The organism is uncultured Merdimonas sp. (genome assembly GCF_963929015.1).
GTDB lineage: Bacteria > Bacillota > Clostridia > Lachnospirales > Lachnospiraceae > Merdimonas.
Genome location: NZ_CAWVHE010000018.1, coordinates 56793 through 169862, shown reverse-complemented (window position 1 = coordinate 169862; position 113070 = coordinate 56793). Strand labels below are relative to the sequence as shown.

The following is a 113070-nucleotide window of genomic DNA, read 5'->3' as shown; positions in this document are numbered from 1 at the left end:
TCCCCTCCAAACCGTAATTGCACCCCTTAACGGGTTTCTATCAAAATTAGAGTCATTTGCCATGGAATAAAGGCTGTTGATCAGCGCGTCCGAACCAGGCAAACTCTGCAACCCCTGTGCTACCATATTGTCACGCATTGGCTCTCGTCGTAGGTTCGCGATAAACTGGAAGGGGTCCATGGGAATATTAAATGTAATGCCAATGCCTATCCCATATTCTCCACGGTTCACATCCTGATAATAGGTCATGGTCTCTTTGCTCGATGTTGTAACTTCAAATCCAACCGCTTTCAAATCCTCGGCAACAGCAGCGGTTACGTCCTCCAGCATGGCAAGATCGCTGCTGCAGGAGATGGATGTACTCAATTTAACCCCATCTTTTTCACGGACGCCATGGCTGCCAAACCGTTCCGCACCAGGCCGGGTGCCGATGTAGTCGGCATAGGTTTTCTGGTTCAGGATCTCATGGGCATTGTCCTCAATGGCACGGGTGATAAATTCAGAGGCAGCTCCCACGGTCTTTTCTCTCTGATAGTCCTCATACTCCAGCATCGTGACGCTATCCGGGAAATCCCGCAGGATCTTTTCAATGAGCTTTTGCTGTTTCACTGTTGCTGGAGCCAACTTGAAAGACTCATCGATTTTTTCCACACCTTCACGGGTGGCAATGTAGGTGGCGTACCCACCAATAGGCTTTTCCTGATCCGGTTTCAGGTACTTGAACTTGGTGACCAAACGGGCCATGGGTAACCTCCTTCCGTTTTAGAGTAAAAAAGCAGGAGACCTCGAAAAAGATTTCCTGCTGAATGCGAATCATATTCTGTTCTATATCATTTAATGGCAGATCAGAGGATTGCTGTAATCACTCCCACTGCAAGACAGGCGGGGAGGCCAAGAAGCATACCAATACATGACTGCTTGACATGAAAACGGTAGTCCTTATATTCTTCCATATCCTCTGTGCCTGGTATCCTGACTTTTTTCGAATGGCAGAACCAGATGCAGTCAAGCACCAGAGCGTCATACCAATCAATGATCAGCCAGATCAGGTAGGAATCCCGAAACCCTTTCCAGAATGTATCCGCTCCATTAAACTGTTTCAGGACAACAGCGAAGATGAACACAAAAGCAAGCAGGGCAATCCCCTTTCGGAGGATATCTGCCCTGGTGAAGCGTTGTTCTCTTTTTTCGATCAATCCTAATTCCATACATTTCTCCCTTATGGCCGGAGGATAGTCTCCTACCGAGGCAAAGGGATTTTTCAGTGTCAGCGGAACAATCAGGATTGTGAATAATAAGATACCAATCAGACTTTCTATCATGACCGCCATATTCGCTACACCTCCGATATCCATTTTATCGTTTTATGGAAAGCGTCTTCACGGCTATGCCTGCAATCTTCCGGATATTGCCTCTCAATTTTAAACATTTTCAGCTTAGGCGGATTTAAGGGAACAAGAATATGGCTTGCTTTTTCATATTCCAGGACATCCATCCGGAATGCAAATCGGTGTTTTTCCAGGCGGTTTACCATATATGCCACTGCCTCTTTGCTGGGCCACATGAGATCTTCCTTTGCGTAAATAAATAAAATGTTTCCCTGAATCTTCTCCACATGAATGGCTGTATCCTCATCAAAATGTTTCAGCGGTTCTTCGTAGATGTAGGATAACTCGAACTGCTGATGGAGGATGAGGTTCCGGATTGCCGGCCCATATTTCAGATGCGCTGTCATACACGGAAAATCTTTTCCCCTGTATGTGAATTCGGAGGCAGATGAAAAAGTTTTCGATGCCATGCTTTTATTCCCGTACATGCCTCCCCATATACAGTGGATCGGGGAGAGGGCAACAACGCCGCAGATATCCGGCATAAGAGAAGCGCAAAGCAATACCAGTTCAGCGCCTTTTGAAATGCCATACATGATAATCTTTTCATATCCTTTGTTTTTCAGCCACAGGATCGCTTTTTCAAATGGATCGACAGGCACCCGAACCAGTTCTTTCGGCAGCCCGTCTACGTTCCAGTAACAAATACCTAACGCGGCGATGCCGCACCTGGCAAACATAGCACCCACATTCATCGGGATATTTTCATTCCCTTCGCTGCCGCCTACTACGATGACGACCTTTTTGGGATCATGATCCTTAACAGGGACATGATAAAGTCCATAGAAGCCCTCCTGTGCAACCGTCACATATTCCACTTTCCCAACTCTCCCTGTTTTTGCAGCTTGGATTGCTGTCCGTATTTTCTTTCTTTATCCCATTTAGAGTCCTTTTTGCAAACATAGAAATCACACTTTTCTGCGCCCTCTGCAAGTGTACCTGTCCTGTATAACACGCCGCCCATGAGATCAGCAGAAATAAAATCCATGGCACACATATAGGGTATCAGTTCTTCCAAATGCTCCTGTTTTCCAAGCGCACACAGGCCGCACCTGTGATAGTTGATGGTGTATTCGTCTGCATCCCTTCCGGGAATCGTCTCCGTCATCCAGTTGAATTCGCTGTCGGATATGGCATTTGCAATTCTGTCCTTCTTGACTTTCTTTTTTTGATATTCCATATCAAATGGATTTTTACTCCCGAAAGCTTTTTTAATGAGCGACGCCTGCATCGTGGCTGTCACCATTTCCCCGAACTGCTCATGGCTCATCGCCCCATCCATTGCCTTATAAACTGCCATCCAGACAATTCCGCCGGAAAGACAGATTCGCAGAGGATTTTTCGTAAAACCGCCTATGTCGGGTGTCCTCGCCAACATATCTTTAAAGTTTTTACGCGATTTCTTCTTCACCCTGAATGTATCCGTATTTTTGCAATTGGCTGCGATATATTTGAAAATAGCAGGTGTCATCGCTGACCACATCAGTTTTTCACAGATGGTGTTTTTCATATTCATGCTCCTTCAAAACGTACTCATAAACGAGGGACTGATTGCCGGAGCCATCCTGAAAGGGCTTCTCTGCCACTTTCTTAAATCCACGTTTTTCATAAAACTCCCACGATGCAAGAGTGTTCGTAAAAAGCCGCACACGATCTGCTCCATCAGCTTTTGCCCGATTCAAAAATTGTGTGACCAATGCGGTTCCCAACCCCTTTCTGTAATTCCTTCTGGACGAAAGGGCAACGAGTTCCAGATCGCATTTCCCAACGGTTTCCTTATCCCTTTCCTGTAGCTGACGGAAAAAGGCATCAAACTGCTTCTGGAATGGTGCTGACATTTTATATCTTTTCAGATAGAACTTGAGGAACATTTTACACCAACGGCCATAGTGCTTTTTTGTCTCATACTGAGCTGCCAGAGCCTTGCTGAAACGCTTATCATATTTTCCGCAGATAAATCCTACGACCTGATGATCCTCTGTTTCCGCCACATAGGTAAAATTACATTTTTCAATCAGAACCTGTGCATAATCACGCAAAAATATTTTATCGTTCTGATCCACAGAGCATGAAAAGAATCCTTCGTAAAAGCAATCCCCGCAGGCCGCAGCATCTTCTTCCTTATATGGACGAACAGTAAACATAGCTCTATCCTCCTATGCGCAAATAGGTTAGTTATTGCTAACTAATATTATATCAGAAGATATATGGGACTGCAATTTCTTTTTTACCTGTTAATCATTTGATAGTGACAAGACGGATCATGAGAATCCTCCTTCCGTTTTAGAGTAAAGAAAAAGCAGGAGACCTCGTAAGAGATTTCCTGCCGGGATACTATATTTCCTTATATATATTATATATATAATAGGCTGATACTAGTTTTGCGCCTTCAATCGTTTAATCAGTTGTCGAGCAAATAGTAAAGCAATTTCATCACAAGAATATGCTTTAGAATCTATAGCTTGAATATCTGCAACCGAGGGATACTTGTTCCGTAAATCTTCGTTAGTAATATTGTGAACAATCGGCAATATCAATTTCTGTCCATTTCTATTTTGCCTATTCAAGAATTCATTTAGTTCCTTTTCTGTCCATTCACGATCAAAGAAATTTTCTGAAATTACAATAATAGCAAATTCAGCTTTTTTCGTTCCATCTAAAATACGGTCTTTCCATTTATCTCCCCATTCAAGAGATTTTTTATCATAAAATATTTTCACGCCAAGTTTTTCAAGAGAATCATTCAACTCATCTACGAGATCAGCTTTGTCCTTGTTGGCATGAGAAAGAAAAACATCATATTCTGGAAGCATATTGGCTTGGTATACTGGAACCGTTGTTTTTTCGATACCATTCATTTTATCAATAAATTCCTGATCCTTACTAATACTTTTAAGACACGATACAAGTTGCCTATATGCGCCTAAGTTACGATGAAATAAAATAGTTTTAATTCTTGAACCAAGAGCATGTTCTTTCAAATATTTGTTATAAAAAATATCAAAATCATTCATCCAATCCTCACTTGGCTGATTATACTTATGTAAATCAAAATCTCCCGCTGCTGCATTAGCCGGAGGTTGAATGCTTTCTGTTCTTTTTAATAAATCATGTAGTTCCTTTTCAAATTGCGACATGCCTAATCTTCTTTCTTGCTCTTTCTTTTCCTCATACAAATAACCATCTTTAAGGATTTGTATTTGATAAGGATAGTTATCTCCCCATTGAACATGTATCAAACCAGATTCTCTTAATTCCTTAAAACAGCCTCTGAGAATCGTATCATCTCGATTACTTAAATTTTCAAATCTATTTTTCCAATAATCCGATACTTTCTCATTATCTACTATCTCTTTCAACACACTTTCTGCCTCATCGGAAATAACAATTCTATTCTCCATATGCATCTCCTTCTACATATTTTTCTCATTCTCTTTTCCAAACAACTTGAAAATTATTATATCATACTGTACGTTAAATTGTAATCTACTTTATCCATTTCACTCGTCTTCCTCCCATCCATTCTGCCAACTCACCGCATCATCGAAAGAGAACGCACCATTCAGCCTTTTGACTTCTTTGACACATTCTCCACGCAAGCGTTCCAGTGACACTGGATCGATGTTGTTATTCGCTGCAACCACGTTCATCATCACCGCCAGCTCCACAGCCTGCAAATGTCAACCACTTTTTTACATTGTTAGGTAAGATGTTTTTTACACCGTATGGTAAGGAGTTTTTTACATACCTTAGTAAGCAGATTTTTACATCGTAAGGTAAGCACTTTTTTACTTTACCCGGTAAGCAGTTTTTTACATCCCTGTTTCTCCCTGTGGGTAAAGGTCAGGGTGCTTCAGCCGGTAGGATTCCCCACGGAAAGAGTAACACTTGGCATGGTGCAGGATCCGGTCCAGCATTGCAGTGGTAAGTACCGGATCCCCCATCATCTCAGCCCAGTCAACGATCTCTTTGTTGGTGGTAAAGATGATGGAACTGGTTTCATAGGTATCACTGATAAATGTGAAAAACCTGTTTGCCTGTCCGCGGCTGATCGGTGTGTAGCCGATCTCATCAATTATGACAAGCTGCGCTTTCTTGATATTTTTGAGCCGGAATCCGGCTGCACGCTCTGTCTCTGCGGTATCAAGGATCTTGATCAGGCTGGTCATCTTCTCAAAACATACAGTATAGCCGCTGTTGACAGCCTGTAGGCCAAGGCCACAGGCAACCATGGTCTTACCGAGGCCCGGAGGCCCCGCAAAGACAAGGTTTCCGCAGTTGTCCAGCCAAGATAATTCTTTTAAAACGGAGAGTTGTGCGTGGGTGATACCTGACTCCAGCTCTTCCGGATCAAACTCTTCCAATGGTCGGATATTTGGTGGAAAATGCGCTGCGGAATAGTTGCGCTTCCGACGCCGTTCATTCCGACCTTTGACTTCGGTCTCAAGAACAGCCAGAAGGAATTCCCTGCAGGAGGAGACCTGCAGATCTGCAGTTTCCAGAAGATCCGGAAGCATACGCGCCGCGTGCTTCAAGGCGAACGTTTCAAGCAGGGCCGTGAGCCGCTGTACGGGGATATGGCCGGTATCCATACTTTTTAAGATTTCACGGTTCATCGAGCAGCAGCCTCCTTCCTTTCTGTGCGTTCCTGAAAGGCTTTTGCATAAACGGAAAGATCCGTATAGCTGACACTGCCGGATGGAACCTGGGCACGGCAGTCGTCTGTGGCCAGTTCCCGGCCGGCTTTTGCAAGGCTGTAAACAACTTTAAACTGTGAGAACTGATACCGGTATTTCTGGCAGCATTCTTTCATCACCTGCGCTACCAGGGATTTATCCGGATTCTCAGAATCAAGGAACTGTTCAATTGCCCGAAGCTGTTTGGAGATATGCCGTGGATTTTCCTTTTTCACACCATTGATGAAGTGCTGGAAGTCATAGCAGTTCCATTTCCCACGGAGACGTTCCATGATCTCGATCCAGTCTCCGGAGTCCTGTTTCCGGTGTTCCGGGAGCTGATTGACACTTCCTTTCCTCTCGCTGAGATTATGGGAACAGATATAGTTCAGCTGATCGTCATAAATGTGGATTTTCCCACTGACAACTTTGAATCGTACCGTTTTGAAAGCATAATCACGTGGAACCGAATACCTGCAAGATTTATACAGGACGTAAGGCATTGCCGCGATTTCATAAGTGCGGAACGTATTCGGAGATGTTTCATACACGGATGGAAGAAGAGGCTGCATGGCTGACCGTTCAACGCTGTCGTAGACTGCTTTTGGGACCCGTAAGGTGGAACGGTGGATCCGCTGGTTTTTGCGTTCCAGCCATCCGGGAAGGGAACGCCATACATCATCAATACAGGTGACCTTCCGCGCACTGAAGAAGTTTTTCTTCACGAACCCAACAGAGTTTTCGATAGGTCCCTTGCTTTCCGGGTCCGCCTTATTACACACCCAGAGCCGGATATCCTGTTCTGTACAGAAATCTTCAAAGGTCCTGGTCTTGATGACTTCACCATAGGTTTCACTGGAGACAAACACGGCGTCCTGATCGATGACCAGTTCTTTAGGGCGCCCTCCAAGCCTGCAGAAACTATGATAGATCGCCTTACAGGCTTCTTCCGAGTTATACTTGTGATCCTGTGCATAAACGCATAAAAAACGACTGTAACGCAGCAAAAGGCAGATGAAATGGATGTGCGTTGTTTTTGAGAGAGTCTCCTCACCGAAGTCGATGAGCATCTGTTCCCCGGGCGGTGTATCAAAAACATAATCATAGATACGGCGGTGCTCCGGTTCCCTGTTGACCTGTCCGGAATCCTCAAGATAATGGATGTAGTTCCGGAGAGTCTGCTGGTTACCGGGAAGTTTTTCATAGTCTCCGTTTTCGATGAATTTTTCTTCCAGGACATCGTAAACAGATGACATACAGAAACTTTTCCCACTGTTCGCCTCAAGGATCCTGATAATCGTGCTGCGGAAAGGTTCTGCGTCAAAGGTTTTTGGTTTTGCGAGCTTAGCGCCGGGATCATCCGGGAGCACATCCATGTCATAATACTTGCTGATCGTGGGACGGCTGGGAGGCTTGCGCCCCTGCGCTTCATAGTATCTGATAATATCAGCTTTTGTGTAACCTTGCAGTTTTAGATCCTGTATTTCCTGCATTTTTGTTTTTGTCAGCATAAAGGTCTCCTCTCTTGTGTACTGCTTACAGTATACAAAATCGGATGAACCGCTGACTCCTCCTGTGATAAAACTCGCCGCAGGGGATGTAAAAAAGTGATTACCGGACGATGGAAAAAACTCCTTACCCTGTCATGTAAAAAAGTCGTTACCGCGTGATGTAAAAAACTCCTTACCGTACCATGTAAAAAACTCCTTACCCTGTGGCTGTAAAATCACCTTACCACGCACACCACAGCCATCTTGAAGATCATCCGGTTCTGCCGGTGATCACTCTCCGCTACAATGCTTTTCAACGTGGAGGTGACGATATTAGGGAGATAGGTTTTGTTGTCCTCTGCGGAAAGATATCCGGCATAAAACAACACGGCCTTTTCGATGAATTCGCTCTTGCTGTCACAGTTGTCTTTTTTATAGAGAGTATCCGCCAGCTCCAGGGTGGACGGTCTGATCCAGAGCTGGAAGCGGCGTTTGATTTCTTTCTTTTCTGCCTCTGTATCCTGCATGTCTGAAATCCTCCTTCTTATTCATAGGAACCTGCCAAAGCACCGCGTCATTCGTTGAAACTTCTGGGCCTTGGGGGAGTTGAAGCACCTGTCCAGGAACCTATTGTTCCAAATCCGGCACCGTAATGCCATTTCTTTCAGAAGCGGCGGAAAGCCTTGAAGCGACCGGCTCTGCCGGACGCAGTGAGCTGGGGCGGGGCCGCCATGCGGCACCGTCCCTTTCTCCTGCTTGATTTTCGACCCTGTATCCGCACGGGGAACCGTCGCTTTTCCATGGGCGGAGCCTGCCTTCGCACGGGCCGCAAACGCCTCGCAAACCGGCGGGGAGGGATACTTCCTCGACCTCGCCCACAAAATCGCAACACGGGGCCGACAGGCGGCTCATAGGGGTGTTCCTTTTCGCATCACATCTCCTGAACTGGCGGCGTTGTTTCTTCTGCCTGTTCGGAAGACTGCCAGTCAATCTCCCGATCCCGCAATGCTTCTTCAAAAATCAGCTCTCTTGCTGCTATCGGAATCGTAGATTTGCGCTCGGCACGGTAGACCGCAGTAGAAACATCTTTCAGACGATAAGTCCGCCACTCCGAATCTCCCTGCTCTTTTACGCTGATCGTTCCATCGTCAAAATCAAATTCCAGGAGAGCGGTGATCCGGTCATCATGCTCCATAGCGGCGCATAAGACAGAGAAGGTCAGGTCATCGATGGGCTGATGTACTCCAAAGGAAAGCGCCAGACTGTCCAAGGTCAGCCTGCCCTCATTCTCCCGCATAAAATTCCGATAGAGATAAGCAGCACTGTAGAAGTTGTTCCGCAGGTCGGAAGTGAAATGAAAATCATCCCCGTCCTCATGGAAATGAATCACAGCAAACCGTCTGGCAGCTTCAGCCTCACGTTGTGCTTTCGCTTCTTTCTGACGGATCAGTGCTTCGATTTCCTCACGCTTTTCTTCCGGGACGAGAGACGCATGACCAATAGTATCCGACTGACCCCACATTGTACAGCGAACTATTACTGACGTAGCCGCCGCGCAGAAGGTAGTGATTAAGTAAGATGGTCACAATTATATAAATGGTGCAAAACTTGTCGTCCGTATCACCCACAATGAAAATTAGCGTAAATATGTCATAATATGATATACTTTAGAAAGTGGCGTTAGTGATATCCATAGCGGCGAGGAATTATAGGACACCCCTGTAAATAACGGGGGTGTCCCATTTTTTTGTGCTTGTTTTGGATTGTTTTGTGCCTTGCTTAGAGATCGGCTTGCACCATATCAGAAAGCGAGAGAAAAAGGCCATTTAGGATAATTGGTCTGCCGCACCACTTCTGACACGGATATTTTCTTTGCACCAATCTTTTAAGAGGGCGGTACGGATAATTACAACTATATCAATTTATGAATCATTGCCTCTGTCTTTCTCTTGCTTTGTTTGTTCACAAAATCGCAACAGTTAACCGTTATCTGCATATATGAACATCGTGTGGTAACATCCTAATAAAGTAGGGAAGTTCCCTCAACTTAAAGAAATTATCAAAACGATCTACCCTGCATTCTTTCTTCTGTATCTTCTCATGTACGACAAGACAGTGTCACGATTGTTTGATTTTCCTTATAATTTACACAGATTTTACCGAAAGTGGATAGTCACTTAATGTCGCCTATTATATTATTAAAATGGAAAGTTATATTGAATTGTATTCTGGCAGCAGAAACAATGAACACGTTTTCTATGTTTTTCACTTCAAGAGGAGAAACCAGCCTATGAAGGTAATCATTCATGATCTTGGTGATGCGGTAACCTATACACCGGAAAAAACGAGTGAGGATTCGGTTGTCCTGTATGCAAACAACCAGTATGTTTCCTGCCAGGGCTGTTTCAAGTGCTGGTTGAAGAACGCCGGTTTTTGCATCATGAAGGACTCTCTACAGCACATTGGAGCGCTCGTTGGTCAAAGTGATCCGCTGATTATCGTCAGCCGGTGCTGTTACGGAGGATACAGCAGCCCAATCAAAGCCGTCTTGGATCGTGCAATCGGCGGTTCTCTCCCGTTTTTTACCTGGCGGGGCGGGCAAACTCATCACATCAGCCGCTACCCGCGCCGGAAACTGATGTGCGTTTGCTTTTACGGGGAATACACGAAATTTGAACAGGAGATAGCCAAAGAGGTTGTCGAGCGCAACCGGCTGAATCTGGATTATGAGAAGGCGGAGGTGGTCTTCTTTGAGACTATTGAGCAGTTAAAGGAGGCCGGCTTATGAACCTTCTGATTTTGAATGCAAGTCCCAAGAAAAAAGGCGGTGCCTCTCGTTTCTTCTCGAGGTTATTCCGGTTGTTTCTTCCGGGCACCCGAAAGAAGGTGGTGTCCCTCAGCAGTCGGCAGGATTTTCAGAAAGTTCTGGGACTGTTCCCCGACATGGATGCGGTGTGCCTTTTCGTACCTCTCTATGTAGATGGCCTTCCGTCCCATGTGGTGGAATTCCTCAACCAGGCGGAAAGCTATTGTAAAAGCCATTCCTGCCGGTTCCGGTTGTATGCGCTTTCCAACAACGGCTTTGTCGAGGGCAAACAAAACCGCCCCGCTCTGCATATGCTGCAGGCGTGGTGTGAAAGGGCAGGAATCAGTTGGGGCGGCGGAAGCGGGGTCGGCGGCGGCGTAATGCTTCAGGTGCTGGGGATCGTCTACCCGATCCTGGTGGGAGTCATCTTGCTGCAAATGGCGTTAGCCTTTTTCACTACCAGCACCGTTCCAAGTGAATTGTGGTGTTCTCTAGCCATCCAGATATGCACATGGCTTTTTCTCAACAGCGGCATGTTGTTCTGTATGGCACGTCTTTCGGCGGCAGTTCGCGGAAGAAAACCGTTGGCCAACCAATTCACGCGAGTGATGATACCCTCTTTTCTGTTCATCTCTATCGCAAATATATTTATGATTTTATCCTCTCTCTTTCAAGGTCGCTTCCTTTTCGCGCTTTTGAAACGGGACAAATGGTATAATGATTAGGAGAGTACTTATGGAACACATCATTGTCTACGGTAGTCAGTATGGAAGCACCCGCCGGTATGCGGAAAAACTGTCCGAGCAAACCGGCATTCCTGCGGTCAGTTACAAAGACGCATCAACTCTTTCGGACAAAGATATAATCGTTTATCTAGGGGGGCTGTATGCCGGTGGTGTTCTGGGCTTGGCGAAAACCCTGCGGGGCCTTTCACTTCAGGATGGACAAAAACTAATCCTTGTTACCGTAGGGCTGGCCGACCCCAGCGAGCCGGAAAACCAGCACAATATCCGTACTTCTCTGCTCAGGCAATACAGAGGGAGACAATATGAACAGAACTGTTAAAAACATCTTGAAAATCCTTCTAATCGGCCTTGCCACCACCATCGTCCGCATCATTGGTCAACTTTCCATTCCGGCCGGTGAGCAGACAGTCCTGGCACCCAGCGTTTTTGCACAAAATGGCACCATGCCGCTGGCTTTTACTGTCTATGGGATTTTCGCTTATTCCCTGATTGCCTCGCTGTTTCTGCTTATCCGGAACCGGTTGAGTGGAAATCGGGTTTTGCAGGGGCTAAAATATGGTCTTTCCTGTTGTGCGGTGTGGATCGTTTATCTTTTAGAGCCTTTGCCACATGTAGCAGGTTTTGATCGGATTACTTACCCAATAGCTGATAGTATTGCTTTAATTGTTATGGGGTTGCTGCTGGGATGGCTGTTTGGTAACCCTGCACGACGAGCAGATAAAGAGAAGTCGCCTTTCCCCATTCTTCCGGTGCTGGCTGTCACAGGGGGCTTCTTTGTCGGGCGGATGATACAATATCTCGTCTTTGGCATTTACTCTTCCTTTGATGAAAAACCGTTGGAAACGGTACTGTGGTGTCTTTTAACAGGTACCGCAATCTCTTGTGTGACGGCATGGCTGAATCTTTATATCCACAGCAAAAATCGGATCAAGCGGGCGCTTATTCTTGGCGGCATGCTGTTTGGGGTGGATTTATTCCTCTTTAACTTCTTCATGCCGCTGGTTTTTGACGCCAATATCCCCGATCTGATCCTCCGCACCTTCATCGATATCCTGGCGGTAACGGTCGGATGTCTGGCATTTCCAAATCAACGAAATGTAGATCCGGCAGACTGAAGGTATGGTGCCAGCCAAAAAGGGCCTTTCGCCAAGACACTGTGGCTTCCCCGCACCTTCCCGCTGGAACAGGAACAGGCTCTGCTACGATTTTTGCATGATAAAGAAGAATGCCCGAAAAATGCTTTGAGACTGTAAGTTGCCAAGCGCTTTCCTTCCTGTTACAATTCAAAGTATAAGTACAAAAGTATTCCACACGGTTTGGAACATTTCAGGAACTTTCTTGTGGATAGGAGGTGAACTCAATGTATAAAACGATGGTAGTCAAATATTCTCCCAAGGCTAAAGAAATGGCTGTCAAAATAGAAGATGCAGCCAATAAAATGGAACAGGAAGGTTTTGAGCTCGTTTCTTGCTCCATCATGCCATCTTCCAGGGGCATTCTGATTTTCAAAAGAATGGCGGCAGACGAGTCAACCGAATAAGGCCTTAACAAAATGGCCATTCCCATAATCATTGTCCCCTGAATTAATAGAGCAACGTTTCCATACTGATTTTACTTGTTCGCTTTATCAACTATAGCCTATTCATCACGGTATCACTTTTTCAGCCGTCTTTTTAACTTCCAATAACGATAGGCAAAAGACGCAACTGCCCATACGTAAACTGAGAGCAGGATCAAAAACAGCACCAGTAGTATAGGAGCATCTGCATCTGAGCTATGGAATTGATCAAAGATGTTTGGCAAAATCAACAACATCAAAATAATGAGGATTGGCACATATCGGCCTGCAAATACCCGCCGCATCATGTCGAGCCTGGACTCATCGTCACAGAAAATTTCCTCTTCTCCCTGCATTTCGGCAACTGGTTTACGGAAATAGGTGTATCCGGCAAACTCCTGAAGGTACTCCCAGCCGCAATCCTTAAACATCTGCACATACTCGTCCCTATGTTTAAGCCCTTCTTCGTTATAATCGAGCTGGTAAATCACATCCTCAGGGGGACATTTTTCAAAGCGGTAAAGTCCCGGCAGGCTTACTTTCGTAAATTTCCATCCTTCCTGATGCCGCTTCCGAAGATACTGTTCTTCTTTTTCCCATTCCGCTATCGTGAAAATACGCAGCTCGGTTCTTTTCTCTTTCATGTCAGCGCACCTCCATCATGTTTCGATACAATCTTTCGATTCGCTTCATTTCTAATGCCAGCACATTTTTACCTAATTCTGTGATGCAATATATCTTTCGTTTTTCTTCTTCCCGGACAAAGTGGATCAGGCCATCCTTCTCCATCTTGGATAGGCTGCCGTACATCGTTCCGGGACTGATTCGAATTTCACCATCTGTCAGTTTCTCTACTTTTTGGATGATATTATAGCCATGGGATTCTTCCCGGAGGCAAAGCAGGATATAAAAACTCGTTTCTGTCATCGGTATGTACACTTTACGAATATGTGCGTTCACTTCGTTCACGACCCTTTCTATGCATACCTTGCACTGCGCTATATCGCACTGCTACATATCAATTTTATTATAGCAGTGCGATATATGTTTGTCAACTTAATATTCAGGTAAGAATAGTGCCGTGGGTTGTCCCTGCGGCATTGCTGCTTGTAGAGTGTTAGTGGCTTTAGAGCGCAACCTTCACAATCCTGCCATCCGTTAAGGTGAAGATCAGGTGGCCGCCCCTGCAGACCTTGATGGACTCTACCAGCTTGTTCCACCGCTCGTCGGTGTAGACAGGGTTTGGATTGCCGCACTTTGGTCACTCAGCAAGCTGATGGCGAGATTTGAGCTATCAAGTACGATCCTCCCCTTCGCATGCTATAATTGATCTATGACACAAGAAGAAAAACAAGATAGAGCTCTTCGCAGTATAGCCCGCAGCATGGAAGCTGAGGGTGCTAATTACGAATGCGTACTCCATCGCATGCGAGCTCATCTAAAAGAGCTCAAAAAGTTAGCGAAGACGACGCAGTCTAATTAGCCGTCTCACCCAAAATGCAATTTGGCGCAAACATTTCATAACGCGCTACGTCTTAAAAAAACAGCGTCCGCGATATCCATAAACGACGTCATAACACATCATGATATCAGAGATGATCAGGTCGAACACCTCCGTGCTCATCAGGTCATATGCCTCAACAGGGTTTCTGCTGCCTGCTGCCTGATAGTTATTCCGGGCAAGATATGTACAGATGATCTGATTCATCTTTTCGTCGTCTTCCACAACAAGTATATGTATCATAATTACCTCCGTTTTCGGTCAGTTTCTCAACTTTTGACATTATTATAATACATATACTTTTCCTGCAATCCGGTCTTTTCAAATTTCATCCCTGTCTTGCTGCTCTCCTGCAAATGTAGTAAGATAGACACAGGAAAAGAAGGGAGGCGTTTTATATGGAATGGACCCCGCTTCCGATCGGAGTGGAAAATTACGAAGAGATCATTGAAAAGGACTATTACTATGTCGATAAGACGCTGCTCATAAAAGACCTGATCGATCTGTGCGGAAAAGTCAATCTCTTTACCCGGCCGAGACGTTTTGGCAAGACACTGAATCTGAGCATGCTGCGCTGCTTTTTTGAAAAATCTGATGAAGACCGGTCGCGCCTGTTTGCCGGAAAGAAAATCATGGCTGCCGGCACAAAATATACAGAAGAACAGGGACAGTATCCTGTGATCTCACTATCACTGAAATCCATGAAACAGGCAGGCTATGAATCTGCGTTCCACTGTTTGAAAGAAGAGATTGCGAGAGAGTTTAAAAAGCATTCTCGGATTATACAAAGTCTGAATTCCGAGGATGACCGCACAAAATATCAGCTTTTGATGAATCGTGGTGCGGACGATGAAGAATATCTCTCCGCCTTAAAATTTCTTTCCGAATGTCTGTATACATTTTACGGGCGCAGGACGGTCATCTTGATCGACGAATACGATGTTCCGTTGGAAAATGCGTATTTCAGCGGTTTTTATGACCGTATGGTATCGCTGATCCGCTCCCTCTTTGAATCGGCTCTGAAGACGAACGACACGCTGGAGTTTGCCGTAGTAACTGGATGTCTTCGCATCAGCAAGGAGTCCATTTTTACCGGTCTGAACAACCTGAATGTCATCTCGATCATGGATACCAGCTATGCGGAACATTTCGGATTTACACAGAATGAAGTGGATCAGATGCTGAAACATTACGGGCTGGAACAGAACCAGGCGGCAGTCAGGAGATGGTATGACGGATATCAGTTCGGTGAGACGGAAGTGTACAATCCCTGGAGCGTCATCAGTTATGTAAATTCCTGTTACAGAGATAAAAATGCACTGCTCCGCCCTTACTGGTCCAACACAAGTTCCAACAGCATCGTCCGCACGCTTGTAGAGCGGGCGGATCTCTCGGTAAAGCAGGAGATCGAAGCTCTCATTGAAGGAAAGACCATCACCAAACCGATCCATGAAGACATCACTTATGACGACATGGACTCCACACAGGACAATCTGTGGAACTTCCTCTTCTTCGCCGGCTATCTGAAGAAGATCAGCGAACAGCAGGACGGCGAGGATATTCTGGTGGAAATGGCAATCCCGAACAGCGAAGTGCGCTATATTTATAAAAACACAGTCCTGCGCTGGTTCGAGGAAAAAACAAAGAATAAAAATTTTTCTCTGCTCTATGAAAGCATCCTGAACGGCGACCGGGAAAAGATGGCTGAAATTCTCTCTGAAAACCTCATGGAGACGATCAGTTTCTATGATTATCAGGAGAGTTACTACCACGGCTTTCTCGCAGGAATGCTCAAAAACATCGGGAATTATATCGTCCTGTCGAACCGGGAATCCGGAAACGGACGCCCGGACATCCTGCTGAAGTACCCGAGCGTCAGGGGAAAGGCTGTTATTCTTGAGATCAAGGTAGCGCATACTTATCAGGAACTGGAAAGCAAGTGTGATGAGGCGCTCCGGCAGATCGAAGATCAGAAATACGAGGAAGCGCTCCGGCAGGAAGGATATTCGGATATCCTGAAATATGGTGTTGCATTTTACAGGAAAGAATGCATGGTAAAATAAAAGAAAAACCGCCAGCCCCGGGATTCTGCCCGGTTCCGGCGGTTTCTTTACGTTTCTTAATTTCAGACTATACCAGCTCGATCAGAACTTCCATTGCAGCGTCACCTTTACGCTGGCCGATCTTCACGATTCTTGTATATCCGCCCTTGCGGTTCTCATACTTCGGTGCGATCTCGTCAAACAGCTTTGCAACCAGATCTACCTGTTTGGTATTTTTCTTCTTTCCGGCCGGAGTAGTCGGAACTTCCTTTACCGGATAGAGAACCTTCAGCATCTGACGGCGGGCGTGCAGTCTGCTGGGCATATCTTTTTTGATCTTCTTGTCAACTTCGTCGTATACGGTTACTTTCTTGCCGTCTACCACTTCTTTGACTCTCTTGCCATCTTTATCTTTGCGTGCAACCTTTGCCTTTACGGTTACCTCTTCAAAGTTATCTTTTTCTTTTACTGCCATGGCGATCAGGCCTTCTGCGATCTTACGGATCTCTTTTGCCTTAGCCTCTGTGGTAACAATTCTTCCATTGTTGATCAGAGCAGTTACCTGGTTTCTAAGCAGCGCTTTTCTCTGGCTTGATGTTCTGCCAAGTTTTCTGTATTTTGCCATTTTTCATATCCTCCATATTCTACATTTGGTTACGCATTCTTCGGGCTTACTAGCCAAATGCTCCGCCGAGCGCTTCGGGCTTACCGGCGGAAATATTTGTCTTTACGGGTCGCTTCAGAGCGGGAGACTATTCTTCTCCGCGGCTCAAGCTCAAGCCCAGCTCATCTAATTTTGCAAGGACTTCTTCCAGGGATTTTCTTCCCAGGTTCCGTACCTTCATCATGTCTTCCGGCGTCCGGTTTGTCAGCTCTTCTACCGTATTGATGCCGGCTCTCTTCAGACAGTTGTAGGAGCGAACGGATAATTCCAGCTCGTCGATGCTCATCTCCAGCACCTTCTCCTTCTCATCGTCCTCTTTCTCGATCATAACTTCTGCAGCCTGTGCCACTTCTGAGAGATCGATAAAGAGTTTCAGATGCTCGCTCAACACTTTCGCAGCCAGGCTGACCGCCTCATCCGGCATCAGCGTACCATTGGTGTATACATCCAGTGTCAGCTTGTCAAAATCTGTAATCTGGCCTACACGGGTATTTTCCACTGTCAGATTCACACGCTCAACGGGCGTATAGATGGAATCAATGGGAATCACCGCGATCGGCAGATCTTCATTTTTGTTTTTATCAGCACTTACATAGCCCCTGCCTTTTGTGATGGTAAGCTCCATGTAGAGTTTGCTGTCTGCTCCTCCGTTCAGTGTAGCGATCACGGTCTCCGGATTCATGATCTCAATATCCTGGTCTGCCTGGATATCTGCTCCGGTAACAACGCCTTCGCCCTCGAACTCAATGTATGCAGTCTTTGGCTCATCTGTCTCAGATGTATTCTTGATCGCCAGAGATTTCAGGTTCATGATAATCTCTGTAACATCTTCTTTCACACCCGGAATGGAACTGAACTCATGAAGCACGCCGTCGATCTTTACCTGGCTGATCGCAGCTCCCGGCAGAGAGGAAAGCATGATTCTTCTCAAGGAATTACCCAATGTTGTTCCATAACCTCTTTCCAGAGGCTCTACAACAAATCTTCCATATTTCTTATCTTCAGATATTTCAGTTATCTCAATATTAGGTTTATTAAAATCAAACACGATTGCTCCACCTCCTGTGGTGTTACGGATTATTATTTAGAATACAACTCGACGATCAGCATCTCGTCAACCGGCACATCGATCTCATCACGTCTGGGAAGCTCTTTTACCGTTCCCTTCAGAGACTCCAGATCGGACTCCAGCCACTCCGGCACAAGACGTCCTGCTGTAACTTCTGTGATTCCTTTGTATCTGGGTGAGCTTTTGTGTTTTTCTTTGATCTCGATCACATCTCCTGCCTTTACCTGGTAGGAAGGAATGTTGATCTGCTTGCCGTTTACCAGCACATGCTTGTGGTCAACGATCTGTCTTGCCTCTCTTCTGGTTCTGGCAAGGCCGAGACGGAATACCACGTTGTCCAGTCTGGACTCCAGGATACGCATCAGGTTCTCACCTGTCATACCGCTCATGCGCTGTGCTTTCTCAAAATAGTTTCTGAACGGCTTCTCCAGAACGCCGTAGATAAATTTTGCTTTCTGTTTCTCGCGAAGCTGAAGGCCGTACTCGCTCATCTTTCTGCTGGCTCTCTTCAGCTGTCTGTTGGACTTTTTATCAATTCCAAGATATACCGGATCCATTCCAAGGGATCTGCATCTTTTCAGAACCGGAACTCTATTTACTGCCATGCTATATTTTCCTCCTGATCTTTTTACACAGATTATTTATAAGGTGGTTTTACGAAATCGTCACCAGTCAATCCGTCACTAGACTCTTCTGCGCTTCGGCGGACGGCATCCGTTGTGCGGTACCGGCGTTACGTCTCTGATGCTGGTTACATCGATTCCACATGCCTGCAGGGCACGGATCGCTGCTTCTCTTCCGGATCCCGGTCCTTTTACCATAACATCAACGGATTTCAGACCATGCACTAATGCTGCCTTTGCTGCAGTCTCTGCTGCCATCTGTGCTGCATAAGGGGTAGATTTCCTTGAACCTCTAAATCCCAGACCACCTGCACTTGCCCATGAAAGAGCATTACCCTGTGCATCTGTTAATGTAACGATGGTGTTATTAAAAGATGACTGGATATGTGCCTGTCCGTGTTCAACGTTTTTCTTGACACGCTTCTTTGTCACTTTTTTTGTAACTCTCTTTGCCATAATAAAACTAACCTACTCTTTCCTTTTTCTTATTTATTATTTCTTCTTGTTTGCTACTGTTCTCTTCGGACCTTTTCTGGTTCTTGCGTTGGTCTTTGTCTTCTGACCGCGCACCGGAAGTCCTTTTCTGTGACGGATACCTCTGTAGCATCCGATCTCCTGTAATCTCTTGATGTTAAGAGCGATCTCTCTTCTAAGATCACCTTCTACTACCTGTGTCTCATCGATCACTGCGCTGATCTTCTTAACGTCTTCGTCTGTCAGATCTCTGCAGCGGATGTCCGGATTTACGCCTGCCTCTGAAAGAATACGGGTAGCGCTTGCTCTTCCGATTCCATAGATATAGGTAAGTCCGATCTCAACACGTTTGTCTCTTGGTAAATCTACACCTGCAATACGAGCCATGTGAATTTCCTCCAATTTCTTAGTTTGTTTTCTGATACTGTCTTTAATAGGGATGGCTGGCGCCATCCAGGTGTGTCGGTATTCACACCCTTTCCGGCCACCGGCATACACCGGTAATGACGGGCCGGCATTAGAAGCAATATACGAGGAATCTCACCGGCTACAGGTGTTCCTTGTATATTTAAATAGTCTACACACCGCCTGGCGTGTCAGTACTATCAGCCGCCTAAGTTAATAAACAATTGTCAGGTATTATCCCTGTCTCTGTTTATGCTTCGGGTTTTCGCAGATGATGCGAATGCTTCCTTTTCTTTTAATTACTTTACATTTTTCGCAAATTGGTTTTACTGATGATCTAACCTTCATGGGGGATCCTCCTTTCATCCATTGCTGTTGTTAAAGTCTCTGCACGCTCCCCCCGATTTAAAATCAGCCGCCGGGGCATGGGCATAGAAATGCCCGGAAACGCGCCTATACATTATAGCACCGGCGTTTTCCGAAAGTCAATAGTTTTTTATTTATCTCTCCAGATAATTCTTCCTTTGGAAAGATCATAGGGGGAAAGCTCCAGTGTTACCTTGTCTCCCGGCAGGATCTTGATAAAATTCATCCTAAGCTTGCCGCTGATGTGAGCCAGCACCTGGTGGCCGTTCTCCAGCTCCACCTGGAACATGGCGTTCGGCAGTTTTTCTATTACGGTTCCTTCAATTTCAATGACGTCAGCTTTTGACATTCCTTTACTCCTCCTGTTTTCCTTCTTTCTGATTCCAAGTTTTCAGTATCTGTCTGATCTTACTGTCATCGGCGCCTTCCAGATCATGTCTTTCCAGAATGATCTGAACATGCTTTTTCTTTTTCTTTTTGGGCCGGTCCAGTGGTCTTAACCTTCCGTCTGATAAAAACACATATGCTTCTTCGGCGCCGGTGATCACATAGACCCTGCCCGTATCGTGCCCTGCCTTTGAACGGGCAAGCATTCCTGTCTCAAATTTGTCCATATCTGTACTCCTGATTATTACGGATGCTCATTCTGCCCGCTTAGCAGCACCGGATCCCCGTCTGTGATCAGCACCGTATTTTCATAGTGGGCTGACAGGGAATGATCCCTGGTCACTACCGTCCAGTCGTCATCCATCCAGTCCACCTCGTATCTGCCGGCATTGATCATCGGTTCGATGGCCAGGGTCATCCCCGCCTTCAGAAGCACTCCTTTGCGGTTCATGACATAATTGGGAATCTCCGGCGCTTCATGGAGCGCCGTCCCGATCCCGTGCCCGCACAGATCCCGCACCGCAGAGTAGCCGAAGCTTTCCGCATACCTGCCGATGGCAGCCGAAATGTCAAATAGATGATTGCCTTCTCTGGCATACTTTATACCCTCAAAAAAGCTTTCTCTTGTTACCCGGATCAGCTTTTTCGCTTCTTCGCTGATCTCCCCGACGCCGTGGGTACGGGCAGCGTCGGAGTGATATCCTTTATAGATCACGCCTGCATCCAGGCTTACGATGTCTCCTTCCCGGATAAACCGGTGCGGACCCGGGATCCCGTGGACCACCTCATCGTTGACTGATACGCAGATGGAAGCCGGATAACCGTTATATCCAAGGAAGGACGGCGTACAGCCGTAGCTTCTTATGATTTCCTCTCCCAGCGCGTCGATCTGACCGGTCGTCATCCCCGGATGCAGCGCTTTTCCAAGTTCCTGATGTACGATCTCAAGGATCCGCCCGGCTTCCCTCATAAGTTCAATCTCTCTGGGCGATTTTATGGTAATTGGCATGATCTACGCTCCCAGTATCTCGGTGACAGACCGGAATACCTCTTCAATATCCACGGTTCCGTCTACTGTTTTTAAGATTCCCGCCTCTGTGTAGTAGTCAATCAGCGGCTGGGTTTGTTCATGGTAAACATTCAGTCTCTTTGTCACAGTCTCCGGCTTATCATCGTCCCGAAGGATCAGCTCGCCGCCGCAGCTGTCACAGATCCCTTCCTGTTTCGGAGGCGCATATTCCAGATGATAGGTAGCCCCACATCCGACACAGGCGCGGCGTCCGCCCATCCGGCGCACGATATTTTCATCCGGAACATCTACGTCAATGGCGTAATCCAGTTTCTGTCCCTGGGCTGCCAGCGCTTTGGTCAGCGCCTCTGCCTGAGGAATGGTACGCGGAAAACCGTCCAGAACGTATCCGTTTGCACAATCTTCCTGGTTCACGCGGTCTACCACCAGATCCACAACCAGTTCGTCCGGAACCAGCAGTCCCTGATCCATGTAGGTCTTTGCTTTCTTGCCAAGCTCCGTGCCGTTCTTAATGTTTGCACGGAAAATATCTCCGGTGGAGATGTGTGGAATGGAATACTTTGCGGCGATCTTCTTCGCCTGGGTTCCTTTTCCCGCTCCGGGAGCGCCTAACATAACAACCTTCATATTATACCTCCTTTTCTTGTGACAAGTCACACCCTGGACGCCCCTGCATACGCACTCGTCGCGCTTACGCGCTTCAGTCCCGTGCTGACGCACTAAGACTGCTTATGCAGGGGCGGTTACAGGCTACGCCCTGTACCAGGATCAGAAAGTTCTCTTCTTACATGCAAGCATGACGAAGATCTCTTTCTGACCCTGTCCAAGGTGTGACTTATAACTCTAAATAGCACTTTAACCCGCGAAAATGATTCCGCGAGTTGAAAATGCTAACTATTTAAAAATCCTTTGTAATTGCGTACAAGCATCTGTGATTCGATCTGCTTCATCGTCTCCAGTACGACGCTGACGATAATGATCAGCGAAGTTCCGCCGAAGGAAACCTGCGCGCCCAGCCATCCGTTAAAGAGGATCGGCACCAGCTGTACAAGCACCAGGCCGCATGCGCCTACAAAGATAATATAGTTCAGGATCTTTGTCAGGTACTCTATGGTGGGTCTTCCCGGTCGGATGCCGGGGATAAATCCGCCGCTCTTCTTCAGGTTGTTGGCGATCTCCATCGGGTTAAATGTAATCGACGTATAGAAATATGCAAAGAATACAGTCAGTACGATGTATACGATCAGTCCCCAGCTGTACTGAAGCTGATCCGGATCACACCAGTTGCTCTGGTTTAATCCTCTTAAAATCTGGCTTCCGATCCCGTCTCCGTTGCCTTTCCCCATAAAGGAAGCAATCACGACCGGAGTCTGCATCAAAGAAGATGAAAAGATGATCGGAATAACGCCTGCGGTGTTGACCTTCAGAGGAAGGTTAGAGGACTGTCCTCCTACGCTTCTTCTTCCCACGATCTTCTGGGAATACTGTACCGCGATCCTGCGAACGCCTCCCTGGAGTACAACAATGAATACCACCAGTGCGAAGATAATCGCAAGAATGATCGCTGCAGCCAGGCTGGCGGAAGCGATCGGTTTGTCTTTGACAAACTGCTCATACAGTCTGGTCATATCGCTTGGGATGCTGGAAATGATATTGATCACAAGCACGATGGAGATACCATTTCCTACGCCCTTTTCCGTGATCCTTTCACCAATCCACATCAGGAAAGCGCTTCCTGCGGTCAGTGTCAGGATAACAATGACGATATTGACAAAGTTGTATTCTACCAGAAGTCCCTGGCGGCCAAAGCCGATTGCCATGGCAGATGACTGGATCAGCGAAAGGAGCACCGTAACATAACGGGTGATCGCAACGATCTTCTTTCTTCCGTCCTCACCTTCTTTACGCATCTCCTCCAGCTTGGGAATGGCGATGGTCAGAAGCTGCATAATGATGGAAGATGTGATGTACGGCGTAATGCTCAGTGCAAATACAGACATCTGTTCAAAAGATCCACCGGTGAAAGCGTTAAACAAGTTAAACGCTTCCCCGGTATTCTGTGCAAAAAAGTTCTGGATAAACTCTGCGTTTACCCCTGGTGTCGGCAGCTGTGATCCAAGGCGGATCACTACCAGCATCATAAAAGTATATAAGATTTTTTTACGAATATCCTGGATCTGAAATGCCCTACGGAATGTATCTAACATTAGATCACCTCTGCTTTTCCACCTAACGCTTCGATTTTTTCTACAGCGCCTGCGCTGAATGCATTTGCCTGAACGGTAAGTTTCTTGGTCAGTTCTCCGTTTCCAAGGATCTTAACCCCGTCTCTTGGGTTCTTTACGATTCCCTGTTCTACCAGAGTCTCTACAGAAACTACTGCGTCATTGTCGAATACTTCCAGTGCGCTGACATTAATCCCAACGATAGTTTTGGTGTTTCTATTAGTAAATCCTCTCTTGGGGATTCTTCTGTACAATGGCATCTGACCGCCTTCAAATCCCGGTCTTGTGCCGCCGGAACGGGCCTTCTGACCTTTGTGTCCCTTGCCGGCCGTCTTGCCGTTACCAGAACCATGTCCGCGTCCTCTTCTGAAATTATCGCTATGCTTTGCACCGTCTGCAGGTCTTAAGTTTGATAAATCCATGATGACACCTCCTTCTTACAAAATGTGTTTCTTATACTTCTTCTACTTTTACCAGGTGCTGTACCTGTTTGTTCATACCTCTTGTCGCTGCATTATCCGGAAGCTCTACCGTTCTGCCTGTCTTCTTCAGTCCCAGTGCCTCCACGGTTCTTTTGTGCTTCGGTACGGCGCCGATGGTAGATTTTACTAAAGTAACTTTTAAGTTTGCCATTTTGCGGTCCCCTCCTTACCCTAAAAATCTCTTCGATTGATTTTCCGCGAAGTCTGGAAACCTCCTCCGGAGTTTTGATCTGACGTAATCCATCGATGGTAGCAAGAACAACGTTCTGCTTATTGTTGGATCCGAGAGATTTGGTACGGATGTTCTTGATTCCCGCCATCTCGATCACGGCACGGGCCGGACCTCCGGCGATCACACCGGTACCTTCCGGAGCTGTTTTGAGCAGTACAGAAGCTCCTCCGAACTTTCCGATAAAATCGTGTACGATACTTTCATTTTCATTCAGCGCTACTGTGATCAGGTGCTTTGCAGCATCTTCTTTTCCTTTGCGGATCGCTTCCGGAATTTCAGTAGCTTTTCCTAAACCTGCACCAACATGGCCATTTCCATCGCCGACAACTACTAAAGCTGTGAATCTCATATTACGGCCACCCTTAACAACTTTGGTTACACGTTTAATTGACACTACTTTTTCATTTAATTCTAACTGACTAGCATCAATACGTTCCTGTTTCATGTGTGCTCCTCCTCCTAGAAATTCAACCCAGCTTCTCTAGCTGCGTCTGCTAATGCCTGAACTTTTCCCTGGTATATAAAGCCGCCTCTGTCAAAGACAACATCTTTAATGCCTTTTTCCAGCGCCTTCTCGGCGATTACTTTTCCCAGGTATGCCGCTGCATCAACGTCGTTGGTTTTTTCCAGATTTGCTTTCACGTCTTTCTGAAGAGTGGAAGCAGATACGAGAGTATTCCCAACTGTATCGTCAATGATCTGTGCGTACATATGATTGTTGCTTCTAAACACAGCCAGACGCGGGCACTCGGCCGTACCGCTCAAACGGTTGCGGAGCTTTCTGTGCTTATTAACACGAACTACACTTCTTGATTTTTTGCTAACCATTTTCACACTCTCCTTACTTATTTTTTACCAGTCTTACCAACTTTACGTCTGATCACTTCATCAGCATACTTGATTCCCTTGCCCTTATACGGCTCCGGTCTTCTCTTGTCTCTGATTTCAGCTGCGTATTGGCCAACTTTTTCTTTGTCGATACCCTTAACGGTGATCTTGTTCTGTCCTTCAACAACAGTCTCAACGCCTTCAGGATCGATCATTTCAACTGGATGAGAGTATCCAAGACTCAGTGTCAGTTTGTTTCCTGACTTTGCTGCTCTGTATCCCACACCGTTTACTTCCAGGACTTTCTGATATCCTTCTGTAACACCAACAACCATGTTGTTGATCAGTGTTCTTGTAAGACCGTGCAGTGATTTCATTTTCTTGAGATCATTCGGTCTTGTAACTACAATTTCTTCGCCTTCCTGTTTGATTTCCATCTCGGTCGGAAGTTCTCTTTCAAGGGTTCCCTTGGGTCCCTTAACAGTCACCTTATTATTTTCTGCAATCTCTACAGTTACTCCTGCGGGGATCGCAACGGGCAGTCTACCAATTCGTGACATTGCCTGTTCCTCCTTAACTTAGATTTTCGGAGCAGATGCTTGCCTGCTCTGTTTTCAGTTGCTTTGTGATTGTTACCAAACGTAGCAGAGAACCTCTCCGCCTACGCCCTGTTTTCTTGCTTCTTTATCAGTGATCACGCCCTTGTTGGTGGAGATGATCGCTGTTCCAAGTCCTCCGAATACCTTCGGCATATTCTCGCAGCTTGCGTATACGCGAAGTCCCGGTTTGGAAATTCTCTTCAGGCCTGTGATAACCTTTTCATTCTTATCTGCGCCGTATTTCAGGGTGATATGAATGGTCTTAAATACGCCGTCTTCAATGAGGTCGTATTTTTCAATATATCCCTCGTCAAGCAGGATGTTCGCGATGGCGAGTTTCATCTTGGATGACGGTACATCTACTGTATCATGTTTTGCAGTATTTGCATTACGGATTCTTGTAAGCATATCTGCGATTGGATCACTCATAGTCATGATTCTTTCCTCCTTACCAGCTTGCTTTCTTCACGCCCGGGATCTGTCCTTTGTATGCCAGTTCACGGAAGCAAACACGGCAGATTCCATATTTTCTCAAATATGCGTGTGGACGTCCACAGATTCTGCAGCGGTTGTATTCTCTGGTAGAGAATTTCTGTTTGCGCTGCTGTTTTACTTTCATCGCTGTCTTAGCCATAATTTACCTCCTTATTTTGTAAACGGCATGTTGAACTGTGTCAGCAGCTCGCGAGCCTCTTCGTCTGTTTTAGCGGTGGTGACAAAGATTACATCCATACCTCTTACCTTGTCAACCTTATCGTATTCGATCTCCGGGAAGATCAGCTGCTCCTTGATGCCAAGAGCATAGTTTCCTCTTCCGTCGAATGCGTTGGGGTTCACACCTCTGAAGTCACGCACACGAGGCAGAGCCAGGTTGATCAGACGATCCATGAACTCATACATTCTCTCGCCTCTTAACGTAACTTTACATCCGATAGCCATACCTTCTCTGACTTTGAAGTTTGCCACGGACTTCTTAGCTCTGCAGATCACTGCTTTCTGACCGGTGATTTTCTCCAGATCAGCGATTGCGGAATCCAGAACCTTTGCATTGTCTTTTGCCTCGCCAACGCCCATGTTGATCACGATCTTATCGAGCTTTGGCACTTCCATGATATTTTTATAGCCGAACTTTTTCGTCAGTGCGTCGACGATCTCGTTCTGATACTGTTCTTTCAGTCTACTCAATGTGTACACCCTCCTTCCTGTGATTAATCGATCACTTCGCCTGTAGATTTAGCGTAGCGTACTTTCTTATCTCCGTCCATCTTGATTCCGACTCTGGTTGCCTTTCCTTTGTGAACATACATCACGTTGGAAATGTCGATAGAACCTTCCTGATGGATAATACCGCCGTTCTGATTGGCAGCGCTTGGTTTGGTGTGCTTGGTCAGCATGTTGATGCCTTCTACCACTACTCTGCCGTTCTTCTGGTCAACAGAAAGCACTTTGCCTTCTTTGTCTTTATCTTTGCCGGCGATTACTTTTACGGTGTCGCCTTTTTTGATCTTTAACATAGACATCTTGCTCGCACCTCCTTACAGTACTTCCGGAGCCAGGGAGACGATTCTCATGAACTGTTTGTCACGGAGCTCTCTTGCTACCGGCCCGAAAATACGGGTTCCTCTTGGTGTCTTATCATCCTTGATGATAACTGCTGCATTCTCGTCAAAACGGATGTAGGAGCCGTCTTTACGACGTGTGCTGTTTACAGTACGGACAACAACTGCCTTTACTACATCACCTTTTTTTACAACGCCGCCTGGTGTTGCATCTTTAACGGAAGCAACGATGATATCACCGATACTTGCATATCTTCTTGTTGAACCGCCAAGTACACGGATACACAGTAACTCTTTCGCACCTGTGTTATCTGCTACTTTCAGTCTGCTTTCTTGCTGTATCATGCAGGTTTCCCTCCTTATACTATTTCACTTTTTCCATAACTTCGACAAGTCTCCATCTCTTATCCTTGGACAGCGGTCTTGTCTCCATAACTTTTACTGTGTCGCCGATGTTGCACTCGTTGTTCTCGTCATGCGCTTTCAGCTTATAAGTTTTCTTAACGATCTTCTTATACAGTGGATGTTTTACATGATCTTCTACTGCAACAACGATGGTCTTATCCATTTTATTGCTGATAACTTTACCAACACGTGTTTTTCTAAGATTTCTTTCCACAGTCTATACTCCTTTCATTGTATAGGATGCTCTGCTATTTTGCGCTCTTTTCAGTGATGATAGTCTGAATTCTGGCAATATTTCTTCTCACTTCTTTGATTCTGCTGGTGTTGTCTAACTGATTGGTCGCATTCTGGAATCTCAGGTTGAAAAGTTCCTTTTTAGCAGCTACTAATTCTTCGTTCAGCTCTGCAGCTGATTTTGTCTTTAAATCTTCTACAAATGCATTAATTTTCACTGTTATCACCGCCTTCTAAGTCTGCGCGAGAAACTATTTTACATTTACATGGCAGCTTGTGGGTTGCCAGACGAAGAGCTTCTCTTGCAACTTCTTCTGATACGCCCGCGATCTCGAACATTACGCGGCCAGGCTTTACAACTGCTACCCAGTATTCCAGAGTTCCCTTACCGGAACCCATACGTGTCTCGGCTGGTTTCGTAGTTACAGGTTTATCCGGGAATATTTTGATCCAGACTTTACCGCCACGCTTGATATAACGAGTCATGGCAACACGGGCAGCCTCGATCTGGTTGGAACGGATCCAGCAGGGCTCCATTGCAACAATACCATATTCACCATTTGTAATCTTGTTCCCGCGAAGAGCTTTGCCCTTCATCGTACCGCGGAACTGTTTACGACGTTTTACTCTTTTTGGCATTAACATGTTTATTTCTCTCCTTCCTTATCTGCTTTCTCCGGAAGAACTTCGCCCTTGTAGACCCATACCTTAACGCCTACTTTTCCGTAAGTGGTGTCAGCCTCGGCGAATCCGTAATCAATGTCTGCTCTCAGTGTCTGAAGAGGAATGGTGCCTTCGCTGTAGAACTCGGTACGCGCCATATCAGCTCCGCCAAGACGTCCGGATACGGATGTCTTCACACCGAGGGCTCCTGCCTTCATGGTTCTGGACATGCAGGATTTCATTGCACGTCTGAAAGAAATACGGTTTTCAAGCTGCTGTGCGATATTTTCTGCTACCAGCTGTGCATCCTTGTCCGGTCTCTTGATTTCTCTGATGTCTACGATCAGCTTCTTGTCTGTGAACTGTTTAAGCTCACCTTTTACTTTCTCGATCTCAGAACCGCCTTTACCGATCACAACACCCGGCTTCGCTGTATAGATAGCGATCTTTACGCGGTCAGATGCTCTCTCGATCTCGATCTTGGAAATACCAGCGCTGTATAATCTCTTCTTAAGATACGTTCTGATTTCATGGTCTTCTACTAAGTAGTCTGCAAACTCTTTTTCTGCATACCATCTAGAGTCCCAGTCTTTGATAACACCGACTCTCAAGCCATGAGGATTAACTTTCTGTCCCATGTTTGCCCTCCTTATCTTTCATCAAGCACAAGTGTAATGTGGCTCATTCTCTTTTCGATCCTGTAAGCTCTTCCCTGTGCTCTCGGTCTGATTCTCTTCATTGTTGGTCCTTTGTTTGCATAAGCCTCTGCAATGTAAAGGTTCTCAGCGCTCATGCCGTTGTTGTTCTCGGCATTTGCAATTGCAGACTCTAATAATTTCTTTATTAAACTAGAAGCATATCTTGGATTGTATGTCAAAATACCAAGTGCTGTTGTTACATCCTTACCTCTGATGGCATCCAGTACGAAGCATGCCTTCTGAACAGAAACCCTTGCGTAAGATAACTTAGCTGAAGGTCTTGTGTCCTTATTAGCATTTCTTTCTCTCTTAATCTGGGATCTATGTCCTTTTGCCATGGATGAACCCTCCTTTCAAACTCTAATATTATCTAACTTTTGATTTCTTTTCGTCTTTTCCGTGACCTCTGTAGGTTCTGGTGGCAACAAACTCACCAAGCTTGTGTCCTACCATATCTTCTGTCACATATACCGGTACATGTTTTCTTCCGTCATGTACGGCGATTGTATGTCCAACCATGCTCGGGAAGATTGTAGAACGGCGGGACCATGTCTTGATAACAGACTTTTCTCCCTTTTCGTTCATGGCGTCAATCTTTTTGAGCAGGCTTGCATCTGCGAATGGTCCTTTTTTAATTGAACGTGCCATAGGTTCTAACCTCCTTAAATACTATTTGATCGCTTTCCCATCTCTTCTTCTTACAATCATCTTGTTAGAAGCTTTATTTTTCTTTCTTGTCTTAAGACCAAGTGCTGGCTTGCCCCAAGGTGTGCACGGACCCGGACGTCCGATTCCAGTCTTGCCTTCACCACCACCGTGCGGATGGTCATTCGGGTTCATAACAGAACCACGAACAGTCGGTCTGATACCCATGTGACGTTTCCGTCCTGCTTTACCAATGTTGATCAGGTTGTGGTCACCGTTTCCTACAACACCGATGGAAGCACGGCACTCGCTGAGTACCATTCTCATCTCTCCGGAAGGAAGACGAAGCGTCGCATATCTTCCCTCTTTTGCCATCAGCTGCGCGCTGTTTCCTGCGGAACGTACCATCTGGCCGCCCTTGCCGGGATGCAGCTCAATGTTGTGGATCTGTGTACCTACCGGGATCTCGGAGAGAGGCAGGCAGTTTCCTACTCTTACTTCTGCTTCCGGTCCGTTCATAACCTTCATGCCGTCTGTCAGTCCTTCCGGAGCAAGGATGTATGCCTTTTCTCCGTCTTCGTAACAGATCAGCGCGATATTTGCTGTTCTGTTCGGATCATACTCGATACCAAGAACAGTTGCGTGAATACCATCTTTTCTTCTCTTGAAGTCGATGATCCTGTATTTCTTCTTAGCTCCGCCTCCGCGGTGTCTTACTGTGATCTTTCCCTGATTGTTGCGTCCTGCCTGTCTGCTCTTGGAAGCCAGCAGAGACTTTTCCGGAGTTGTCTTTGTGATCTCTGAAAAATCAGATCCGGTCATCTGCCTTCTGGAAGGCGTATATGGGCGGTATGTCTTAATTCCCATTGTTGTTCTCCTTTCAAATGCTAATTGTTTTTGTCACGGAATTGCACCGTATATCTTGCGCTGCCGCTCGCTCTCGTCAGGTCTACAGACCCTCGAAGATCTCGATGTCAGCGCTGTCCGCCGTCAGCTTAACGACTGCTTTCTTTGTCTTTGCAGTCTTACCGAACTTGAATGTTCCGCGGACTCTCTTTTTCTTTCCTTCGCAGTTCATGGTGTTTACGCTCTCTACCTTTGTGCCGTTAAACATCTTTTCTACTGCTTCTTTTACCTGAGACTTTGTTGCTTCCGGATGTACCAGGAATGTATATTTCTTTTCCCCCATCAGGTTCATGCTCTTCTCGGTTACTACCGGTTTCAGGATTACATCATAATACTTGATATCTGCCATTATGCGTACACCTCCTCGATACTAGCAACAGCCGCTTTTGTTGCGATTACTGTGTTGTACTTCAAGATGTCGTACACGTTGATCGTGTTTGTCTTTGCAGTCTTTACATCCGCGATGTTTCTTGCAGAAACCTCTGCGTTTGTATTTCCATCTTCCAATACAACCAATGCCTTGGAAACGTCAAGATTCTTCAGCATGTTTGCCATGTTCTTTGTTTTGAAATCTTCAAAATTGATCTCGTCGATCACGATGAACTTCTTCTCTTCTACTCTGGAAGTCAGGGCAGACTTAAGAGCCGCTCTCTTTTCCTTCTTGTTCATCTTAAAGCTGTAATCTCTCGGTACCGGAGCAAATACCACTCCGCCGCCTGTCCACTGGGGAGCTCTTGTGGATCCCTGTCTTGCATGACCGGTTCCTTTCTGTCTCCAGGGTTTTCTTCCGCCGCCGGAAACTTCAGAACGTGTCTTTGCCTTCTGTGTTCCCTGACGATTATTTGCAAGCTGGTTTACGACAGCCATGTGTACCAGGTGGTCATTAACTTCCACACCAAATACCGCATCGTTTAATTCCATCGTACCAACTTCTTTACCTTCGATATTGTAAACAGATACGTTAGCCATTCTAAGCGTCCTCCTTTCTTCGCCAAAACCTAGTTAGCTTTTACCGCTTCTCTGATTGTTACTAAGCACTTCTTCGGTCCCGGTACGGATCCCTTTACCAGAAGCAGATTGTTCTCTGCGTCTACGCGCACAACCTCAAGGTTCTGGATGGTGATCTTCTTGTGTCCCATCTGACCGGGCATCTTCTTTCCTTTGAATACCTTGCTCGGATCAGATGCAGCGCCGTTGGAACCTGCATGACGATGGAATTTGGAACCATGAGTCATAGGTCCTCTGTGCTGGCCGTGTCTCTTGATCGCGCCCTGGAATCCTTTTCCTTTGGAGATCGCAGATGCATCGATCTTGTCGCCTGCCTCAAAGATATCTGCTTTGATTTCCTGCGCCAGTTCATACTCGCCTGCATTTTCAAACTTAAACTCTTTTACATATCTCTTTCCGGATACGCCGGCTTTTGCAAAATGTCCCTGCTCTGCCTTTGTAAGTCCGTGACGATGAACGATCTCTTTTTTACCGCTCTTGTCTTTGTTTACGATCTTGTCTTTCTTGTCAACGAATCCCACCTGAACCGCATCGTAACCGTCGTTCTCTACAGTCTTGATCTGTGTTACCACACAGGGTCCTGCCTGAAGCACAGTTACAGGCGTCAGTGTTCCATCTTCATTAAAGATCTGAGTCATACCGACTTTTGTAGCTAAGATAGCTTTCTTCATTATGATTACCTCCTGTGATTTACAGCGGAACGCACTTTTGCGTTCATCCTAAATGTTAGGAACTACTGCGTTTCTTACTTGTTTTTCATTTTGATATCAATGTACACGCCGGCCGGCATTTCCAGTCTGGAAAGAGCATCTACCGTCTTCTGGGTCGGTGTGATGATATCGATCAGTCTTTTATGAGTTCTCTGCTCGAACTGCTCTCTGGAATCTTTGTATTTGTGAACAGCTCTAAGAATGGTAACTACTTCCTTCTTTGTCGGAAGCGGCACCGGTCCGCTCACCTTTGATCCGTTCTTTTTCACAGTTTCGATGATTTTCTTTGCGGATGCATCTACCAGCTGGTGATCATACGCTTTCAGTGTGATTCTCATTACTTGACTTGCCATAAAAAAAGTCGCCTCCTTTTCGTACTTCTTACCTCAGTACGACAAGCGGTGACTGTACACTCTCCCGTGTGTGTCGTGAGCTACTCACGGGTTGTTGCCACATTTCAGTGGCTGTTATAGTTTCGTACAGTGACTTGTCGCCAGTTTCCTAACTTGACATTCGCTCCACGGAAAACCTGCCACTTGCGGGCAGCAACCTCACGCTTCACAGCTATCAATGTCACAGCTTTTATAGTATATCGGAATATCCCGCCATTTTCAAGCCCTTTGTCGGAAATATTGTATTTTTTTAGATACAATCCGTTTTTCAAAGATTTCTTTCTTTTTTCTTGTTTTTCGTCCGGGTTTCCGTTACCATTTTAAATATCAGAGACATCCCCCGGCGCACAGCCGGATCCAGGATCTCTTACTGCAGATTTCCAATTCAACAGATACAACAAAAAAGACACAAACAAAAGAGAGGAGACCAACTATGGATGTAAAAAAATGGAAAGTTATGCTGGCCGTCAACGATCACGGAAGCTTCACCAGAGCCGGCGAGGAACTGGGCCTCACCCAGTCCGGCGTCACACAAATGATGAAGGCCCTGGAAAAAGAAGTCGGATTTTCTCTCTTTGTAAAGCGGGGTCGGGGCATGAAGCTGACTCCGGAAGCACAGGCTTTGCTTCCGTCGGTGCGCGCCCTGTTAAATGCCGACGAAGTGATCCGCCAGGAAATCGCTTCCCTGCAGGGCGCACAGGTCGGGACCATCCGCATCGGCACCTATCTTAGCTGCTCCATCCACTGGATCCCCAGCATCATTAAAAAATTCCGCATTGACCACCCGGATATCCACTTTCAGGTCATTGAAGGAGACGAAGGAGAACTGGCGGACTGGATCCAGGAGCGCCGGGTGGACATCGGCTTTATCAGCCGTCAGGAGGGACACCACTATCAGTTTCTCCCGGTCATGGAAGACGAGATCTACGCTGTTCTTCCGGCCGACCATCCCCTGGCGGATGAAACGGACATCCCCCTGGAAAGCTTTGAAGGCTCTCCTTTTGTAACCACCGCTTATGTACCGGGCAGCGATATCCACCGTATCCTGAAAGAGCACCGGCTAAACCCAGACATCCGCTATGTCTCTATCAATGAGTTTTCTGTTCTTTCCATGGTTGAGCACGGTCTTGGTTCCACGCTTCTCCCGGGACTGCTTCTCCGAAAACTCTCCGGGAACTTTGTCTGCCGCCGCACATCCCCCAGACTTTCCAGACAGCTGGGCCTTGCCTATGCATCTGCCAGAGAGCTGTCTCCGGCCGCCCGCACCTTCCTGGAATACGCCAAAGATTTCCTTTTGGATGATTAATCTCTTTGCTTTTTTATAATCTAGCCTAATGTTTGCATTAGGTTTTCTAATATTTTATTGACACTTCTTCTATCCGGAGCTATACTAAAGAAGAGGAATTAATTTTTATAATCCAAAAAGTACTCTCACGGCAGTGGGGGTATTTTTTTACAGAAAGGACGGGGATATTATGAGTAAGAATCAGAGCAATCAGTCTAACAACGAAACCAGGCAGTGGGGCTCTCGCTTCGGCTATCTCATGGTCGCCGCCGGCGCCGCCATCGGACTTGGCAATATCTGGCGCTTCCCCTACCTGGCCTATGAAGGCGGCGGCGGAGTATTTCTGGTAATCTACATTCTTGTAGTCATCCTGATGGGACACCCCATGGTAGAGATGGAAACAGCGATCGGGCGCTTCACCGGCAAGGATACGGTATCCTGTTTTCAGAAGATCCACAAGAAATGGGGATTCGCCGGATGGCTGGCCAACATCTGCACCCTTTTTCTGTGTATGTATTATGTAGTTGTGGGAGGCTGGGTGGCCAAGTATGCCTTCCAGTATATCATCAGCGGCGATTTCGGCTCCGACAAGCAGGCCTACTACGACGCTTTTACTTCTTCAGCTGTGGAACCCATCGTCTGGACCATGATCCTGCTGGCCCTCGTATCTTTTCTTCTGTATTTCGGGATTACCAATACCGTAGAAAAGATTTCCAAAGTCATGTTGCCGTTATTATTCGTTCTCTTGATCGTCTGCGGAATCTGGGCCCTGTTCGTAAACGACAACGCCATGGAAGGCGTCAAATACTATCTGCTGCCGGATTTCAGCAAATTTACGTTTACCACTTTTGCCCAGGCAGCCACACAGGTGCTCTTCTCCATCGGCATCGGCTGGGGGCTTTATGAGACGCTGGGCGCAAATATCCCCAAAAAGAACAACCTGAAAAGCGATGCCATCATGGTATCTGTCTTTGACACCGCAGCAGCGATCCTTGCAGGATTCGTCGTGGTTCCTTCCGCCTTCTCCGGAGGCGTGGACATTGAATCCGCCGGTCCCAGTCTGGTCTTTAATGTTATGACCGATATCTTTGACCGGCTGGCAGGAGGCCGCTTTATCGGCGCCTGTTTCTTCCTGGCTATCCTTTTTGCCGTGATCTCTTCCCTGTTCAGCTTCTTCGAGATTGCTATCCGGACCTTTGAAGACAACCGGCACATGAGCCGAAGAAATGCCACCATCCTGACCGCCGTGATCATCGGCGCAGGGAACATCTTCGTATCCCTTGGATTTGGCAGGCTAAGCTGGCTGAAACTTCCCTGGATCGACGCCAACGGATTTGCTTCTTACGGGCTTTATGACTGGCTCGACATGTTTACCGCCTATCTCCTGATGCCCATTGGCTGTATCCTGGTTTGTGTGTTTATTGCAAAAGTATGGGGATTTAAGAATTACGAAAAAGAAGTAACCAACGACGGAACGTTTGGCCATGTTACCCTGTTTGACAAGATCCGGACCGTCGTACTGGTTCCCTTCTTCATGATCGTGATCCTGCTTACGGTATTTGGATTCATCAAATAGCAGACGCCGGCTTTCTGTGATCCGCACTACCTTCCGGCAATACCCGCAAGCTCCATCGCCTGATACACAAGCCCCTCCTCCAGGGCAATCTCCATCACCGGAGACGTCTGCAAAAGCAGCCGGGCCACATACACCGCCAGAACAACCCCTCCGGCTGCCAGCACCAGCGCTGTTTCAAGGCTCCCCTTCCAGCGGCGTCCCTTTTCCATCCACTTTCTTCTTATTATATTGCGGTGGATCCCGTAAAGAAACAAAATAAGGATCAGCGGAAAAACCGGCTGATACCCGAAAGCCGCTCTCACATCCATCGACAAAAGAGCGATACAGGCCCGGGTGGTCCCGCAGCCCGGGCACGGGACCCCGAAGAGAAGCCGCACAGGACACTGCCAGACAACAGCCAGTAAAAGGAGCGCCGCGCCAATCACCAGATGCACCCACACCAGATACACCGGTCTTCTCTTCTCCTTCTCTTTTCGTTTCCACATATGTTTTCCGTTCTTTTTCATGTCCGCCTCCGCCGGATGTAATCCCTCCGGTTTTTCTGTCGCTGTTGATATCCCTGTTCCTATTCTATCAGTTCTGTTCCCCAAAGACCAGTCTTACAAACGTTTTTCACACTTCTTATAATCTGTTTTTTATTACTTTTTCACAAAAAATTTCAAAAAATCCCCCTTTAAGTGTGGAATGCGTTGACTCGTTAAATTTTTAATGATATAATGAGCGTGATAATCGAATCTGTCACCTGCTATAATCGGGGGTAGCGTATACGGCAGATTCACAGTTATAATTTATAATCTGGAGGGATGTTTTATGGCAATGTACATCATGAAGGGATTATGCGTGATCGGTATTCTCCTGAACGTGATCTTAATGATCCGCAAGAACAAAGAGCTGCGCGCTAATCCGGAAAAAGACCCTGGAACCGGCATGACTGGCGAAGAACTCTGGAAACAGGGAATGAAACCAAAGAATCTTGTTGCTACTATTATTACAGGATTCGTAGCAAACTTCCTGGACACTCTTGGAATCGGTTCTTTCGCTCCGTCTTCTGCTTCCTTTAAGCTGACGAAGTCTGTAGACGATATCCTGGTTCCCGGTACTCTGAACGTAGGCGACACCGTTCCTGTATGTGTAGAGGCATTCCTGTTCTTCGGTTTCGTAGATATGGATATCCTGACACTGGTTCTGATGATCGCAGCTTCCGTAATCGGATCTTTCGTAATGGCTGACATCGTAACCAAATTCGACCGTAAGAAAGTTCGTTACGCACTGTTCGTAGGTCTGTTCATCCTGGCAACCGTAATCCTGATGAAGGTATTTGCCATTGGACCATTTGGCACCATCGGTACAGAGCTCGGACTGCGCGGCGTGAAACTTGTGATCGCTGTTGTCGGCAACTTTGTATTTGGCGCTCTGATGAGTATCGGCGTAGGTCTTTACGCTCCTTGTATGGCTATGGTTCTTGCACTTGGAATGGATGCCGGATGTGCATTCCCGGCTATGATGGGATCCTGTGCATACCTGATGGCTTTTGGTAATGGCCCGAAATTCATCGCTCAGGGAAGATACGACATGGTTGCATGCTGGACACAGGCAATCTTCGGAGCTATCGGTGTTTACTGTGCATACGCTTTCGTATCCAGCTTACCGCTGGATACCCTTACAAAGGTTATCGCAGTCATCGTTTACATCACCGCTTTCCTGTATCTGCACGACGCGATCAAGAAAGGTTCCGCTGCTTAATTGCCAGCGAACGGCAATACACATAATTAAATACGAAAATATATTAGGGAGGCCGCATCGTAATGCGGTCTCCCTTTTCCTTTCCATGTTCCGTCTGTCCTTACTTCCTCTTTCCTTTTTTATCCCGCTCTCTGGCCTCCATCTGCAGGTAAGTAATGCGGTTCCTGGTCTGGGCAAGAAAATCTTTCCAGCGGTTCATAAGTCCCAGCGGCTTCCAGCGATAATCCGCCCCGCTCTTCTCAAGAAGAAACTCTTTAAAATCCGACGCGTTCCCTTCCTCAAAGGAAGCTTTAGGCAGGATCAGAAGATCGTCCTCATTCATTCCCACAAAAAAAGTCTTTTCATCTTCCCAGATCCGATATACTCCTTTATAATACCCCATATTTTCCTCCCGGCCGTCGCGTACCGCCCGGATGCCTGCATTCCCGAAATAATAGGTAATCTCTTCATTTTCCTTTACCTCCGGGTTGCTTTTCATCATAGACAAGGTCAGGTACTGCCGGAACAGTCCGGTCAGGATCAGAAGTCCGCCCACGCCATAACTTACGATCACGCCCGGCATAGCCAGGTCTTTCACCAATGTGGGGATCAGCGCAAGCAGCACTCCGGTGACAACCAGATTGAACGTGACTCTCGGATGACTGATCCGGTTCTGGAATTTAATAAACTTCATCATCATGGCAGAATCCCGCCGGATATTTACGGTATAATAATTTCTGCGCGGGTCCCCCGCAGCCTGTATCTCTTGATTTTCCATTTCTCTAAACTTATCCTCCATCTTCCCTAAACAAGCATATTGTAATTATACCACAATTCTATCTCTTTTCCTACTTAAAAATCTTTTCTCCTTCTCTTGCTTTCCTATGCTAAATCGCTACCATAACGCTTCGTTAAAGTGCACACTTTTTTGTATATTTATTAAACATTTATGTCCACTTTATACAAAGTTTTATTTTCCACCCCTATTCGCCTTGACAGCCCCAAAAACGGATGCTATATTTATACCATCTTAAACAGCACAGCCGTTTAAGAGCTGATTTTGGTTGTATTTGCAGTTACGCTCTGCGCCGATCATTCCCCCAAAATGGTCCTGCGCGAAGTGAACTCCAATTGATATATACATCTCTTTGTTAAGAGAAGCATTCCCCAGCTTTGTATATAATGCAAACTGCAATGCAACGAGGAAAACCTCTCAATGACATACCAAAAAGAAAGGGCACGACATTTCGGATGTCGTGCCTTTTCTTTGCTTCATACTGCTTACTGATTTCTCTTCTGATCCATCTGGCGCATCTTCAGCTTCAGGAGCGCTTTTGCCTTCAGACAGTCCAGCTCTACCATATTATTTTCTCCCACAACATTGGTTTCTGTCCCGTCTTCGCTCTTATTGATATCAATGATACCGTCCAGATAATCGTTGACTACCACAAACTGCGCCACCGTACCGCTGAAATTCAGGCCAGTCACCGGAATCCCGCGGATGCCCAGCTGCTCACAGGTGTTGGTATAATCTACGTCGCTGTTTCCCCAACCGTCGGAGGAAAGGATCACACCGTCCGCACGCATAGCTTCTGCCCATACGGCGGTTCTGGTTCCCACCAGAAGCTTATCCTTATTATCATCCGGTGTTCCTACAATAATAATGCCCATCAGGTCCAGGTCCGTATCAGCAGCCACTACTTCCAGCAGCGGATCCCGGAAATGATGCAATGTCGTTTCTTTTGTCGATGGTCCAATACCCATATCTTACACCTCCTACTGCATAGAGCGGATAATACCGTCTCTGTACTCATTCGGAGTGATCAGGATCGGCATATTGCCCATATCTATGATTGAACGTCCTCCTTCTACGCCAGACGGCTCATTTGAGAACAGATGGGTGTCATACATCGCACCTTGTCCGGCCACCTGTCTTACGATCAGAACACGTTTCTTTCCAGGTCTTACAATATCATGATACTCATGACGCTCCGTACACTTTTCGCCTTTGAATTTTTTAAGCTTATCCCGGTAGGTCTGAATAAATTCATCGCAGACGCGATGTGCAGCCGTAGGACCCGGCCGTTCCTGCCCCATGCCTGCCGCCAGCGTCACGTCAAAGGAAATGATGTAATCATTGTCCCCCGGCGTCCCCGCCCGGTTCAGATATAACTGATCCTTCAGGTTTCCTTCAGAGGAGCCAAATTCATGGCACTGCTTTCCGTTTACGTCCACGCCTGTCAGCATGACGTACACGCCTGTGATCGTATGTGTGATGCCCTCGCCCAGTTTCCCCAGCACCTTTGTGGAGATCGGGATGATATCCATGATGGTATTGGTCCACCGGTCATGGTCGCCTGGTTTGATGATCTGAATATCGATCTTTTCAATATGTTCTTCTTTGGCAACAAGCTCATCCAGCATTTCTTTGCTGACTGTCATATGTCCGTCCACGGTAATATCATTATGCTCGCCAAATTCCACATCTGTCATATGGAAAGCCTTGATCACGAGACGTCTCAAATCGATTTCTTTTTCTGCCAAATCGTTCACCTCCTGCTTTTATAAAAGAAGGGCAGATGAAGATCATCTGCCCTTTCCATACGTTTCCTTAGATCTTAGCTACATACTCATACGGCAGCGGTACGATGGTTCCAGGTGTCTGGATCTTGATCAGCTGCTCAAGAGTTGCTTTTACGATCTGTGTCTGCTGTTCAACATTGTGCGGTCCACCAGCGTTAGCTCCCATAGGAACCAGCGGAGCAACTGCACGAGGAGTACCGGTCTGACGAACAACCGGAGGAAGAGCTGCAATGATAATAGTAGGAATTCCAGCTTCTTCAATCGCTCTCTGCACCAATACTGCAGAGCGGTGGCAGGTTCCTCAGCCAGCGGTGAGGATGACTGCGTCTACGTCCTCTTCTTTGAACATCTGTGCGATAGCCGGTCCAGTCTCGTGTTTGAATTTCTCCTGGTTTCCGCCGCCGCCCATGAATCCGGCGTGTACCGGAGCGCAGGCTCTGATGAAGCCTTCTGCTGCCAGCTCATGGATTCTGTCGATGGGGAACATGCAATTGATGTCTTTGTTAACATCACTGTTGTCATATCCACCATGGGATACCATCAGATCACTGGATGGTGTGGTGTTCTCGATTTTTCTCCATGTCCAGTCACCAGCAAGATTAAATCTTTCCTGGGATTTCTTATGAACACCTGCTGCTGTCGCAAGAGCGATAGACATATCTTTCAGCTCTTTTGTTACAGGAGTCCATACTGCCGGTGGAGTAATAGGTACGAAGATTTCTGATTGTAAACCTTTAACAACCGTTAAACTCATTTTTAGACCTCCTTATTATCCAAACGAGTGCGCATTTCTTCTTGTTTGCGCCGTTCTTTTTCGATATTGCTGACATATTTATCATTTATTTCCGGTCCAAGCTGCTCCGGAAAGCTCATGTTCCATCCGATCTCCTGGCCTACTTTCGGCTCTGTGTCACAGATGAACATCCGCTTCGGCGCTTTGAAGAACCCTAGGCGTCCTTTCAGGTCGACGCTGATACTGCAGTCGTCAACATCTACTACAACGCCTTCCATATAAATGATCTTGTCACCATAATGCAATCGTTCGTTATTCATGTAACTGCCTTCTTAAATTAGTCGTATTTTTCCTTACGCTTCTGGCTCATCGGCAGAGACTGCTCGTTCTCAACAAGCTCAACCTTCTTGCCGTAAGCAGCTTCGATCAGCTCTACGTTGGTAGATTTTACGTTCGGATTCCACTTCTTCTCAGCAGCCTTTACTTCTTCTCCAGCCATAGCTGTCTTCAGCATAGCCAGTGCACGGATCGCATCCTCTTCGCAAAGAGTGTTGCAGCCAAGAACCTCGTTCTCGATACCGGACTCGGACTTGTTGTTGTCAACCATGTAGGTCATGTACTTGTTACCAACAACCAGCGCGCCCTGTACTGCACAGTAGGACATACCTACTACCGGAACGCCTCTCATACCGATCTGCTCGATATGGCTTGCGAAGTCGATGTGGTTGTTTCCGAAACCTTCTGTTGTAACGAAAGCTCCGTCTACGTCCATCATCTCTACAGTGTGTCCGACACGTTTGGATACATAGAATTTCTCAGCGTTGATCTGCGGGCTTCCTACGAATACAACGCCGCAAAGGTCAACTTCCGGATCATGCAGAGCTTCCAGAACCAGAGGCTCTCTCCAGTAATGTCTGGACATTTCCTTGGAAGCAGGTCCGATACAGGTCAGAGCATGGATACATCCATCCAGAACCTCCAGCGGAGATACGCATACCGGAACATTTCCTAAGTCTACGTTTGCTCTTGCGCCAAGGATTCCTACAGGCTCTACAGGAAGGATGAAGTTATCATGCATAGCTCCCTGTCCCATGATCTCCTTAACGATAACAACTTTCTTCTTGCCAGGACGACGAACCTGTTTCAGTTCCTCTGTATCAACTACCAGGCTCTCATCCAGTTCTTTCATCACTTCACGGATCTCCTGAGTGATCACATCAAAAGCGGTGTGGGCAGCCATAGGTCCACGACGCTCCATGTTGGTCTTCTCCTGGATCACGATGTTACCTTTGATAAAGATCTCGCCTTTATCCGGGCAGCTCGGACGGTTCCACATAATGTTCTCATCCAGGTATCCTTCGGAAGAACCGAACTCACCGATCTGAACTCCGCCTTCATCTGTACCGGTCAGCATCATTACAACGCCGTCCAGAACTCTTGTTACGCCTGTACCAAGGTCAGCGTCGCCTTCCTTTGTAGCGATCGGCTGAACGTCCATGATTGTCTCGGAATAGGTGTGATATTTGTCAGGAGTGATGATCTCCAGATGGAAATCTTTTACCAGTTCCTGATTGTCGATAACTTCCTGCTCAATGCCTTCACGGATGTAAAGAGTAGTTCCCTCGATCTTGGTCTCCGGTCCTCTCTTAACTTCTGTGATGTTGAAGTGCTTTCTTGTCAGGCTTCTTACGACTTTCTCCTCGCCAGCCTCTGCTGCCGGTGCTGCTGCGCCTGCTGCAACTTCAGCGCCAGCCGGTACCGGAACTGCTGCTGCGCCGCCTGCTCCAAGTGCTCCAACCGGGATCTCAAGGTCGATGTCCTTTCCTTCTCCGATGTGGATCTTAAGAACTCCGCCTGCTGCCGGTGCTGCCGGTGCAACCGGTGCCGGTGCTGCCGGAGCCTCCGGAGCTGCTTCCTCTTCTTCCTCTGCCGGTGCGCTCGGTGCTTTTACTCCGTCCAGTACATCTGCTGTTAACGGGCAAAGAGAATCACAAGTTTTTGTAAGCTTTGCTCCCAAAACTTCTTCGATGGTAAGGCATCCATCGAGGCTTAATAATCCTGAATCTACCAAATCATCAAAGATCGCCGGATCTTCCAGATTCGCAGGTTCAATTGTGATGCCAGCTTCGGCTCTGCAGCAAAGAACCGCAGGATCATGTGCATGAGCTTTCGCTGTTTCAGCTGTGATTGACATATTGTTTTCCCTCCTTGTTAGGTTTGCTTAAGTCCACCCTTCCGGGCTTTGTTTGTATATAACAGCCGCAGGACCGCCGGGGAGTCCTCTCTTTCTCCCTGGACAAAAGAATCGGGGGCCTTTCATCCTGACTGTCCGCGACAGCAATACCGATATTAGAAATCGATGTCCTGACTAACCTCTTTGGAAATCTTCAGTGTTCTGTAAAGAGGATGTCCCACTGCTCTCATAACGTGGTCTGTCTGATGGAATACCTTCAGTCCCATCTTCGGACCGGATGCCATAACTGTGTTGGAGCAGTCTGAGCAGTTTCCGATAATGATGTATTCACATTTATCTTTCTTAAACTGCAGGTTGTTCTTTACCTGTCCCGGACAGTTTCCAGGACGCAGGCACTTGAGCGGTGCGCCCGGCTTGCTCTCGATCGCCTGTTTACATCTGCATACAGATACGACCTTGCCGTTCATCTTCTCTGCGATCTCGCGCATTCGGTCTTCGCTTCCGCCGCAGGCACAGACTAAGAGGCCTACGTTTGCGCCGTGAAGATCCGGGAACTCTACGCTTACCAGGATACCGCCTGTAGTCTTGGTGATCGGCTCTTCTACTGTAGTAGACTTGCCTGTAAAGGCTCCGCCCATTACGATCTCGCCGTATTTTCCATCAATGCCGCCGGCCTTTTCGATCAGTTCGCCGACGCTTACGCCTACCGGCACGTCCATGAATACATGTGCTGCATTTCCGCCGTTTAATTTTCCGCGTACTGTCAGGTTCTTGGTAATGCAGGGCTTCTTCTCATCGATCGCCTCTGCCACCTTGGCTGCGGTCTCCAGATTCACAACTACAGATCTTGCCGCAGAAGGAAGCTGTGTCGGCAGAAGGTTGACACCCAGACATTCTCTTACTACCGCACGCTCCTCGCCCATCGGGTAGATGTCTGCCAGGAAGTGCATGGAGATGTCTGCCTCGTCTTTCAGCGCTGCCTCCAGATGCTTGATCGCGTCGTGATGTTTCTTCTTAATAGCGAAGATCGCTTTGTCTGCATGAGTCATCTCCATACAGTATTTCACGCCGCGGATCACTTTATCCGTCTGCTCAACCAGCTGCTTGATGTTGTGCTCCAGTCCCGGCTCGCACTCAGCTGCATTTACCAGGATATAGCTGTGCTCCAGTTTGAAATCAGCCGGCAGTTCCGGGTTGATCTCCGGATCCAGCTCTGCAAGCGGTGTCTCCGCAAGGTTGATGTTAAGCTTTACACCGGTGGGGAATCCTGCTCCGCCCATGCCGACGATACCTGCCGCCTTCACCATGTCCAGCTTGGTGGCATCTTCCGGAACATCGATCGGAACAAATTCATCCGGCTGCTCTGCAGCAGGCTCAATGATGATCCTGTCCTCTTTGATCTCTGTGACCTTACCATAGACACTGGAGAAAATATTTGCTCCAAGTCCGGTAGGGGTCGCAATGAGTGTACCTTTTTTTACGTCCGCCCCAACCTCAACACAGGGAGCACATGGTGCACCGACGTGCTGACGCAATAAAATTTGTACATTTCCCATGACGCATATCTCCTTTTTCTTTTTTATAAGTAAAAGTGAAACTTCACAGTCTCCTTACTTATTCCCCAACATCTTGTTTTATAAAAATATTCTATAGGAACATCTTGCTATTTTTTTAACAGCAAAACGGTCTTTTCTGGCGAGGGCATGTGGGAATCGAACCCACCCGGGACGCTCTTAACGCCCCACACTAGTTTTGAAGACTAGGAGGCACACCAGTCACCCATCTACCCCCATCTATGCCCAAATAACATAACACAAATTGCCGCAGATTTCAACACTTTTGTTCATTTTTATCATAGCAAAAAAAGATTGACTTTTCAAGCTCTTTCAGCCATAATAAGACTAAAGAACTGGACTTGATACTAGAACGCAGTCTATTTGTTAAAAAACTATCGTTCTTGAACATGATTTTCTACTTTCAGAAAAAGACACAAGAAAAACCAGGGGAGGTTTTTTATGTGTTTTTATAACACCTTATAGTTTTTTTCTATAAGTAACTTCATGAAAAATATTTAAGGAGGGACAATTATTATGAAGTTAGAAGCAAAGGTTAATTTTAACCGCTTTGAGGCAGCTCTTCAGGTTGTGGACGCTCACACCGAAGGCGAATTCTGCCGCATGGTCATCGGCGGTTTCCCGGAGCCGGAAGGAAACACCATGATCGAGAAGAAGAAATGGATGGAGAAAAACTACGACAATGTTCGTACCGCTCTGATGTTTGAGCCAAGAGGACATCACGATATGTTCGGCGCTTTCCTCTGCGAGCCTGTAAATAAGGAAGCAGACTTCGGCGTAATGTTCATGGATACAGGCGGATACCTGAACATGTGCGGACACTGCACCATCGGTGCTGTTACCGTTGCCGTTGAGGCTGGTCTGGTTGAGTCTCACGAAGGAGAGAACGAAGTGGTTCTTGACGCTCCTGCAGGACTGATCCGCACCAAGGCCATCGTAAAAGACGGAAAGGTTGAGAGCGTAACTCTTACAAACGTACCTGCTTTCGTATACAAAGAAAATCAGAGCGTAACCATCGATGGAAAAGAGATCAAATTCACCATTTCCTTCGGCGGAAGCTTCTTTGCACTGGTAGACACCACACAGCTTGACATCGGTGAGATCAATGCAAAGAGTGTTCCGGCTTACCAGAAACTTGGTATGCAGATCCTGGACGCTATCAGCAAAGAGATCCCGGTAAAACATCCGCTGCTTGACATCGACAGCGTTGACCTGGTTGAGTTCTACGGACCGACCCCGAATCCGGACAAGGCAGATCTTAGAAACGTGGTTATCTTCGGCGACGCTATGGCTGACCGTTCTCCGTGCGGAACCGGTACCAGCGCAAAACTTGCCACCCTGCATCACTGGGGCGAGATCAAAGTTGGCGAAGAGTTCCGTTATGAGAGCTTTATGGGAAGCATCTTCAAAGGCGTGATCAAAGAGACTACAAAGGTTGCCGACTATGACGCAGTCATCCCGATGATCACAGGAAGCGCTTACCTGACAGGTGTTGCTACCTACCTGATCGACCCGACCGATCCGTTGAAATATGGTTTCCAGGTGGGTTAATTCCCGGATTGGCAGATCGTTTTTAGAAACAGCTTAGACAAGGAGCGGGTCAGGATCCTCTGATCCGCTCCTGTTTTCTTTTCTTCTTGCAAAGAGGTGATCTTAAAGATGCCCAGAAAAAGGATTTCCACAAAGAGCCGGATTGTAAAAGCGGCATGGAATCTTTTCTATAAAAACGGATATGAACAGACCACAGTGGAAGATATCATCAATGCTTCCAAAACTTCAAAGGGGACATTTTATCATTATTTTAAAGGGAAAGAGGCTCTTTTGAATTCCCTGTCCTATCTGTTTGACGAAAAATATGAAGAACTTGCGGCTGTGATTGACCCTGACATGTCTGCCCGCGATAAGCTTCTCTATCTGAACCATGAATTATTTTATATGATCGAGACCAGTGTGGACATTGATCTTCTGGCCTTCTTATATTCTTCACAGCTGATCACCAAAGACAAAAAGTCTTTGGCTGACAGCAAACGCTTTTATTTTAAATGGATCACCGAGATCCTGGAGGAAGGCTTAAGAAACGGAGAATTCAAAAACACCAGCACCGCAAAAGAGCTGATGGCCATTTACGCGATGTTTGAGCGGGCTCTTCTCTACGACTGGGCGCTGTACCGGGGAAAATATTCCCTGTGCGGATACAGCGACCGGCTGTTGCCTCACGTTCTCGACACTTTTGCAGACGGCATCTAAAAAGCGCTGTACAGCCCCGGAGCAGATCCGCGGAAATACAGCGCTTTTCCTGTTCTTACTTTTACCATCCCAGAAGACTTTTCAGCGTCTTTGTCTTTTCTCTTCCCACCGGGATCACTGTTTTTTCATAACCTTCCATTTTCAGCCCAAAGCTGTTGTTCCCCCAGGGAAATACCTCCCGTACTTTTTCCAGGTTGATGAGATAACTCTTGTGACACCGGAAAAACGGCATATCCGGAAGTCTTTTCTCGAAATCGCCGATCCCCTTGCCATCGTAATATTCATGTTCCCTTGTATGGATCAGACATCCCCTGCGGCAGGTTTCAATAAATACCAGGTCTTCTATATTTTCAAACACGGTTTTCCCATCACTGTTGATAGCGATTTTCTTTGGATGAGACTTTTCTCCTCTGTCTTCTCCTCTGCCGGCAGCGCCGGACGGCATACAGCGGGAAAGCACTTTTCGGATCCTCTCTTTTTCGTAGGGTTTAAGCACATAGTCGTCTACCCCCAGTTCATATGCTGTCACAGCATATTCCGAATAAGCCGTCACGAAGATAATCCCCGCCTCAGGCTGCATGGCCCGGATGGCATGGACCAGATCTGTTCCGCTGATATCTCCCAGATTGATGTCCAGGAAAAACAGGTCATATTTTCCCTCGCCTGCAAGCCCCAGCGCTGCGGCGCCGGAATCGCCTTCTGCAAAGTCCACGTCTCCCAGCAGCTCCCGCAGCTGCCAGATCAATTCGCCTCTGGCCGGCCTCTCATCATCAATTACCGCTATTCTCACGTTCTTACTCCTCTTCCTTTTCCTTTAAAAACCTTAACGTAACACAACTTCCTTCCGGGGAACTTACAATAGCAAGCCCAAAGGATTCCCCGTAAGCCTTCTTCATCCTCTGGTTTACATTCCGAAGACCGATACTTCCCCCAAAAGGCTCATTTTTCTTAAGTTTGTCCAGCACCTCCTGAGGAAATCCTTTCCCCTGATCCCGGATGGATACCTGGTACTCTTCCGGAGTCTCCTGCACGCAGATATGAACCTTGCGCCTTCCGTCCGGACCGATCCCGTAGCGGACCGCGTTTTCTACCAGCGGCTGCAGGATCAGGGTCGGGATCCGGATATCCATCTGCTTTGGCAGATCATAGGAAACCTCCAGTTTATCTTCAAAACGGGCTTTTTCAATCTCCAGATAATTGCGGACATGCTCCAGCTCTCCCTCCATAGGCACCATATATTTCCCTTCGTTCAGATTATAACGAAAATAATTTGCCAGGGTGATCAGAAGCTCCCGGGCTCTGTCTGCATTTTCTCTGCACACATAGGAGATGGTGTTGAGCGCGTTGAATAGAAAATGCGGGTTTACCTGAAACTGCAGGGCCCTGAACTCTGCCTGCTGGCGGAGAAGTCTTTGCCGCTCCAACTCTGACATCGCGATCTGGGCGGATGCGATCTGCACCAGGTTCTGCAGCAGTTCGACGTCGCTCTGCCGGAAAACCCACTGTCTTTTCGTCCAGACGATCAGACATCCAATGGCTTCCTTTTCTATCATAAACGGGGCTGCGATCATGGAATATTCCCGCATCCATTCATACCATGCGCTGGTTTTCGGCACCTTATAGGCGATCTCCAGTTCGCCTTTCTTCATGGCGGCAAGTCCGATCTCCGGAATCCCGTCCAGATCCGGAAGATCCGGCAGGCCGCTTTCTGTCGTCTTCCCCTGCAGCTCCTTATGGCTCCCGGGAAGTTCTCCCGGCAAAGCGGATTCCTTCTGGCCGCCGTCCTCCTTCTTCTGCTCTTTCCAGGCCAGGATGCGTTCCCGGTCCGTAAGGATCACACCTGTCCAGCCGCTGGCTTCCAGAAGCACCGACACCAGTTCCTTCATATTTTCCTCATCCTCAAGACCGTTCCCAAGAAGCGGGATGCAGCGCCGGCCAAGTTCCGAGGCCATCTGCAGCTGACGGCTGCTCTCAATATCCTGCCGGATAAAAATATGGTTGAAACTGGAAATAAAGAGGAGTATGCCCGACGCGTTCATCACTGTCATCAGAACTCCGGTCTTTTGCACCGTATCAAGAGCCAGAGAAAACGGGCTGACCATCCTTAGAATAATCACAAGATCACAGATTTCTGCAAAACAGGTCAGGAAAAACAGGTCTCTGTATTTCCATTTTCCCCGTTGAAAATATGGGTAAAATCCCCCGCCCAGAAGGCCAAACAGTACCGTCGAAAAAGCCGACGCCATCGCAAAAGCGGCCGATCCTGCAAAAAAATAGATATAAACCGCCCCGATCACAGAAGCATACATCCCTACCAGCGGACCGCCAAGAATCCCGGCGGCAATCGCCGCGATCACACGGGTATTCATATTGTAACCGTCCATATCAATCCCTGTATATACAGACAGCACGATCACCGCGCCAAACACCACCGACAGAAACACCTGGCCCGCGCCGCTTCGCCGCTCCTGGGAAATAGCATTCTGGATCAGCTGCACCTTCGACAGAAGCGTCGCCACCAGCACCAGCAACGCAATATTCAAAACCACCTCAAAAAGCAAACTCTCCATGTGGATCCTCATACTTTCCACCCTCCCGGATACACATACCTGGAACTATCATACCACAAATCCCCGGGATGTGGATAATTCCCGTGGATAAAATGTGGAAAACATCAATTGGGGACGGGGGATTTCTGAAAATCCCCCGTCCCCAATTGATGTATGATTTGTTAGGTAATAGATGGCTTATTCGTAAGCGACGGTTTTTTTGTCGTTGTAGACATCCAGATCCAGTTCGCCAAGTTTTTTGGCTACCAGCATGCCTACCATGACGTCTACGTCTACGTTCATCAGTGTACGGAACATTCCTGCGAACCAGTCGATTCCGATCAGGACTGCGATGCTGTCCATCGGAAGCCCCAGTGAGGATGCCAGGAAGGTGTACACGATCACGGAGCCGCCCGGTACGGAAATGGTTCCCATGCACATCAGGCAGGATAAGAGGATTGCCATACCCATCTGGTATACCGTCATTTCGATTCCTGTGGACTGTGCCATGAAGAAGATGGCGGTTACATAGCACATGGCCGCGCCGCAGCTGTTCATGGACATGGTAATAGGTCCTGTAAAGTCTGCCACTTTGCGGCTGACGCCGAATTTGGTGACTGCGTCTTCCATTTTTGTTTGAAGGCAGATCGCGCCGGATGTGGTGGTGACTGCCATCAGGGACATTTTGCCGAATTTTTTCGGCATCTTAAATGGATTGACGCCGCAAAGTACCGCTGTGATCGGGCCGTAGATCAAAAACTGGATCACGTCGCCGATCAGGAGCACTCCCAGGAATTTGGCCATCGGGATGATCACTGCAAATCCTGTGGATCCTGCTACGTCTGCCAGCAGGCAGAAGATACCGATCGGGGCAATGTACATAACTGTTTTGATGATATTGGTAATGACTTTATTTAAGCCGATCACCCAGTCCGCCATATTGCGGTTTCCACTCTGGCGGGTATAGGCTCCCATGGCCACGCCGAAGAAGATTGCAAATACGATACACGGCACCATGGATCCGTCAGCCATAGATTCCACTACGTTTGTAGGAACAAAGTTCAGAAGGGTATCCTGAAGGGACGCGGCCTCTACTGCCGTCTCTGTTACTTCCTCTGCTCCGGAGAGGTCAATGCCAAGTCCCGGTTTTACCAGCATGGATAAGACTACGCCCAGCACTGCGGCAATCGCTGTAAAAAACACGATCCATTTGATCGTATGCACGCCCATTTTCCCAACGTCTTTTCCGTCGCCGCCGCCTACTGCAGCCGCTACAGAAGACATAACCAGAAGCACCACGGACATCTGGATCAGTCTTAAGAAAATGTCTCCGATAAACTTAAGATTCTCTGCCCAGGGGCCTATCAGTGCGCCGAATACGATACCTCCGACTGTCGCGATCAGAATCTGCGTGGTCAGAGATATTGAAAATCTCTTTTTCTTTTCCATCTCTCATTCCTTCTTTCTTTTTCTTCTCTTTTCTTTTTTCTTCTCTTTTTGCCCTGCTGCCTTTTCAGGCAATCCGTTCTTATAAGCTATTGCTTATTCTATCTATTTTCAGAAAAGAATCAATAGCTTTTGTTTAAACGGCAGTTTCCTCCGCAGGAAATGTCGATTCTGACGCACAAAAGGACTGCGCCGCAAACAGCGCAGTCCTTTTATTTTCCTGTGTTTCATTTACACCATACACTCGTGCATGGCTTCTTCTTCAATCCCGGCCTCTTTCATCGCCGCCGCGATTTCTTCCCGCTCTTCCAGCCGCGCGCACCAGGACAGTCCGCAGCCGGCCGAGATGGCTCTTGGCACAGGTATGATCCGTCCGGGGACATTTTGTTCCTTGCAGACCTTTTCCATAGCCATGGCATCCGCGGTCGTATGAAATGTTATGACCAGTTTCAGTTCTTTTTTTCTCATTTACTCAATCACCACTTCGATGTGTCCATCCTTCTCGGCAGATGTGGTCTTTTTGCCGTGATCTTTGGCATATTTCTCCACATTTGTCTTCTGATGGGGTTCTGTAACCAGAACCTTCACCGGTCCGTCCGCACTTTTAAGCGCCTCCGCAGTCAGCATCAGCGGTTCCGGACAGGACAGTCCTCTTGCATCTACTTCTTTCATTGATCTGTTACCTTCTTTCCTAGAATACTACGGTTCCTGTCATTTTTCAATAAAAATCCTCTGCCGCCCTGTTTATTTCGACTCACGTTTATTGGTAAACGCAATAATAAACAAAACTACAATACAGATCACGCAGGCCACTTTGCCATTTAACGGTACAGCGCCTGCAACGACTTCCTGCGTCTCGGCGTCCAGAGCGGTTCCGCTGGCAGCCAGTCCCAGATTGTGGCACAGCGCTGCTGCCACGAACATTCCCACAACCGTCATGGCCGCGTCAGAAGAGCCCTGACCCGCCAGGATCAGCTGGCGAAGCGGGCATCCGCCTGCAAGCACTGCCGCAAAACCGACTGTGTACATGCCCAGGATATTCCACAGATGATCGGAATGAGCGATGATACCTGGTGTGTCAAAGCCAAGGACAAAACGTCCTGTCGCAAGATTGAACACCAGCATGACAACGAACAGTCCTGCGATCACACAGAACAGGTCAAAATTTTTCATCAGGATGATATCGCGGATGCTTCCTGCAAAGCACATTCTGGACTTCTGGGCAAATGCTCCGAATACCAGTCCGCCGATCAGAGCCAGGATCACCGGCGCGTGCATGCTGCCGGGGCCGGTTTCGCTACTCTTAAGAAGCGTGGTAAATACAGCCAGGATCAGGATTCCCACTGCGATCACAGAGATCACAACACCGCTTTCTTTGTTGGACACATAGGAACGTCCCAGGCTGAATCCTTTCTTTAATGCAAATACGCCGGTCGCGATCCCCAGGATAAATCCGATCAGAGCCACCCATGCGTTCAGGTCGCCGGCTGACATACGGATCACCATACGGAGCGGGCATCCCAGGAATACCAGGGCGCCGATCATAATGATCATGCCGAGGATGAAACGGATCATCGGAGAGGAACCCGCAGTAGAACGATATTCTTTTGTTGCCACAGAGATCAGGAATGATCCCAGGATCAGACCGATGATCTCCGGTCTTGCATACTGTACCGCCTCTGCCTGGTGCATGCCCAGCGCTCCTGCTGTATCACGGATAAAGCAGGCAATACAAAATGCCATGTTTGCCGGGTTTCCAAAGTATGCAAGAAGCGCCGCTACGATACCACATACCACGCCGGCCAGTGCCAGTTTCTTTTTTGAATCTGATAAATTCATGTTTTTCCTCCTTGTAACTCTCATTCCAAAAGAGGATCTTTCCCTGATATTTCCAGAGAGAAAACAACTACTCCTCTTTGGCTAATTCGCGGATCGCCCTTATGGCAGTATCCACTTCTTCCTCCGTATTGTAGTGAGAGAAGCTGAATCTTACCGCCCCCTGTTCTACCGTGCCCAGCGCCTCATGCATCAGGGGGGCGCAGTGGCCGCCGGATCTGGTAGATATTCCATATTCAGTAAGAAGCGCGTCGCTCACTTCGGAAGAATCATAATCACCGATATTCAGAGTCACGATCGCACAACGATTTCTGGAATGGAAATCGCCGTAGATCTTTACACCCGGAATTTCTTTTACCCCTTCGTAAAAACGCCACATCAAATCCTGTTCACGGGCGCGAATAACATCCACGCCCGTTTTTTCCAGGTATTCCACGGCTGCATGAAGGCCTGCGATGCCGTGTCCATTGAGCGTACCCGCCTCCAGAGCGGTGGGCATCTCGACAGGATGCGTTTTACTGTAGGTCTGCACTCCGCTTCCGCCAGACTTTAAGGGCCGTATGGCAAGTCCTTTGCGGACATACATACCGCCGGTGCCCTGGGGCCCCAGCATTCCTTTATGACCGGTAAAGCAAAGCACGTCTATCTTCATTTTCTGCACGTCGATTGAAAATACGCCTGCTGTCTGAGACGCGTCTACCACAAATACGATCCCTTTTTTTGCTGCCATTTCTCCGATGGGTCGGGGATCCACATAATTTCCCGTAAGATTGGAGCCGTTGGTGCAGATGATCATCTTTGTATCCTCCGCAATCGCATCCTCCATATCTTTCAGATCAAAACAGCCGTTTCTGTCACTTTTTATAATCGTCAGACGAACACCCTGTTTCTCCATCTCATACAGCGGCCGAAGGACAGAATTATGCTCCAGCATGGTTGTGATCACATGATCGCCAGGAGTAAGGATCCCTTTAATGGCGATATTCAGACTCTCGGTAGAGTTCGGCGTAAACACGATCTGCCTGGGGTCTTCTGCACCAAAAAGACGGCACAGTTTCTCCCTGGTATCGTAAATGATACGGGACGCACTAAGAGAAGCCTCATTGACGCCTCTTCCCGCATTCCCCATAGAACTCATTGCTGTTACTACTGCATCGATCACTTCCTGCGGCTTGTGCATGGTCGTCGCCGCATTGTCCATATAAATCATTACAGATTCCATCCTTTCTCCGGCGGGAGGACGATCGTTCCTCCCCCGCATATTAGTATATTCTGATTTCTCTCATTCGTCTAACTGAAAACTATGATAAGAGAGGCCTGTTATAGAAAATATCTATATCAGGCCTCTCTTTTATTTTTCTACCTGGTAAACTTCTTTTACAATCTTTATAAAACGCTCCGCCGACCGGGAGAGCTGATAGTTTTTGTTGTACACAAGATTGATGTCCCTTCCCTTATCTGCTCCGGGAATAGGGAACGCAAGGATGCGTCCTTCTGCCACCTCGTCCCGGGACGCAAGACCCGACAGAACTGAGATCCCCAGTCCCTGGGACACTGATTTTTTGATGGTTTCCTGATTCTCAATGCTGGCGATCACATCCAGTTTTGTCACATCAATCCCGGCGCGGGCAAACTGCTTTTCTGCTTCCTTGCGGGTTCCGGATCCTTCTTCCCTCATGATAAATGATTCCTGAAGGATCCAGGAGATATCTTTTGGCGACTCTTCCCGGATCTTCCGGTACTTTTCCGTATTCGGCGTGATCACCACCAGCTGATCCTTGTAAAACGGCACATACCGGCAGTGCTTCTTCTCCAGCGCTGTTCCGGTCAGGCCTACGTCCACCATGTGATCGATCACCCGCAGCACCACCTTGGCGCTATCCATTTCCAGGATCTTCAGCTGCTCATCGGGATATTTTTCGTTATACCGCTTCAGGATCTCCGGAAGAAGATACTGTGCCGGCACTGTAGAAGCTGCAATTGTAATACAATGCTTCCCGGTTTCTTCCTCGCTGCCGAACCTCTCCTCAATCTTCTGCGCCAGATCCATCATCGGCTTGGCATATTTGTATAATTCTTTTCCATCTTCCGACAGACTGACTTCCTTGGTATTGCGGATAAACAGCCTGACATTCAGTTCCTTTTCCAGGGACGCGATGTGGGCGCTGATGGTGGGCTGCGTCAGATACAGCTCTTTGGCCGCCCGGGAAAAGCTCCCTCCTTCTGCCACCTGGACAAATGCTTCTAATTGTTTCAAATTCATTAGTACGCTACCCTTTCACTTTCTGCTCCCATTTTTTTCGTGATCTTTAAGGCGTCCATATATTCCAGGATCGGCTTGGCGCTCTTTCTGCTGGTCTGGAACATATCCCGGACCTGCGCGATGGTGATCAGCGGATCCTCCGCCAGATGTGCCCTGATCTTCTCTTTCGCCTCTTCCATATATTCAGTCAATGTAAACATTTCTTCCGTCACTTTTACGATTCTTCCTTCAGTGAGAAGGATATTCAGGATATCATCCGCCGTCTCCTTCGGAGTCCCTTTCAGATCAATCTCCGAATAACGGACAAAGTCGAATCCAGCCTTCTGAAAGGTATCCAGGAAATATCCGGATACTTTCTGGTAATCGCTGTCTTTTCTCACTTCATACTCCGGCGTGCACAGGAATTCTTCTACCCGCCTGATATCGCCCTGGCTGACGAAATATTCTACAATCCGGTCAAATACATTGGGCCGGATCTTCTGAAAATAAGTGGTCTGAACCTCTGCCTTTTTCATTCCGTAACGATAAGGATAGGTTGCTTCATACTTTTTCAGCGCCTCTGTCAGAACTGCCCTGGCTTCCCGGATGGAATCCGCATGCCACGCATAAGTGTCTTTCCGCATCTCAAATACCGTCACCAGCCCCTGCTCTTCCAGCTCTTTTATATCTTTTTGGACCTCATCCGCCGAAAGCGCCGTCAGCTTGGCAAGTTCCGCTACCGTGATCAGTGTATCTCCATGTTTCTTTACATGCAGTTCGATCACGTCCGCAGAGGAGCCGGATTCCTTTTGCCGCAGTTCTTCGATCACGCTTTCCTGAAACCGTTTTTTCACTCCCGGGTTTGGCTCCAGGATCACGCCGCCGCCAATGGTTTCCATGGGAGAATAAAACCGCACGACGAATTTATCGCCTCTTCGCACAGCGATCTCTTCCTCCAGCCGAAGCTGCACATACCCGCTTTCCCCCGGCCCGATCTCCTCCTTGTCAAGAAGGACGGCACGGCACAGGATCTCGCTGGTACCGGTAAAAAAATGAAGTCTGGTATGATTGGTCAGCACCCGCATGGAAGAATCCAGCACGTTCAGCTTCACATCCAGAAGATCTGTATTTTTCATGCTGTCAGGCGGAGCCAGCACACACCCTCTCTTAATCTCTTTTTTCTTTACATTGGACAGATTAATGGCCACCCGCTGTCCGGCATAACATTCCTTTTTGTCCTGTCCGTGAACCTGGATGCTGCGGATCTTACATTCCTTGCCGATAGGATACATTTCCAGCGTATCTTCCTTGCGGATGGTGCCGGATACCAGTGTGCCGGTAATGATGGTCCCAAATCCCGACATGGTAAATGCACGGTCTATGGGCAGTCTCGGGATCGTATGGATGTCTTTTTCGATCACCTCATCGCTTGACATATGTCCGATCACCTCGATGAGATGGTCAAGCCCCTCTCCTGTGGCAGCCGATACCCTGACCACAGGCGCTTTCTCAAGAAATGTCCCGGAGAGTTCCTCCCGGATCTCTTCCTCTACCAGCTCGATCCATTCTTCATCCACCAGGTCACATTTATTGAGAACAATGATACTCTTCTCAATCCCCAGAAGGCCCAGGATATCCATATGCTCTCTGGTCTGGGGCATGATCCCTTCGTCTGCCGCGATCACCAGCAGTACCAGATCCATCCCCACGACTCCGGCCACCATATTATTGATAAATTTTTCATGGCCAGGCACGTCGATGATGCCTGCCCGGTCTCCTCCGGGAAGATCAAAATACGTAAATCCAAGATCGATCGTGATCCCTCTTCTCTGCTCCTCTTCCCAGCGGTCTGTATTTCTTCCGGTCAGCGCCTTGATCAGAGTTGTTTTCCCGTGATCAATATGCCCCGCCGTTCCTATGATGATATTTTTCATGCTACATGCTCCTAAACTGATCTGCTATCACTTTAAACTGTCGGGTATCTATAGTCCGGACATCCAATAGAATGGTGTCATTCGCTGTCCTTGGAATGATCGGCACCGGAAGATGACGCATCTTTTCCTCCAGCTCCGGCACGCTCACCTCTTCCGGCGAGATGGCCGCCGCATAGCTTGGGATTCGCTCCAGAGGCAGCGAACCGCCGCCAATCTGGGATTCGCAGGGCATCACCTGGAACCGCGCCGCAAATCCGGTCCTCCGGAGCATCCGCACCAGGCTCTTTGCTTTCTTCTCCATCTCTTCCTTCGGTTCCGTGATCATCCGCAGGACCGGGATATTTTTCACCGCCTTCTCCTCTGACAGATATTCCTGCAGCACCAGTTCCAGCGCCGTGGCAGTAAACTTATCGATCCTGAGCGCCCTGGTCAGCTGATTCTTCTTCATCCTGTCAATGTATTTCTTCTTGCCGATGATGATGCCGGCCTGCGGTCCTCCCAGCAGCTTGTCCCCGCTGAAGCAGACCACGTCCGCTCCTTTTGCAATGGACTCCTGTACCATAGGCTCATGAGTCAGTCCGTATTTTGCCAGGTCGATCAGCACGCCACTTCCCAGGTCTTCAATGATAGGCAGTTCATGCTCGCCTGCCAGGCCGATCAGCTCGTCGATCTCTACAGATTCTGTAAAACCTACAATCCGGTAATTGCTGGTGTGGACTTTCAGAAGCGCTTTCGTCTCTTCTGTAATGGCGTTCTTATAGTCGTCATAATGGGTCTTGTTGGTGGTTCCCACTTCCACCAGCGTGGCGCCGCTTTGCTCCATCACATCAGGAATACGGAATTTTCCTCCGATCTCCACCAGTTCTCCTCTGGACACCACGACCTCGCCGCCTTTTGCCAGGGAACTTAAGATCAGCATCACGGAAGACGCGTTATTATTCACGGCCATAGCCGCCTCTGCTCCGGTCAGTTTGCACAGAAGTTCTTCAAAATGCGAATACCGTTCCCCTCTTCTTCCGGCTTCCAGATTATACTCCAGATTGGAATAGCCGCATGCCACTTCTGCGATCCGTTTCATATGCTCCGGACTGATAGGCGCCCGGCCCAGATTGGTATGAAGGATGGTCCCTGTTCCGTTGATCACCGGCCGCATGTTGGGGGTATGAATTTCCTCCACAGTCTGTCCAATGGCGTCTGTGAGCCCGCCGATGGCCGCCTCGATCTCCTTCTCATCCTCGCATTTCCCAATAAAAGCCCGCAGGCGGTCCGTCTCCTTCCGGATCGACTCCATGACCGTTTCCTTGCTGTAGCGGCAGATCAACTGCCGGATCCGTTCCTCCTCCAGGAGAATGTCTACTTTGGGTATTTTCCGGTAAAACACATTTTTGTTCATTCTTTGTTTCCTCTCTTATATCAAGCGAATCCATTTATCACTTTTTTCTTTTACTTCTCCGATCACCGCGGTCTTGGTCTCCATGCCGGCCGCTGCAAAATCCGCCATCATCTGCGGCAGTTCTTTCGCAGACACGCTGATCAGAAGGCCGCCGGAGGTCTGGGGATCATACAGTAGATCCAGGTAATGTTCCTCTATCCCCTCAGTCTCCACCTTGCCAATGGAATATCCCCGGTTCTTATAGGCGCCTGCCGGCACCAGCCCCATTTTGGCATAATCGATCGCGTCCGCAAGATACGGAACATCTTTTACCTTCAGTTCCAGCGTCACTTCACTGGCCTCAGCCATCTCTACTCCGTGACCGAGAAGGCCGAATCCGGTGACATCCGTACATGCAGATACATCATACTTTTCCACCACCTGCTTGGCCTTTTTATTCAGGGATGCCATAACCGTCTGTGCTTCCCGGATCGCGGAAGGCGACGCCATCTCGGCTTTCACGGCCGTATTGATGATCCCGCTTCCGATCTGCTTGGTCAGTACCAGCACATCCCCGGGCCTGCATCCGTAATTCTTGAATATTTTATCCGGATGTACAAACCCTGATACACACAGTCCATACTTCGGTTCATCATCCTGTACCGAATGTCCGCCTACGAGAACCGCTCCCGCTTCTTTTACCTTGTCTGCTCCTCCTGCCAGGATATCGCCTAAGATGGCCGGATCCAGGCAGTTGGGAAATCCCACGATATTCAGAGCGACTACCGGTTCTCCTCCCATCGCCCACACATCGCTTAAGGAATTGGCAGCGGCAATCTGTCCAAACATATAGGGATCATCTACGATGGGAGTGAAAAAATCCACAGTCTGGATCATCGCTATCTCGTCAGTTACTTTATAAATAGCCGCATCATCGGACGTCTCGATGCCGACGATGAGATTATCATCATGAAACTTCGGCAGCTTACCCAGAACCTGGGCAAGGGTCTCAGGACCTATCTTGGCCGCTCAGCCGGAAGTTTTGCTTAAGCTTGTTAATTTTACATCTGTCTTCATAACAGCATGCCCTCCTTTTCTTTTCCCTGCAGACGCGCCGGGCCGCATAAAAAAGCACAGGGAACTCCCCTTCCCTATTGCGGCGTTCCCTGTGGATTCTTTCAAACACAATTCTTTTGCAACTCTCTTATGCTAAGGTTTGATGATCTTGGATGCTCCTGCCAGAGTCTCTACAATGCTGTACATATTGGTTACAGATCCGACTGCCAGTTTCTCTTTCAGTCCGTAGTAATCAAGACAGGTACCGCAGGTCATGATCTCTACTCCCAAAGCCTCCAGAGACTTCAGATCTTCCAGAGAATCAGAGCCTTCGGTAGTCAGGGTTGCCCCGCCATTGTAGAACAGCATGGTTTTCGGCAGCTCATCCAGCTGTGTCACAGCAAAGATAAAGCTTTTGATCAGGACTTTGCCAAGCTCATCATTTCCACTTCCCATACGATCGGAAGCAATGGCTACGACCAGATTGCCTCTTGCGTCCGGTACGCAGGATACTTCCTGTGTCTCTTCTGCCGCCGGCGCCCCGTCCATCTGAATCGTGATCTTATATTCTGCATCGCCCAGCTTTTCGGAAGACACCTGTCCTCCCGAGGAAGCTGCCATCTTGGTCACATTCTGGACGGCAATCTCATTGTCCACCAATACTTCAATCGTCTCAGGTCCTGTAAGCGCCTGCATTGCCTTTTTGGTCTTAATAACCGGGATCGGGCAATTATCTCCCATAGCGTTGACTGTAATCATAATTTCTCGCCTTTCCTTCCCGCCATTACCTTCAACACTTATAGAAACATTCTATCATTATGCTTCTGAAAGGTAAATGGCTTTTCCCTGATTTATGAAAAAATATATTTTCAGGCAATGTTTACTTTGCGGGGGCTTTCGTACTCCCGCATCTGAAGGACCTTATACTGTCCCTCCGACCAGCAGGCCGGTTTGAGCCCGCCTCTTTGAAATACTTTGATAAATTCATCAAGGGTCTGTACTTCCTCTGGAAACCAGGTGGCGCACACGCCCACTTTTTCCGGCACATGGCAGTCGCTTGCGCCGATGGTGCGAAGCCCCAGTCTTGCGGCATATCTGGCAGCCTTCCGGCAGGCCGCAGGCGACGTGCTGCCATTTAAAACCTCCAGGCCGTCCAGGCCAGTCACCTCGCACAAATGCTCCTCCAGCCCCCTCCTGTTGTTGCGGAACGGATGCGCCGCAAAGCAGACGCCTCCCTGGGCTTTCACCAGATGGATAAACTCCTGGGCAGGGATCCGCTCCCTGGGATACTCTTCAATCCCAAAGGCTACAATATCTCCCTGCAGGGAATAATATTCAATCCCGGTAAAGATCGGAAAGCCTGTCTTCCTGGAATACTCCTCTGCAAAATCCTTCAGGCCCATACTGTCATGATCTGTAATGCAGATTCCGTCAAGCTCCTTTTCTCTGGCGATCTCTACCATTCGGGGCAAGGCAAGGAAACTGTCTTTGGAATATGTCATCTCATGCATATGCAGGTCGATCAGCATCTCTAACACCTTTCACTTTCTTAAAAAGACTCACTGCTGCCACTATTCTTATTATAAGAAGGTAAAAGGCCGGATTCAAATTGAGTTTTTTTATAAATGCGCTTATTTATTGATTGTATCTATATATTTTCTTTTCTCTCTCCCCATGCTATAATAGTCGCATGTAATGCCTTTCCGCCCATGTGCATGTGGCATAATGATTACCAATATATGAGAGGATTTTAAATATGTGGATTGCTGATCAATGGAAAGATTATGAAGTCATAGACTGCAGCAAAGGAGAAAAGCTGGAACGCTGGGGCGATTATATTCTGGTGCGCCCGGACCCCCAGGTGATCTGGGACACGCCCAGACAGGACAACCGCTGGAGAAAGAAAAACGGCCACTATCACCGCAGCAAAAAAGGCGGCGGTGAATGGGAGTTTTTTGACCTGCCGGGAGAATGGCAGATCCACTATAAGGACCTGACCTTTAACCTGAAGCCTTTTAGTTTTAAGCATACCGGCCTTTTCCCGGAACAGGCCGCCAACTGGGACTGGTTCTCGGAAAAGATCCGTCTGGCCGGACGGCCCGTCAAGGTGCTCAATCTCTTTGCCTACACCGGCGGCGCCACTTTGGCCGCAGCGGCCGCAGGGGCCAGCGTTACCCACGTTGACGCTTCCAAAGGTATGGTCAACTGGGCAAAAGAAAACGCTGTCTCATCCGGTCTTTCCGACAGGCCGATCCGCTGGCTGGTGGACGACTGTGTGAAATTCGTAGAGCGAGAGATCCGCAGGGGCAATCATTACGATGCCATCATCATGGATCCGCCTTCCTATGGCCGGGGACCCAAAGGCGAGATCTGGAAGATCGAAGACGCCATCCATCCCCTGATCCGGCTGTGTACCCGGATCCTGTCGGACAAGCCCTTATTTTTTCTGGTAAATTCTTACACCACAGGCCTTGCTCCCGCCGTTCTCACTTACATGATCGGCACGGAGCTAAAGCCTTTCCACGGCCATGTGGAGTCGCAGGAGATCGGACTTCCCGTCACCAGCTCCGGCCTGGTGCTGCCCTGCGGAGCATCCGGAAGATGGGAAGCCTGAGTGTAAGAAACACACCTATCAGGAGCAGCTTTTAAAAGAATTACATCTTTAACGCAAAAGGGAACGTACGAAATCATCTGTACGTTCCCTTTTACTTAAAACTCAATTCCTTTCCCCAGTGCATCCTTCAGATATGTGGCCACATCTTCCAGTTTATGCACTGCCTCCATCTTTTCTTCCCAATCTTCGCCTTCCATGTCCACGTTGATCAGGCACTGCTGGATGTGTTTTACTTCTTTGATCAGATCTTCTGTCATAAGATAACCCCCTGTCCTGTGTACTTGTATTTAGTATACCATATTCTCTGCTTTTACGGCACTGCATTTTTATGATACAATAAATCTTAAGATTCTAAAGACCCATCGACTCAGGAGGTATTTGTTTTATGAAATTAATGATTGCATCGGATATCCATGGTTCTGCATATTACTGCAAAAAAATGATCGAAGCCTATCAGCGTGAGCAGGCCGACCGGCTTCTGCTGCTGGGAGACATTCTCTACCACGGCCCAAGAAATGATCTGCCGGAAGGTTATGATCCCAAAGCGGTAATTGCTATGCTAAATCCCTTGAAGCAGGAGCTGCTCTGTGTCAGGGGCAACTGCGATACAGAGGTGGATCAGATGGTACTGGAATTTCCCATTCTGGCAGATTATTGCCTGCTGGAAATCAACGGGCAGACTATTTTCGCCACCCACGGCCATCATTTCAATCCCCAGAATCCTCCTATGCTAAAAGAAGGGGACATCCTTTTAAATGGGCATACCCACATCCCGGCCAATCAGAATATGGGAGCCTATACTTATATGAACCCAGGCTCTGTATCGATCCCCAAAGAAGGATCTGCCCACGGATATATGATCTTTGACGGTAATTTTGTCTGGAAAGATCTGGACGGAACGATTCTGGACCTGTAAGAAACTACCGGACCGCCCCTTCCCGGATAAACCGATCCAGGGTCTCAAAAACCTCCCGCATCTCCTCTGCTGTCTTTGGATCCGTATAGGGGATCCGCTTCTCCAGCCTGGAAAGATAATTCTCTTCTACGATCATGGCAAATGAGGCCGGAAAATTGATGTCAAAAAAGTAAGCCAGATACGAAAGCCAGTAATCCATCTTCGTTTTTCGGAGCGGAGAGAAAATGGATTCTTTCTTACGAAACTCATTCATAACTTCTGTACTTATCTGGCTTCTCCCCACCTCTTCAGCTGTGGCTCCCATAAAGGTTTCTACGGGATCGCAAAGTTTCACCCGGCAGTTATCCAGCTTGTCTGCATCCCGGATGATCTTTGTATGGAGAAGTTCCTGTTCATCCGAGATTCCTTCCAGCCGGAAATCACTGTGTTTTGCGATTGCCGTCCGGATGACCGGATCCCAGGTATCTTCTTCTACAAATTCCCGGATCAGGCCTTCCCCGAACAGGATCTCCACCCCGAATCCGGCATGATCCATGGTGCCCGGTTCAAAGCTGTCAAAGCGTTTTACCTGCTCAAATCTTCCGATATCATGGAGCAGACCGATGATCTGCGCCAGTGTCTGATCCTCCCCGGAAAGGTCCATCCTTTCCGCTATTTTTTTACTATATTCCATCACCCCGTAGGTATGAGTGATCTTCAGACGGATCTTATCGTCCTCCCTGTCATAGTCGTCCAGATATTCCTCAAATCTGCGGACTGCATGTGTAAGATCCATTTTTTATTCCTCCTTCTTTCTCCCCCGAAGCAAGGGCTCTTTTTGGATCGCCTGTACCGGACAGGCCCGGATACAGTCGCCGCACCGGATACATTCCGGGCTGTTTGGCTGTTTCCAGGTCCGAATGTCCATCTTGCAGGCTTCCTGGCATTTCCCGCACCGGATACAGGTATCTTCTACCCGGTACCGGTAACAGGCTACGGAATGAAAGAAACTGTACACCGCCCCCAGCGGACAAAGATATTTACAGAACGGACGGTATACTCCGATTGCCAGCAAAAATAACAGTAGCAGAACCGCAACCTTCCAGCCAAACAATACTCCTGCGGCATCCTGCAGCGCCGGAGAAGACGCCACCAGCGGCAGTCCCGCCATCAAAGTCCCGCCGGGGCAGAGATACTGGCAAAACCAGGGCGACCTCTGGCCAAATTCCCCTGTCACAACCATTGGCAATAGAATTACCAGGATCACCAGGACCAGATACTTTACTCTTACCAGCCACTGGTGTCCGGGCAGGTTCTTCCGCTTCCGGGAAAACGGGATCTTATAAAGCAGATCCTGCACCAGTCCGAACGGACACAGCCATCCGCAGATAAAGCGGCCAAACAAAGAACCGAACAACAACAGAAATCCTACTGCATAAAAGGAAAACCTGGAACCTCCGGTCAGAACTGCCTGCAAAGCTCCGATAGGGCAGGAGCCAAGCGCTCCCGGGCAGGAGTAGCAATTCAGCCCCGGCACACAGATAGTCTTTGTGGGACCTGTATAGATTTTCCCTGTAAGAAAACCAAAGATATACCCGTTGGTCAGCGCAGTAAAAGCAATCTGCACCCAAAGTCTTATTCGTTTACCCAATTCCAATACACTCCAGACATATATAAATTGCTTTGATCCACACGGTCTGCGCCTCCCCGCGCCAGATCCCAATGCCTAAAAAGCAAATCCCCGCAGCCAGCAACAGCGCCCACAGCCATCTGCGGTATCCTGTCCCAGCTATGTCTGCCTTTCTGCCTTTCCTCACCGTACCTCGCCTCTCAATTCTTCAATGATTCCCATCCAGTCTTCCTTAGACCGACTTCCGGCATAAGCCTCCCCGACCTGATTACCGTTCTCATCCACAAATACTGTGGTCGGCACCACACTAACCCTGCTTAAAATATTTCTCTGCAGATCAGGAGAAGCAATCAGATGCACATAATCTGCCTGTGTGGAATCAATAATCTCTTTCGCATCCGCATCCTGCGGCTCCATAACGTCGCTGATTAACCCGATCATCTGAAATTCACCTGTGTCATAGGAACGGCTGATCTCACCCAGTTCCGGCATCTCCTGGATACAGGGTCCGCAAAAAGTTCCCCAGATATTTACCATCGTAAGCTTCGACTGACCAAAAATGTCCTGTGTCACGCTCTCTCCATCTATTGTTTCTGCCTCAAATTCTCCAAACAGTGCTTCACCAGAAGGATCCGCCGGCTCCTGTGTACTTTCAGAAATCTCCGTGTCCTTTGGTTCCTCCTCTTTTCCGCAGGAACAAAGTGCTGCCACAAGCACAGCCGTCAGCAATATCACGCTCAACCGTTTTTTCTTCATGGATCTCCTCCTTGCCAACCTTTTTCATACATGATCGTCATCCATAGATCTCGTCCAGTATAGCATAGAATCCTGCTCCCTTCCACTAAAAGCTCTTATTAACAGCAGGTTTCTATTGCCCGGCCTCTCTAACATATGCTAAGATAAAGAAAAGCATATGGAGTTTTCTATTTTTCTTTTTTATCTTTACCAGATGTAAAGATAAACATTTCTTAATTATTCATACGACAGATTTTGCTTCAAAAAATCTGCTTTTCAGAAAATTCGTGCTTTATATCCCATTTTTAAGCAGGAGTTTTCTCTGAAAAGCGAATCTCCTGACTCAATCGTATAAGGAGGTTTGACGTATGGAGAAACAAGCTAAGCTCCAGTGGCACCCTGCCTTCTTCGCAGGAATCCAGATCGAACTGGCCGCTGAAGCCAGGTATCTGGTCTTTGAGAACGAGCATCAGCTTGGAACAAAACCAAAAGAAATTGATGTGCTAATCATCAAAAAGGAAAATGCTCCGCCCATCCGGAAAAATATCGGCAGGATTTTCCGGACTTATAATCTGGTGGAGTATAAAAGCCCAGCCGACACCCTGGATGTCGAAGCATTTTATAAGCTGTACGGATACGCCTGCTTTTATAAAGCAGACGCCCCTGCCACCGACCGGGTTCCTATGGAAGAAGTCACCTTAACCTTCATCAGCCACCATTACCCGGAGAAACTGATGCGCTATCTGGAAGAAAAGCGAAACTACCAGATCAAAAGGGCAGACGAAGGCATCTACTACATAACCGGGGATTATATTCCCATCCAGATTCTGGTCACCCGGCAGCTTTCCAAAACCGAAAATCTCTGGTTAAGCCATCTGACAAACCAGCTGGACGGAGAACCGGATGCCGAACTTCTGGTGGAGGCGTATCAAAAACATACAAAAGATAAATTATATCAGTCCGTCATGGATATTATTGTAAGAGCAAACCACGAAATGTTCGAGGAGGCGAAGGAAATGTGCGATGCATTAAGAGAATTATTTGCGGATGAATTTAAAGAAAACCGCCAGGAAGGGCTTCAAGAAGGAAGAAGCGAGATCAACCGCCTGATCCTGAAGCTATCAGAAATGGGAAGAACAGATGATATCCTGAAGGCCGCGCAGGATCCTGTTTATCAGGAGCAGCTTTTAAAAGAACTACACTTATAAAAAAGCAACAGCCCGTTCTATACAGAACAGGCTGTTCTTTTCTTTTTATCCCCACAGTTTTTCCGGATAAACCCCGTCTTCGATCAGCTTCGCAAAAGCAGCTTCCACGGCAGGCTTGTCCTCTTTATAAGTAATTCCAAACCACTTATCCTGGGTTTCCAGCACCTTTACTTTTGCCTCCCCCTTCCGGATCAGCTGGTCTACGATCGTAGGCAGAAGGTATTCTTTTTTCAGGGGATCACCGGAAGCATCTGCCAGGAATTCCCGGAATCCCTCTTCCAGATACTCGATAAATGCAGGTTCGCCGGCCCACATATTCATGGATACCCGCTCCTGTTCGGTCACCCACTTCTGTACCTCCGGATCATCGCAGACCAGACGTCCGTCTGCATCTCTTCCAATCCCTGTAGTCTCTACTACATGCGTCAGCATATCATGCTCATCTGCTTTGCAGATCCCGCGGGTAACCGTCCCGTTTTCACTCAGAGTATTTTTCAGTACAAATCCTGCCATTCCCATGCAATACTTTGCACCGCAGTCTTTTTCACGGATCAGAAAATCATGCAGCTTACGGAACGCTTCTTTTCCATAGTAATCATCCGCGTTGATAATGACAAAGGGTTCCTTTACCACATCTTTGCAGCAGAGAATTGCCTGTCCGGTTCCCCAGGGCTTTACACGGCCTTCCGGAACCTGAAATCCTTCCGGGAGATCGGAAAGTTCCTGGAACACATATTCTACTTCGATCTGTTCCCGGATCCGGTCTCCGATCGCTTCCTTAAAATCCTTTTCAATATCCTTGCGGATAATGAAAACAACTTTGTCAAATCCCGCCTCTTTGGCGTCATAGATGGAATAATCCATAATGATCTCGCCGTGCTTCCCCATTTTTGCAAGCTGCTTGATCCCGCCGCCATAACGGGAGCCGATCCCGGCCGCCATGATAATCAGTGTTGTCTTCATACTCTTTTCCTCTCACGATACATTCAGGTAATATTGAGGTTCGATGCCTCTGCCGCATTATAATCCCAAGACATCAGCGATCGCACCCATCTCCTCCAGCGCCACATCGATCAGATCATCCAGGCTTAATCCTGTAAATTCAATGGCTTCCATGTAATCCCGGTTTGCTCCTGCTGCAAAACGATGTTCGTTAAACCGCTTCATTACGGATTTGTGCTTTACGCTTGCAATCTTCTTATCCGGGTAGATCTGCGCCACTGCTTTTACAAAACCACTCATCGGGTCCGCCGCCAGAACCGCATACTGCAGTTTTGTCTTTGCCTTCACACCGCTCTTGGGATTGTGAGCGCAGATGGCGTCGAACAACACCTTGTCGTCAATGCCCTCCTTTTTCAGGATTTCCACAGATGTGGGGCCGTGGGTGCTCATGTCATTTCTCCAGTCGCACTGTTCCTCATCCAGATCGTGTAAAAGTCCTACGATCCCCCAGTATTCCACCTCATCGGGCGCAAGCCTTTTTGCCAGCCCTCTCATAATTGCTTCTACCGCATAGGAATGCGTGATATAATTCTCACCCTGCATATATTTCATCAGGATTTCATGTGCCTGTTCACGATTCATGTTATGGCTGCCTCCTTTGTTCCTTTTGACTGCAATCATTGTAACATAAAAGGAGCAGAAATTCTACTGATAGAATCTCTGCTCCCTCGCTTTTTCTGTGATACAGATATGATCCGGAGTATTACTCTTCCGGAACCACGATCAGATCTTTGGTAAAGTGATTCAGAACTTCACAACCGTCTTCGGTAATGATAACCAGGTCCTCAATACGAACGCCGATATTTTCATCCGGCAGATAGATACCAGGCTCAACAGAGAAGCACTGTCCAACCTGGATGATATCCTCATTTACAGAAGATACATCGCCGAACTCATGGTCTTCCAGACCGATGGAATGTCCGGTTCTGTGCGTGAAATACTGTCCGTATCCCTTCTCTTCGATGTAATTTCTTGCAGCCAGGTCTACATCACACATACGGTTGCCCGGTTTTGCAGCCTCAATACCGCGTCTGTTGGCTTCGCATACGATGTCATAAATCTCTCTTGCGCGGTCGGAAACCTCGCCGATGAATACGGTTCTGGTCATATCAGATGCATAGTTGTCCTTGAATGCTCCGATATCCAGGATAACACAGTCGCCGCGCTTTCCCTTGGAATCATCTGTTACATGGTGCGGATCTGCTGCGCCGTGTCCATATGCTGTGATCGGATCAAAGGATACATCCTCACATCCCAGTTCTTTGTAAATCTCCCGCATCTTGGCGTTCAGTTCTTTCTCTGTCAGTCCCTTTACTACCCAGGGAATGATACGCTCCATAGCGATATCATTGATTCTGGAGGACTCTCTCATCAGTTCCTGCTCTTTTTCGTCTTTGACCATACGGATATAGTCAACGATCGGAGAACCGTTTACGAACTTGCTTCCGCCGCCCAGTTCCTGCAGACGGATCAGGAATTTGGAGGGCCATGTCTTATCAATACCCATGACTTTATCCTTATCCACATATCTGCTTAAGATCTCTACGCCGTCTTCAATATCATCATAGTAAATAATGTCAACGCCCAGATCTGTCTCCTGCGGAAACAGCTTGTTAATGATCATCTTGTGATTTCCATTCACATTCAGATACAGCGCAAGAAGCCTTTCTCCCGGGAAAATCCACTTGCCTGTCAGATAAAAGATCGCAACCGGATCGGACACGATCATCTGAGGAACACCTTTTTCTTCCATTGATTTCAGTACTCTAGAAACTTTGTTCTGGTCCATTTTTTCCCCAACCTTTCTTTAAATAGACATTGTAAACCGAAATAGTTTCCTTCCGGTTTTTTCCAACCTCAATTATAAGCTTATCCCTGTAAAAAGTCAATTTATATCCTTTGTCTCCTTTGAGTCCATCTGCCTTTTACAGACGCAGCCTGTACAACCGTCAGCGCCGCAGCTCGCGCAGGGTCCTTTCTCCTTTCTTTGTTTCCACAGATAACGAAGCGCCAGGAGAAAAGTGCCAAGAACCACAGCTCCCGCCACTGCGGTGGACAGATTCATCTGGATATCTAAAAGTAACATAACCGCTTCCCCCTTCAAAAGAAAATCCCGCAAAGGATCTGCGCTCTGTCTGCACACTTCCTTCGCGGGATACTCTATTTACTCTTCTGCAGTAACCAGATCTTCCGTAATTTCTTCCGGCAGTTCTTCTATATCTGCATCTTCTTCACAGGTTTCCACAGTCTCTGTAGCTTCTGTTTCGTTCTCTGCCTGTGTTTCCTCCGGAAGAGTCTCCTCTGTACCCTCTTCCGTCAGTTCTTCTTCCGCTTCCATCCCGGTATCCAGAGCAATGTCACGGTACTTGTGCATTCCGGTACCAGCCGGGATGTGTTTACCGATGATAACATTTTCCTTCAGACCTACCAGCGGATCGATCTTTCCTTTGATCGCAGCCTCGGTCAGAACCTTGGTCGTCTCCTGGAAGGACGCGGCAGACAGGAAGGAATTGGTTGCAAGAGATGCCTTGGTGATACCAAGCATGATCTGCTCTCCGGTTGCCGGAGTCTTTCCTTCTTTTACCATCTCTTCGTTCACGTCCTCAAATACCAGGCGGTCTACGTTGGTTCCCGGCAGGAATTCAGTGTCTCCCGCCTCCTCTACGCGGACTTTCTTCAGCATCTGACGCACGATCACCTCGATATGCTTGTCGTTGATATCAACACCCTGGAGACGGTATACACGCTGTACTTCCTGGATCATATAATCCTGTACGGCACGAAGTCCTTTGATCTTCAGGATATCATGCGGATTTACGCTACCTTCGGTCAGCTCATCACCGGCCTCCAGTTCTGCGCCGTCCTGGATCTTGATCCTGGATCCATAGGGGATCAGGTATGCCTTGGACTCTCCGGTCTCGTGATTGGTCACGATGATCTCGCGTCTCTTCTTTGTATCATTGATCGTCGCGGTTCCCGCAAACTCTGTGATGATCGCAAGTCCCTTCGGCTTTCTTGCCTCAAACAACTCTTCGACACGGGGAAGACCCTGTGTAATATCGTCTCCGGCCACACCACCGGTATGGAAGGTACGCATGGTAAGCTGTGTACCAGGCTCTCCGATGGACTGTGCCGCGATGATGCCGACTGCTTCTCCTACCTGTACCGGCTCGCCGGTAGCCATGTTGGCGCCGTAACACTTCGCACATACGCCTCTGTGGGAACGGCAGGTAAGGATGGTACGGATCTTGATCTTCTTAAGCGGCTCGCCATTTTCATCCACACCTTTTTTGGTGATCAGCTCGGCGCGCTTCGGAGTCACCATATGATTGGCTTTTACCAGGACATTTCCGTCTTTGTCTTTAATATCCTCACACAGATAACGTCCTGTAATACGCTCCTGCAGGCTCTCGATCTCTTCATTTCCGTCCATGAATGCTCTCACATACATGCCCGGGATCTCCTGTCCTTCCCCCACACAGTCTACATCATGGATGATCAGCTCCTGAGACACGTCGACCAGACGTCTGGTCAGGTATCCGGAGTCAGCCGTACGAAGAGCCGTATCAGACAGACCCTTACGGGCTCCGTGAGCGGACATGAAATACTCCAGTACGTCCAGACCTTCACGGAAGTTGGACTTGATGGGAAGCTCAATGGTACGTCCGGTCGTATCAGCCATCAGACCACGCATACCGGCAAGCTGTTTGATCTGCTTGTCAGAACCACGGGCTCCGGAGTCCGCCATCATATAAATATTGTTGTATTTATCCAGACCGGAAAGCAGGGCTTCTGTCAGTTCATCGTCAGTAGCCTTCCAGGTCTCTACTACTTCTTTGTAACGCTCTTCCTCTGTGATGAGACCACGCTTAAAGTTCTTGGTGATCTTATCCACGGTATCCTGCGCCTTCTGGATCATCTCAGGCTTCTGCGGCGGAACGGTCATATCGGAAATCGATACGGTCATGGCCGCGCGGGTGGAGAACTTGTAACCAATGGATTTTACCGCATCCAGTACTTCCGCGGTAGCGGTAGATCCGTGAGTATTGATAACTTTTTCCAGGATCTGCTTTAACTGTTTCTTTCCTACATGGAAATCAATCTCCAGCTTCAGCTCGTTTCCTTCCTGCTCTCTGTCTACAAACCCAAGATCCTGTGGAATGATCTCATTAAACAGCAGCCTTCCCAGGGTAGACTCAATGATACCGCTCTTGACTGTACCGTCCGGCATCTCCTTGCTTACCCGTACTTTGATCTTAGAGTGCAGGGTGATCGCCTGGTTCTCATATGCCAGCAGCGCCTCATTCACACTCTTGAAGGCTTTGCCTTCTCCTTTTGCTCCTGGTCTTTCCTGGGTCAGGTAATAAATACCAAGTACCATATCCTGAGACGGAACAGCAACCGGCCCTCCGTCGGAAGGTTTCAGAAGGTTGTTCGGCGACAGCAGGAGGAACCGGCATTCTGCCTGCGCCTCTACGGACAGCGGAAGATGAACCGCCATCTGGTCGCCGTCAAAGTCCGCGTTGTATGCGGTACATACCAGCGGATGCAGCTTAATGGCCTTGCCTTCTACCAGGATCGGCTCAAATGCCTGGATACCCAGTCTGTGCAGTGTAGGCGCACGGTTCAGCATTACCGGATGCTCCTTGATCACGTCTTCCAGAACATCCCATACCTGGGGCTCCAGACGCTCAACCATTTTTTTCGCATTCTTGATATTATGAGCCGTTCCGTTCTGCACCAGCTCTTTCATAACGAAAGGCTTAAACAGCTCGATCGCCATTTCTTTGGGCAGACCGCACTGATAGATCTTCAGCTCCGGTCCTACCACGATAACAGAACGTCCGGAATAATCCACACGCTTTCCAAGAAGATTCTGACGGAAACGTCCGGATTTTCCTTTCAGCATGTCTGACAGGGATTTGAGCGCGCGGTTTCCGGGGCCTGTCACCGGACGGCCTCTGCGGCCGTTGTCGATCAGGGCGTCTACCGCCTCCTGCAGCATTCTCTTTTCATTTCTTACGATAATGTCCGGCGCGCCCAGCTCCAGCAGGCGTTTCAGACGGTTGTTTCTGTTAATGATCCGGCGGTACAGATCATTGAGGTCACTGGTGGCAAAACGTCCGCCGTCCAGCTGTACCATCGGACGAAGATCCGGCGGGATGACCGGAATATTGGTAAGGATCATCCACTCCGGCTTATTTCCGGATTCACGGAAGGCTTCTACTACTTCCAGGCGCTTCACGATACGGGCGCGCTTCTGTCCGGTAGATCCTTTTAATCCTTCCTGCAGTTCTTCATACTCTTTCTCAAGATCGATCGCCTGTAAGAGCTCCTGGATCGCCTCCGCGCCCATGCCGACGCGGAACTGATTTCCCCAGTTTTCTCTTGCTTCCTGGTACTCCTGCTCGGACAGCACCTGCTTGTACTGAAGATCCGTCTCTCCTTTGTCCAGTACAATATAAGAAGCAAAGTACAGCACCTTCTCCAGAGTCCGAGGGGACAGATCCAGGATCAGTCCCATACGGCTTGGGATTCCCTTAAAATACCAGATATGGGAAACCGGTGCCGCAAGGGCGATATGCCCCATGCGCTCCCGGCGCACGCTGGATTTGGTAACTTCTACGCCGCATCGGTCGCAGACCACGCCTTTGTAACGGATCTTTTTATATTTTCCACAGTGACACTCCCAGTCCTTGCTGGGCCCGAAGATCCTTTCGCAGAACAGGCCGTCCTTTTCCGGCTTCAGCGTTCTGTAGTTGATGGTCTCAGGTTTTGTAACCTCACCTCTGGACCACTCAAGAATCTTTTCAGGCGATGCCAAGCCGATCTTAATTGCATCAAACGTCATTGGCTGATAAGATTGTTCTTTCATATTTTCTGGCATCCTGGCACTCCTCCCTATTCATCATCTGACAGATCGTCAAATCCAAAATCATCCGTTTCGTCAAAATCCAGCTGATAATCGTCTTCTTGTGGCTCTTCTTCTACATCTACCAGTTCTTCTCCCTGGAATTCCTGTTCGGTATAGCCCTGTGCCCCAAAATTGTCATCCTGACGATACTTCCTGTCACCTTCGATCAGAGAACGGAAATCGGTTTCACCCATATCTACCGTCTCCATGATCTCAACTTCTGTGTTGTCATCCCGAAGGACACGCACATCCAGTCCCAGAGACTGCAGTTCCTTTAAGAGTACCTTGAAGGACTCCGGAATACCGGGTTCCGGAATGTTCTCGCCCTTGATGATCGCCTCATAGGTCTTCACACGGCCGATCACATCATCGGACTTCACAGTCAGGATCTCCTGCAGCGTATAAGACGCGCCATATGCCTCCAGCGCCCATACTTCCATCTCTCCGAAACGCTGTCCGCCGAACTGGGCTTTTCCACCCAGAGGCTGCTGGGTAACCAGAGAGTATGGTCCGGTAGAACGTGCGTGGATCTTGTCGTCTACCAGGTGGTGCAGCTTCAGATAGTGCATGTGTCCGATGGTAACCGGACTGTCAAAGAACTCGCCGGTCCGTCCGTCACGCAGGCGTACTTTTCCGTCTCTGGAGATCGGAACGCCCTTCCACAGTTTTCTGTGTTCACGGTTGTCAGACAGATACTGGAGCACTTCCGGAAGCAGCTCTTCTTTATGCTTAGCCTCAAACTCTTCCCAGCTTAAGTTGACATAATCATTTGCCAGGTCGAGCGTATCCATAATATCGTTCTCATCTGCACCGTCAAATACCGGTGTGGCAATGTTGAAGCCAAGAGCCTTGGCAGCCAGAGACAGATGGATCTCCAGCACCTGTCCGATATTCATACGGGACGGTACGCCCAGCGGATTTAACACGATGTCCAGGGGACGTCCGTTTGGCAGGAAGGGCATATCCTCCACAGGAAGGACTCGGGAAACGACACCCTTATTTCCGTGACGTCCGGCCATCTTGTCGCCCACAGAGATCTTTCTCTTCTGTGCGATATAAATGCGGACAGCCTGATTTACCCCCGGTGACAGTTCATCCCCGTTTGCTCTGGTAAATACCTTGGCGTCTACTACGATACCGTATTCTCCATGCGGTACTTTCAGAGAAGTATCTCTGACTTCACGCGCCTTTTCACCGAAGATAGCGCGGAGCAGACGCTCTTCTGCGGTCAGTTCGGTCTCTCCCTTCGGGGTTACCTTACCTACCAGGATATCTCCTGCGCGCACTTCCGCACCAATGCGGATGATACCTCTCTCATCCAGGTTCTTCAGCGCGTCGTCGCCTACGCCCGGGATATCGCGGGTGATCTCTTCCGGCCCAAGCTTGGTATCGCGGGCCTCTGCCTCATATTCTTCAATGTGTACGGATGTGTAAACATCATCCTGTACCAGTCTTTCACTTAACAGTACCGCGTCCTCGTAGTTATAACCTTCCCAGGTCATAAATCCGATCAGCGGATTCTTTCCAAGAGCCATCTCGCCGTTGGAAGTAGACGGGCCGTCTGCGATCACGTCGCCGGCCTCCACACGATCGCCCTTAAATACGATCGGTCTCTGGTTATAGCAGTTGCTCTGGTTGCTCCTCATAAACTTGGTCAGTTTATATTTCTTTAAGCTGCCGTCGTCCTGACGGATGGTAATCTCATTTGATGCAGAGCGTTCTACCACGCCTCCTTCTTCCGCCACTACGCAGACACCGGAGTCAACTGCGGCCTTTTCTTCCATACCTGTTCCCACGACCGGAGCTTCTGTCATCAGAAGCGGAACAGCCTGGCGCTGCATGTTGGATCCCATCAGCGCACGGTTGGCGTCGTCGTTCTGCAGGAACGGGATCAGAGCTGTCGCAACAGAAAATACCATTTTCGGAGATACGTCCATGTAATCGAACATGCTTCTTTCGTACTCCTGGGTCTCCTCACGGTAACGACCGGATACATTTTTATGCACAAAATGTCCTTCCGCATCCAGAGGTGTATTCGCCTGTGCTACATGATAGTTATCTTCTTCATCTGCTGTCATGTAAACCACTTCCTCGGTTACGCGCGGATTGGCCGGATCAGACTTGTCGACCTTGCGGTACGGCGCCTCTACAAATCCGTACTGGTTGATCCTTGCATAGCATGCCAGAGAGTTGATCAGACCAATGTTCGGTCCTTCAGGCGTCTCGATGGGGCACATTCTTCCATAATGAGAATAATGTACGTCTCGCACCTCGAATCCGGCGCGGTCTCTGGAAAGACCTCCCGGTCCCAGGGCGGAGAGACGTCTCTTGTGCGTCAGCTCTCCAAGCGGGTTGTTCTGATCCATAAACTGGGACAGCTGGGAAGATCCGAAGAACTCCTTCACAGCCGCTGTCACCGGTTTGATGTTGATCAGGGACTGGGGAGAAATTCCCTCCAGATCCTGTGTGGTCATACGCTCACGCACCACCCGTTCCAGTCTGGACAGACCGATCCGGTACTGATTCTGCAGAAGTTCTCCTACCGAACGGATCCGGCGGTTGCCCAGGTGGTCGATGTCGTCGTCATTTCCCAGGCCATACTCCAGATGGATGTTATAGTTAATGGAAGCAAGAATATCTTCCTTTGTAATATGCTTCGGAATCAGATCATGGATATCTCTTCTGATGGCGCTCTTAAGCTCCTCAACATCCCCTGCCGTCTCCTCCAGGATGCCGGCCAGAACCGGATAATATACCAGTTCTGTCACGCCCACTTCCTTGGGATCCACATCCACGATGGAGGTAATGTCCACCATCATATTGGAGAGAACCTTGATATTTCTCTCCTCATCCGGACGTGCGATCCACACATAAGGAACCGCAGCGTTCTGGATCTGATCCGCCAGTTCTCTGGTGGCCTTTGTCCCGGCTTCGGCGATCACTTCGCCTGTCAGCGGACTTACCACATCTTCTGCCAGCACCTGGCCGTTGATGCGGTTTCTCAGCATCAGTTTTTTATTAAATTTATATCTTCCGACTTTCGCAAGGTCATAACGTCTGGGATCGAAGAACATACTTGTGATCAGGCTCTCCGCGCTGTCCACTGCCAGCGGCTCTCCGGGCCGGATCTTTTTATACAGTTCCAGAAGACCTTCCTGATAATTGGTGGCCGCATCCTTTTCAAAACTTGCAAGGATCTTGGGCTCTTCTCCAAACAGCTCGAGGATCTCCGGATTGGTGCCAATCCCAAGCGCACGGATCAGTACAGTGATCGGTACCTTTCTCGTTCTGTCTACCCGTACATAAAAAACGTCATTGGAATCCGTCTCGTACTCCAGCCATGCGCCGCGATTCGGGATCACGGTACAGGAATATAATTTTTTCCCCAGTTTATCGTGAGAGATCGCATAGTAAATTCCGGGAGAACGAACCAGCTGGCTTACGATAACACGTTCTGCTCCGTTGATCACGAAGGTTCCCGTACTGGTCATCAGCGGAAGATCGCCCATAAAAATTTCATGTTCGTTGATCTCATCGGTTTCTTTATTATGAAGTCTTACTCTTACCTTCAGGGGCGCGGCATAGGTCGCATCCCTTTCTTTGCACTCTTCGATTGAGTACTTCACATCATCCTCGCACAAGGTAAAGTCAACAAACTCCAGACTTAAGTGACCGCTGTAATCAGCAATCGGAGAAATATCATCAAATACTTCTTTCAATCCTTCGTCCAGAAACCACTGATAGGAATCTTTCTGAACTTCGATCAGATTCGGCATCTGAAGCACTTCTTTTTGTCTGGAATAGCTCATGCGTGAACTCTTTCCGCTTTTGATGGGACGAATTCTGTTTTTCTCCATATTGACGTTTCACTCCTCTATATTTTTTGTCGGGCTGAGAGCCGCCCATAACAGTTGCAAAAGCCGTGGTTTTCTCATGATTCAGCCCTTGTATACAGGGTTTTTTGGCATAAGTTTCCACAATAGCGCATTTTTTACTATAGCACAGGTTGTCAAGGGTTGTCAACGATTTTTCCAGGAAAACTTTCCTACGCCGGTGCGAACTGACTGTTGTACAGATTCGCATAGAAGCCGCCCTTTGCCAGCAGTTCTTCATGGGTTCCCTGCTCGATGATATGCCCTTTGTCCATCACCAGGATCACATCCGCCGTCTGAATGGTGGACAGCCGGTGGGCCACAACGAAGCTGGTACGTCCCTTCATCAGCTGCTCAAACGCCCGCTGGATCCGAAGCTCTGTCATGGTATCAATCGATGAAGTCGCCTCATCCAGGATCAGCATCGACGGCAGGCACAACATGATACGGGCGATACACAGAAGCTGCTTCTGTCCCTGAGACAGGTTTTCCCCGCCTTCCGTAATAATCGTGTCATAGCCTTCCGGCAGCCGCATGATAAAGCTGTGAGCATAGGCCTCTTTTGCAGCCGCGATGATCTCTTCCTCTGTTGCGTCCGGTTTCCCGTATGCAATATTTTCCCGGATCGTGGCAGATTTCAGCCAGGTTTCCTGCAGCACCATGCCGTAGCTGCTCCGCAGGGATTCCCGGGTCAGCTTTCGGATATCGCAGCCGTCCACCTGAATGGAACCGGCATTCACATCATAGAACCGCATCAGCAGATTGATCAGCGTCGTTTTTCCGCAGCCTGTAGGGCCGACGATGGCGATCCTTTGTCCCGGCGATACATGCAGGTTCAGATTCCGGATCAGCGGAACCTCCGGCGTATAAGAAAATTCCACATCCTTCAGTCTGATCTCTCCCCGGGGATCCGTAAGCTCCATAGCGTCCGCAGGCTCCGGCGTCTCCGGCGCCTCCTCCAGAAAGGCAAATACCCGCGCCGCCGAAGCGATGGAATTCTGGAACTCCGTCAGCACACTGGTAATATCATTAAAAGGCTTCGTATACTGATTGGTATAACTTAAGAAACTGGAAAGTTGTCCCACTGTCAGCATACTGCCGATCACACCAAAGCACCCGGCGATGGTCACTCCTGCGTAAATACAGGAATACATAAACCGGGTGGCCGGATTGGTGATAGAGGAAAAGAACGTCGCTTTCAGGGAATAACCCGAAAGGCGCTCGTTGATCTCTTCAAATTCTCTGATGGCCTCTTCCTGATGACCAAACGCCTGGACCACCTTAATGCCGCCCAGCATTTCATTGGTAAATCCGGTCAGTTCTCCTCTGGTCTCCGACTGTTTTTTAAACATGGTAAATGATTTTTTCGAGATAAAATTTGCCACCAGAAAGGACATAGGGCTTAACACCACCACTACCAGCGTGATCCAGGGATTGATGCTCAGCATAAATCCAATGGTTCCAAGAATGGTAATGGCGCTGGTAAAAAACTGGGTAAATCCAAGAAGCAGGCCGTCCGAAAACTGATCAATATCCGTTACGATCCGGCTCATCAGATCGCCGTAAGGATGGCGATCCACATAAGAAAGCGGAAGCTCCTGCAGATGCTCAAAGGCACGGGTCCGAAGAGACCGCACCACCCGGTAGGTAATCAGATTGTTTACATGATTCATGATCCACTGCGCCACAGCCGTAACGAAAACAGAAACAGCGATACTTGTGATCAGGGCAAATAAGGTATGGAAATTCACCAGATCTTTTCCGGCAATAGCGTCCACCGCCCGCCCGGTCAGGATCGGCACATACAAGGTAAGCGCCACGGTCACCGCCGCAAGCAGAAGGGACAGGATCACCAGATGCCAGTAAGGACGGATATAACGGAAAATCTTCCGCAATGTCTGCTGGTTTTGAGATTTCAATGTTTGTGTCTGATCAGGCATTTGCCACTTCCTCCTTTCCTTCTGATACTGCTTTTTCTGCCGGCAGGTCTCCGGCAGACTGGGACGCGCAGATCTCCCGGTAGACCGGGCAGGACTTAAGCAGCTCCGGATGTGTTCCGCATCCGGCCAGTCTTCCGTCTTCCATCACCAGAATCTTGTCCGCGTTCTGAACCGCCGATACCCGCTGGGAGATCAGAAAGACCGTGCTCTCTCCCGTGTCTCTTTTCAGCGCGCCCCGAAGCTTTGCGTCCGTGGCAAAGTCAAGGGCTGACGCACTGTCGTCCAGGATCAGGATCTTTGGCCTTCCCACCAGCGCTCTTGCAATGGTCAGACGCTGGCGTTGTCCGCCGGACAGGTTGGAGCCTCCCTGCTGGATGGAAAGATCCAGTCCCTTTTCTTTGGCATCTACAAACTCTCTGGCCTGGGCCGTATCAAGAGCCCGGTAAATTTCTTCATCCGAAGCATCTCGTTTCCCCCACTGCATATTTTGCCGGAGGGTTCCAGAAAAGAGAGCCGCTTTCTGGGGCACAATGCCGATGCGCCGCCGGATGGAAGCAGGACTTAACGTCCTTATCTCCTGTCCGAACAGCCGAATGGAGCCCTTCCCGATATCGTAGAATCTGGGAATGAGGTTCGCCAGCGTGGATTTGCCTGAGCCGGTCCCGCCGATGATGCCAATCGTCTCACCTGACATGGCAGAAAACGTCAGGTCGTGGAGCACTTCACTTTTCCCACCAGCATAGGCAAAACTTACATGATCAAATTCCACTGCCGGGACCGCAACCGCTTTCCCTTCCGCAGGATCCGGCGCCTTCAGTTCCTTTCCTTCTGTGGAAATGGACGGTTTTACATCAAAAATAGCATTCACCCGGGAGAGGCTTGCCATGGCCCGGGACAAAAGAATGATCAGATTGGCAAGCTTTACCAGTTCCGTCAGGATCTGGGACATATAGTTGATCAGCGCGATCAGCTGCCCCTGTGACAGATCTCCTGCATTGACCTGACGCCCTCCGTAATACAGGATGGCAATGATTCCCAGATTGATGATCACATAAGTAAGCGGATTCAGGAGCGCTGAGATTTTTCCCACAAACACCTGCCGCTGATAGAAATCCTTCGTTTCTTTGCAAAATCTCTCTTTCTCCGACTCCTGTCTGGAAAAGGCCCGGATCACGCGGATCCCAAGAAGATTTTCCCGCGTGCTTAAGAGGATCCTGTCCAGCTGCTTCTGCACCTTTTTATACAGAGGCATACTAAAAAGAAGGATGGCGAATACCACCACAAGGAGCGCCGGGATCGCAACCGCAAAAGGCACGGCCGCTTTCACGTCCACCGCAAATGCCATCACCATAGCGCCGATAACCACAAAAGGGGATCGCAGGAAAAGGCGCAGGAACATGTTAATCCCGTTCTGCACCTGATTGATGTCCCCTGTCATCCGGTTGATCAAAGTCGACGTTCCGATGGTGTCGATCTCCTGATAAGAAAGCCGGTTGATATGGGCAAACAGATCCCGCCGTATCATCTTTCCGGTGGAAATGGCAGATTTTGCCGCAAAATACTGGGCGGTCAGGGAAAAGGAAATCCCCGCCACGCCAAGAAGCACCAGCAGCCCTCCCATCTTCCACAGATAAGACGGGTTGTTTCCCGCCACGCCCACATCGATCATCCGGGCGACCACCAGCGGCACAAACAGTTCAAAGGTGGCTTCCAGCATTTTAAAGAGCGGGGCCAGCACCGTGATGACCGGATGATATTTTAAATATCCCAACAATCGTTTCATAAACAAACATTCCTCCAGATGAAAAAATATCGTTTTATTTTAACACATCCGTTTCTGGAAAGCTATATTCGATCATAAAGAAAGGCTCCGCAGGATTTCCTGCGGAGCCTTTTAGCACAATCTTGTACAAGACTGCAATTATTTCATGTTGACTTCAGCGCCTTCAGCCTCAAGTTTAGCCTTGATCTCCTCAGCCTCTGCCTTGGATACGCCTTCTTTTACAGTCTTCGGAGCCTCGTCTACCAGAGCCTTAGCTTCCTTCAGTCCAAGACCGGTGATCTCACGAACAACCTTGATAACCTTAACCTTGGATGCGCCTGCGGATACAAGTTCTACATCGAACTCATCCTTCTCTTCTGCTGCTGCAGCTCCGTCTCCTGCTGCTGCTGCAACTACAACGCCTGCTGCTGCAGATACGCCAAACTCTTCTTCGCAAGCTTTTACGAGCTCATTTAACTCTAATACAGATAACTCTTTGATAGCATCAATAAATTCTGCTGTTGTCATTTTTGCCATTTTATTTTCCTCCATTTTTATTATTTTCATTGAATGTCCCCTGTCTTATGCCCGGGGAACGGCACTATGAAGCTTTCTTCAGGCTACTCTGCAGCCGGAGCTTCTTCTGCTGCAGGTGCTTCCTCTGCAGCCGGCGCTTCCTCTGCTGCGGGCGCTTCCTCTGCAGGAGCTGCTTCGCAGTTTGCTGCGCCGCCCTGTTCTGCAATCTGATTGAGAACGCGGGCCAGGTTTGTGATGGGTGACTGCAGGCTTCCAAGCAGCTTGGACAGCAGTTCTTCTCTTGACGGGATCTTGGACAGCTCTGTCAGTCCGTTTACGTCATAGAAAGTTCCTTCCACAACACCAGCCTTTAACTCCAGGGCTTTTGCGTCTTTTGCAAATTTGCACAGGATTCTCGCCGGAGCTGTCGCGTCGTCTTTGGAAATCGCGATAGCACTGGGACCTTCCAGATGCTCGTCCAGAACAGCAAAATCTGTTCCTTCAAAAGCTCTCTTCATCATGGTGTTTTTGCAAACCTTGTAGATGATCCCGGCTTCTCTCATCTGCTTACGCAGCTCTGTATCCTGTGCAACAGTCAGTCCGCGGTAATCTACCAGCACAACGCTTGCCGCATCTTTTACATCTTCTGCGATTGCCTGTACAACCGGTTGTTTTAATTCCACTTTTGCCACGAATGGTATACCTCCTTGTAAGATTTTTGACTGCTTTAAGGAAATATAAAAAGCCTCTGTGCCAAAAGACACAGAGGCATTGTAAATTCATCACTCGAATCTAACTCTCCTCGGCAGGCGTATTACTACTTACGCTTACGCACCTGCTGTCTTCGGCAGTCTTTTATTAAGATAGCATACTCGCCGATATCTGTCAACACCTTTTCCTATCTTAAAAACCCAAAACTTCTGACAATATAGGGTTCTTTTACTTTTCCTCCGCAGATGGAGAAAAACGCGATGATCCGGCACACAAAAAGCACCAGATAGAAAATAACCGCGATAAACGGCACCACAATGGTCCAGCACAGAACCAGCGCCACGATCCCCGTCAGCGTAGAGAGCACGGTAAACTTCAGAGCCTGTCTTACATGGAACATGGCATATTCCGACTTGTTTCCTGCCAGAAGCGCGATAATGATCCCGATCGTTCCGGTCAGATAAGCGATCATGGCAAACACCTTATTATCCGAAATATCCTTCTTGTCAAACTCTGCCGTATGGTCATAAGGATCTGCCGGAGCCTGATAGTACTGCTGATACTGTCCCTGCTGCCTGTACTGCTGCTGATACTGTGTCTGCTGTCCCTGCTGTCCCTGCTGCTGATACTGTGTCTGCTGTCCCTGCTGCTGATACCCTCTCTGGTACTGCTGGTTCGGCGACTGCTGATACTGGGCCTGCTGCTCCTGGCCGGCCTGATCCTGGCTTTGTTTCTCCTGGCTTTGCTGCGGATTCGCCTCCTGCTCCATTCTTCCGCCGCATTTTGCACAGAAGGATGCGTTATCCGGCACCTCTGCGCCGCAAACTTTACAAATCTTCATGTTCTTGATTCCTCCTTGCTGTAAAAAATGAGAAAAGGGATACCGGTTCGCAGCCGATATCCCCCTTATTATATCATAATATTCTGCGATCGATTACACCAATTTCATCGGATTGATCTTCACACTCGGTCCCATGGTGGAAGTCAATACAACACTCTTTAAGAACTGGCCTTTGACTGCGGCCGGTCTTGCTTTATTGATCGCATCGATCAGCGTCTGGAAGTTGTCCGTAAGTTGTTCTTCGGTAAAGGATGCTTTACCTACTGGCACATGGATAATGTTTGTCTTGTCAAGTCTGTACTCGATCTTACCGGCTTTGATATCCTGGATCGCCTTGGTAACGTCCATGGTTACAGTTCCGGCTTTCGGGTTGGGCATCAGGCCCTTGGGTCCAAGCACACGTCCGAGACGTCCTACAACGCCCATCATATCCGGTGTAGCTACCACTACGTCGAACTCGAACCAGTTTTCATTCTGGATCTTCGGGATCAGCTCGTCTGCGCCTACATAGTCAGCTCCTGCAGCCTTTGCCTCCTCTGCTTTCGCATCTTTTGCGAATACAAGGATACGCACCTTTTTTCCAGTTCCATGAGGCAGTACAACTGCGCCACGGATCTGCTGGTCAGCGTGGCGTCCGTCACATCCGGTTCTGATGTGAGCTTCGATGGTCTCGTCAAATTTTGCTGTTGCGGTCTTCTTTACCAGTGTTACTGCATCTGCTACATCGTAGAGAGTTCCTCTGTCGATCGCTTTCGCAGCTTCCACATATTTCTTTCCTCTTTTCATTTCAATAACCTCCTTGTGGTAATGTCGGGATACCCCTCCCACTATTTACTTGCTTCCATAACTAAGGCCGTCTGTATGCCAGACATTCTACTCCTCTACCTTAACGCCCATAGAACGACAGGTACCTGCGATCATGCTCATGGCAGCTTCCAGGTTTGCAGCGTTCAGGTCCGGCATCTTGGTCTCTGCGATCTCCTGCAGCTGTGCCTTGGTGATCGTAGCTACCTTTGTCTTGTTCGGAACACCGGAGCCGGATTTGATCTTACATGCTTTTTTGATCAGAACTGCTGCCGGAGGAGTCTTGGTGATAAAGCTGAAACTTCTGTCGTTATAAACAGTGATAACAACCGGAATGATCAGATCTCCCTGATCTGCGGTTCTTGCGTTAAACTGCTTTGTAAACTCAACGATATTTACACCGTGCTGACCAAGCGCAGGCCCAACCGGTGGTGCCGGAGTTGCTTTTCCGGCAGGAATCTGTAATTTGATATAACCTTCTACTTTTTTTGCCATTTTCATTACCTCCTTGTGGTGCTCTCGGGACGAACCCCGCCCCTCCCACGTTTTCCTACATCTTTACAACTTCTGCGAAACTAAGTTCAACCGGAGTTTCCCGGCCGAACAGCTCAACATTGATAGTCAGGGTCTGCTTCTGGATGTTGATCGACGTTACCACGCCTACCGTATCCGCCCAGGCGCCCGCCACGACTTTGATTGTATCGCCCACTTCGTAATCCACCACGATATTTTCTCTGTGGATCCCAAGCGAGGCCATCTCTGCATCTGTCAGCGGAACCGGTTTGGATCCCGGGCCTACAAAGCCTGTCACACCTCTGGTATTACGCACTACATACCATGTATCATCATTCATGATCATATGGATCAGTACATATCCGGGGAACATCTTTTTCTGAGACGCTTTTTCTACGCCGTTCTTCATTTCAACGACTTCCTGCATCGGAACCTGAACTTCCAGGATCTGTTCTTCCAGATGCCGGTTCTCAATGGTCTTATCGATGTTGGCTTTTACTTTGTTTTCATACCCGGAATAGGTATGAACTACGTACCATTTTGCCTCTGACATATTCTCACCTTTCCTGCCTGGCTGTTTATCAGTGTTATTTTACCAATAAATCGATCCCGTACCGGGCAATGAAATCGACGATCGCGATAATGATCCCCAGTACCACAGATACCGATACAACCGCCGCCGTCTGTTTAGCAATTGTCATTTTGTCTGGCCAGATGATCTTCTTAAACTCTTTCTCGAGCCCTTTGAACCAGCTTGTCTTCTGCGTTTTTTCGCTCATGACATTCACTCCTTTTGGCGATTATTTCGTTTCTTTGTGCAGTGTGTGTGACTTGCAGAACTTACAGTACTTCTTTGTCTCCATGCGCTCCGGATGTGCTTTCTTATCCTTCGTCATGTTGTAGTTACGCTGCTTGCACTCTGTACATTCCAATGTGATTCTTGTACGCACAACTTCCACCTCACTTTACGTTTGTTCTACGTTTGCGTGTTACCCGGCCGCCGAAAGCGGCAGCCTGATTTTAGGCATAAAAAAAAGACCTACTTCCATTCGCCTGTCTAGTGTATCACACAAACCCTGCAAAAGCAAGCCTTTTCTTTTACTACTTCTCATTCAGTCCCTCATTCCACTGTCGTTCCGTATCCGGCACGATGGCGGATCAGTTCCGCAGCGATGCTGACGGCGATCTCTTCCGGCGTCTCCGCCCCGATAGGAAGGCCGATGGGGGTGTGTATCCTTCCGATCTCCTCTGGCGAAATGTGATATTCCGTTCTAAGCTTCTCCGCCACAACTGCCGCTTTCCTGCGGCTGCCGATCACCCCGATATAGGAAGCCTTTGTCTGCAGCACCTGTGCTTCTATGACAAGATCGTCCTTATGTCCCCTGGTCATGATGCACACACAATCCTCTTCCCGGATGGACACAGACTCCCCGATCCGTTGATTGTCGATCCGGCGCAGCTGCACCTCCCCAGGAAACAGCTCTTTTTTCAGAAATTCCTCCCGATCCTCCAGGATCACACAGGAAAACCCAAGAAAAACAAGGACCTGCGCCAGCGCCTGCGCCACATGACCGCCGCCGAAAATATAGACCTTTCCCGCTTTCCGTTCCTTCTGCGCTTCTTTTCTTAACTCTTCAAACACTTCCTCAAATCCGTCCATTTCCCGGGAAAGGTACCGAAATTCCACCTGAAGACTTCCGCCGCAGATCATCCCTTCCTCTATCGCGGTTTCTCCGCTTAAGTCAAAGCTTTCCTGACAGGACTTCTTTTCCTCCAGCGCCCTTAATGCCGCCCTGATCCCCTGATGCTCCAGGATCCCGCCGCCGATGGAGCCGAAAATACGTCCCTCTTTTCCAACGATCATCCGGGCGCCGGCTTTGCGGGGAACTGACCCTTTACTATCGGTCACAGTTGCCAGTACTGCCGACCGGTCTTCCTCCATGAGCTTTTCCAGAACTTCCATCCACTGTTTCATTTTTTTGCTTCCTTTCTTCCTACCAGAGATTCAGTCCCCTCAGGTCTTTGGGATCCTGCCCCGGCCTTCTGTCCGGGCGGGAGGATGTCACTTCTCCGCTTTTCCCTCCGGTCTTGCGTACCAGATAGATTTCCCCGATCTCCATCGTCTTATCCAGCGCTTTACACATATCGTATACTGTAAGAAGCGCAACACTCACGCCGGTCAGCGCTTCCATCTCCACACCGGTCTTCCCGGTCACCTTTACCGTACAGTAACAATAGACCGCGCACTCCCGGGGATCCATCTCAAACTGGATCCGGCAGCCGGTGAGGGGAAGGATGTGGCACATGGGGATCAGTTCCGCTGTCCGCTTCGCTCCCATGATGCCGGCCGTGGTGGCCACTCCCAGCACGTCGCCCTTTCCCACCGTGCCTTCTTCAATCGCACGGTAGACCTCCTGACTGACGGTGATCTTACCCGCCGCCACCGCGCAGCGCTCTGTTTCATTTTTATCTGTCACATCCACCATCAGGGCTTTGCCCCGTTCATCAAAATGTGTAAATTCCATGTCCTTATCCCTCCACTTTATCCCCTGCAGACTTTCTGTCATATCATATTTAATCATACCAGACAAATTTCCATGAAACAATCGTGTTTTTTTCATAATTTTCCACAAATTTTTATCAAAAAAAGTGGAAAGCAAAAAGCAAAAATTGTATAATAGAAACATCTTGTAATATTAATAAGGAAAGAGAGGATTCATCATGAAACAGAATAGTATGTTAGCGATGATTCTGGCCGGCGGACGTGGCTCTCGTCTTCATGAACTGACCAACAAAGTTGCCAAACCTGCCGTTTCATATGGCGGAAGATATCGGATCATTGATTTCCCCTTAAGCAACTGCGCCAACAGCGGCATTGATGTGGTCGGTGTTCTTACACAGTACGAATCTATTTTGCTGAACAGTTATGTGGCTGCCGGCAGACGCTGGGGGCTGGACGCAAAAGACAGCGGCGTGTTTGTTCTGCCGCCCCGCGAAAAGGCAGATGAAAATCTGAACGTATACCGGGGAACTGCTGACGCCATCTCCCAGAATATCGACTTTATTGACGGATACAGCCCGGATTATCTTCTGGTACTCTCCGGCGACCACATTTATAAGATGAATTATGCGAAGATGCTGGCAGAGCACAAGGCCCAGAACGCCGAAGCCACCATCGCCGTCATCGAGGTCCCCATCCGGGAGGCCAGTCGCTTTGGAATCATGAACACCAACGAGACCGGACAGATCGTGGAATTTGAGGAAAAACCGGAGCATCCAAAGAGCAACCTGGCTTCCATGGGTATCTATATCTTTAACTGGAAGCCCCTCCGCAAACTCCTGACCGCAGACATGAAAGATCCGGATTCCAGCCATGACTTTGGAAAGGATATCATTCCGCAGATGCTGGCAAACGGAGATAAGCTTTATGCTTATAAATTCAAAGGCTACTGGAAGGATGTGGGAACCATTGATTCCCTTTGGGAAGCTAACATGGATCTGCTGGACAAAAATAATGAACTGGATTTAAGCGACCGCACCTGGAAAATCTACACAGAAGACGTTACTTCCCTGCCCCAGTATATCGGGCCTGACGCTACCATCAAACGCGCCTTTATCACCCAGGGCTGCATCATCGAAGGTGAAGTCAGAAATTCTGTATTATTCACCGGCGCAAAGGTGGGCCCCGGCGCAAAAGTGATCGACAGCGTCCTGATGCCGGGCGCGGTTGTGGAAGAAGGCGCTGTCGTAACCAGAGCTCTTGTGGCGGACAATGTGAAGATTGGAAAAGAAGCCGTGGTAGGAGCAGCAGACAGCGAACACATCGAACTGGTGTCAAAACGCGTAAAGGGGGTAGAATAATATGGCAAGAGCATTTGGAATCATTAATTTTGCCGGAAACCACATCCAGGTGGAAGGCATACAGAAATACCGCCCGGTAGGCGCCTTTTCCTTTCTTGGAAGGTATCGGGTCATCGACTTTCAGATCTCGAATATGAGCAACAGCGGCATCGACCACATGCAGGTTTATATCCGCAGGAAACCCCAGTCTCTGACCGCCCACTTAGGCACCGGCCGTCATTACAACATCAACTCTAAGAGAGGACGGCTCCGGATCCTGTACGCAGAGATGGAAAAGGGATTCTCCATCTACAGCACGGACATTGCCTCCTATCTTGAAAATATGGAATTTATCGAGGAAGAACATTATCCTTATGTGATCATTGCCCCCAGCTATATGATCTATACCCAGGACTACAGCAAACTCCTGGATGATCACATCGCGTCCGGTGCAGACATTACTCTGCTGTATCACAGCGTGGACAACGCCAAAGAATTTTTCCTCAACTGCTACACGCTGAACCTGAACAAGCAAAAGGGGCTTCTGTCCATTGACCAGAATCACGGAAATGCTAAGAACCGCAACATTTTCATGGATACCTTTATCATGAAAAAAGAACTGTTCATTGACCTGGTAAATAAAGCGAAGAAAACATCTTCCATGTATACCATGGCAGACATCGTAAATGCGTCCGTAGATGAACTGGATATCCGCGGCGTATCCCACAGAGGTTACTTTGCGGCCATCAGCGACTTTAAGAGTTATTATCACGCGAATCTCTCTCTCATCGATTTCAAAGCCGCGCAGAATCTCTTTGACGACGAATGGCCCATTTATACCAGAACCAACGATTCCTGCCCGACACAGTATTTTGACGATGCAGATGTGAAACACTCCATCGTGTCCAACGGCTGCCTGATCGAAGGAACTATTGAGAACTCCATCATCGGCCGGGGATGCACCATCAAAAAGGGCGCTGTGGTGAAAAACAGTATTATCCTGCCCACCGCAGTGATCGGCGAGGATGTACATATCGAAAATCACGTAGTGGATAAACACGCCAACATCATCCACGCCAAAGATCTGACCGCTGATCCTGACAATCCGGGATATATCCGCAGGGGAGATACTTTATAGGAAAACACCAGATAAGAACTTTAGAAACAAATAAATTTCACGCGCAGGATACAGGAGAATACATCTTTTGTATCCTGCCTTTTTTCAAAGGGAGGGATCTCTATGAAACCCAAATTTGCAATCGTAAGCGACGGCTCCTGCGATCTCCCTGCCGAAGAGGCCGCCCGCCACGACATCGAAGTTGTGCACTTTCTCGTTTCTTTTGACGGAGAACGCTATGTGCGGGAAGGCGCAGACATTTCATTATCGGAATTTTATCAGCAGATGCATGATCATCCCAGGCAGTATCCGAAGACCGCCGCCCCTTCCCCGGAAGATTTTCTGCGCGCCTTTGAAAGTGCCGCCCGAAAAAGCCCTTTCATCTTGTGCATCTGCATTTCCACCAGGCTCAGTTCTTCCATGCAGTCGGCTCTGATTGCCCGGGATATGATGGCCGAGTCCCATCCCGATCTTACAATCGAGGTCGTAGATTCCCTCTGCGCCACCCTGATGCAGAGCGTCTATGTTCTGGAGGCCTGCCGTTTAAGAGACGCCGGCTTCTCTCTGGAAGAAGCCACAGAAGAAATGGAAAAGCTTCGCAAAACCGCCCGGATCCTTTTTACAGTGGGCGACCTGGACTATATCCGGCATGGAGGACGGATCGGAAAGATGACAGGCTTTGCAGGCAACCTTTTAAATATCAAACCGCTGATTACTCTGGAAGACGGCGAGATCCACTCCTCGGGGATCCGCCGGGGACGGAAGAAATCACTAAGCGGGTTGATCGACCTTCTTTTTGACTATCTGGATACTTCAAAACTGGCTCCTGCGGATTGTTCCATGATCCTGGGATACAGCTATGACGAAGAGGAAGCCCTGCAGTTTGCCGAAAGGGTGAAGCGCGCTGTCGAAGAAAAATATCAGCAGCGCATCCCCGTCCCTGCCTGCCGGATCGGCGCCACCATCGGCGTCCACGCAGGCCCCACCGCCATCGGCTTTGGGATCATACAAAAAGCCCGGGAAAGCCTCTGCAAGAATTTTTGAAAAAACTATTGCTTTTTCAGGAAAAATTTGCTTTCCTATTATATAGAGTTATGAATCCACAGTAAAAGGAGAGGTATGTACAATGAAACCAATCAAAGAAGGAAAAGTACGCGAGATCTACGATAACGGCGACAGCCTGATCATGGTCGCAACCGACCGCATCAGCTGCTTTGATGTGATCCTGAAAAATGATGTAACCAAAAAAGGAACTGTTCTGACACAGATGTCCCGGTTCTGGTTTAATATGACCAAAGACATTCTGCCAAATCACATGATCTCTACCGATGTAAAAGATATGCCTGAATTTTTCCAGCAGCCCAAATTTGACGGCAACAGCATGATGTGTAAAAAACTGGAAATGCTGCCCATCGAATGTATTGTCCGCGGCTATATTACCGGAAGCGGCTGGGCAAGCTACCAGAAGGACGGCACCGTATGCGGCATCAAACTGCCGGAAGGATTAAAAGAATCCGATAAACTGCCGGAACCCATCTACACTCCATCCACAAAAGCAGAGATCGGCGAGCATGACGAAAATATTTCCTATGAGCAGAGCATCGCTCACCTGGAAAAATACTTCCCCGGAAAAGGAGAAGAATATGCTCAGAAGCTTCGCGACTACACCATCGCCCTCTACAAAAAATGTGCCGACTACGCATTAAGCCGGGGAATCATCATCGCAGACACCAAATTTGAATTCGGGCTGGACGAAAACGGCAATATCGTCCTCGGCGATGAAATGCTCACTCCCGACAGCTCCCGCTTCTGGCCTGCCGAAGGTTATGAACCGGGGCACTCACAGCCTTCCTTTGACAAACAGTTTGCCCGCGACTGGCTGAAAGCCAACCCGGACAACGACTGGACACTGCCACAGGACATTGTACAGAAAACGATTGATAAATATCTGCAGGGATATGAAATGCTGACAGGCGAGAAGCTGTAAACGCTAATTTGGGACGTAGACCTTTTGCAAAGGTCTACGTCCCAAATTGCATTTTGCCCTGTACCCAAATGGATTTTACCCTGTACCCAACTCGTCCATCAGTTGCTCCAGGGCTGCTCCAACGCCGTCTTCATCGTTGGAAAGTGTGATCCGATCCGCCGAAGCTTTACAGCCCGGAACCGCATTGGCTACTGCAATCCCAAGTCCTGCCATCTCAAGCAGCTCTTTATCGTTGTCTCCGTCTCCGAATGCCAGCAACTGTCCAGCCTCTATTCCCAGGCGCTCCAGCAGGGATCTCATTGCGGAGGCTTTTCCGCCGTCTTTATGGGTAATCTCCAGAAGTTGTTTCACCGAAGTTGTTACATAAACGTCCGCCACTTCTGCCTGAATCTTGTTCCAGAGTTCTTCTTTTCTTTTTCCGATCACAATATTCATGCAATCAAGCTCCCGGATATGTGCCTTTATGAATGTACAGATATCCTCTACCGGCCGCCGGGTATCCCGGATATACGGGACGCTCTCCGGTCTGGCTCCGTACCGGACCGGATCTGCCACATATGAGGCCTGAGCGTAAGCAATCCCGTCTATTGGCATCTCGTAAGCCACATCGATCCCCCAGTCTGCCGCCGCCTTTTCAGTCACGTCCAAAAGCTGTTCTACCGCTACTGGCGTCAGTTTATACTCCTGTATCTTCTCTTTGCTTTGCAGATCCCAGACAGATGCCCCATTGGAGACGACTGCGTAGCGGATCCCCGGGATCTCTGTAATCTCCGCGGGCAGTGCCTGCGCCGGCCTTCCGCTTGCCACAACTACCTGCACCCCTCTGTCTATCGCTGCCCGGATCGCCCGCAGATTTCTCCTGCTAAGTTTTCCCCGACTGTTCAGCGTCGTCCTGTCCAGATCCAGAGCTATACACCTGATCTTCATGCCGCACCATGCCTTTCCTGCGCCCGGCTCCCGCCCTTCTTATCTTTCCCGTAAATCCCCTGCCTCCTCTGCAAAAGCAAGGTTCCGAAGGAGGCCGCCAGCACCTGTTGAAATAAGGTCCCGATCATCACCGGAAACATCACTTCCCCCGGGAAATATGCCGCAGCGATCACTGCCCCGGCGCTGATGTTACGCATCCCGGATCCGTACATCACAGACACCTTGTCTTCCCGCTTCATCCGCAGAGTCGCCGCCGCGCCATATCCAAGAAAATATCCGGCCGCGGCCAGAAGCAGGATGCAAAACGCCACCCAAATCCGCTCGCCGTTCAGGTGCCGCACATAGGGCGCCACCTTTGACGAATTGGCTGTTACAACAAACATCAGGCACAGCTTGGAGAAAAACGCCAGTCTGGGCGGCCAGAATTCTTTGACTCTCCCGCCGCTCCACTGATTCAGGCACATAGCCAGGATTGCGGGAAGCGCGATCATGAACACCAGCTCGCTCATCATTTCCTGGGTATTCATCCTTACCCTTGCTCCCACCAGAATATGCAGAGTCGCCGGGATCACAAAGGGCGCCAGCACCGTATCCAGGATCACCAGAGATAAAGCCATAGATTGATTTCCCTGATAGATGGACACCCACATCACGCCCACCACAGCCGCGGGAACCGAAAACTCCAGGACCATTCCGGTGATCAGGTTCGGATTGTCCGTAAAAAACAAATGTCCCGCCGCGCAGGCCGCCGTCGGCATGAGCACATGCAGGAAACCAATCGCCAGCAAAAGGGGAAGGGGGTTTTGAAACACCCTTCCCACATCCCGGAAACTGGACTTTAACGCTCCGATAAACGTCATAACTGCAAACATTACCGGCACCAGGGGAAGCCCCTTTCCGGCGATCTCCGGAAACAACACTCCCAGGATCAGGCAGGCCGGCGTTACAAATGCCATTCGTTTTTCAATTGCCGCATTCCATCTGCTCAACATGATCTATCTCCACTTTCCCATACCTGTGATATTGCCCGGATAACATCTGCCGATGGCCGGTCTGACGCTTCCAGAAATGTTTTCTTACTGCAGCATCTCATACACCACGCCGGACGACCGGGTAATAAACTGTCTGGCTGCGCCGGGATTGCTTAGATTCTCAGACATCACACATATCACATAAGTGCCCCCGGCAGCATACACGATTGCTGCGTCATTCTCCACATCCGAGAGCTCGCCCGTCTTATTGCCCACCGTAACTCCTGCCGGAATCCCGGCCGGGATCTTGCTTCTTCTCTGCTGCTGATTCATAAGACCAAGGATCGACTCCCCTCCTTCCAGCTGCCCGGATCCCGCCATCTTGAGGAAATTACAGCAGTCCCGTACAGAGGTATAATTGTCATCTGCATCATTGGGCTGCAGCATCAGGCGTCCCATATGCGTGTCCGAAAATCCATGGGCGCCGCAGTACTGATTCACCAGGCTCATACCATTTGCCGCAGATCCCGATCCCAGCCTTGCCACCAGCGTATTGCAGGCATCATTGTCACTGACCGTGATCATGGAACGAAGGAGGCTGTCCGTCTCCCCTCCGTAAGTATCCTGTCCGCTGACCGTCCCGTAATTTTCATATACACATCCGGCTACATAAAGCTTGATCAGACTGGCTGCCTGCATAGGGCCGCCGCCCACAGAAGCCAGCTCTCCTTCCGAGATCCGTCCTGCGCTGACCGCCACCTGGCCGCCTGCTCCATATTCCGTGCTTACCAGCTGCTGCAGGCGGCCAGTCAGCTCCTGCACGTTTCCGCCTGTACTTTGCGCCTCTCCCTTTTCTATCGCTTCTGCATCCGTATCCCGGGACTCCTCTTCTTTCGCAGTCTCTTCCTTTTCTGTCGCTTCCACGTCTTTCGACTCGTCCGATGCTTCCGCCTTAGACGGCCGCTCCACAATCCTGACCGGATCCGCCTTCTGCGTTTTCTTTTCTTTCTCCCCTGACCGGCTCTGAAAAAAGACCACCAGAACAAGAACCACCAGAAGAATGGCCAGAATAAAGGAAAGAATCCTCACTGCCTTTTTCATATTCCACCTTATTTCCTCAGATAATCACTGTTTACATATCCGTACTTGCCAAGGGAAGGCACATACACATACCAGTATGTCCCAAGAGAAGAATCGATCAGATCTACCTCCTGTCCATTGGCGATCTTGCCAATCTCATTGGCCGCGTCATAAGACGGCGCATTGCGAAGCGCCAGATACCCGGACGCCACGCTTGCATAATAGACCGAACTATTGTAATGGTACACACTGCTGTAAGAACTTACCAGATAATTCGCGTTGGTATATCCGTAAGAACCAAGGAACGGGGAATATACATACCAGTATTCTCCGTCTTTGCGGAGCACATAGACATAATCTCCGTTATACATCTTACCGATCTCATTTGTGGTATCAAACGCCTTGGCATTACGAAGCGCCAGGTAGCCTTTCTGCACATTTACATAATAGACGCCCAGATCCCTGGCCGGAGGCGTGCCGGGCCCGATGAGATCAGCTGCCGTCTGTCCGGAAGTCGTTGCCCCGGACTGATCGTCATCTTCTTCATCCTTCACCTCGGCCGGTTTCTCTTCTGCAAGCTTGCTCCGGTCAATATATCCGTAAGCCTTCGCCTCTGCAGCATAAATATAAGCATACTCTTTATCCGGCAGCGCCAGCACCGTCACCTCGTCGCCTCGCTCCAGGATCCCGACCGATGAACCGTCTCCTTCCGAACTGCTAAGAATGGTCAGTTCTTCGTCTTCTCCCACCGACACATACCTGGAGATCGGTTCCATGGCCGCATCCCGGTCATTGGTCAGATAATGATAATCCAGATAACCGGTAACTTCTTCCGCTTCCACATAGACCTTCCAGCTGCCGTTTCCTCCCCTCTCTACAAGGGAGACTTTTTCCCCGTTATTCAGACTGGTCAGCACCTTGCTGTCCTCATCTTCCGTCTCCCGGACTTTCAGCACTCCCTTACAGCCGGTGACATAATAATCTCCTTCTGTCTGTACTGCAGGCTCTGTATCCCTAAGGAAAAATACCGCGACAAACACAGCCGCCGCAAGCAAGACCGCACATCCCAAAAGCACAGGCACCAGCGCCCGGTTCTTTTTCTTTGGCGGCTCTGCAACAGGGGCGGTACTGTCTGTCCTCCGATTTCCGACAGTCTCAGATTCATGGCCATGCCGCATCTCCGGTTCACGGCCATACCGCGTCTCCGGTTCGCGGCCGTACCGCGTCTCCATCTTCCCCGCGCCCTCTTCCAGGATCATATAAGCGGTTTCATTTTCCTCAAAGAAATCCTTTACCTTACCGCCTCCCATAGCCGACGTATTTTTTGCAAGGTTTCTGGCCTGCTCCAGGAACTGGCCGAGCCCTCTGCGGAACTGTTCCTTCTGCTGTTCATTCTGGAACGTCAGACGGCTGGATTCCCCGCCATTCCTGCTGATACTTCCCACCGGGAAATACTCCTTGATCTGTATTTTTGTGTCCAGGACCAGATCCCGTCCGATATAAGTAATCCCGGCTTCATCCTCTTTGATCGCCTTGCCAGCCAGATACTTCCCGTTCAGTACGGTTCCAGGCTTCAGCTGATACGGCAGGGTATCCGGTATCTTTCGCTGCTCACACTCCTTACAGAACACCCCTTCTGCAATCTCACGCATACAGTTCAAACAATACTTTTTCATCTTACTTTCCTCCCTTGTATGAGAAACCGCCGGCAGGACTACTCCTGCCGGCAGCTATCTGTCTCCGGTTATTTCCCGGCCACCTGGATACAGTTATCCACCAGCCAGTCCAGCACAATATTATTCAGCGCCACTTCTTTTAAATCTTCCTCATCCACTGCTTCTTTCAGCGCGTCTACATCCGCATAATTATAGGCGGCAGCCAGCTCTTTGTATTCTTTGTTATATTCTTTTTTGGTGGGTTCGATCTTCTCCTGCTTTGCGATCGCCTCAGTCACCATACTCTGTTTGATACTGGATTTCACCGCTTCGTCCACCTGGCTCTCAAAATCCTCCATGGACATTCCCATCTGTGTCTGGATAAAATCCTCCAGATCCTGCTCATAATACTCCGCCATAGTCTGGTACTGTTCCATCAGAGAATCGCTCATTTCTTTGACCTCATCCTTGGGATACTTCTTTACTTCTGTATTCTCCAGCACCGCTGTCCACACTTCTGAACGCAGAGTGTCCTCGTAATTGGTCTGCGCTTCCTCTTCCAGCTGTTTCTTCATTTCTTTCTTATATTCAGCCACGGTCTTGGATTCTTCAGATACTGTCTTTACAAAATCATCATTCAGCTCCGGCACCTTCTGCTCGCTGATCCCTTTTACCGTAATGGTAAAGGTTACATCCTTGCCCGCATAGTCGGTATTGCTGTAATCATCCGGGAATTTTCCATTCCAGTCAAAGGTTTCGCCAATATTGTGGCCGATGATGCTGTCCTCAAATCCCTCGATAAAGGAACCGGATCCGATCTCCAGCGGATAATCCGTGCTGGATCCGCCCTCAAACTCCACACCGTCAATCTTTCCTGTAAAATCAATGGTAGCCGTATCCCCGGACTCTACCGCACGCCCCGTCACTTCTTCTGTGGTAGCGTTGGTCTGCAGCGTCGCCTCAATGGCCTGATCTACATCCTCCTCTGTAATATCCTCCGGCTTGTCCACCTCATCTACTTCCACCCCTTTGTACTGGGTAATGGTCAGCTTCTCGGTATCCAGCCCTTTGCTGGCCTCACATCCGGAAAGCAACATAGACGCCGCAAACACCCCGGTCAACATAACTACAAATCTCTTTTTCATATTACACCTCAATAATTCTGATAAAAATACTCGGCGATGCCTGCAGGCTGCCCCTGGCATCACACTATTATGTTATAGCATATCTGCGGACTCTTTCCTAGTATTTTCCCGTATATTTCACACTTTTATAACAAATTACGCGCAAAGCGCGGGACTGCCGCGGCTCTCCCTTCTAGAGCACAGGAGACAACAGCCTGCAGAACTGCTCCTTCACACGGATCGTAAGATCTCTCTGCTTATAGCTTTTACGCGTCACCAGCGTACTCTTTAGAATATCATTCTCAAACGCCTCCTGGAACTGCGCTGTCGTCCTGGCGCTGTAGATCACAGCATTTACCTCAAAATTCAGGGCAAAACTGCGGATATCCATATTGGCTGTTCCCATACAGGTAACCAGGCCGTCCACACTCATACATTTCGCGTGGAGAAATCCATTGTCATAAGTGTAACATCTGGCTCCCGCCTCGATCAGTTCGCCCAGATAAGAATACGTCGCCCAGTACACAAACGGATGATCCGGCTTGCAGGGCACCATGATCCGCACGTCAATGCCGGACTTTACCGCAATGATCAGCGCGTCTTTGATGTCATCGTCCGGAATAAAGTAGGGAGTCTGGATATAAATACTTTTCCTGGCCATATGGATCAGCCGCAGATAATTGTTGCGGATCACCTGGCTCCTGGAGTCCGGCCCACTGGAAATGATCTGCACCGGATCCCGGCCGTTTCTTACATAAGTCGGAATCTCAAACAGCCGGTCCTCCAGAAATATATTTTCCCTGGCCGCATAGTTCCAGTCCAGTACGAAGCGCACTGCCAGAGAGGTCACCGCCGATCCCTCGATACAGATATGGGTGTCTCTCCAGTACCCGAACTTCCGGTCCTTCCCCAGATATTCCCGTCCGACATTAAATCCTCCCACAAAGCCGATCCGTCCGTCGATCACCACAATCTTACGGTGATTGCGGTAATTCACCCGCAGCTGCAGTTTACCCAGCACTGCCGGGAAAAACTCTGCCACCTGGATGCCGGCCCTGGTAAGCCGTTCCCAGTCCGCCCGGTGCATGCCCTTTCTCCCCCTGCAGCCCATGCTGTCAAACAGAACCCGGATCTCCACGCCCTGCCTTGCCTTGCGTAGAAGAACCTCTTCGATCTCCTTCCAGAGTTCATCATTTCTCATAATATAATACTGGATATGAATATAATTTCTGGCATGATCCATCTCATTTAAAAGCGCGTCAAACTTCTCTCTGCCATCGGTATAGATGCGGACGTCATTGTTATCCGTCAGCACCGCCTCGCCTTCGTTCAGGTTATAGAGGATCAGGCTTTTAAACCGGTCCAGCTCCGGATCCCGCAGGCGCAGTCTTTTCCGGTAGATGGATTCCTCCTGGCGCCGGACTGCGTATTTGATCTCTCCTTCGATCTCCTTCATCTTAAACATCCGGTCCTTCCGGAAGTTCTGCCCCAGGATCAGGTACAGGACAAATCCCAGAATGGGAATAAAATACAGTAAAAGAAGCCAGGCCCACACAGTGGTGGGATTGCGCCTCTGAAAAAAGATGATCAGGAAAGAAAAGATCACATTAATCAAAAACATGTGCTCCCACAGCCATATATATGAAGTTGTAAATGTTTCTGCTATCGTGTCCGGCATATGACGTTTCCTCCCATCTGATATTCTAACCCTAATACCATATTATAACGGTTCTGTCAAGAAAAGTAACCCTATACCATCAAATTGCTTGCACTTGTCTACAAACAATGATACAATAAAATGCGTGAAATTTTTAGAATATAGGAGGTTCCCCGTGAGTACGTTAACCATCGTATTACTTGTGATTTTAGTTGTACTGATCATCGCATGTGTCGTTTTATATTTTCTTGGAAAAAAAGCAGAAAAAAGACAGGCAGAGCAGCAGGAACAGCTGGACGCTGTAGCCCAGACCATTTCCATGCTGATCATCGATAAAGGAAAGATCCGTCTCAAAGACGCGGACTTCCCTCCGATCGTACTGGAAAGCACGCCCAAATACCTACGGCGCTCTAAGGTGCCTGTAGTAAAAGCCAAGGTGGGTCCAAAGATCATGACCCTGATGTGCGACGCCGAGATCTATCCTCTGATCCCGGTAAAAAAAGAAGTCAAGGCCACTGTCAGCGGCATCTACATCACCGCAGTAAGAGGCATCCGCGGTCCTCTGGCTACACCGGAAAAGAAAAAAGGATTTTTCGCCAGACTGCGCGACAAAGCACAGAAAAATTAAAAAACAGAACCGTGACAAGGCCAGAGCCCCGGACATTCCAGTCCGTCTGCTCTGGCCTTTCCTCCGCCTTTCCCATTTTCACCGCTTATCAGCGGATCCGTCTATTTCAGTCTGTCAATCATCCCGCAGGCAACTTCCTCCGTCTCCTCCAATGCGTCTGCAATCTCCGAAACAGGCATACCCTTCTCAATCAAGATATCACAACAAAAAAATCCCGGAAACAATACGTTTCCGGGAATCCAAAGAGGCGCAGACCGGATTTGAACCGGTGCATCAGGGTGTTGCAGACCCATGCCTTACCGCTTGGCTACTGCGCCCGAGCACTTAGCGACCGTCTTTGATACGGCTAAGCGCAAATGACCCCGACGGGAATCGAACCCGTGTTACCGCCGTGAAAGGGCGATGTCTTGACCGCTTGACCACGGGGCCATGCCACAAATGTTTCCAACGTGACCGTGGTTAATCATATCACACTCCCTGTGACTTTGCAACGGTTTTTTATAGCAATTGACAAACTTCCGTGAATCCGCTATCGTGAGGAGAGAAATCAAAAAGGAGACATATGCTATGAAATCATTAGTTATAGCCGAAAAGCCTTCTGTCGCCCGGGACATTGCAAGAGTCCTGGGCTGCCGCAAAAACATTTCCGGGGGTATAGAAGGCGACCAATATGTGGTCACCTGGGCTCTGGGACACCTGATCACTCTGGCTGACCCGGAAGGCTACGATAAAAAATATAAAGAATGGAAAATGGAAGATCTTCCCATGGTTCCCAAAAAATGGGAGCTGGTAGTGATCCGTCAGACTGCCAAACAATACAGCCACGTCAAGGCCCTGCTTTTCCGCAAGGACATCGATCAGATCATCATTGCCACTGACGCCGGCAGGGAAGGAGAACTGGTGGCCCGCTGGATCCTGGAAAAATCCGGGTGTCGCAAACCCATCCGCCGCCTGTGGATTTCTTCGGTCACAGACAAAGCCATCCGGGAAGGCTTCTCTCATTTAAAAGACGGCCGCCAGTATGATCCCCTGTATCATGCTGCAAGAAGCCGGGCCAAAGCCGACTGGCTGGTAGGCATCAACGCTACCCGCGCACTCACCTGCAAATACAATGCCCAGCTATCCTGCGGGCGGGTCCAGACTCCTACTCTGGCCATCATCGCATCCAGAGAAGACGCTATCCGCAGATTCCAGCCGGAAGAATACTACGGTCTCACCTGCCTGGCAGGAGGCATCAAATGGTCCTGGCGCCAGAAAAAAAGCGGCAGCTCCCGCTCCTTCCAGAAAGACTTCCTCACCACCCTAAGGCAACGGTTGCAGGGGAAAAAACTTACAGTTACAGAAGTACAGAAAACTGCCAAAAAGACAGGTTCTCCCGGTCTCTACGACCTGACCGAACTGCAGCGGGAGGCTAACCAGCGGTTCGGCTACTCTGCAAAAGAAACCCTGAACATCATGCAGCGTCTTTATGAAACGCACAAAGTCCTTACCTACCCAAGGACCGATTCCCGCTACATTGGCACAGATATCGTTCCCACCATCAAAGAACGGCTGCAGGCCTGCAACCAGGGGCCTTACAAAGCTTTTATCCCTAAGCTTCTGCGCGCGCAGATCAGGGGAGACCGTTCCTTTGTGGATGACCGCAAGGTCAGCGACCACCACGCCATCATCCCCACCGAGGAAGCCGCCATCTTTTCCAACATGACCAGCGACGAGAGAAAGATCTATGATCTGGTGGTCCGCCGGTTCATCAGCGTGCTCTATCCTCCCTTTGCATATGAACACACCACCCTAAAAGGAGAGATCGAAGGAGAGGTGTTTGCCGCGGAAGGCCGGCATATTACATCTGCAGGATGGAAGGAAATCTATGAGGATGAAGAAAAGGAAGAAAAAAATCTGCCCGAGCTGAAAAAAGGAGACGTTCTGACACCGGATCCGATCTCTCTGACCACCGGAAAGACCACGCCCCCTCCGCATTTTACTGAAGCAACCCTTCTGGGCGCCATGGAAAACCCTCTCCAGTACATGGAATCCCAGGATCAGAAAGAACGCAAAGCCATCAGCGAGACCGGCGGTCTTGGCACTGTGGCCACCCGGGCCGACATTATCGAAAAACTCTTCCATTCTTTTCTGATCGAAAAAAAGGGGCAGGACATTCTGGTCACTTCCAAAGGCAGGCAGCTGCTCTCCCTTGTACCGGATGATTTAAAAAAGCCGGAGCTTACCGCCCGCTGGGAGCTGGAACTTTCCAATATTGCAAAAGGAACCCATAAAGAAGGACCCTTTATCCAGTCTATTGAAGGCTATACCAGAGATCTCATCCAGGAGATCCGCACCGCCGAAGGCCAGTTCCGCCACGACAACCTGACCAACACCAGATGTCCCCGCTGTGGCAAACGGATGCTTGCGGTAAATGGCAAAAACAGCCGGCTCCTGGTTTGCCAGGACCGGGAATGCGGCTATCGGGAAACCATCGCCCGCACCAGCAACGCCCGCTGTCCCCAGTGCCATAAAAAAATGGAGCTTTTGAAAAAGGGCGGCGAAGAAACCTTTGTCTGCTCCTGCGGTTATAAAGAAAAACTGGACGCCTTTAAAAAGCGCAGAGAAAAAGAAGGCGCCGGAGTCTCCAAAAAAGACGTCCGGCGATACCTGAACAGTCAGAAAGATGAAGCCATCAACAACGCATTTGCCCAGGCCCTGTCCGGTATTAAACTGGACAACTGACCGGCCTTACACCAGCTTTTCCGGCGCTTCATCTGCCTGTTTTTTCAGTTTTTTTGCATAATATGTGTCAGCCGTATAAAGGGCCGCCGCCGGGTTATGTCCCAGGACGCGGTCCTTTGTCACACCTGTAGTCGTAAGCGCTTCGGAATACTTATAAAACAGACTGTCATGACCAACGCACAGGCCCATCACCACGTTAAGATCCGTATGTTTGCTGTTCAGATATTTTGCCTGGTGGATCGGATTACACATATGGATGCCAATGGCATTGCATTCTTCCGGGATCCCAACATCCACTTTCCTGACGCATCCCGCCTTACAGGCAACCCCCACTACTTCAAAGCCGTGATCTCTCAGGATAGACGCCAGGATCCGGCTTTCTTTCAAAAGGCCCACGCAGGTTGCGATCCCGATCTTTTTTGCCCCGATCTGCTTTGCAAATTCTATGATCTCCTCCACCCGGGTATACTCGCAGTAATGCTCATACTCTACCATGGCCGCAGCCACCATTACCTTATGATTTTCCGGATCTTTGTAGCACTCCATGGCGTCTGCCAGCACTTCCGGATCCAGGTGGGTGGTGACACAGAATGGGGGGAACTCCTCTCTTCCCACTTCTGTCTTGCTGTTGCATTTTTTCACACCACAGTCAATACATGACATTTCCTCTAATTTCATTCCTCTCATCCTCTCTTTCCCTGCTTTTTTCTTTCTTTTATCTGCTATTGGCTTCCTTCGGACGCTTCATCCGCGTCCGGCATCTGCCGGTAATATGCCACGATCAGATCCACCATCCGGTCATAGCTTCTGACGCCCTCCTCCTGACCATTGGCCTGCAGATAATGGTCATTGACCTGATCAGCCACCTCGGCCACCGCCCCGTCATAACCGGCCCAGAACTCACTGTTGGCCTGCAGATCCCTCTGCACTTCCGGCAGCAATGACTCCCGGATATCACGCCACGCTTCCGGGGCAGCATTCCGGAGCACATTCATACAATAGATCCAGCCCGTCAGATAACTGCTATACTGAAATTCCGGATCCGTAAAACCGATCCCTGCCAGAAACGCGATAAAATTCGCCTCCTGCTCCTGCATAAACCCTTTCAGATGTGACAACTCATGACAGGCCGTAAACGGGATGTTGTAATCTGTCATGGCAGAGTTATAATTTGCCTCCACCGTAAAAGGGGAATAGATGCCGGACAGTTTCTGTACCGACAGGATCCAGGAGTTCAGAAGCGGCTTGGGCTTCGGATAATACCCGGACAATTCCGGATAATCTTCTCCCAGTTTCTGCATGGCCTTTACCGCCCTCTCCCTTACCTCTCCTTTTTTTCCATCCGCAAGCTCCATAACCCCCTGCGCGTCCCGGCTTACCTGGTCGCTTCTTTCATTGACTTCTTCCGTCAGCGTCCTGCAGACGAAGGTAAGTTCTTCCGTCGTATAAGTCTCCATCGTGATCCCCGAGCTTTCCGAAAAAGACGTCCGGTAATAATTGATCCCGCAGTTCAGCACATAGAGAACATAGAGGATCCCGGCCGCCAGAAAAAGACCTGCGGCCCACGAGATGAAAAGGTCTCGTTTCCTTATTCCCATTTCCTCCGGCCCTTCTGCCGTATCTTCCTTCCTTTGCTTCATCCTCCGTACCAGCCGTACAAGGGAACAAAGAAACCACGCACAGAAAAGATACAGCAGCAGTTCTGCTGCTGAAAAGGGAATAAGGTCGAACACTCTCCCCACCGTACCGACCCACAGGGGATACACATGGGTACTGTACCACTGAGCCGCTCCTTCCCGATATCTTGCCAGCACAGTCATCACAATGCCGGCCGCCAGAAAAAGGCCGCCGGCATATTGTTTGATTCTGATAAAAAATATGTTTCTCTTCTTTTTTTCCATGAGATGTATTACAGACAGCTTCTGACAACCCCCTAGTAAACCAGCGGATACTTTTCCGTCAGCTTTTCTACGATCCTTCTGGCCTGTCCCACATAACACTCGTCACGGATTACCATGGCAATAGCTTCTGCAATCTTGTCCATATCCGCCTCTTGCATGCCGCGGGTCGTCACCGCCGGAGTTCCCAGACGCACGCCGCTGGTCACCTTTGGCGATCTGGGATCATTGGGGATTGCGTTTTTATTACAGGTAATGTGCGCCTCGTCCAGACGGATCTCCAGATCCTTTCCGGTCACATCCTCTTCGCTTAAGTCTACCAGCATCAGATGGTTATCGGTCCCGCCGGACACCAGTTTTATTCCCCGGTCCATCAGCCCTTTTGCCAGCGCTTTGGCATTCACGAGGATCTGCTCCTGATATTCTTTAAACTCCGGCTTCAACGCTTCCTGGAAGCAGACCGCCTTCCCGGCGATCACATGCTCCAGCGGACCGCCCTGCGTTCCCGGAAATACAGCCTTGTCAAAATTAAATTTCTCAGCCGCCGCCTGATTCGCCAGGATCATTCCGCCTCTTGGTCCTCTAAGTGTCTTGTGAGTTGTAGTTGTTACCACATCCGCATAAGGGATCGGGCTGGGGTGCAGTCCCGCCGCCACCAGTCCGGCGATGTGGGCCATATCTACCATCAGATAAGCCCCAACCTCGTCTGCAATCTCCCGAAACTTTTTAAAATCAATGATCCTGGGATATGCGCTGGCTCCGGCAATGATCAGCTTCGGCTTCTCGCGCAGAGCTGTCTTTCGCACCTCCTCATAATCGATCACGCCCTGATCATTTACACCATAAAAAGAAGTGGTAAAATATTGTCCGGATAAATTTACCGGCGATCCATGGGTCAGATGGCCGCCATGATCCAGATTCATTCCCAGAATCTTGTCCCCGGGCTTCAGGATGGCAAAAAACGCCGCCAGATTGGCCTGCGCTCCGGAATGCGGCTGCACATTGGCATAATCGCAGCCAAACAACTTCTTCGCCCGGTCCCTCGCAAGATCTTCCACCACGTCCACACACTGGCAGCCGCCGTAATATCTGCGCCCCGGGTATCCTTCCGCATACTTATTGGTCAGGATACTGCCCATGGCAGACATCACCGCCTTGCTCACCCAGTTCTCAGACGCGATCAGCTCAATATGCGAATTCTGTCGTTCGCCCTCTGCCTCAATGGCTCCGGCCACTTCAGGGTCCACCTTCCTGATGTCATCAAACGTATACATATACATCCCTCCAGTCTCAAAAACTCTGACATATCAACAGAACTACAAAACCTATGCACTCATTTTACCACAGATGCCAAAAATTTACACTCATTACATTAATTCCTGTCAAAAAAGACAGTTTTCCACAGTTTGTGGGAAAAAACGGGGGATGGGGAGTGGATAACCCAAACGGGGACGGGGGATTTTTAAAAATCCCCCGTCCCCGTTTGGGTTATGAATTTTTCATTACCACACTTTCCACCGTGTCCGCCACATGCTCGCAGGCGTCCGCGCAGCGCTCCAGGTAAATATAGATCTCTCTCCACGCTATGATATGAAGCGGATCCTGACATTCTGTGTGCAGCCTTCTCATGCTGGCCATAAACAGACGGTCCGACTGTTCTTCCAGATCGTTGATCTCTATGATCTGTTCTTTCAGATTCTTTGCATGGCGGAAATCAGAAAACACCTGCAGAAGATCCCGTACTTTTTCACAGCACCGGATCACCACATCTGTCATCTCCAGCGCATCCGGCTCGATCTCCTGCACGTTGCTCATGTACACCCGCATCAGCACGTCTTCGACTTTATCCGTCATGGTGTCGATGTGCTGACTTAACTCCACGATATCCTCCCGTTCGATGGGCGGGATAAACTCTTTTGCCAGCCGGTCCAGCATGTCGTGCTTTTTCCCGTCCGCCCGGTTTTCAATCTCATGAATCTCATCCAGATACCGCTTCAGATCATCCGGGTGAAATTCTCCCAGCACCTTCCGCAGAAGATGGGCCGCGTGGCAGGACTCCTCCGCACACGCCACGAAATTATTAAAATAGTACGCATCCTGTTTTCTTGCCATTTCTTTTTCCTCCTAAATTAAACTCACCTTAGAAAAATGTTTAGAAAAACGTTTAGAAAAACATCATAAATATTTTCGCCATCACAAAACTGATCAGCCCGCAGCCCGGAAATGTAAAGATCCAGGTAAGCATCATGTCCTTTACCACGCCAAAATTAATGGCAGAGAGCCGTTTGACCGCTCCCACGCCCATGATCGCGCTGGTCTTGGTATGCGTGGTGGACACCGGGATCCCGGATACACTGGCCAGAAGAAGGCAGAAAGCTCCCGCCAGATCCGCAGAAAATCCCTGGAATTTCTCCAGCTTCACCATGTCCATTCCCACAGACTTAATAATCTTTTCCCCTCCAACACTGGTGCCGACGCCCATAACCGTTGAGCACAGGATCATCAGCCACACCGGGATCATCATTCCTTCCACACTGTTTTGCCCGTTGCAGAAGGCAACTCCCAAAAAGAGCACGCCGATAAATTTCTGCCCGTCCTGGGCGCCGTGCATAAAACTCATAAAAGCCGCGCCAAAGATCTGGCCGCCGCGGAAGAAAGATCCGGTCTTTCGCCGGTCCATATCCGCGCAGATCAGCGCAACCACTTTGCAGATCGCCCATCCCACAAAAAATCCCAGGGCAAGGCTTAACACCAGACCATACAGCACCTTTACCCATTCCTGGAAATTGATGCCGCCAATGCCTCCCTGCACCGCGATCGCCGCGCCGGAAAGACCGGCGATCAGACTGTGGCTCTCGCTGGTGGGGATGCCAAACAACGAAGCAGCCACACTGTAAACCACAATAGAAAACAGAGCCGCGCACAGCGCCACCAGCGCCTGATGCGTCTCCCCGCCGAAATCTACCATGTTACTGATGGTGGAAGCCACCGAGCTGTTGATCCGCGTCATTACCAGCACGCCAAGAAAATTGAAAGCCGCGCTCATCCAGATGGCGTGGCGCACCTGCATCGTTCTGGTGCCAATGCAGGTAGCAATGGCATTGGGCGCATCGGTCCAGCCATTGACAAAAATAACTCCCAGCGTCAGGAGAACCGTGATCAGCATGACCGGATTCGACAGAACCTCCTGACAAAAATACGAAAATGATACGTCCATAATTTCTCCTTTTTCTATACAAAACCCTTCGTTACAGACAAGTTTCCTGCTCTGCCGGAGACGGCAGCGCATTTCTCTGCACAAAAAAAATGACCGTCGGAAAGCCAACTACTCATACACTGCTCCTGCTGTATATGAAACACCCTGCCTCTGTGTATCTGTCTTCCTCCTGTCATTAGTTTTTACAAAGATTTAACCAGAATATAACATCACCCAAAGTGCTTGTCAATGTCTGTCTGAACATCTGCCCGTGCTACAGGACATTCTTTGCGTTTTATTAACACATTCTCCCAGCGCTGTTTTTCCACATAGTAAAGGCGGATACCAAACTCATTTATTTGATATCCGCCCCTACTTTGTTGGTTCTGTCATTCTTTTTTACCTCTTTCTTTTAAAAAAATCTGGTAAACTTATTTTACGTGTTCGGTGGTCCGTACCTTCCTTTCGTAAAATTTTTCTTCCCGATGCCTTCGGCATTTCTTCTTCCGGGAAATCTTCTTCAACACTTGTGTTGATGAAAAATAACATTTTCATTATTTACAGCTCGCGTCTGTCTTATAATGAACATCTGTTATTTTGTATCTTTAATATAACACTCCGGCTTTTAATTGTCAATAACTTTTTTCTAAAAAATTTTATTTTTTCTCTTTTCTTTATTATTTGCAGAATTTTCAGTTATTATTTCTTCCTCTCCTGAAGGCCTCCTGTCTATTTAGAAAACGCTGACACCTCTTTTGGGAGATTACCGGCGCTCCGGCACAAAAAAACTACGGCTCCCGGCCGTAGTTTTCCCCTTTTCATAACCTCTCTGCTCTTCTGCTAGTCCGCCAGATAAGAAGAGAACTTTTCCTCTGCAAGGCCTTCATCCTCTCCGTTGACGATCAGCATCATTGGCATCCCCAGCTTGATGGTCATCAGGCCGACGATAGATTTCCCGTCAATCTTCACATGCCGGTTGGACATATTCACCACATCGACATCGGATTTCATTTTCTGACAGGCTGAACAAAAAGACATGATCTGCTCTGGTGTTACAAATTTAATCTTTCTTTCTATCATTTCCTGCTACCTCCTGCACACTCTTGTCTACTATACACTATTTCGCAGGATTTGAATATAAAAAAATAAAACCTTAGCAAAAGCTTTTCAGCCTTTCAGGATTTTCTGGGTCAATTTCTCTCCATTTCACAAGTTCAAGCGGATTCCCTCAAAAACGAATTGCCAATTACAAAACAGGGCCTGCAAATTCATTGCAGGCCCTGCGAACCCTCCCCCTGTTGGACTCGAACCAACGACAACTCGGTTAACAGCCGAGTGCTCTACCGACTGAGCTAAGGAGGAATATGTGTTTTGACAACACATATAATTTACCACAGTTCTATTGACTTTTCAAGACTTTTTACTATCTTTTTCCGTGCTCTTTTTTCTGCCTTAACGCTGGCTTTTATAATAATTGATGAGACATCCTTTTTCGATGATCTCCCGCTCCGCGTCGGTCATGTCGCCAAGCTTAAAGGTCACTTCCGCAAGGTCTGCGCCTTTCACCACATAAGCCTTAACCTCCGCCGCCTTATTTGCAATCGCTCTCCGGATCTCCGGCACGAAGATGTAATCGCCGTTTGCGAAGCTTAAGTGTTCATGATCCTCTTCTGTGAGGAACGGCAGCATGCCCCAGTTGATCAGATTGGAACGGTACCGCTTGGTGGCATATTCACTGGCGATATTCGCCCAGCCGCCCAGTACTTTCTGGCAGGAAGCCGCCTGCTCTCTGGCAGATCCATCGCCCGGCTTTACCGCAAAAATGGTGCTGCCGATGCCAAGATTACCCTCTCCCGCGTCCGGGAATTTCGCCTTTACCGCAGCCATCACCGGCTTTAACTCTTCCAGCACTTCCAGCGGGCAGGTTCCTTCTTCTATGGCCTTCTGCGCCTTCTGTACCTCTTTGGCGCGCCCCACATAAGCCGGGTCCTTTCTGGACAGGGCAAATTCCGCCAGCCCCAGCGGATTGGAGCGGTAGGAGGAAGTCTCACCGGAGGGGATCAGCTCATCGGTGGTGGTCACCGGATCATGGATCTCCGACACCACCTTCAAAAGCAGGTTCTCCGGAAGCGCCGGCATAGCCGGCCAGTCCTTGATGTTCGGTCCGAACCTGATCTTTACACCGGGATCTGCCACACCCTTACTGTCAAAGACGCGGTTGGCATAAATGTTCCGGTCAAAATGATAGGTTCTTCCTTTGTATTCCACATCCATATCTGTCGCAGGCGTCAGGAAGCCCTTGTTAGCCGCCGTCGCCGCGATCGACCTTGCGTCCATCAGTGCCACGGACGCGATCTGTCCGCTCTGCAGCTTGGATCCTTCCCGGTTGGGGAAATTTCTGGTGGAGTGGCGGATGGAAAACGCTCCGTTGGCCGGGGTGTCGCCGGCTCCGAAGCAGGGGCCGCAGAACGCCGTTTTTACGATGGTTCCCGCCTCCATCAAATCTGCCGCCGCTCCGTTTTTGATCAATTCCATATAGATCGGCGTGCTGGCCGGATAGACGCTGAAGGTAAATTCATCTGCGCCGATGTAATGGCCTCGTAAGATGTCTGCGGCCGCGCAGATATTTTCAAATCCTCCGCCTGCACAGCCGGCAATGATCCCCTGATCTACATACAGTTTCCCGTCCACGATCTTATCCTGCAAAGAATAGTCCACCGCGCCGTCCAGGCTGACCAGAGCCTTCTTCTCCACATCATGAAGGACGTCTTTTAAGTTTGCATTGACTTCCTCTATGGTGTAGGTATTGGATGGATGGAAGGGCATGGCGATCATGGGCCGGATCTCGCTTAAGTTTACATAGACCATGCCGTCATAGTAGGCCACCTCTCCCGGATTCAACTCTTCGTACTCTTCTTCTCTTCCGTGGATCTCATAAAATTCCCGGATCTTCTCATCCGTCTTCCAGATGGAAGACAGGCAGGTAGTCTCTGTTGTCATGACATCAATGCCGATCCGGAAGTCCGCGCTTAACTTCTCCACGCCTGGCCCTACGAACTCCATCACTTTATTGTTTACATAGCCATTGGAAAATGTCGCGCCGATAATTGCAAGGGCCACATCCTGAGGACCGACTCCCTTCACCGGTTCGCCATCCAGATAAATACCGATCACCTGTGGCATCTTGATATCATAAGTCTTATTCAGCAGCTGCTTTACCAACTCCGGTCCGCCTTCTCCCATGGCCATGGTTCCCAGCGCCCCGTAGCGGGTATGGCTGTCCGATCCCAGGATCATCTTGCCGCATCCTGCCAGCATCTCTCTGGCATACTGATGGATGACTGCCTGGTGAGGAGGCACATAGACGCCTCCATATTTCTTGGCACAGGTCAGTCCGAACATATGATCATCTTCATTAATCGTACCGCCCACCGCGCACAGAGAATTGTGGCAGTTTGTCAGTACATAGGGAACGGGAAACCGTTCCAGCCCGGAAGCCCGCGCCGTCTGGATGATCCCCACAAATGTGATATCGTGGGAAGTCAGTTTGTCAAACTTTATCTGCAGCTTTTCCATGTTTCCGGATGTATTGTGCGTTTCCAGGATCCGGTAGGCAATCGTGTTTTTCGCAGCCTCTTCTCTGGTAACGTCTTTTCCTGTGCGCGCCTTTATCTCCTGTCCGTCTTCCAGGATACTGGCGCCGTGAAGAAGATAGACGCCGGAATCGTATAATTTTATCATCTTTCTTTTCCTCCTGTTTAATCTCTTTGCGACATATCATTCATATGATCTGCCACCATCATAGCTATCTTAAATGTCAGTGCATCTTCAAACACCCTCACGTCCAGTCCTGTTTTCTTCTGGATCTTTTCCAGACGGTACACCAGCGTATTGCGGTGTACATAGAGCTGCCTTGCCGTCTCGGAAATATTCAGATTGTTGTCAAAAAAGGTATAGACTGTGCTTAGTTCCTCTTCTTCAAACTTTTCCGCAGCGCCATGTTCAAAAACTTCCTTTAAAAACATTTCGCACAGCGAAGGGGAAAGCTGATGGATCAGTCTGCCGATCCCCAGTTCATTGTAAGCCAGGATATTTTTCTCTGTGTAGAACACTCTCCCTACCTGAAGCGCCATATCTGCTTCTTTGTAAGAGCGGGAGACGTCTTTTAACTCCTCTATGATCGTACCATAGGCCACCCGGACGCCTACCATTGCTTCCATGTTGAGCGTATCTGTGATCTCATGGGCGATCCGGTTCAGGCTGCTATAGTCATCCGTCGCCTCCAGCGCTTTTACCAGGATCACATGCCGTTCGTCCACTGCTGTAACGAAATCCCGCATTCCGGTGGCGTACAGCCCCCTCATGGTCTCAAGGACCAGCGACTCTCCTTCATTTTTGGATTCGATCAGGAAGACCACTCTGCGAAGTTCCACCGGAATCTTCATTTTCTTGGCCTGGTTATAGACGTCCACCACCAGCATATTATCCAGGATCAGATTCTGTATAAACCGGTTCTTATCCATCCGGTCCCTGTATGCAAACAGGAGATTGGTAATCTGGCTGGCTCCGAATCTCCCGGACAGTACCGTCTCCGGCCCGTCTCCGGCCACTCCCAGGATATAGACCGGCTCTTCCTCTTCACGGATCAGGAACATGGAGATCCCTTTGCCTGTCATCTCTTCGGCTCCGCTTTCTCCAAATGCTGCCGCTTCCCGTTCCCAGGCGGTCATCTTTTCACTGGTCATCACCAGACAGACCCCCCGATTGTCCCAGACGGCGCACTCCACGCCGCCGATATTTTTTACATCTTGCACTGCTTTGTGCAATAACTGATTTGAAAGCAAAGGATTTTCCCTCCTGTTCTGTACACTTGCGTTATATTTTACCACATATGCGCCGCATCGCACAAGTAAAAAGGGATCCCGCTTCCGGGATCCCCTGCCAGTCCTGTTCAGACTAGTTTGTAATTGTCATCTCTGTTTCTTTGTCAAATACATGGATCTTTTCAGCATCCAGGGCAAACTTCACAGTATCTCCGCTTCTTGCTGCTGTCTTGGGATCTACTCTTGCTGTCATGCTGCTTCCTTCATAATCAAAGTACAGGAGCGCTTCTGCACCCAGCATCTCGTATACACGGATCTTAGCTTCGATGACAGTATCCGGAGAAGCCTGGATAAACTCTGCCTCATCATGAAGATCTTCCGGACGGATACCAAGAACAACGGTCTTTCCGTCATAGCCGCCGTCTTTGAGCGCTTTTGCTTTTGATGCAGGAAGTACGATCGTATGTGCTGCAGTCTTAAGAGATACTTTGTCTCCTTCTACCTTGCAGGTAGTATCGATAAAGTTCATCTGCGGAGATCCGATGAATCCTGCAACGAACATATTGCACGGTGCATCGTACAGAGTCTGAGGTGTATCTACCTGCTGTACAACGCCGGCGTTCATAACTACGATTCTGGTACCAAGGGTCATAGCCTCTGTCTGGTCATGAGTTACATAGATGATGGTGGTGCCCAGTCTCTGATGCAGTTTGGAGATCTCTACACGCATCTGTCCACGAAGCTTTGCGTCCAGGTTGGAGAGAGGCTCGTCCATCAGGAATACCTTCGGGTTACGAACGATGGCACGTCCCATGGCAACACGCTGTCTCTGTCCACCGGAAAGAGCCTTCGGCTTACGATCCAGAAGAGCTTCCAGGTCAAGGATCTTAGCTGCCTCGCGAACCATCTTGTCGATCTGATCCTTCGGAACTTTTCTAAGCTTCAGACCAAATGCCATATTGTCATATACAGTCATGTGCGGATACAGAGCGTAGTTCTGGAATACCATCGCGATATCTCTGTCCTTTGGCTCTACGTCGTTGACAACTTTGTCGCCGATCTTCAGCTCTCCGGAAGTGATATCTTCCAGACCTGCGATCATACGAAGTGTGGTGGATTTTCCACATCCTGACGGTCCTACGAAGATGATAAATTCTTTATCTTCAATCTCAAGATTGAAATCTTTTACAGCTTCAAATCCGTTCGGATAAGTTTTGTTAATGTGCTTCAGTGATAAACTTGCCATTGTTTCTTCCTCCTAAAAAACTTTCGTTTTCATTAACTGATACAAAGTATAGTAAACTTTCTGTTTTTCTGAAATACCCA

General features: G+C 48.8%; 123 protein-coding genes, 4 tRNA genes, 2 pseudogenes and 1 other annotated feature (1 of these 130 cut by a window edge). Of the genes and pseudogenes, 20 read left to right on the top strand and 109 right to left on the bottom strand.

Annotation, left to right across the window (positions count from 1 at the left end):
• The 11 genes from ABGT54_RS11915 to ABGT54_RS11865 all read right to left on the bottom strand — a co-directional run.
• Positions 1-744: the 5' portion of a hypothetical protein gene (locus ABGT54_RS11915; RefSeq protein WP_346664272.1), read on the bottom strand. It extends 12 nt beyond the left edge of the window; 744 of the gene's 756 nt are visible here — the first part of the coding sequence; it begins with the start codon at positions 742-744; its stop codon lies off the left edge, out of view.
• A gap of 101 nt (positions 745-845) precedes the next feature.
• On the bottom strand, positions 846-1331 hold the full coding sequence (locus ABGT54_RS11910; RefSeq protein ID WP_346664271.1) for a hypothetical protein: 486 nt from the start codon (positions 1329-1331) through the stop codon (positions 846-848).
• A 5-nt stretch (positions 1332-1336) separates the two neighbouring features.
• Positions 1337-2206: an acyl-CoA thioester hydrolase/BAAT C-terminal domain-containing protein gene (locus ABGT54_RS11905; protein ID WP_346664270.1), complete on the bottom strand. Its 870-nt coding sequence runs from the start codon at positions 2204-2206 to the stop codon at positions 1337-1339.
• Entirely contained in the window at positions 2194-2688 is a 495-nt protein-coding gene (locus ABGT54_RS11900; protein WP_202615259.1) for an L-2-amino-thiazoline-4-carboxylic acid hydrolase, read from the bottom strand. Before ABGT54_RS11900 ends, ABGT54_RS11905 begins: the two co-directional genes overlap by 13 nt.
• Positions 2689-2878: 190 nt before the next feature.
• Complete coding sequence (locus ABGT54_RS11895; protein ID WP_346664269.1) at positions 2879-3532, bottom strand: GNAT family N-acetyltransferase; 654 nt, start codon at positions 3530-3532, stop codon at positions 2879-2881.
• A gap of 231 nt (positions 3533-3763) precedes the next feature.
• The gene (locus ABGT54_RS11890; protein WP_346664268.1) at positions 3764-4789 is read right to left on the bottom strand and encodes a toll/interleukin-1 receptor domain-containing protein; all 1026 of its coding nucleotides are present in this window, start codon (positions 4787-4789) and stop codon (positions 3764-3766) included.
• Positions 4790-4888: 99 nt separating this feature from the next.
• On the bottom strand, positions 4889-5065 hold the full coding sequence (locus ABGT54_RS11885) for a hypothetical protein (RefSeq protein WP_346664267.1): 177 nt from the start codon (positions 5063-5065) through the stop codon (positions 4889-4891).
• A gap of 135 nt (positions 5066-5200) precedes the next feature.
• Complete coding sequence (istB, locus tag ABGT54_RS11880) at positions 5201-6004, bottom strand: IS21-like element helper ATPase IstB (protein WP_206415744.1); 804 nt, start codon at positions 6002-6004, stop codon at positions 5201-5203.
• Positions 6001-7575: a hypothetical protein gene (locus tag ABGT54_RS11875; RefSeq protein ID WP_346663650.1), complete on the bottom strand. Its 1575-nt coding sequence runs from the start codon at positions 7573-7575 to the stop codon at positions 6001-6003. The genes istB and ABGT54_RS11875 overlap by 4 nt, the downstream gene beginning before the upstream one ends.
• A gap of 215 nt (positions 7576-7790) precedes the next feature.
• On the bottom strand, positions 7791-8081 hold the full coding sequence (locus ABGT54_RS11870; protein ID WP_346664266.1) for a hypothetical protein: 291 nt from the start codon (positions 8079-8081) through the stop codon (positions 7791-7793).
• Between the two features lie 404 nt (positions 8082-8485).
• Positions 8486-9076, bottom strand: coding sequence for a hypothetical protein (locus tag ABGT54_RS11865; protein WP_346664265.1), 591 nt, complete (start codon positions 9074-9076; stop codon positions 8486-8488).
• Between the two features lie 768 nt (positions 9077-9844).
• Between ABGT54_RS11865 and ABGT54_RS11860 the strand changes: the two genes are divergently transcribed.
• The 5 genes from ABGT54_RS11860 (at position 9845) to ABGT54_RS11840 (ending at position 12646) form a co-directional block, all read left to right on the top strand.
• Positions 9845-10342: a hypothetical protein gene (locus ABGT54_RS11860; protein ID WP_346664264.1), complete on the top strand. Its 498-nt coding sequence runs from the start codon at positions 9845-9847 to the stop codon at positions 10340-10342.
• Entirely contained in the window at positions 10339-11085 is a 747-nt protein-coding gene (locus ABGT54_RS11855; protein WP_346664263.1) for a hypothetical protein, read from the top strand. Before ABGT54_RS11860 ends, ABGT54_RS11855 begins: the two co-directional genes overlap by 4 nt.
• A gap of 10 nt (positions 11086-11095) precedes the next feature.
• Complete coding sequence (locus tag ABGT54_RS11850; RefSeq protein WP_346664262.1) at positions 11096-11425, top strand: flavodoxin domain-containing protein; 330 nt, start codon at positions 11096-11098, stop codon at positions 11423-11425.
• On the top strand, positions 11409-12221 hold the full coding sequence (locus ABGT54_RS11845; protein WP_346664261.1) for a hypothetical protein: 813 nt from the start codon (positions 11409-11411) through the stop codon (positions 12219-12221). Before ABGT54_RS11850 ends, ABGT54_RS11845 begins: the two co-directional genes overlap by 17 nt.
• A 245-nt stretch (positions 12222-12466) precedes the next feature.
• Positions 12467-12646, top strand: a complete 180-nt coding sequence (locus ABGT54_RS11840; protein ID WP_346664260.1) for a hypothetical protein — start codon at positions 12467-12469, stop codon at positions 12644-12646.
• Between the two features lie 113 nt (positions 12647-12759).
• On the opposite strand, the gene ABGT54_RS11835 is transcribed toward ABGT54_RS11840, so the two are convergent.
• From ABGT54_RS11835 to ABGT54_RS11825, 3 genes are all read right to left on the bottom strand, one after another.
• Positions 12760-13308, bottom strand: coding sequence for a DUF2812 domain-containing protein (locus ABGT54_RS11835; protein ID WP_346664259.1), 549 nt, complete (start codon positions 13306-13308; stop codon positions 12760-12762).
• Position 13309: 1 nt separating this feature from the next.
• Positions 13310-13591 carry a PadR family transcriptional regulator gene (locus ABGT54_RS11830; protein ID WP_346664258.1) on the bottom strand — a complete coding sequence of 94 codons (282 nt, stop codon included), beginning with the start codon at positions 13589-13591 and terminating at the stop codon, positions 13310-13312.
• 601 nt (positions 13592-14192) lie between these two features.
• Entirely contained in the window at positions 14193-14408 is a 216-nt protein-coding gene (locus ABGT54_RS11825; protein WP_346664257.1) for a response regulator, read from the bottom strand.
• A gap of 155 nt (positions 14409-14563) precedes the next feature.
• On the opposite strand from ABGT54_RS11825, the gene ABGT54_RS11820 reads away from it, so the two are divergent.
• A complete protein-coding gene (locus ABGT54_RS11820; RefSeq protein WP_346664256.1) occupies positions 14564-16228 on the top strand; it encodes an AAA family ATPase in 1665 nt (554 codons plus the stop codon).
• Positions 16229-16295: 67 nt separating this feature from the next.
• Here the strand turns inward: ABGT54_RS11820 and ABGT54_RS11815 are convergent, their stop codons facing one another.
• From ABGT54_RS11815 to rpsJ, 32 genes and pseudogenes are all read right to left on the bottom strand, one after another.
• On the bottom strand, positions 16296-16832 hold the full coding sequence (locus tag ABGT54_RS11815) for a L17 family ribosomal protein (protein WP_346664255.1): 537 nt from the start codon (positions 16830-16832) through the stop codon (positions 16296-16298).
• Positions 16833-16959: 127 nt separating this feature from the next.
• Positions 16960-17919: a DNA-directed RNA polymerase subunit alpha gene (locus tag ABGT54_RS11810; protein WP_346664254.1), complete on the bottom strand. Its 960-nt coding sequence runs from the start codon at positions 17917-17919 to the stop codon at positions 16960-16962.
• Between the two features lie 32 nt (positions 17920-17951).
• Positions 17952-18545, bottom strand: a complete 594-nt coding sequence (gene rpsD / locus ABGT54_RS11805) for a 30S ribosomal protein S4 (protein ID WP_346664253.1) — start codon at positions 18543-18545, stop codon at positions 17952-17954.
• Positions 18546-18623: 78 nt separating this feature from the next.
• On the bottom strand, positions 18624-19019 hold the full coding sequence (gene rpsK, locus ABGT54_RS11800; protein ID WP_204908394.1) for a 30S ribosomal protein S11: 396 nt from the start codon (positions 19017-19019) through the stop codon (positions 18624-18626).
• 36 nt (positions 19020-19055) lie between these two features.
• On the bottom strand, positions 19056-19424 hold the full coding sequence (rpsM, locus tag ABGT54_RS11795) for a 30S ribosomal protein S13 (RefSeq protein ID WP_346664252.1): 369 nt from the start codon (positions 19422-19424) through the stop codon (positions 19056-19058).
• Between the two features lie 252 nt (positions 19425-19676).
• A complete protein-coding gene (rpmJ, locus tag ABGT54_RS11790) occupies positions 19677-19790 on the bottom strand; it encodes a 50S ribosomal protein L36 (protein ID WP_003022746.1) in 114 nt (37 codons plus the stop codon).
• 148 nt (positions 19791-19938) lie between these two features.
• Positions 19939-20157, bottom strand: coding sequence for a translation initiation factor IF-1 (gene infA, locus ABGT54_RS11785; protein ID WP_346664251.1), 219 nt, complete (start codon positions 20155-20157; stop codon positions 19939-19941).
• A gap of 4 nt (positions 20158-20161) precedes the next feature.
• A complete protein-coding gene (locus tag ABGT54_RS11780; protein ID WP_346664250.1) occupies positions 20162-20422 on the bottom strand; it encodes a KOW domain-containing RNA-binding protein in 261 nt (86 codons plus the stop codon).
• Positions 20423-20439: 17 nt separating this feature from the next.
• The gene (gene map, locus ABGT54_RS11775) at positions 20440-21204 is read right to left on the bottom strand and encodes a type I methionyl aminopeptidase (protein ID WP_346664249.1); all 765 of its coding nucleotides are present in this window, start codon (positions 21202-21204) and stop codon (positions 20440-20442) included.
• Between the two features lie 3 nt (positions 21205-21207).
• On the bottom strand, positions 21208-21852 hold the full coding sequence (locus ABGT54_RS11770; protein WP_346664248.1) for an adenylate kinase: 645 nt from the start codon (positions 21850-21852) through the stop codon (positions 21208-21210).
• A gap of 263 nt (positions 21853-22115) precedes the next feature.
• Positions 22116-23432: a preprotein translocase subunit SecY gene (gene secY / locus ABGT54_RS11765; protein ID WP_346664247.1), complete on the bottom strand. Its 1317-nt coding sequence runs from the start codon at positions 23430-23432 to the stop codon at positions 22116-22118.
• Positions 23432-23872 (bottom strand): 50S ribosomal protein L15, encoded by a 441-nt coding sequence (rplO, locus tag ABGT54_RS11760; protein ID WP_346664246.1) that lies wholly within the window; start codon positions 23870-23872, stop codon positions 23432-23434. Before rplO ends, secY begins: the two co-directional genes overlap by 1 nt.
• A 31-nt stretch (positions 23873-23903) precedes the next feature.
• Positions 23904-24083, bottom strand: coding sequence for a 50S ribosomal protein L30 (gene rpmD, locus ABGT54_RS11755; protein ID WP_346664245.1), 180 nt, complete (start codon positions 24081-24083; stop codon positions 23904-23906).
• A gap of 25 nt (positions 24084-24108) precedes the next feature.
• Positions 24109-24609, bottom strand: a pseudogene (gene rpsE, locus ABGT54_RS11750) (30S ribosomal protein S5); the annotation flags it as partial.
• A 14-nt stretch (positions 24610-24623) separates the two neighbouring features.
• Positions 24624-24992, bottom strand: a complete 369-nt coding sequence (gene rplR, locus ABGT54_RS11745; protein WP_346664244.1) for a 50S ribosomal protein L18 — start codon at positions 24990-24992, stop codon at positions 24624-24626.
• Between the two features lie 17 nt (positions 24993-25009).
• The gene (rplF, locus tag ABGT54_RS11740) at positions 25010-25552 is read right to left on the bottom strand and encodes a 50S ribosomal protein L6 (RefSeq protein WP_346664243.1); all 543 of its coding nucleotides are present in this window, start codon (positions 25550-25552) and stop codon (positions 25010-25012) included.
• Between the two features lie 72 nt (positions 25553-25624).
• On the bottom strand, positions 25625-26026 hold the full coding sequence (rpsH, locus tag ABGT54_RS11735) for a 30S ribosomal protein S8 (RefSeq protein ID WP_346664242.1): 402 nt from the start codon (positions 26024-26026) through the stop codon (positions 25625-25627).
• A 13-nt stretch (positions 26027-26039) separates the two neighbouring features.
• Complete coding sequence (locus ABGT54_RS11730) at positions 26040-26225, bottom strand: type Z 30S ribosomal protein S14 (RefSeq protein WP_006427396.1); 186 nt, start codon at positions 26223-26225, stop codon at positions 26040-26042.
• 11 nt (positions 26226-26236) lie between these two features.
• Entirely contained in the window at positions 26237-26776 is a 540-nt protein-coding gene (gene rplE / locus ABGT54_RS11725) for a 50S ribosomal protein L5 (RefSeq protein ID WP_346664241.1), read from the bottom strand.
• Positions 26777-26799: 23 nt separating this feature from the next.
• Entirely contained in the window at positions 26800-27111 is a 312-nt protein-coding gene (gene rplX / locus ABGT54_RS11720; RefSeq protein ID WP_346664240.1) for a 50S ribosomal protein L24, read from the bottom strand.
• 15 nt (positions 27112-27126) lie between these two features.
• Positions 27127-27495: a 50S ribosomal protein L14 gene (gene rplN, locus ABGT54_RS11715; protein WP_204908381.1), complete on the bottom strand. Its 369-nt coding sequence runs from the start codon at positions 27493-27495 to the stop codon at positions 27127-27129.
• A 19-nt stretch (positions 27496-27514) separates the two neighbouring features.
• A complete protein-coding gene (rpsQ, locus tag ABGT54_RS11710; RefSeq protein WP_204908380.1) occupies positions 27515-27769 on the bottom strand; it encodes a 30S ribosomal protein S17 in 255 nt (84 codons plus the stop codon).
• 34 nt (positions 27770-27803) lie between these two features.
• Complete coding sequence (gene rpmC, locus ABGT54_RS11705) at positions 27804-28007, bottom strand: 50S ribosomal protein L29 (protein ID WP_204908379.1); 204 nt, start codon at positions 28005-28007, stop codon at positions 27804-27806.
• Positions 27997-28434 carry a 50S ribosomal protein L16 gene (gene rplP / locus ABGT54_RS11700; protein ID WP_070087931.1) on the bottom strand — a complete coding sequence of 146 codons (438 nt, stop codon included), beginning with the start codon at positions 28432-28434 and terminating at the stop codon, positions 27997-27999. The genes rpmC and rplP overlap by 11 nt, the downstream gene beginning before the upstream one ends.
• A gap of 2 nt (positions 28435-28436) precedes the next feature.
• On the bottom strand, positions 28437-29090 hold the full coding sequence (rpsC, locus tag ABGT54_RS11695) for a 30S ribosomal protein S3 (RefSeq protein WP_346664239.1): 654 nt from the start codon (positions 29088-29090) through the stop codon (positions 28437-28439).
• An 11-nt stretch (positions 29091-29101) separates the two neighbouring features.
• The gene (gene rplV, locus ABGT54_RS11690) at positions 29102-29488 is read right to left on the bottom strand and encodes a 50S ribosomal protein L22 (protein WP_346664238.1); all 387 of its coding nucleotides are present in this window, start codon (positions 29486-29488) and stop codon (positions 29102-29104) included.
• Between the two features lie 28 nt (positions 29489-29516).
• Complete coding sequence (gene rpsS / locus ABGT54_RS11685) at positions 29517-29798, bottom strand: 30S ribosomal protein S19 (protein WP_204908377.1); 282 nt, start codon at positions 29796-29798, stop codon at positions 29517-29519.
• 21 nt (positions 29799-29819) lie between these two features.
• Positions 29820-30662 carry a 50S ribosomal protein L2 gene (gene rplB / locus ABGT54_RS11680; protein WP_346664237.1) on the bottom strand — a complete coding sequence of 281 codons (843 nt, stop codon included), beginning with the start codon at positions 30660-30662 and terminating at the stop codon, positions 29820-29822.
• An 82-nt stretch (positions 30663-30744) separates the two neighbouring features.
• Complete coding sequence (gene rplW, locus ABGT54_RS11675) at positions 30745-31050, bottom strand: 50S ribosomal protein L23 (RefSeq protein ID WP_346664236.1); 306 nt, start codon at positions 31048-31050, stop codon at positions 30745-30747.
• Positions 31050-31670, bottom strand: a complete 621-nt coding sequence (rplD, locus tag ABGT54_RS11670) for a 50S ribosomal protein L4 (protein WP_346664235.1) — start codon at positions 31668-31670, stop codon at positions 31050-31052. The genes rplW and rplD overlap by 1 nt, the downstream gene beginning before the upstream one ends.
• 29 nt (positions 31671-31699) lie before the next feature.
• Positions 31700-32380: a 50S ribosomal protein L3 gene (rplC, locus tag ABGT54_RS11665; protein WP_346664234.1), complete on the bottom strand. Its 681-nt coding sequence runs from the start codon at positions 32378-32380 to the stop codon at positions 31700-31702.
• Positions 32381-32454: 74 nt separating this feature from the next.
• Positions 32455-32772 (bottom strand): 30S ribosomal protein S10, encoded by a 318-nt coding sequence (gene rpsJ / locus ABGT54_RS11660; RefSeq protein ID WP_070087938.1) that lies wholly within the window; start codon positions 32770-32772, stop codon positions 32455-32457.
• A 472-nt stretch (positions 32773-33244) separates the two neighbouring features.
• Between rpsJ and ABGT54_RS11655 the strand changes: the two genes are divergently transcribed.
• Positions 33245-34117, top strand: a complete 873-nt coding sequence (locus ABGT54_RS11655; protein WP_346664233.1) for a LysR family transcriptional regulator — start codon at positions 33245-33247, stop codon at positions 34115-34117.
• A 169-nt stretch (positions 34118-34286) separates the two neighbouring features.
• Complete coding sequence (locus ABGT54_RS11650; RefSeq protein ID WP_346664232.1) at positions 34287-35672, top strand: sodium-dependent transporter; 1386 nt, start codon at positions 34287-34289, stop codon at positions 35670-35672.
• Between the two features lie 26 nt (positions 35673-35698).
• Here ABGT54_RS11650 and ABGT54_RS11645 read toward each other — a convergent pair whose 3' ends face one another.
• Positions 35699-36178 carry a DUF2752 domain-containing protein gene (locus ABGT54_RS11645; protein WP_346664231.1) on the bottom strand — a complete coding sequence of 160 codons (480 nt, stop codon included), beginning with the start codon at positions 36176-36178 and terminating at the stop codon, positions 35699-35701.
• 304 nt (positions 36179-36482) lie between these two features.
• Between ABGT54_RS11645 and ABGT54_RS11640 the strand changes: the two genes are divergently transcribed.
• Positions 36483-37415, top strand: coding sequence for a permease (locus ABGT54_RS11640; RefSeq protein WP_346664230.1), 933 nt, complete (start codon positions 36483-36485; stop codon positions 37413-37415).
• Positions 37416-37515: 100 nt separating this feature from the next.
• On the opposite strand, the gene ABGT54_RS11635 is transcribed toward ABGT54_RS11640, so the two are convergent.
• From ABGT54_RS11635 to ABGT54_RS11600, 8 genes are all read right to left on the bottom strand, one after another.
• Complete coding sequence (locus ABGT54_RS11635) at positions 37516-38172, bottom strand: YcxB family protein (RefSeq protein WP_346664229.1); 657 nt, start codon at positions 38170-38172, stop codon at positions 37516-37518.
• 503 nt (positions 38173-38675) lie between these two features.
• Complete coding sequence (locus ABGT54_RS11630) at positions 38676-39158, bottom strand: glycine/sarcosine/betaine reductase component B subunit (RefSeq protein WP_346664228.1); 483 nt, start codon at positions 39156-39158, stop codon at positions 38676-38678.
• A 12-nt stretch (positions 39159-39170) separates the two neighbouring features.
• Positions 39171-39938: a proline reductase cluster protein PrdD gene (gene prdD / locus ABGT54_RS11625; RefSeq protein WP_346664227.1), complete on the bottom strand. Its 768-nt coding sequence runs from the start codon at positions 39936-39938 to the stop codon at positions 39171-39173.
• Between the two features lie 67 nt (positions 39939-40005).
• Positions 40006-40731, bottom strand: coding sequence for a D-proline reductase (dithiol) protein PrdB (gene prdB, locus ABGT54_RS11620; RefSeq protein ID WP_204908367.1), 726 nt, complete (start codon positions 40729-40731; stop codon positions 40006-40008).
• A 2-nt stretch (positions 40732-40733) separates the two neighbouring features.
• Positions 40734-41030, bottom strand: coding sequence for a CBO2463/CBO2479 domain-containing protein (locus tag ABGT54_RS11615; protein WP_204908366.1), 297 nt, complete (start codon positions 41028-41030; stop codon positions 40734-40736).
• Positions 41031-41047: 17 nt separating this feature from the next.
• A complete protein-coding gene (gene prdA, locus ABGT54_RS11610; protein ID WP_204908365.1) occupies positions 41048-42904 on the bottom strand; it encodes a D-proline reductase (dithiol) proprotein PrdA in 1857 nt (618 codons plus the stop codon).
• 155 nt (positions 42905-43059) lie between these two features.
• The gene (locus tag ABGT54_RS11605) at positions 43060-44460 is read right to left on the bottom strand and encodes a proline reductase-associated electron transfer protein PrdC (RefSeq protein ID WP_346664226.1); all 1401 of its coding nucleotides are present in this window, start codon (positions 44458-44460) and stop codon (positions 43060-43062) included.
• Positions 44461-44597: 137 nt separating this feature from the next.
• Positions 44598-44695 (bottom strand) — tRNA-Sec (locus ABGT54_RS11600).
• Positions 44696-44994: 299 nt separating this feature from the next.
• On the opposite strand from ABGT54_RS11600, the gene ABGT54_RS11595 reads away from it, so the two are divergent.
• Together ABGT54_RS11595 and ABGT54_RS11590 are read left to right on the top strand one after the other, a co-directional pair.
• Positions 44995-46029, top strand: coding sequence for a proline racemase family protein (locus ABGT54_RS11595; protein WP_346664225.1), 1035 nt, complete (start codon positions 44995-44997; stop codon positions 46027-46029).
• Positions 46030-46137: 108 nt separating this feature from the next.
• Positions 46138-46725, top strand: a complete 588-nt coding sequence (locus tag ABGT54_RS11590; RefSeq protein WP_346664224.1) for a TetR/AcrR family transcriptional regulator — start codon at positions 46138-46140, stop codon at positions 46723-46725.
• A 61-nt stretch (positions 46726-46786) separates the two neighbouring features.
• Here ABGT54_RS11590 and ABGT54_RS11585 read toward each other — a convergent pair whose 3' ends face one another.
• The 13 genes from ABGT54_RS11585 to ABGT54_RS11525 form a co-directional block, all read right to left on the bottom strand.
• Positions 46787-47515 (bottom strand): LytTR family DNA-binding domain-containing protein, encoded by a 729-nt coding sequence (locus ABGT54_RS11585; protein ID WP_346664223.1) that lies wholly within the window; start codon positions 47513-47515, stop codon positions 46787-46789.
• Between the two features lie 4 nt (positions 47516-47519).
• Positions 47520-49307: a LytS/YhcK type 5TM receptor domain-containing protein gene (locus ABGT54_RS11580; protein WP_346664222.1), complete on the bottom strand. Its 1788-nt coding sequence runs from the start codon at positions 49305-49307 to the stop codon at positions 47520-47522.
• Positions 49308-49472: 165 nt separating this feature from the next.
• Positions 49473-50723 carry a dicarboxylate/amino acid:cation symporter gene (locus ABGT54_RS11575; protein WP_346664221.1) on the bottom strand — a complete coding sequence of 417 codons (1251 nt, stop codon included), beginning with the start codon at positions 50721-50723 and terminating at the stop codon, positions 49473-49475.
• 228 nt (positions 50724-50951) lie between these two features.
• Positions 50952-51188: a DUF3343 domain-containing protein gene (locus ABGT54_RS11570; RefSeq protein ID WP_346664220.1), complete on the bottom strand. Its 237-nt coding sequence runs from the start codon at positions 51186-51188 to the stop codon at positions 50952-50954.
• Positions 51189-51392, bottom strand: coding sequence for a sulfurtransferase TusA family protein (locus ABGT54_RS11565; protein WP_346664219.1), 204 nt, complete (start codon positions 51390-51392; stop codon positions 51189-51191).
• Positions 51393-51464: 72 nt separating this feature from the next.
• On the bottom strand, positions 51465-52559 hold the full coding sequence (yedE, locus tag ABGT54_RS11560) for a YedE family putative selenium transporter (RefSeq protein WP_204908356.1): 1095 nt from the start codon (positions 52557-52559) through the stop codon (positions 51465-51467).
• A 67-nt stretch (positions 52560-52626) separates the two neighbouring features.
• Positions 52627-53766, bottom strand: a complete 1140-nt coding sequence (locus ABGT54_RS11555; RefSeq protein ID WP_346664336.1) for an aminotransferase class V-fold PLP-dependent enzyme — start codon at positions 53764-53766, stop codon at positions 52627-52629.
• Between the two features lie 141 nt (positions 53767-53907).
• Positions 53908-54819: a selenium metabolism-associated LysR family transcriptional regulator gene (locus ABGT54_RS11550; RefSeq protein WP_346664218.1), complete on the bottom strand. Its 912-nt coding sequence runs from the start codon at positions 54817-54819 to the stop codon at positions 53908-53910.
• A complete protein-coding gene (selB, locus tag ABGT54_RS11545) occupies positions 54819-56732 on the bottom strand; it encodes a selenocysteine-specific translation elongation factor (RefSeq protein ID WP_346664217.1) in 1914 nt (637 codons plus the stop codon). Before selB ends, ABGT54_RS11550 begins: the two co-directional genes overlap by 1 nt.
• A 1-nt stretch (position 56733) precedes the next feature.
• On the bottom strand, positions 56734-58125 hold the full coding sequence (selA, locus tag ABGT54_RS11540) for an L-seryl-tRNA(Sec) selenium transferase (RefSeq protein WP_346664216.1): 1392 nt from the start codon (positions 58123-58125) through the stop codon (positions 56734-56736).
• A gap of 15 nt (positions 58126-58140) precedes the next feature.
• The gene (gene selD / locus ABGT54_RS11535) at positions 58141-59181 is read right to left on the bottom strand and encodes a selenide, water dikinase SelD (protein WP_346664215.1); all 1041 of its coding nucleotides are present in this window, start codon (positions 59179-59181) and stop codon (positions 58141-58143) included.
• 132 nt (positions 59182-59313) lie between these two features.
• Entirely contained in the window at positions 59314-59919 is a 606-nt protein-coding gene (yedF, locus tag ABGT54_RS11530; RefSeq protein ID WP_346664214.1) for a sulfurtransferase-like selenium metabolism protein YedF, read from the bottom strand.
• A 110-nt stretch (positions 59920-60029) separates the two neighbouring features.
• Positions 60030-60689, bottom strand: a complete 660-nt coding sequence (locus ABGT54_RS11525) for a PHP domain-containing protein (protein ID WP_346664335.1) — start codon at positions 60687-60689, stop codon at positions 60030-60032.
• 227 nt (positions 60690-60916) lie between these two features.
• On the opposite strand from ABGT54_RS11525, the gene ABGT54_RS11520 reads away from it, so the two are divergent.
• On the top strand, positions 60917-61774 hold the full coding sequence (locus ABGT54_RS11520; protein ID WP_346664213.1) for a class I SAM-dependent methyltransferase: 858 nt from the start codon (positions 60917-60919) through the stop codon (positions 61772-61774).
• A 95-nt stretch (positions 61775-61869) separates the two neighbouring features.
• On the opposite strand, the gene ABGT54_RS11515 is transcribed toward ABGT54_RS11520, so the two are convergent.
• The gene (locus ABGT54_RS11515) at positions 61870-62031 is read right to left on the bottom strand and encodes a hypothetical protein (RefSeq protein WP_204908347.1); all 162 of its coding nucleotides are present in this window, start codon (positions 62029-62031) and stop codon (positions 61870-61872) included.
• Positions 62032-62159: 128 nt separating this feature from the next.
• On the opposite strand from ABGT54_RS11515, the gene yfcE reads away from it, so the two are divergent.
• On the top strand, positions 62160-62690 hold the full coding sequence (gene yfcE / locus ABGT54_RS11510) for a phosphodiesterase (protein ID WP_346664212.1): 531 nt from the start codon (positions 62160-62162) through the stop codon (positions 62688-62690).
• A 4-nt stretch (positions 62691-62694) separates the two neighbouring features.
• Here the strand turns inward: yfcE and ABGT54_RS11505 are convergent, their stop codons facing one another.
• The 4 genes from ABGT54_RS11505 to ABGT54_RS11490 are packed head-to-tail and all read right to left on the bottom strand — an operon-like array spanning position 62695 to position 65055.
• The gene (locus tag ABGT54_RS11505) at positions 62695-63465 is read right to left on the bottom strand and encodes an HD domain-containing protein (protein WP_346664211.1); all 771 of its coding nucleotides are present in this window, start codon (positions 63463-63465) and stop codon (positions 62695-62697) included.
• A 3-nt stretch (positions 63466-63468) separates the two neighbouring features.
• Positions 63469-64320, bottom strand: coding sequence for a 4Fe-4S binding protein (locus ABGT54_RS11500; protein ID WP_346664210.1), 852 nt, complete (start codon positions 64318-64320; stop codon positions 63469-63471).
• Positions 64313-64426 (bottom strand): CD1871A family CXXC motif-containing protein, encoded by a 114-nt coding sequence (locus ABGT54_RS11495; RefSeq protein WP_346664334.1) that lies wholly within the window; start codon positions 64424-64426, stop codon positions 64313-64315. The genes ABGT54_RS11500 and ABGT54_RS11495 overlap by 8 nt, the downstream gene beginning before the upstream one ends.
• Positions 64427-64482: 56 nt before the next feature.
• Complete coding sequence (locus ABGT54_RS11490; RefSeq protein ID WP_346664209.1) at positions 64483-65055, bottom strand: TlpA disulfide reductase family protein; 573 nt, start codon at positions 65053-65055, stop codon at positions 64483-64485.
• A gap of 347 nt (positions 65056-65402) precedes the next feature.
• Between ABGT54_RS11490 and ABGT54_RS11485 the strand changes: the two genes are divergently transcribed.
• Complete coding sequence (locus ABGT54_RS11485) at positions 65403-66242, top strand: 3-isopropylmalate dehydrogenase (protein ID WP_346664208.1); 840 nt, start codon at positions 65403-65405, stop codon at positions 66240-66242.
• A gap of 45 nt (positions 66243-66287) precedes the next feature.
• Here ABGT54_RS11485 and ABGT54_RS11480 read toward each other — a convergent pair whose 3' ends face one another.
• The 18 genes from ABGT54_RS11480 to moaC form a co-directional block, all read right to left on the bottom strand.
• Positions 66288-67205, bottom strand: a complete 918-nt coding sequence (locus ABGT54_RS11480; protein WP_346664207.1) for a sugar phosphate nucleotidyltransferase — start codon at positions 67203-67205, stop codon at positions 66288-66290.
• A gap of 57 nt (positions 67206-67262) precedes the next feature.
• Positions 67263-67826, bottom strand: coding sequence for an HD domain-containing protein (locus tag ABGT54_RS11475; protein ID WP_204908341.1), 564 nt, complete (start codon positions 67824-67826; stop codon positions 67263-67265).
• A gap of 121 nt (positions 67827-67947) precedes the next feature.
• Positions 67948-69033 (bottom strand): Xaa-Pro peptidase family protein, encoded by a 1086-nt coding sequence (locus ABGT54_RS11470; RefSeq protein WP_346664206.1) that lies wholly within the window; start codon positions 69031-69033, stop codon positions 67948-67950.
• Between the two features lie 96 nt (positions 69034-69129).
• Positions 69130-69330, bottom strand: coding sequence for a FeoB-associated Cys-rich membrane protein (locus ABGT54_RS11465; RefSeq protein ID WP_346664205.1), 201 nt, complete (start codon positions 69328-69330; stop codon positions 69130-69132).
• A 78-nt stretch (positions 69331-69408) separates the two neighbouring features.
• The gene (gene rpoC, locus ABGT54_RS11460; protein ID WP_346664204.1) at positions 69409-73131 is read right to left on the bottom strand and encodes a DNA-directed RNA polymerase subunit beta'; all 3723 of its coding nucleotides are present in this window, start codon (positions 73129-73131) and stop codon (positions 69409-69411) included.
• Positions 73132-73145: 14 nt separating this feature from the next.
• The gene (locus ABGT54_RS11455; RefSeq protein ID WP_346664203.1) at positions 73146-77015 is read right to left on the bottom strand and encodes a DNA-directed RNA polymerase subunit beta; all 3870 of its coding nucleotides are present in this window, start codon (positions 77013-77015) and stop codon (positions 73146-73148) included.
• A 188-nt stretch (positions 77016-77203) separates the two neighbouring features.
• On the bottom strand, positions 77204-78970 hold the full coding sequence (locus tag ABGT54_RS11450; RefSeq protein WP_346664202.1) for an ABC transporter ATP-binding protein: 1767 nt from the start codon (positions 78968-78970) through the stop codon (positions 77204-77206).
• Entirely contained in the window at positions 78963-80753 is a 1791-nt protein-coding gene (locus tag ABGT54_RS11445) for an ABC transporter ATP-binding protein (protein WP_346664201.1), read from the bottom strand. Before ABGT54_RS11445 ends, ABGT54_RS11450 begins: the two co-directional genes overlap by 8 nt.
• A 138-nt stretch (positions 80754-80891) precedes the next feature.
• Positions 80892-81269: a 50S ribosomal protein L7/L12 gene (rplL, locus tag ABGT54_RS11440; RefSeq protein WP_243416468.1), complete on the bottom strand. Its 378-nt coding sequence runs from the start codon at positions 81267-81269 to the stop codon at positions 80892-80894.
• Positions 81270-81352: 83 nt separating this feature from the next.
• Positions 81353-81940 carry a 50S ribosomal protein L10 gene (gene rplJ, locus ABGT54_RS11435; protein ID WP_346664200.1) on the bottom strand — a complete coding sequence of 196 codons (588 nt, stop codon included), beginning with the start codon at positions 81938-81940 and terminating at the stop codon, positions 81353-81355.
• 37 nt (positions 81941-81977) lie between these two features.
• Positions 81978-82114: a sequence feature (ribosomal protein L10 leader region), on the bottom strand.
• A 32-nt stretch (positions 82115-82146) separates the two neighbouring features.
• Positions 82147-82800 (bottom strand): zinc-ribbon domain-containing protein, encoded by a 654-nt coding sequence (locus ABGT54_RS11430; RefSeq protein WP_346664199.1) that lies wholly within the window; start codon positions 82798-82800, stop codon positions 82147-82149.
• A gap of 93 nt (positions 82801-82893) precedes the next feature.
• Complete coding sequence (rplA, locus tag ABGT54_RS11425) at positions 82894-83586, bottom strand: 50S ribosomal protein L1 (RefSeq protein ID WP_346664198.1); 693 nt, start codon at positions 83584-83586, stop codon at positions 82894-82896.
• Positions 83587-83673: 87 nt separating this feature from the next.
• A complete protein-coding gene (gene rplK, locus ABGT54_RS11420) occupies positions 83674-84099 on the bottom strand; it encodes a 50S ribosomal protein L11 (RefSeq protein ID WP_204909434.1) in 426 nt (141 codons plus the stop codon).
• A 55-nt stretch (positions 84100-84154) separates the two neighbouring features.
• The gene (nusG, locus tag ABGT54_RS11415; protein WP_346664197.1) at positions 84155-84670 is read right to left on the bottom strand and encodes a transcription termination/antitermination protein NusG; all 516 of its coding nucleotides are present in this window, start codon (positions 84668-84670) and stop codon (positions 84155-84157) included.
• Positions 84671-84704: 34 nt separating this feature from the next.
• Positions 84705-84896: a preprotein translocase subunit SecE gene (gene secE, locus ABGT54_RS11410; protein WP_346664196.1), complete on the bottom strand. Its 192-nt coding sequence runs from the start codon at positions 84894-84896 to the stop codon at positions 84705-84707.
• 21 nt (positions 84897-84917) lie between these two features.
• Complete coding sequence (rpmG, locus tag ABGT54_RS11405; protein WP_083262913.1) at positions 84918-85067, bottom strand: 50S ribosomal protein L33; 150 nt, start codon at positions 85065-85067, stop codon at positions 84918-84920.
• Positions 85068-85237: 170 nt separating this feature from the next.
• The gene (locus ABGT54_RS11400) at positions 85238-86092 is read right to left on the bottom strand and encodes an XdhC/CoxI family protein (protein ID WP_346664195.1); all 855 of its coding nucleotides are present in this window, start codon (positions 86090-86092) and stop codon (positions 85238-85240) included.
• Between the two features lie 19 nt (positions 86093-86111).
• Positions 86112-86642: a cyclic pyranopterin monophosphate synthase MoaC gene (moaC, locus tag ABGT54_RS11395; protein ID WP_346664194.1), complete on the bottom strand. Its 531-nt coding sequence runs from the start codon at positions 86640-86642 to the stop codon at positions 86112-86114.
• 196 nt (positions 86643-86838) lie between these two features.
• On the opposite strand from moaC, the gene ABGT54_RS11390 reads away from it, so the two are divergent.
• The 4 genes and pseudogenes from ABGT54_RS11390 to ABGT54_RS11375 all read left to right on the top strand — a co-directional run.
• A complete protein-coding gene (locus ABGT54_RS11390; RefSeq protein WP_346664193.1) occupies positions 86839-87978 on the top strand; it encodes a glucose-1-phosphate adenylyltransferase in 1140 nt (379 codons plus the stop codon).
• Between the two features lies 1 nt (position 87979).
• Entirely contained in the window at positions 87980-89095 is a 1116-nt protein-coding gene (glgD, locus tag ABGT54_RS11385; RefSeq protein WP_346664192.1) for a glucose-1-phosphate adenylyltransferase subunit GlgD, read from the top strand.
• A gap of 102 nt (positions 89096-89197) precedes the next feature.
• Positions 89198-90118 carry a DegV family protein gene (locus tag ABGT54_RS11380; RefSeq protein WP_346664191.1) on the top strand — a complete coding sequence of 307 codons (921 nt, stop codon included), beginning with the start codon at positions 89198-89200 and terminating at the stop codon, positions 90116-90118.
• A 73-nt stretch (positions 90119-90191) separates the two neighbouring features.
• Positions 90192-91061 (top strand): annotated as a pseudogene (locus ABGT54_RS11375) (phosphoribosylaminoimidazolesuccinocarboxamide synthase); the annotation flags it as partial.
• Between the two features lie 75 nt (positions 91062-91136).
• On the opposite strand, the gene ABGT54_RS11370 reads toward ABGT54_RS11375, so the two are convergent.
• From ABGT54_RS11370 to cls, 6 genes are all read right to left on the bottom strand, one after another.
• Entirely contained in the window at positions 91137-91988 is an 852-nt protein-coding gene (locus tag ABGT54_RS11370) for an HAD family hydrolase (protein WP_346664190.1), read from the bottom strand.
• Positions 91985-92980 (bottom strand): bile acid:sodium symporter family protein, encoded by a 996-nt coding sequence (locus ABGT54_RS11365; protein WP_346664189.1) that lies wholly within the window; start codon positions 92978-92980, stop codon positions 91985-91987. Before ABGT54_RS11365 ends, ABGT54_RS11370 begins: the two co-directional genes overlap by 4 nt.
• Positions 92981-93064: 84 nt before the next feature.
• The gene (locus ABGT54_RS11360; protein WP_346664188.1) at positions 93065-94060 is read right to left on the bottom strand and encodes a serine hydrolase; all 996 of its coding nucleotides are present in this window, start codon (positions 94058-94060) and stop codon (positions 93065-93067) included.
• 8 nt (positions 94061-94068) lie between these two features.
• Complete coding sequence (locus tag ABGT54_RS11355; RefSeq protein ID WP_346664187.1) at positions 94069-95715, bottom strand: SH3 domain-containing protein; 1647 nt, start codon at positions 95713-95715, stop codon at positions 94069-94071.
• 68 nt (positions 95716-95783) lie between these two features.
• Positions 95784-96839, bottom strand: a complete 1056-nt coding sequence (gene tig / locus ABGT54_RS11350) for a trigger factor (RefSeq protein ID WP_346664186.1) — start codon at positions 96837-96839, stop codon at positions 95784-95786.
• A gap of 172 nt (positions 96840-97011) precedes the next feature.
• On the bottom strand, positions 97012-98496 hold the full coding sequence (gene cls / locus ABGT54_RS11345; RefSeq protein WP_346664185.1) for a cardiolipin synthase: 1485 nt from the start codon (positions 98494-98496) through the stop codon (positions 97012-97014).
• Positions 98497-98650: 154 nt separating this feature from the next.
• Here cls and ABGT54_RS11340 point away from each other — a divergent pair, with 154 nt between their 5' ends.
• Positions 98651-99103: a hypothetical protein gene (locus ABGT54_RS11340; RefSeq protein ID WP_346664184.1), complete on the top strand. Its 453-nt coding sequence runs from the start codon at positions 98651-98653 to the stop codon at positions 99101-99103.
• A 245-nt stretch (positions 99104-99348) separates the two neighbouring features.
• Here ABGT54_RS11340 and ABGT54_RS11335 read toward each other — a convergent pair.
• Together ABGT54_RS11335 and ABGT54_RS11330 are read right to left on the bottom strand one after the other, a co-directional pair.
• A tRNA-Cys gene (locus ABGT54_RS11335) sits at positions 99349-99420 on the bottom strand.
• 40 nt (positions 99421-99460) lie between these two features.
• Positions 99461-99532: transfer RNA gene (locus ABGT54_RS11330), tRNA-Glu, on the bottom strand.
• Positions 99533-99670: 138 nt separating this feature from the next.
• On the opposite strand from ABGT54_RS11330, the gene ABGT54_RS11325 reads away from it, so the two are divergent.
• Positions 99671-101827 carry a DNA topoisomerase III gene (locus ABGT54_RS11325; RefSeq protein WP_346664183.1) on the top strand — a complete coding sequence of 719 codons (2157 nt, stop codon included), beginning with the start codon at positions 99671-99673 and terminating at the stop codon, positions 101825-101827.
• Positions 101828-101833: 6 nt separating this feature from the next.
• On the opposite strand, the gene ABGT54_RS11320 is transcribed toward ABGT54_RS11325, so the two are convergent.
• The 10 genes from ABGT54_RS11320 to ugpC form a co-directional block, all read right to left on the bottom strand.
• Complete coding sequence (locus ABGT54_RS11320; protein ID WP_346664182.1) at positions 101834-102505, bottom strand: DUF1847 domain-containing protein; 672 nt, start codon at positions 102503-102505, stop codon at positions 101834-101836.
• 44 nt (positions 102506-102549) lie between these two features.
• Entirely contained in the window at positions 102550-103647 is a 1098-nt protein-coding gene (locus tag ABGT54_RS11315) for a DUF3810 domain-containing protein (protein ID WP_346664333.1), read from the bottom strand.
• A gap of 113 nt (positions 103648-103760) precedes the next feature.
• Positions 103761-104999, bottom strand: coding sequence for a serine hydroxymethyltransferase (gene glyA, locus ABGT54_RS11310; RefSeq protein WP_346664181.1), 1239 nt, complete (start codon positions 104997-104999; stop codon positions 103761-103763).
• A 214-nt stretch (positions 105000-105213) separates the two neighbouring features.
• Entirely contained in the window at positions 105214-105837 is a 624-nt protein-coding gene (locus tag ABGT54_RS11305) for a DUF47 family protein (protein ID WP_346664180.1), read from the bottom strand.
• Positions 105838-105889: 52 nt separating this feature from the next.
• Positions 105890-106942 (bottom strand): inorganic phosphate transporter, encoded by a 1053-nt coding sequence (locus ABGT54_RS11300; RefSeq protein WP_346664179.1) that lies wholly within the window; start codon positions 106940-106942, stop codon positions 105890-105892.
• An 819-nt stretch (positions 106943-107761) separates the two neighbouring features.
• The gene (locus tag ABGT54_RS11295) at positions 107762-108001 is read right to left on the bottom strand and encodes an HPr family phosphocarrier protein (RefSeq protein ID WP_346664178.1); all 240 of its coding nucleotides are present in this window, start codon (positions 107999-108001) and stop codon (positions 107762-107764) included.
• Between the two features lie 209 nt (positions 108002-108210).
• A tRNA-Asn gene (locus ABGT54_RS11290) sits at positions 108211-108283 on the bottom strand.
• Positions 108284-108373: 90 nt separating this feature from the next.
• Complete coding sequence (locus ABGT54_RS11285) at positions 108374-110662, bottom strand: hydratase (RefSeq protein ID WP_346664177.1); 2289 nt, start codon at positions 110660-110662, stop codon at positions 108374-108376.
• A 17-nt stretch (positions 110663-110679) separates the two neighbouring features.
• Entirely contained in the window at positions 110680-111765 is a 1086-nt protein-coding gene (locus tag ABGT54_RS11280; protein WP_346664176.1) for a helix-turn-helix domain-containing protein, read from the bottom strand.
• A gap of 112 nt (positions 111766-111877) precedes the next feature.
• Positions 111878-112990, bottom strand: coding sequence for a sn-glycerol-3-phosphate ABC transporter ATP-binding protein UgpC (gene ugpC, locus ABGT54_RS11275; protein WP_346664175.1), 1113 nt, complete (start codon positions 112988-112990; stop codon positions 111878-111880).
• Positions 112991-113070: the final 80 nt, after the last annotated feature.

Coding starts and splice junctions, on each gene's coding strand:
- ABGT54_RS11910 (WP_346664271.1), bottom strand. CDS start 1,331: ATGGCGGTCATGATAGAAAGTCTGATTGGTATCTTATTATTCACAATC.
- ABGT54_RS11900 (WP_202615259.1), bottom strand. CDS start 2,688: ATGGCAGTTTATAAGGCAATGGATGGGGCGATGAGCCATGAGCAGTTC.
- ABGT54_RS11895 (WP_346664269.1), bottom strand. CDS start 3,532: ATGTTTACTGTTCGTCCATATAAGGAAGAAGATGCTGCGGCCTGCGGG.
- ABGT54_RS11890 (WP_346664268.1), bottom strand. CDS start 4,789: ATGGAGAATAGAATTGTTATTTCCGATGAGGCAGAAAGTGTGTTGAAA.
- istB (WP_206415744.1), bottom strand. CDS start 6,004: ATGAACCGTGAAATCTTAAAAAGTATGGATACCGGCCATATCCCCGTA.
- ABGT54_RS11875 (WP_346663650.1), bottom strand. CDS start 7,575: ATGCTGACAAAAACAAAAATGCAGGAAATACAGGATCTAAAACTGCAA.
- ABGT54_RS11870 (WP_346664266.1), bottom strand. CDS start 8,081: ATGCAGGATACAGAGGCAGAAAAGAAAGAAATCAAACGCCGCTTCCAG.
- ABGT54_RS11865 (WP_346664265.1), bottom strand. CDS start 9,076: ATGTGGGGTCAGTCGGATACTATTGGTCATGCGTCTCTCGTCCCGGAA.
- ABGT54_RS11860 (WP_346664264.1), top strand. CDS start 9,845: ATGAAGGTAATCATTCATGATCTTGGTGATGCGGTAACCTATACACCG.
- ABGT54_RS11855 (WP_346664263.1), top strand. CDS start 10,339: ATGAACCTTCTGATTTTGAATGCAAGTCCCAAGAAAAAAGGCGGTGCC.
- ABGT54_RS11850 (WP_346664262.1), top strand. CDS start 11,096: ATGGAACACATCATTGTCTACGGTAGTCAGTATGGAAGCACCCGCCGG.
- ABGT54_RS11845 (WP_346664261.1), top strand. CDS start 11,409: ATGAACAGAACTGTTAAAAACATCTTGAAAATCCTTCTAATCGGCCTT.
- ABGT54_RS11840 (WP_346664260.1), top strand. CDS start 12,467: ATGTATAAAACGATGGTAGTCAAATATTCTCCCAAGGCTAAAGAAATG.
- ABGT54_RS11835 (WP_346664259.1), bottom strand. CDS start 13,308: ATGAAAGAGAAAAGAACCGAGCTGCGTATTTTCACGATAGCGGAATGG.
- ABGT54_RS11830 (WP_346664258.1), bottom strand. CDS start 13,591: ATGACAGAAACGAGTTTTTATATCCTGCTTTGCCTCCGGGAAGAATCC.
- ABGT54_RS11825 (WP_346664257.1), bottom strand. CDS start 14,408: ATGATACATATACTTGTTGTGGAAGACGACGAAAAGATGAATCAGATC.
- ABGT54_RS11820 (WP_346664256.1), top strand. CDS start 14,564: ATGGAATGGACCCCGCTTCCGATCGGAGTGGAAAATTACGAAGAGATC.
- ABGT54_RS11815 (WP_346664255.1), bottom strand. CDS start 16,832: ATGGCAAAATACAGAAAACTTGGCAGAACATCAAGCCAGAGAAAAGCG.
- rpsD (WP_346664253.1), bottom strand. CDS start 18,545: ATGGCAGTAAATAGAGTTCCGGTTCTGAAAAGATGCAGATCCCTTGGA.
- rpsK (WP_204908394.1), bottom strand. CDS start 19,019: ATGGCAAAGAGAGTTACAAAAAAAGTGACAAAGAAGCGTGTCAAGAAA.
- rpsM (WP_346664252.1), bottom strand. CDS start 19,424: ATGGCTCGTATTGCAGGTGTAGATTTACCAAGAGACAAACGTGTTGAG.
- rpmJ (WP_003022746.1), bottom strand. CDS start 19,790: ATGAAGGTTAGATCATCAGTAAAACCAATTTGCGAAAAATGTAAAGTA.
- infA (WP_346664251.1), bottom strand. CDS start 20,157: ATGTCAAAAGCTGACGTCATTGAAATTGAAGGAACCGTAATAGAAAAA.
- ABGT54_RS11780 (WP_346664250.1), bottom strand. CDS start 20,422: ATGGACAAATTTGAGACAGGAATGCTTGCCCGTTCAAAGGCAGGGCAC.
- map (WP_346664249.1), bottom strand. CDS start 21,204: ATGCCAATTACCATAAAATCGCCCAGAGAGATTGAACTTATGAGGGAA.
- ABGT54_RS11770 (WP_346664248.1), bottom strand. CDS start 21,852: ATGAAGGTTGTTATGTTAGGCGCTCCCGGAGCGGGAAAAGGAACCCAG.
- secY (WP_346664247.1), bottom strand. CDS start 23,432: ATGTTAGATACATTCCGTAGGGCATTTCAGATCCAGGATATTCGTAAA.
- rplO (WP_346664246.1), bottom strand. CDS start 23,872: ATGGATTTATCAAACTTAAGACCTGCAGACGGTGCAAAGCATAGCGAT.
- rpmD (WP_346664245.1), bottom strand. CDS start 24,083: ATGGCAAACTTAAAAGTTACTTTAGTAAAATCTACCATCGGCGCCGTA.
- rplR (WP_346664244.1), bottom strand. CDS start 24,992: ATGGTTAGCAAAAAATCAAGAAGTGTAGTTCGTGTTAATAAGCACAGA.
- rplF (WP_346664243.1), bottom strand. CDS start 25,552: ATGTCACGAATTGGTAGACTGCCCGTTGCGATCCCCGCAGGAGTAACT.
- rpsH (WP_346664242.1), bottom strand. CDS start 26,026: ATGACTATGAGTGATCCAATCGCAGATATGCTTACAAGAATCCGTAAT.
- ABGT54_RS11730 (WP_006427396.1), bottom strand. CDS start 26,225: ATGGCTAAGACAGCGATGAAAGTAAAACAGCAGCGCAAACAGAAATTC.
- rplX (WP_346664240.1), bottom strand. CDS start 27,111: ATGTCTATGTTAAAGATCAAAAAAGGCGACACCGTAAAAGTAATCGCC.
- rplN (WP_204908381.1), bottom strand. CDS start 27,495: ATGATACAGCAAGAAAGCAGACTGAAAGTAGCAGATAACACAGGTGCG.
- rplP (WP_070087931.1), bottom strand. CDS start 28,434: ATGTTAATGCCAAAAAGAGTAAAACGTCGTAAACAGTTCCGCGGTACG.
- rpsC (WP_346664239.1), bottom strand. CDS start 29,090: ATGGGACAGAAAGTTAATCCTCATGGCTTGAGAGTCGGTGTTATCAAA.
- rplV (WP_346664238.1), bottom strand. CDS start 29,488: ATGGCAAAAGGACATAGATCCCAGATTAAGAGAGAAAGAAATGCTAAT.
- rpsS (WP_204908377.1), bottom strand. CDS start 29,798: ATGGCACGTTCAATTAAAAAAGGACCATTCGCAGATGCAAGCCTGCTC.
- rplB (WP_346664237.1), bottom strand. CDS start 30,662: ATGGGAATTAAGACATACCGCCCATATACGCCTTCCAGAAGGCAGATG.
- rplW (WP_346664236.1), bottom strand. CDS start 31,050: ATGGCAGATATCAAGTATTATGATGTAATCCTGAAACCGGTAGTAACC.
- rplD (WP_346664235.1), bottom strand. CDS start 31,670: ATGGCTAACGTATCTGTTTACAATATCGAAGGTAAAGAAGTTGGTACG.
- rplC (WP_346664234.1), bottom strand. CDS start 32,380: ATGAAGAAAGCTATCTTAGCTACAAAAGTCGGTATGACTCAGATCTTT.
- rpsJ (WP_070087938.1), bottom strand. CDS start 32,772: ATGGCAAGTCAAGTAATGAGAATCACACTGAAAGCGTATGATCACCAG.
- ABGT54_RS11655 (WP_346664233.1), top strand. CDS start 33,245: ATGGATGTAAAAAAATGGAAAGTTATGCTGGCCGTCAACGATCACGGA.
- ABGT54_RS11650 (WP_346664232.1), top strand. CDS start 34,287: ATGAGTAAGAATCAGAGCAATCAGTCTAACAACGAAACCAGGCAGTGG.
- ABGT54_RS11645 (WP_346664231.1), bottom strand. CDS start 36,178: ATGAAAAAGAACGGAAAACATATGTGGAAACGAAAAGAGAAGGAGAAG.
- ABGT54_RS11640 (WP_346664230.1), top strand. CDS start 36,483: ATGGCAATGTACATCATGAAGGGATTATGCGTGATCGGTATTCTCCTG.
- ABGT54_RS11635 (WP_346664229.1), bottom strand. CDS start 38,172: ATGGAAAATCAAGAGATACAGGCTGCGGGGGACCCGCGCAGAAATTAT.
- ABGT54_RS11630 (WP_346664228.1), bottom strand. CDS start 39,158: ATGGGTATTGGACCATCGACAAAAGAAACGACATTGCATCATTTCCGG.
- ABGT54_RS11615 (WP_204908366.1), bottom strand. CDS start 41,030: ATGAATAACGAACGATTGCATTATGGTGACAAGATCATTTATATGGAA.
- prdA (WP_204908365.1), bottom strand. CDS start 42,904: ATGTCAATCACAGCTGAAACAGCGAAAGCTCATGCACATGATCCTGCG.
- ABGT54_RS11605 (WP_346664226.1), bottom strand. CDS start 44,460: ATGGGAAATGTACAAATTTTATTGCGTCAGCACGTCGGTGCACCATGT.
- ABGT54_RS11595 (WP_346664225.1), top strand. CDS start 44,995: ATGAAGTTAGAAGCAAAGGTTAATTTTAACCGCTTTGAGGCAGCTCTT.
- ABGT54_RS11590 (WP_346664224.1), top strand. CDS start 46,138: ATGCCCAGAAAAAGGATTTCCACAAAGAGCCGGATTGTAAAAGCGGCA.
- ABGT54_RS11580 (WP_346664222.1), bottom strand. CDS start 49,307: ATGAGGATCCACATGGAGAGTTTGCTTTTTGAGGTGGTTTTGAATATT.
- ABGT54_RS11575 (WP_346664221.1), bottom strand. CDS start 50,723: ATGGAAAAGAAAAAGAGATTTTCAATATCTCTGACCACGCAGATTCTG.
- ABGT54_RS11570 (WP_346664220.1), bottom strand. CDS start 51,188: ATGAGAAAAAAAGAACTGAAACTGGTCATAACATTTCATACGACCGCG.
- ABGT54_RS11565 (WP_346664219.1), bottom strand. CDS start 51,392: ATGAAAGAAGTAGATGCAAGAGGACTGTCCTGTCCGGAACCGCTGATG.
- yedE (WP_204908356.1), bottom strand. CDS start 52,559: ATGAATTTATCAGATTCAAAAAAGAAACTGGCACTGGCCGGCGTGGTA.
- ABGT54_RS11555 (WP_346664336.1), bottom strand. CDS start 53,766: ATGATTTATATGGACAATGCGGCGACGACCATGCACAAGCCGCAGGAA.
- ABGT54_RS11550 (WP_346664218.1), bottom strand. CDS start 54,819: ATGAATTTGAAACAATTAGAAGCATTTGTCCAGGTGGCAGAAGGAGGG.
- selB (WP_346664217.1), bottom strand. CDS start 56,732: ATGAAAAATATCATCATAGGAACGGCGGGGCATATTGATCACGGGAAA.
- selA (WP_346664216.1), bottom strand. CDS start 58,125: ATGAACAAAAATGTGTTTTACCGGAAAATACCCAAAGTAGACATTCTC.
- yedF (WP_346664214.1), bottom strand. CDS start 59,919: ATGATTACAGTCAACGCTATGGGAGATAATTGCCCGATCCCGGTTATT.
- ABGT54_RS11525 (WP_346664335.1), bottom strand. CDS start 60,689: ATGCTGATCGACCTGCATATGCATGAGATGACATATTCCAAAGACAGT.
- ABGT54_RS11520 (WP_346664213.1), top strand. CDS start 60,917: ATGTGGATTGCTGATCAATGGAAAGATTATGAAGTCATAGACTGCAGC.
- ABGT54_RS11515 (WP_204908347.1), bottom strand. CDS start 62,031: ATGACAGAAGATCTGATCAAAGAAGTAAAACACATCCAGCAGTGCCTG.
- yfcE (WP_346664212.1), top strand. CDS start 62,160: ATGAAATTAATGATTGCATCGGATATCCATGGTTCTGCATATTACTGC.
- ABGT54_RS11505 (WP_346664211.1), bottom strand. CDS start 63,465: ATGGATCTTACACATGCAGTCCGCAGATTTGAGGAATATCTGGACGAC.
- ABGT54_RS11490 (WP_346664209.1), bottom strand. CDS start 65,055: ATGAAGAAAAAACGGTTGAGCGTGATATTGCTGACGGCTGTGCTTGTG.
- ABGT54_RS11485 (WP_346664208.1), top strand. CDS start 65,403: ATGGAGAAACAAGCTAAGCTCCAGTGGCACCCTGCCTTCTTCGCAGGA.
- ABGT54_RS11480 (WP_346664207.1), bottom strand. CDS start 67,205: ATGAAGACAACACTGATTATCATGGCGGCCGGGATCGGCTCCCGTTAT.
- ABGT54_RS11475 (WP_204908341.1), bottom strand. CDS start 67,826: ATGAATCGTGAACAGGCACATGAAATCCTGATGAAATATATGCAGGGT.
- ABGT54_RS11470 (WP_346664206.1), bottom strand. CDS start 69,033: ATGGACCAGAACAAAGTTTCTAGAGTACTGAAATCAATGGAAGAAAAA.
- ABGT54_RS11465 (WP_346664205.1), bottom strand. CDS start 69,330: ATGTTACTTTTAGATATCCAGATGAATCTGTCCACCGCAGTGGCGGGA.
- rpoC (WP_346664204.1), bottom strand. CDS start 73,131: ATGCCAGAAAATATGAAAGAACAATCTTATCAGCCAATGACGTTTGAT.
- ABGT54_RS11455 (WP_346664203.1), bottom strand. CDS start 77,015: ATGGAGAAAAACAGAATTCGTCCCATCAAAAGCGGAAAGAGTTCACGC.
- ABGT54_RS11450 (WP_346664202.1), bottom strand. CDS start 78,970: ATGCCTGATCAGACACAAACATTGAAATCTCAAAACCAGCAGACATTG.
- ABGT54_RS11445 (WP_346664201.1), bottom strand. CDS start 80,753: ATGAAACGATTGTTGGGATATTTAAAATATCATCCGGTCATCACGGTG.
- rplL (WP_243416468.1), bottom strand. CDS start 81,269: ATGGCAAAAATGACAACAGCAGAATTTATTGATGCTATCAAAGAGTTA.
- ABGT54_RS11430 (WP_346664199.1), bottom strand. CDS start 82,800: ATGAAGATTTGTAAAGTTTGCGGCGCAGAGGTGCCGGATAACGCATCC.
- rplA (WP_346664198.1), bottom strand. CDS start 83,586: ATGAAAAGAGGAAAGAAATATGTGGAAGCTGCGAAAGCGATCGACAGA.
- rplK (WP_204909434.1), bottom strand. CDS start 84,099: ATGGCAAAAAAAGTAGAAGGTTATATCAAATTACAGATTCCTGCCGGA.
- nusG (WP_346664197.1), bottom strand. CDS start 84,670: ATGTCAGAGGCAAAATGGTACGTAGTTCATACCTATTCCGGGTATGAA.
- secE (WP_346664196.1), bottom strand. CDS start 84,896: ATGAGCGAAAAAACGCAGAAGACAAGCTGGTTCAAAGGGCTCGAGAAA.
- ABGT54_RS11400 (WP_346664195.1), bottom strand. CDS start 86,092: ATGAAACAGTGGATGGAAGTTCTGGAAAAGCTCATGGAGGAAGACCGG.
- moaC (WP_346664194.1), bottom strand. CDS start 86,642: ATGGAATTTACACATTTTGATGAACGGGGCAAAGCCCTGATGGTGGAT.
- ABGT54_RS11390 (WP_346664193.1), top strand. CDS start 86,839: ATGAAACAGAATAGTATGTTAGCGATGATTCTGGCCGGCGGACGTGGC.
- glgD (WP_346664192.1), top strand. CDS start 87,980: ATGGCAAGAGCATTTGGAATCATTAATTTTGCCGGAAACCACATCCAG.
- ABGT54_RS11380 (WP_346664191.1), top strand. CDS start 89,198: ATGAAACCCAAATTTGCAATCGTAAGCGACGGCTCCTGCGATCTCCCT.
- ABGT54_RS11370 (WP_346664190.1), bottom strand. CDS start 91,988: ATGAAGATCAGGTGTATAGCTCTGGATCTGGACAGGACGACGCTGAAC.
- ABGT54_RS11365 (WP_346664189.1), bottom strand. CDS start 92,980: ATGTTGAGCAGATGGAATGCGGCAATTGAAAAACGAATGGCATTTGTA.
- ABGT54_RS11360 (WP_346664188.1), bottom strand. CDS start 94,060: ATGAAAAAGGCAGTGAGGATTCTTTCCTTTATTCTGGCCATTCTTCTG.
- ABGT54_RS11355 (WP_346664187.1), bottom strand. CDS start 95,715: ATGAAAAAGTATTGTTTGAACTGTATGCGTGAGATTGCAGAAGGGGTG.
- tig (WP_346664186.1), bottom strand. CDS start 96,839: ATGAAAAAGAGATTTGTAGTTATGTTGACCGGGGTGTTTGCGGCGTCT.
- cls (WP_346664185.1), bottom strand. CDS start 98,496: ATGCCGGACACGATAGCAGAAACATTTACAACTTCATATATATGGCTG.
- ABGT54_RS11325 (WP_346664183.1), top strand. CDS start 99,671: ATGAAATCATTAGTTATAGCCGAAAAGCCTTCTGTCGCCCGGGACATT.
- ABGT54_RS11320 (WP_346664182.1), bottom strand. CDS start 102,505: ATGAAATTAGAGGAAATGTCATGTATTGACTGTGGTGTGAAAAAATGC.
- ABGT54_RS11315 (WP_346664333.1), bottom strand. CDS start 103,647: ATGACTGTGCTGGCAAGATATCGGGAAGGAGCGGCTCAGTGGTACAGT.
- glyA (WP_346664181.1), bottom strand. CDS start 104,999: ATGTATACGTTTGATGACATCAGGAAGGTGGACCCTGAAGTGGCCGGA.
- ABGT54_RS11305 (WP_346664180.1), bottom strand. CDS start 105,837: ATGGCAAGAAAACAGGATGCGTACTATTTTAATAATTTCGTGGCGTGT.
- ABGT54_RS11300 (WP_346664179.1), bottom strand. CDS start 106,942: ATGGACGTATCATTTTCGTATTTTTGTCAGGAGGTTCTGTCGAATCCG.
- ABGT54_RS11295 (WP_346664178.1), bottom strand. CDS start 108,001: ATGATAGAAAGAAAGATTAAATTTGTAACACCAGAGCAGATCATGTCT.
- ABGT54_RS11285 (WP_346664177.1), bottom strand. CDS start 110,662: ATGATAAAATTATACGATTCCGGCGTCTATCTTCTTCACGGCGCCAGT.
- ugpC (WP_346664175.1), bottom strand. CDS start 112,990: ATGGCAAGTTTATCACTGAAGCACATTAACAAAACTTATCCGAACGGA.